Source organism: Enterobacter sp. 940_PEND, from assembly GCF_001059415.1.
GTDB lineage: Bacteria > Pseudomonadota > Gammaproteobacteria > Enterobacterales > Enterobacteriaceae > Enterobacter > Enterobacter cloacae_M.
This window is the reverse complement of sequence record NZ_JUMS01000023.1, coordinates 1-114,689: the sequence shown is the minus strand read 5'-3', so window position 1 is coordinate 114,689 and position 114,689 is coordinate 1. Positions and strand designations below refer to the sequence as shown.

The following is a 114,689-nucleotide window of genomic DNA, read 5'->3' as shown; positions in this document are numbered from 1 at the left end:
GATTCCGCCTCCTCAATGCCGAGACGTTCCGTGAAGTGATGCAGATCGTCATTCACCGACAGGGTTGCCGAGGTGAAGATCCAGCTTCCCGGTTTTTGCGCCATCACCTCTTTAAATTTATCCGCCACCGTCAGCGGCGTGAGCGCCAGCGTGAAGTGCCGCGAAGTGCACTCATACCAGTAGCTGAACCCCGGCTGGTTAATCTCTTTCAGCCGTTTGAGCCGCCCGCGATACAGCGTGGCGCGTTCGAAGGCCGCGTCCAGCAGCGCGGAACGGCCGAGGGACAGTTTTGCCACGTCGTAGCAGAGTTCGAGGGCATCATCGAGCAGCAGCAGCGCGCGCTGGATGTTTTTGTCCGCCAGAAGCTCGCGCAGGTTACCGCGATAGCCCGGCTCGCCGAGCTGCAAGCGGAAATCCTGCGCGCTTTGCGCCAGACGGTCGGCGCACTTCTGCAGCTGCTGGGTATCTTTGAGTTCGGTCCGGTAAGCGATGGTGAAATCTTTCGCCAGATCCTGCAGCTGGCGGCTGGAAAGCGACTGGCCGAAGTACTGGCTGGCGATGTCCGGAAGCTGATGGGCTTCGTCGAAGATCATCACGTCCGCCTCCGGGATCAGCTCGCCGAAACCGCTGTCCTTGACGACCATATCCGCGAGGAACAGATGGTGGTTCACCACCACCACATCCGCGTCCATCGCCGTTTTGCGCGCTTTCACCACAAAGCAGTCTTTATAAAGCGGACAGTCGCTGCCGAGGCAGTTGTCGTTGGTGCTGGTCACCAGCGGCCAGGCAGGCGAGTCTTCCGGCACGCTCGCGCAGGTGCTGATATCACCCTCTTCGGTCTGGTTCGCCCAGGCGCGAAGGATAATAACGTCGCTGAGGGTTTGCACCGGCAGGTCGCCGCCCGCCAGCGCCTGCTGCTCAAGACGTTCCAGGCAGAGATAGTTAGAGCGCCCCTTCAGCAGGGCCAGACGCCCCTTATATTTCAGCGCTTTCGCCACCGTGGGCAAATCGCGGCTGTAGAGCTGATCCTGCAGCGCCTTCGAACCGGTGGAAATAATCACCTTCTTCTTCGCGCGCAGCGCCGGAGCAAGGTAAGCATACGTTTTACCCGTGCCGGTTCCGGCTTCGACCACCAGCGGCTGAGCCTTATCGATGGCGCGTGCAACGGCGTGCGCCATCTGGCGCTGAGGCTCACGGGGCTTGAAGCCGGGAATAGCCTGCGCTAATTGACCTTCAGGGGAAAAATCGTCTGCCACGGTGCTCTCTCACTGTATTTTTGCACAGGGATTATGTCAGCCCATCCTCTCCTGTGCCACCCCAAATAGTGACGACAGGAGAACAATATGGCAGTCTTGCCGCCTGACGACGAAAAATAACGAGGAAACGTTTATGACAATTGTGCGCATTGATGCCGAAGCCCGCTGGTCTGATGTGGTGATCCATAATCAGACGCTCTACTACACCGGCGTACCGGCTAACCTGGACGCGGATGCGTTCGAGCAGACGGCTAACACCCTGGCGCAGATTGATGCGGTGCTGGAAAAACAGGGCAGCGACAAATCCCGCATTCTGGATGCAACGATTTTCCTGGCAAACAAAGAGGATTTCGCGGCGATGAACAAAGCCTGGGATGCATGGGTAGTGGCGGGTCACGCGCCTGTACGCTGTACCGTACAGGCCACGCTGATGAAGCCGGAATATAAGGTAGAGATTAAGATTATCGCGGCGGTGTAGGCCCGATTACTCTTCTGGATCTTCATCTTCATCTTCGAAACGCGCCACGATCCGCTCGCCGGAATGACTGGCGCGAATCTCCTCTGCGACAACGGTAATTGCCTGTCCGCTGCTCATCCCCTGGGACATCAGTTCCTGAATTCGCTCAACCGCTTCCTGCTGCTGTTCATGGCTCAGAGAAGGTAAACCTGCAAACATCGTCAACTCCTGCTAAATTATTCGCGCTAATTATTTCACGCTGCCCGGTAGTATGCCACACATGAACATGCGCTTCCCCACTGTTATTACCTTGCCCTGGCGTGCAGACGCCGCTGAATTCTGGTTTGCCCGCCTGAGCCATCTTCCGTTTGCGATGCTGCTGCATTCCGGCCATGCGGACCATCCCTATAGCCGCTTCGACATTCTGGTGGCCGATCCGCTAAAGACGCTGACAACCGATGACCTGTCGTTAACGGAAGATCCCCTGCTGCAGCTTCAGCAAGCCATTAACGCGCTGGGCTTATCTGCCGCGCCGAACCCGGACCTCCCTTTTCAGGGGGGCGCGCTGGGCCTGTTTGGTTACGATCTGGGTCGCCGTTTCGAAACGCTGCCGGAGCATGCGCTGGCTGATATTTCCCTGCCAGACATGGCCGTGGGACTGTATGACTGGGCGTTAATTGTCGATCACCAGAAAAAAACGGTTTCCCTGCTGAGCCATCATGACGTGCAGGCGCGTCTGGCGTGGCTTGAGGCGCAACAGCCTGCACCGGCACAGACGTTTACGTTGACCTCAGGCTGGCGCTCAAATATGAGCGCAGCGGAGTACGCCGAAAAATTCGCGCGCGTTCAGGCGTATCTGCAAAGCGGTGACTGCTATCAGGTTAACCTCGCCCAGCGCTTCCAGGCGACATACCGTGGAGATGAGTGGCAGGCGTTTACGCGTCTTAACGCCAGCAACAAGGCGCCGTTCAGCGCGTTTGTCCGTCTGGCACAGGGGGCCATCCTCAGCCTGTCACCCGAGCGCTTTATTCATCTGGCCGAGGGCACGATTCAAACCCGTCCGATTAAAGGCACTCTGCCGCGTCTTGCCGATCCCGACGCCGATCGCCAGCAGGCGGAAAAACTCGCCGCCTCTCCGAAAGACCGCGCCGAGAACCTGATGATTGTCGATCTAATGCGTAACGACATTGGCCGCGTCGCCGAACCGGGCAGCGTGCGCGTGCCGGAACTGTTTGTCGTCGAGCCTTTCCCGGCGGTGCATCATCTGGTCAGTACCATTACCGCGCGTCTACCCGCCTCTCGCACCGCCTGCGATCTGCTCCGCGCCGCGTTCCCGGGCGGCTCCATCACCGGCGCGCCAAAGGTGCGGGCGATGGAGATCATTGATGAGCTGGAGCCGCACCGCCGCAACGCCTGGTGCGGCAGCATCGGCTATATCAGCCTGTGCGGCACCATGGATACCAGCATTACCATTCGCACGCTGACGGCCTGCGACGGAAATCTTTACTGTTCGGCCGGGGGCGGCATTGTTGCCGATAGCCAGGTCGATGCGGAATATCAGGAAACCTTTGATAAAGTTAACCGTATCCTGAAACAACTGGAGTAATCACGGGTGGAAAAAGAGAACCTGACGCTGGACGATTTTTTATCTCGCTTTCAGCTATTACGACCGCAGGTCAACCGCGAAGCGCTGAACCAGCGTCAGGCGGCCGTGCTGATCCCGGTCGTGCGTCGCGCGCAGCCGGGCCTGCTGCTCACCCAGCGTTCTCCCCATTTGCGTAAGCACGCGGGTCAGGTCGCCTTTCCGGGTGGCGCAGTTGACAGCTCCGACGCCTCGCTGATTGCCGCCGCGCTGCGGGAAGCGCAGGAAGAGGTTGCCATTCCGCCGGAGGCTGTGGAGGTCATCGGCGTGCTGCCGCCCGTCGACAGCGTCACCGGTTTTCAGGTCACGCCGGTGGTGGGCATTATCCCGCCTGGCCTGCAGTATCACGCCAGCGTCGATGAAGTGTCCGCGGTGTTTGAAATGCCGCTTGAAGAGGCGCTCCGGCTAAGCCGTTATCATCCGCTGGATATCCATCGTCGCGGGCATGACCATCGGGTCTGGTTGTCCTGGTATCAGCATTATTTTGTCTGGGGCATGACGGCGGGCATCATTCGCGAACTGGCGCTGCAAATCGGCCTGAAACCTTGACTATACTTTACATTCCACCCTTTTTCGCAGGTTTGCGATCCGCGTCGCGCTATTAGCAAAACCCATCGTTAACCATTAGTTTAATTCATGTGAATAGTTAAGCCGAGGTCGGTGTTCCCTCTTACACTATGCGCAGTTATAACATCGTTACTGGAACCCCGGTAACCCTGTCAGGAGTGTGAAAGTGATTAGTATATTCGACATGTTCAAAGTGGGAATTGGCCCTTCGTCTTCCCATACTGTTGGCCCGATGAAGGCCGGTAAACAGTTCGTCGATGATCTGGTCGAAAAAGGATTACTGGAAAGCGTTACCCGTGTCGCCGTGGATGTTTACGGCTCGCTGTCATTAACGGGTAAAGGCCACCACACCGATATCGCCATTATTATGGGTCTGGCAGGCAATATGCCGGATACCGTTGATATTGATGCCATCCCGGCATTCATCCGCGACGTGGAAACACGCGGCCGCCTGCTGCTGGCAAACGGCCAGCAGGAAGTCGATTTCCCGCAGGATGACGGCATGCGTTTTCGCAGCGACAACCTGCCGCTGCACGAAAACGGCATGACCATTCACGCTTACAGCGGTGAAAAAGAGATTTACAGCAAAACGTACTACTCCATCGGCGGTGGCTTCATCGTGGATGAAGAGCATTTTGGCAAAGACAGCGTCGGCGACGTCAGCGTACCGTACCCGTTCAAATCGGCTACTGAGATGCTGGGCTACTGCAAAGAGACCGGTCTTTCACTGTCCGGCATGGTGATGCAGAACGAACTGGCCCTGCACAGCAAAAAAGAGATTGAAGACTATTTTGCGAACGTCTGGCAAACCATGCGCGCCTGTATCGACCGCGGGATGAACACCGAAGGCGTTCTGCCGGGCCCACTGCGCGTACCGCGTCGTGCCTCTGCCCTGCGCCGTATGCTGGTGACCACGGACAAGTTCTCCAATGACCCGATGAACGTGGTCGACTGGGTAAACATGTTTGCCCTGGCGGTTAACGAAGAGAACGCCGCCGGTGGCCGCGTCGTGACGGCGCCAACCAACGGTGCGTGCGGTATCGTTCCGGCAGTGCTGGCCTACTACGATCACTTTATTGAGCCCGTGACGCCGGACATCTATATCCGCTATTTCCTGGCGGCAGGTGCCATTGGTGCGCTGTACAAAATGAATGCCTCCATCTCCGGTGCGGAAGTGGGCTGTCAGGGTGAAGTGGGCGTTGCCTGCTCCATGGCGGCGGCCGGTCTGGCAGAGCTGCTGGGCGCAAGCCCTGAGCAGGTCTGCGTGGCGGCGGAAATCGGTATGGAACATAACCTCGGTCTGACCTGTGACCCGGTCGCGGGCCAGGTGCAGGTGCCGTGCATCGAGCGTAACGCGATTGCTTCGGTGAAAGCCATCAACGCCTCACGTATGGCAATGCGCCGTACCAGCGAACCTCGCGTATCGCTGGATAAGGTGATTGAAACCATGTACGAAACCGGCAAGGACATGAACGCGAAATACCGCGAGACGTCCCGCGGTGGCCTGGCCATTAAGGTGCAGTGCGACTAATACTGCCTTTCGCCCATCTGCAACGGATGGGCGAATTTCCCTCTTCTTTCTCGTCTCCTTCTGCTTTCCCCACTACACTTTTACTGTTGCGTCCGGCTTTTGTGGCTGGTGGCTTATCAGGCGACCGTTCATGCAAACTGCACAAACGATCATTAAAAACTATCGCCGAAAACGCGCTATCGTCTGTGTGACGGTTGCGCTCCTCACGCTCATCCTGACGTTAGGCATTCGCTTTATTTCACAGCGCAATGTTAACCAACAGCGGATCCTCGATTTTACAAGCCACACCGTTCGCGCCCTTGATAACGTCCTGCTTTCTTTAGAGAACCGCCGCAGCGTGCTGCAGCCCCTGGTGGGGCAGCCCTGCCCGCAGGCGCACCTGGCGCTGCGAAAGCAGGCCGCCATTTTGCAGACGGTACGCTCCATCGCCCTGATTAACGACGGAATCCTGTACTGCTCGAGTATTTTCGGGAGCCGCAATGTGCCCGTTCGCGACTTCCTGAAAGAATTACCCGCCAGCACGGCGAAGCTGATTTTATCGAGCGACCAGTGGCTGCTTAAGGGTAGCCCGATATTGATCCAGTGGTATCCCGTCTCTCAGGACGGTGAAGCTGGCGTTATCGAAATCATCAATATCGATCTGATTGCCAAAATGATCCTTGAGCCCCAGCGCCCGCTTATTAATGACGTGGCGCTAACCGTGGGCGATCGCTTTCTGCGCTATGGACAACGCGTCAGCGACAGCCTGACGTTTGATGAGGAGGGCTCTCTTTTCCGGCAATCGTCAACCCGAAACCCTTTCACCATTACGGTCAGCGGGCCAGGCCCTGGAGAATTAGCCTTAAAAAGCCTGCCAGCCCAGCTGCCGCTGGGACTCATGCTCAGCCTGCTGCTGGGCTATCTCGCCTGGCTGGCAACGGCAAACCGGATGAGCTTTACGTGGGAGATCGATATGGGCATTGCGGCGCGGGAATTTGAGCTTTTCTGCCAGCCGCTGGTGAATGCCCGTACCCAGGCGTGCACCGGCGTGGAGATCCTGCTGCGCTGGAATAACCCCCGTCAGGGTTGGATCACCCCGGAGGTGTTTATCCCCCTGGCAGAAGAACATAACCAGATTGTCCCCCTGACCCGCTACGTCATCGCCGAAACGGTGCGCCAGATAGGCTACTTCCCTTCCAGCGCCGGTTTTCACATCGCTATTAACGTCGCCGCCAGCCATTTCCGTCACGCGGTGTTGATACAGGACCTGAACCGCCTCTGGTTCAGCGCCTGTCCGCGCCAGCAGCTGGTGATTGAACTCACGGAACGGGATGCGCTGCTGGATGCGGATTATCGCATCGTGCGCGAACTGCATCGCAAAGGGGTGAAGCTGGCCATCGACGATTTTGGTACCGGGAACAGCTCCCTCTCCTGGCTTGAAAAGCTTCACCCGGACGTGCTGAAAATCGACCAGTCGTTTACCACCGCCATCGGCACCGACGCCGTGAACTCGACGGTGACGGATATGATTATTGCGCTGGGACAGCGGCTGAATATTGAACTGGTGGCTGAAGGGGTCGAGACGGAGGAGCAGGCGCGCTATTTGCGCCGCCATGGCGTGCCTGTCCTGCAGGGGTTTTTCTATGCGCGGCCCATGCCGCTACGGGATTTTCCGAAGTGGCTGGCGGGAAGTTCGTCCCCGCCAGCGCATCATAACGGGCACATCGTGCCCTTAATGCCGCTGCGCTAAGCCGGCTTACTCATCTTCGTCGTGGGCAGATTGTTCTTTAACAATGCGAACCATATCAACGCGATAGTCGTTGGCTTCAACGATCGTAATGTGCAGCGGCGCCAGCTCGATCACATCTCCGACGCGCGGGATTTGCCCGTTAACCGCGATCACCAGGCCGGCAACGGTCGCGATGTCTTCTTCATCGTTGATCACGTTTTCCAGCCCCAGCGTGTGCGAGAGCGCGTGCAGGTCGGTGGTACCTTTAACCAGCCAGCCTTCACCGTCGGCAACAATCTCTGGCGTTTCGTCGGCATCCGGGAATTCACCGGCAATCGCTTCCAGCACGTCCAGCGGCGTAACCAGCCCCTGCACCACGCCAAACTCGTTGGTGACGATAACAAAGCTACCGCGAGCGCGGCGCAGCACCCCGAGCAGGTTGATAGGATCCAGCGTTTCCGGCACGACAATCGCAGGCGACGCGGCGGCAACGGCTTCCACGTTGACGCCCTCTTCCAGGGCCACCAGCATCTCTTTTGCCCGCACCACGCCGATGATCTCATCCAGCTCTCCGCGACACACCGGGAACAGGCTGTGCGGAGAAGAGAGCAGCTGCTGGCGAATTTCATCGACGCTCAGGTTTGCATCAACCCAGCTGATTTCCCCACGCGGCGTCATGATGCCGCGCAGCGAACGGGAGGCCAGGGAGAGCACGCCGTTAATCATGTAGCGCTCTTGTTCCACAAACGCCCCTTCCGGGACCGGAACCGGGTTATGGTTTTCGGCATCAGACTGAACGTTAACCTGACGACGACCGCCCATCAGGCGCAGAATGGCATCCGCGGTACGGGCGCGCAGCGGCTGATTTGACTGCTGCTTAATAAAGTTACGGCGCGCAATCTGGTTGAACAGCTCGATCAGAATCGAGAAGCCAATCGCGGCGTACAGGTAGCCTTTCGGAATATGGAAGCCAAAACCTTCCGCCACCAGGCTCAGACCAATCATCAGCAGGAAGCTCAGACACAGCACGACCACCGTTGGATGCTGGTTAACGAAGCGCGTCAGCGGCTTCGAGGCCAGCAGCATGACCGCCATCGCAATAACGACAGCCGCCATCATTACCGGCAGATGATTCACCATGCCGACCGCCGTGATCACCGCATCCAGCGAGAAGACCGCATCAAGCACCACGATCTGCAGCACCACCACCCAGAAGCTGGCATAGCCTTTGCCGTGCCCATCATCGTGCTGACGGTTTTCCAGCCGCTCGTGTAGCTCCGTCGTCGCTTTGAAAAGCAGGAATATCCCCCCAATCAGCATGATTAAATCACGCCCGGAGAAGGTGTAATCCATGACGGAGAACAGCGGTTTGGTCAGCGTGACCATCCAGGAGATGACGGATAGCAGCCCCAGTCGCATAACCAGCGCCAGCGAGAGACCAATCAGACGCGCTTTATCACGCTGTTTTGGCGGCAGTTTGTCCGCAAGGATGGCGATAAACACCAGGTTATCAATGCCGAGAACAATCTCCAGCACCACCAGCGTGAGCAATCCCACCCAGATTGACGGGTCCATTAAGAATTCCATGACAAGCTCCTGCTAAAGGAATGACGAAACGGTGCCCCACTCAACGTGGGCAAAACTGAGGCAAACAGAGTCGATACGTGGCGAGGATCGCCGGTGAATATGGCGCGAAATGGCCTGGCAGATGACTGACGTCGGTGACGGTCCATATAGTGGGCTGTAGCCCTATACTCCTGAACGATTAAACGGAGGCTAAACATATCAGAGACAATGTGTTTTTAGCAAAGATTTACGTTCCTTTGCAAAGTTCTGTAACACAGCGGCTTTATGCTACAGATAAATCTGTCACGCGTGGCTAAATTACGGATCTTCATCACATAAATTATTTTTTCACTATCTAAAATAATTCGCGGAAGTCTTAGTTTTTTTGAACTCTAACCCTTATCTGAATCGATTCGGTTCGCCAATACGATTCTCAGTACGGCTGCCTGGCAGGCGTATTAATGATAATAAAAGGAGGTAGCAAGTGACCATTGCTATTGTCATAGGCACACATGGTTGGGCTGCTGAGCAGCTACTTAAAACGGCAGAGATGCTGTTGGGCGAGCAGGAAAACGTCGGCTGGATCGATTTCGTTCCCGGTGAAAACGCCGAGACGCTGATAGAGAAGTACAACGCTCAACTCGCGAAGCTGGATACCAGCAAAGGCGTGCTGTTTCTCGTTGATACATGGGGCGGCAGCCCGTTCAATGCCGCCAGCCGCATTGTCGTCGATAAAGAGCACTATGAAGTTGTCGCCGGGGTTAATATTCCCATGCTGGTGGAAACCTTCATGGCGCGCGACGACAATCCGGCGTTTGATGAGCTGGTGGCGCTGGCCGTTGAAACCGGTCGCGAAGGGGTAAAAGCCCTGAAGGCACAGCCGGTTGAAAAACCTGCCCCTGCGCCTGCAGCGGCACCAAAAGCGGCAGCACCGACAAAACCGATGGGCCCGAACGATTACATGGTCATCGGCCTGGCGCGTATTGATGACCGCTTAATCCACGGCCAGGTCGCGACGCGCTGGACCAAAGAGACCAACGTTCGACGCATTATCGTGGTCAGCGATGAAGTTGCCGCCGATACCGTACGTAAAACCCTTCTGACTCAGGTTGCTCCTCCTGGCGTTACCGCGCACGTCGTGGATGTCGCCAAGATGATCCGCGTTTACAACAACCCGAAATATGCGGGTGAACGCGTAATGCTCCTGTTCACTAACCCGACAGACGTTGAGCGCATTGTTGAAGGCGGCGTGAAAATCACCTCCGTGAACATCGGTGGTATGGCATTCCGTCAGGGCAAAACGCAGGTCAACAACGCCATTTCAGTCGATGCGAAAGATATCGAGGCATTCAACAAGCTGAATGCGCGCGGTATTGAACTGGAAGCCCGTAAGGTTTCTACGGATCAAAAACTGAAAATGATGGATTTGATCGGCAAAGTTGGGAAATAAGCCCGCGCCGGTTCTCATATAAAGTTTATGTAATAGGAGAAGTGCAATGGAGATTACCACTCTTCAGATTGTGCTGGTGTTCGTCGTCGCATGTATTGCGGGTATGGAATCCGTACTTGATGAATTTCAGTTCCACCGCCCTCTGGTGGCCTGTACGCTGATTGGGGCCGTTCTGGGTGACATGAAAACCGGTATCATCATCGGTGGTACCCTGGAAATGATCGCCCTGGGCTGGATGAACATCGGCGCGGCGGTTGCGCCCGATGCCGCGCTGGCCTCTATCATTTCGACCGTTCTGGTTATTGCTGGTCACCAGAGTATTGGTGCCGGTATCGCGCTGGCGATCCCGCTGGCTGCAGCTGGCCAGGTTCTGACCATCATCGTTCGTACTATCACCGTTGCCTTCCAGCACGCGGCGGATAAGGCGGCCGAAAACGGCAACCTCACGGCACTGTCGTGGATCCACGTTTCATCCCTGTTCCTGCAGGCGATGCGTATCGCGATCCCGGCGGTTATCGTGGCGATCTCTGTTGGTACCAGTGAAGTGCAGAGCATGCTGAACGCCATTCCAGAAGTGGTCACCGGCGGTCTGAACATCGCGGGCGGCATGATCGTGGTCGTCGGTTATGCGATGGTCATCAACATGATGCGCGCAGGCTATCTGATGCCGTTCTTCTACCTCGGCTTCGTGACCGCTGCCTTCACCAACTTCAACCTGGTTGCACTGGGTGTGATTGGTGCGGTAATGGCGATTCTCTACATCCAGCTCAGCCCGAAATATAACCGCGTCGCGGGTGCCCCAGCACAGGCTGCTGGTAACAACGATCTCGATAACGAACTGGACTAGCAGGTGAGCGAAATGGTTGATATGACAAAAACTACCACCGAGAAAAAACTCACTCCGGGTGATATTCGTGGCGTGTTCATCCGTTCTAACCTGTTTCAGGGTTCATGGAACTTCGAACGTATGCAGGCGCTGGGCTTCTGCTTCTCCATGGTGCCGGCGATCAAACGCCTGTACCCGGAAAACAACGAAGCGCGCCGTCAGGCGATCAAGCGTCACCTGGAATTCTTTAACACCCATCCTTACGTTGCGGCCCCCGTACTGGGCGTAACGCTGGCGATGGAAGAACAGCGTGCGAACGGCGCAGAGATTGACGACGGTGCCATCAACGGTATCAAAGTCGGCCTGATGGGCCCGCTGGCCGGTGTCGGTGACCCAATCTTCTGGGGTACCGTCCGTCCGGTCTTCGCGGCGCTGGGTGCCGGTATCGCGATGAGCGGCAGCCTGCTTGGCCCGCTGCTGTTCTTCATCCTGTTCAACGCCGTGCGCCTGCTGACCCGATACTACGGTGTGGCCTACGGTTACCGTAAAGGGGTGGACATCGTTAAGGACATGGGCGGCGGCTTCCTGCAAAAACTGACTGAGGGGGCGTCAATCCTCGGCCTGTTTGTCATGGGGGCGCTGGTTAACAAGTGGACGCACGTGAACATCCCGCTGGTGGTATCGACCATCACCGGTCAGGATGGTCAGACCCGCGTCACCACCGTGCAGACGATTCTGGACCAGCTGATGCCTGGCCTGGTACCGCTGCTGTTGACCTTTGCCTGCATGTGGCTGCTGCGTAAGAAAGTGAACCCGCTGTGGATTATCGTTGGCTTCTTCGTCATCGGTATCGCGGGCTACGCTGTCGGCCTGCTGGGTCTGTAAGTTTCAATGCTATAGGCCGGGGGCTTGCCCCCGGTTTTTTTATCTGGAGGATGAATGACTGTCGCGGACATCGTACTGGTTTTATTTATTGCTGCCCTTCTGGCTTACGCGATCTATGACGAATTCATCATGCCCCGCCGTCACGGCGAGACGCTGCTCTCCCTTCCCCTTCTGCGACGCGGGCGCGTGGATGCGTTTATCTTCGCGGGTCTCATCGTTATTCTTATTTACAATAACGTCACCAGCCATGGTGCAATATTAACCACATGGTTATTATGTGCGCTGGCATTAATGGCGGTTTATCTGTTCTGGATCCGCACGCCGAAAATCATTTTTAAATCCCGCGGATTTTTCTTCGCCAATGTGTGGATAGAATATAACCGTATAAAAGAGATGAATTTATCCGAAGACGGTGTGCTGGTGATGCAATTAGAACAACGCCGCCTGCTTATTCGGGTGAAGAATATTGACGACCTGGAAAAGATATACAATTTACTTGTTAAAACTCAATGAGTTAAATATATAGCAATGGCTATATTCTGTGTTTATCTTCCGCAAGAAATATAGCCAAAGCTATATCCCTTTCGTTAATTTGTTCTCTATTTGTTAACGATATTTTCACGCTTAAAGACAAATGAAAATCGTTATCACCAAGCATTTTAAATAATGCCTCTTCATTGTTGTTTTATATTCTCAAAATATGTTAAGGTTGCGCCCGTCGTTGGGGAGTAGCCGATTTCCTGCTCGCAGGAAATGTACGTGTCAACATACTCGTTGAAAAACGTGGCGCGTACGGATCGCTGACAGCACATCTTATGTGCGGCGCGATCAGGCGAGACCATAGATACATCAACTGCTGTTTACTGGGGGCAGTGATGTGTCATATGGATATCCCCGGTCTGGACGCTGTTATGAATATCTCCGCTACGATCCTCCTCGCTTTTGGCATGTCCATGGACGCTTTTGCGGCTTCCATCGGAAAAGGCGCCACGCTCCACAAACCTAAGTTCTCAGAAGCCCTGCGTACCGGCCTCATTTTTGGCGCTATCGAAACGCTGACGCCGCTTATCGGTTGGGGACTTGGCATGCTCGCCAGCCAGTTCGTGCTGGAGTGGAACCACTGGATTGCCTTCGTACTGCTGGTGTTTCTCGGTGGCCGAATGGTGATAGAAGGTTTTCGCGGCGGTGATGATGAAGACGAGGAGCCGCAGCACCGCCACGGGTTCTGGCTGCTGGTCGCCACGGCAATTGCCACCAGCCTTGATGCGATGGCCGTCGGCGTCGGTCTGGCATTCCTGCAGGTCAATATTATCGCCACCGCGCTGGCCATCGGCTGCGCAACGCTGATCATGTCCACGCTGGGCATGATGGTCGGACGGTTTATCGGCCCGCTGCTGGGTAAACGCGCCGAGATCCTGGGAGGAATTGTGCTGATTGGCATTGGTGCCCAGATCCTCTGGGCACACTTCGCCGGTTAATCTTCGCGCTGCCAGACGTGGATACTGAAATCCGTCTGGCAGTTAAATATTGATTGTACAGCTAACGCTTCCCACACTTCCGGTTTTGCCCGCCACGCGAACGGCGTCATCTGCAGCAGCGCGGTTGCTTCTTCCCCTTTAAGCGTCATTTCATACGCTACGGTTTGCTCCTGCTTCAGGGTAAAACCGGCCAGCTGTTCAGAATGAGGGGCATGCAGTCGCACTTCGTCGTAGATCAGCCCTTTCAGCTCCATCAGATGACGCGGGCCCGGCGTTACGGTGACTACCCATCCGCCCGGTTTCACCACGCGAGCCAGCTCTTCCGCCTTGCAGGGCGCGTAAATGCGGATAACCGCATCCATGCTGGCATCGTCAAACGGCAGCCGGTGGCTGGATGCCACGCAGAACGTCACGTCCGCGTAACGCTTTGCCGCCGCGCGAATGGCCACTTTCGACACGTCCAGACCGAATGTCAACGCGCCCTTCTCGCGTGCAATCCCGGCAAACCGTGCGGTGTAATACCCTTCCCCGCAGCCGATATCGAGCATGGCGGTGGCTGAACCCGGCAGGATGTCATTCAGCATCTGCGCGACGGTCTCCCGCAGCGGCAGATAGTGCCCGGCATCCAGAAACGCACGACGCGCCTGCATCATCTCTGCACTGTCGCCTGGATCGCGGGAGCGCTTATGCTGCACCGGCAGAAGATTCACGTAGCCTTCTTTTGCCATATCAAACTGATGCCCCTGCGGACAGGTACAGCTTTTATCTGAATGCGTCAGGGGGGCGTGGCAAAGGGGGCAGCTGAAGGACATGGTGACTCCGGAGCATAATCAAAGGGCGAAGTGTACCGCTATTCGCCCTGGTTATAAACGCCCGGTTAACGCATAACGATAAGGTGATCGGAGCCCGCCGGTAACCCGTCAGGTTTTACATTCTCCAGACGCAGCACGTTACCCATAATCTCGCTGAAGACAGGCGCGGAAACGGCACCGCCGTAGTAGGCGCCATTTTGCGGATCGTTAATGACCACCACCAGAGCAAAGCGCGGATCGCTGGCGGGCGCAACGCCGGCCGTATACGCAACGTATTTATCGACGTACTTTCCGCTGTCGTCAATTTTCTTCGCCGTGCCGGTTTTCACCGCCACCCGGTAATCGCGAATGGCGGCCTTAACGCCCCCGCCGCCGGGCAGCGCAACGCTCTCCATCATGTGTTCCACCTCGTGTGCGATCTCTTCCGGCATGACCCGGTGCCCGATAACGGGTGGATCGATACGCGTAATCGAGAGAGGTCGCTCGAGCCCGAAGCCTCCGATCGTGGCGTAGACGTGCGCCAGCTGGAGCGGCGTCACCATCAGCCCGTAGCCGAAGGCAAAGGTCGCACGATCGAGCTGGCTCCAGTATTTACGATTTGGCAACAGCCCCGCGCTCTCGCCCGTTAAGCCAAGCCCCGTATTCGTGCCAAACCCAAAGTTTCGATAGGTATCAATAAGATGCTGGACAGGCATTGCCAGAGAGAGTCGGGATACGCCGGTGTCGCTCGATTTTTGCAGGATCCCGGTCATCGTCAGTTCAGGATAATAGCCCACGTCGCGGATACGATGCCCGTCAAGGGTATACGGGTGAGTGTCAATCACGCTGTCCGGCTGGACCAGGCCCTGCTGCAGGGCCGTCATCAGCACCAGCGGCTTGACCGTCGAACCGGGTTCGAACGTATCGCTGATCGCGCGATTACGAAAATCGTTTATCGTCGCGCCTTCCCGATTATTGGGGTTGAAATCCGGATAGCTCGCCATGGCGAGTATTTCCCCGGTTGGGATATTTATTAGCACCGATGCGCCAGACTCGGCCTTGTTCCAGGCCACGGCATTATCGAGTGCATCTTCGGTGATGGTTTGCAGCCGCTCGTCGATACTTAACTGGATGTTATGCGCCGGCACGGGCGCCACTTCCGTCAGGTTTTCAACCACGCGACCGTAGCGGTCTTCCCTTACCTGCCGCACTCCGGCCTTGCCGGTCAGCTGCGCGTTAAAGCTTTTTTCCACACCTTCAATGCCCTGCCCGTCAATATTGGTGAAGCCAATCAGGTTCGCTGCCACATGGCCGGCAGGATAAAAACGGCGGGATTCATCGCGTAAATTGATACCGGGCAGATTCAGCTTATCGATCCACTTCGCCTGTGCGGGATCGACCTGACGGGCAAGATAAATAAAACGCCCCTGCGGGATGGCGTTGATTCTCGCCGAAAGTGTGCCCAGGGAGAGATGCAGCGCGTTTGCCAACGCCTGCCAGCGTTCGTCAATGCCAACGCCCCCTTTTGCCAGCACCGTTTTAGGATCGGCCCAGACGGCCCGGACGGGCACGCTCACCGCCAGGGGGCGACCTTCGCGATCCATTATCATGCCCCGCGGCGCATCAATCGCCAGCTGGCGGAGGGATCGCATATCTTCCTGCTTCACCAGATTGTCAGGCTTGATGATTTGCAGCCAGGCAACGCGGCCCAGCAAAAAAGCCAGACTACAAAAAATAGCTAAACAGAGCAGCACAAAACGCGCTGGCGTGAAATTGCCAGCGGTGGTTATCAATTTCTTCTTCACCTGAACCCCAGGACTGTTAAACAACGCCCTGATTTAACGGGAAAAGATGGGTTTAAGGTGGCAAAACAGTGCTACTAACCTCGCAGCTTTGCAACAAGTTACTAACAAGACCGCCAATGGTAATATTTTGAAAGATAAGGGACATAAAAAAGCCCCGCATTATGCGAGGCTTTATGTCTGAGATTGAAGTGCGAAGCGCTTCAGTCAGCAGCGGTTCGATCAGATAGCAGTTACGTTAACTGCAGCTGGGCCTTTCTGGCCGTCCTGAATTTCGAACTCAACGTTCTGGCCTTCAGCCAGAGTTTTGAAGCCGTTACCCTGGATTGCAGAGAAGTGTACGAACACGTCTTTGCTGCCGTCAGCAGGAGTAATGAAACCAAAACCTTTAGACTCGTTGAACCACTTAACTTGACCTTTAATCTTTGCCATTTTGCAAAATTCCTTAGAGTGTTTTCTTAGCCCGCAGGCATTAACTGAGATAAAACTGAGACATTACTGCATGAGGCACTAATATAAGGTTCGGCAGAGAAGCGGTATTCAACGACAACGTGTTTACTCAGGACTTCTTTACTGAAAATGCCACACATAAACAGAACTGTACCTCGTTTGACCCAAAACGTGTTATCACACACTATGTTTAATATGGCAAGCCATTTTTAAACATGTCTCGATCCGCCGCACAAATTCGAACAGTGCCTGTCAGGTTTTGCACAATTATGCGCATCACTTACAGACAGCTCTGCTGCGTAACAAAGACCCAGCGTTGCTTTCACAAGCGCTGTAATCTAAGACTTTTTTAACATAGCTCAATCATTACGAAGCGTCCAGCAAACGGGAAAAGAAATCTTACGTCCTGATTGAGTTAGAACAATTTGTGAAAACTTATGCTTAAATCATTGTAACGCGACCAAATTGTTTCAGAGAAAAAACACTGTTAATAACCCGCGCCGAACTGTATTAAAATGCACCAACTAATAAACAGTGTTATGCACCAAAATAATGAAATTTTTATGACTCTGCATCAAAAGAAGGCAAGCAAAACGTTTCGATAAAAATAAAACATTCCTGCACGCGTTTACATACAGAATATATGCACTACGTTATCGCTTCGCTTATAAGGATAAATACTCACCAACTTTCAGTACCCTGAAAGAATGATTAACTGGTGCTAAATTATCTAGCGCGTCAGTTAACTCCCGCACAGGTTCATCAAGGGCTTCATCTGCCAGTTCAAACACGCCCCAGTGAATGGGAAACGCCAGAGGACAACCCAGCTGCTGCCACAATGCCACCGCAGATTGCGGATCCATATGATGGACAGCCATGAACCATCGTGGGGCATAGGCACCTATTGGTAACGCGGCAGCATCGATATGGCCAAGGCGTTCAGGTATCAATAGCAGTTCAGGCGAATACCCCGTATCTCCGCTGAACCAGAAACGATGATGTCGACCTTCCATAACCCAGCCGCACCATAATGAGCGATTGCGGTTCCATGGCGTGCGCATACTCCAGTGCTGTGCCGGTACGGCGGTCAGCGTCATCCCCTGCCAGGTGAAGCTCTGCCACCAGTCGAGCTCAACCACGCGTTTTGCCCCCCGGCGGCGAAACCAGTCGGCCAGGCCCAGCGGAACAAAAAAACTGACCTCAGGGAAGCGTTTGAGAATACGGCGAATGGTCACATCATCAAGATGATCGTAATGATTATGGGAGATGACGACCGCATCAAGCTGATTGAGTTGACAGACTGACAGCACGGGAGGCGTTTTGCGCTGGGGTCCCAGGAAAGGGAGTGGAGAAGCGCGCTGTGAAAAAACCGGATCGGTAAGGATGATATTGCCGTCCAGCTGCAGCATTACGCTCGCGTGTCCCAGCCACCATACCCCATCTTCATGAGGTTGCGTAAGCTCAACCGGTTGCCACCACTGTTGGATAAAGTCTTCATAGCCCAGCGCGGGTGGCTTCGGTAAACCGGCCTCTTTACGCGCTTTGCGCCAACGGTCAAGATCGCCGGGTTGATGTCCGACAGGATCGGTATTACGAAAACCGTTCGGGGTGTGATGTTTCAGGGAGGGGTCATACCAGGGATTTTTCCAGACCACAGCCACCTCCCAGCATAAAAAGATTAACGCTCAGCCACCAGGCGGATAAAGTCGTCTTCGTCTTTGCTTTCTTCAGCGACCGCGTCTTTCGGCGCGTCTTTCTCTTCCGGTTCGTTAGCCTCACACAGACGGCGTAGCAGCGCATTCTGACGTTTTTGCTGATCGAGCAGCGCTTCCAGCAGTTCAATCTGCTCGTTAGTACGGGAGCTGGCGCGGTTCACAAAAAACCAAATGACCAGGCCCACAAGCAGAACAACCAAAGAAATCATCAGGGATGCCATATTCAGCAGCCCTGAATTCAGTAACTCACCCATTTCACCACCTCAATAAAAACGTCTATTTTACCACTGGCGCGAAGGAAGGAAATCACCTTGAGAAAAAATGCGTATTACCACGGAATAAACTTATTGATTGCGCAAACGCCGCTAAAAAACTGTACATCCTGATCGCACATCACATTGATCGTCTGCGTCCATAACACCACGCACGCTATCAGCACGATAATCAGAATTACCCAGCGTATTTTTTTCACTCCACACTCCGTCTAAAAACCTGATGTAACGAGGTTAACACGCTTATCTTAAACAAGGACTAACTGTACCGCCATCGCACTTTTTTCAGAATCCTGCACTTGTTTCATCGTGTAAACCGTTTACGCTAGCTTTATGATAACAACGACAAAAGAGGTTAATGATGCGCTTCATTATTCGAACAATTATTGCACTGGCTATCGTCTGGATTGGCCTTCTGCTCACGGGTTATGGCGTGCTTGTTGGAAGCACCGAAAACGCAGCCGGGTTAGGGATTCAATGTAAATATTTAACAGCACAGGGCGTGAGCACTGCGCAATATCTGCATACTGACAGCGGGATCGTTGGCTTGACCAACTGTCCGGTCCTGCGAAAGACATCCGTCGTGATTGATAATGGCTAATCAGCAGGTGACATGACTGATATAAAAAACGCCGCAGCAGATGCGGCGTTTTTTATGCGAGCAGAGATTAAAACGGGTAGTCGTGATAACCCATTTGTTCAGAAATCTTACGTGCGGCAGTGTGCAGAATAGCCACATACTCATGCAGGCGCTCTTCGGAGAAGCGTAAGGTTGGGAAGGAGATACTTAAGCCCGCGATTACTACGCCAAAGCGGTCAAACACCGGAACGCCGATGCAGCGCAGCCCTTCTTCCTGCTCTTCGTTATCTTCGCCATACCCCTGCTCACGTACGCGATCGAGCACCGTTAACAGCGCGTCTGTGCTGGTAATGGTTCGCGAGGTACTTTGCTTGTATTCCACGCCTTCGAGGATCTGTTTCACTTCCTCACGATCGCGCCAGGCCAGCAGAACCTTACCAATCGCGGTGCTGTAGAGCGGGTTGCGACGACCAATGCGCGAGTACATGCGCAAATTGTACATGGAGTCGATTTTATGGATGTAAACAATGCTGTCTTCATCCAGCGCACCGAGATGGATGGTCTCTTTGGTCAGGCGAGAGATTTCACGCATCTGGATATCAGCGCTGCGGATCAGGTCAACATTTTGCAGCGCACGAGCGCCCAGCTCAAACAGCTTAAGCGTCAGAGAGTATTTTTCAGATTCGCCTTCCTGGGCAACGTAGCCCAGCGACTTCATGGTTTGTAAAAAGCGATATACGGTGCTTTTAGACATCATCACGCGCTGCGACAACTCTGTAATACCTATTTCACGCTCTTCCCCCAGCGCCTGTAAGATGCCAAACACCTTCAGCACGGAAGAAACAGAATCTGGCTGTTTATCCAAATCCGCAATAGCCATTTACCACCTCATAGAGAGTGTTTTATAAAAATCAGAACCGGTTTTTATTATAAGTTCCCGTCATGTCACCTGCAATCAATCCGCGTTTACTTCGTTACAAATCTGCGACATATCGCGGCTGTAACAATGCTAAAATAGTTATCCTGAGAATAATTTCATGCTGAGCTTTTTTAATCCTAATGGAAAAGACCCTTTCCGATGGCCTGCCTTTACCCCAGCGGTATGGCGCTATAGCGACCATCATTATCGGTATCTCAATGGCCGTCCTTGACGGCGCAATCGCGAACGTTGCCCTGCCAACCATCGCCAGCGACCTGCATGCCTCTCCCGCCAGTTCGATATGGATCGTTAACGCATATCAGATTGCGATTGTGGTTTCCCTGCTCTCGTTCTCTTTCCTGGGCGATATGTTCGGTTACCGTCGGGTGTATCAGTGCGGCCTGGTGGTTTTCACCTTCACGTCCTTGCTATGCGCCCTTTCAGATTCGCTGCATACCTTGACGCTTGCCCGCATCGCGCAGGGTTTTGGCGGCGCGGCGCTCATGAGCGTAAACACGGCGTTGATCCGCTTAATTTATCCCCAGCGTCATCTGGGGCGCGGCATGGGGATAAACTCGTTTATTGTCGCTGTCTCTTCCGCCGCCGGGCCAACTATTGCGGCGGCGATCCTTTCCGTTGCGTCATGGCAATGGCTGTTTGCTATTAACGTGCCGCTGGGCATTGTCGCTATATTCTTTGCCCTTCGCTTTCTTCCCGCTAACGGCCCTAAAAGCACCATGCCGCGCTTTGATGTGGCGAGTGCGGTGATGAATGCCCTGACCTTTGGCCTGCTGATTACGGCGCTGAGCGGCTTTGCGCAGGGACAGTCTCTGATGCTTACCGGAGCGGAGCTTATCGCCCTGCTGGCGATCGGATTCTTCTTTGTTCGCCGCCAGCTCACTCTCCCCGTGCCTTTACTGCCGGTCGATCTGCTGCGTATTCCCCTTTTTTCCCTCTCCATTTGCACGTCTGTCTGCTCGTTCTGCGCCCAAATGCTGGCTCTGGTATCTTTGCCCTTCTTTCTGCAGAGCGTGGTCGGCCGTTCAGAAGTGGAGACCGGCCTGCTGTTAACCCCCTGGCCACTGGCGACCATGGTGATGGCGCCGCTGGCAGGTTACTTAATTGAACGCGTCCATGCCGGTTTACTGGGAGCATTGGGGCTTGCGGTGATGGCGACAGGCCTATTCGCGCTGGCGCTGCTACCGTCATCGCCAACCGATCTGGACATCATCTGGCGCATGATCCTGTGCGGCGCAGGATTTGGCCTGTTCCAGTCCCCTAACAATCACACCATCATCACTTCCGCGCCGCGCCATCGCAGCGGTGGTGCCAGCGGCATGCTGGGGACCGCGCGCCTTCTGGGACAAAGCAGCGGCGCAGCCCTGGTCGCCCTGATGTTTAACCTCGCCGGGCAAAACGGCAACCATGTTGCGCTTCTCACCGCGGGAGCCCTTGCCTCGCTCGCGGCGGTCATCAGCGGCCTGCGCGTGACCCAGCCCAGGGTTCAGGCATAAAAAAAGCCGGGCGGAGTGTTCTCCTGCCCGGCTTATTAGAGTTCTTAGCGTTACTTCAGATATTCCCCACTGCGCAGCGCTTCGATACGTTTATCCAGCGGCGGGTGAGACATAAACAGCTCGCTCAGCGATTTGGATTTACCGTTAATGCAGAAGGCCATCATGCTGTTCGCTTCCTGCGGCTCGTAGCTGGTTTTCAGACGCTGCAGCGCGGCAATCATCTTCTCACGACCAACCAGCTTCGCCGAGCCGGCATCCGCGTGGAATTCACGGTGGCGGGAGAACCACATGGTGATGATGCTGGCCAGAATACCGAATACCAGTTCCAGAACCATCGAAACGGCGAAGTAGATCAGCGGGTTGCCGTTGCTCTCTTCACCTTCATCACGGTCTCCGCCCATAAAGCCTGCCGCGATCTGCGCCAGAATACGGGAGATGAAGATCACGAAGGTGTTCACCACGCCCTGAATCAGGGTCATGGTCACCATGTCACCGTTGGCGATATGGCTGATTTCGTGGGCAATAACCGCTTCGGCTTCGTCACGGCTCATGTTCTGCAGCAATCCGGTGCTGACGGCAACCAGTGACGCATCGCGACGGGCGCCCGTGGCGAAAGCGTTGATGTCCGGGGCATGGTAAATCGCCACCTGCGGCATGGCGATCCCGGCCTGACGGGATTGCTGAGCCACCGTGTTCATCAGCCACTGTTCCATATCGTTACGCGGCTGTTCAATAACCTCACCACCCACCGATTTCAGTGCCATCCACTTCGACATCAGCAGGGAGATGAACGAGCCACCAAAACCAAACAGCAGCGCCATAATCAACAGACCCTGAACGCTGCTCGACTGAATTCCTGTCAGGCTTAGCACGAGCCCGAAAACCACCATGACCGCCAGGTTGGTGAGCAGGAAGAGCGCGATTCGCATCATAATTTTCTTTTTACCTCAGTTTAACAAAACGCACTATGCGATTACCCACATCGTATGGGTATTGCGGCTATTTTCAAGCATCCGGCGGGCGTAAGTCACCAGAAAGACACAACTTTACACAATTGGAAATCTGACTGACGGAAGGATGCAGAACAAAAAGAAACAGGCACAATTTCTTGTGCCTGTTGGGAGGTTATTTTGCCGGAGCGGGCTGTACGGCTTGTTTCTCTTTTTCCTGATTCGCCAGGTCGAGAGCGATATGCACCGTCTCGTCCAGATACGGATCCGGCTCCTGGTAATCTTTTGGCAGATCGTCCAGTTTCTTGAGCAGAGGCTTGCCTTCGCGCTTGAAGCGATCGTTGATACGCGCCAGGCGGGTTGCATCATCCTCGTTGTTCTCTTTCTCACGCTGTGCATAGTTCAGAGAAACGATATTCCGCTTATCTTTCAGGGCATTGAATCGTGCAATGTCCTTCATGATGTACTGGAACTCCGGATCTTTCGCGATGCGGTCGTTATGCGCTTTCAGCAGTTCTGGGCCAAATTGCGTCATATCACCCGCTTTCACGTAGGTCGCGGCATTGATGCTGTCCCACGGCAAGGCGTTATCTTCAAACTTCTCGCCGGTTTCCGTCTCTTCCGTGCCTGTCGGCATCATGATGTCCGGCGTTACGCCCTTACGCTGCGTACTGCCGCCGTTCACGCGGTAGAATTTCTGAATGGTGTACTGAACTGAGCCCAGCGCAGGCCATTCCGGACGCAGCATCTGATCGTAAATACGATTCAGAGAGCGATACTGCTGTACGGTACCTTTCCCGAAGGTTGGCTCACCGACAATCAGCGCGCGACCATAGTCCTGCATTGCAGCGGCAAAGATTTCAGACGCGGAAGCACTGAAGCGGTCAACCAGGACCACCAGCGGGCCTTTGTAGTAGACCACACCGTCGTTGTCGGCATCTTCACGCACTTTACCGTTGTTATCGCGCACCTGAACCACCGGGCCAGATGGAATGAACAGACCGGAGAGTGAAACCGCTTCTGTCAGCGCCCCGCCGCCGTTACTGCGCAGGTCGATGATAATGCTGCTGACGTTCTGCTTCTCAAGCTTCTGCAGCTGAACTTTCACATCGTCAGTCAGCCCTACGTAGAAGCCAGGAATATCCAGGACACCGACCTTCTCTTTACCCACGGTTTTCACCGACATTTTCACCGCGCGGTCTTCCAGACGGATACGCTCGCGGGTCAGGGTAACGATACGGGTTTTAGTGCCTTTACCGGCAGGCAGAATTTCCAGACGAACCTTGCTGCCTTTCGGACCTTTGATCAGCGCAACCACGTCATCGAGACGCCAGCCGATCACGTCGACCATGTTCTGGCCTGTTTGTCCTACACCCACAATGCGATCGCCTACGCTAATCGCTTTGCTTTTGGACGCCGGGCCACCCGCGACCATGGAATTGATCACCGTGTAATCATCGTCCATCTGCAGCACCGCGCCGATACCTTCCAGAGACAGGCTCATCTCGGTATTGAACTGTTCGGTGTTGCGTGGAGAGAGATAGTTGGTGTGCGGATCAATTTCGTGCGCAAAGGCGGTCATCGCGAGTGAGAAAACATCCTCACTATTGGTCTGCGCCAGACGACGAATGGCAAATTTGTAACGACGCGTCAGCGTGTCACGGATCTCTTTTTCGTCTTTGCCAGTCAGCTTAAGGCTCAGTTCGTCGTATTTAACTTTACCGTCCCACAGCGCATTCAACTCGGCTTCATCTTTCGGCCAGGGTGCTTTACTGCGATCCAGATTAAAGGTGTCAGTGCCGGTGAAGTCCATCGGACGTTCCAGCACTTTCAGCGCGTACTGATAGCGTTCAAAGCGGCGCTTTTGCGACAGGTTGTAGAGATCGTAAAACAGATCCAGCTTGCCTGAACGCAACTCATCACCCACCTCGGATTTGCGCTTAGCGAACTGCTCGACATCGCTGGCGAGCAAAACGTTATGGCTGTAATCCAGCAAGTTCAGATAGCGGTCAAAGATTTTGGCCGAAAAGGCCTGATCGAGATCGAACTGACGATAGTGCGAGCGGGTAAAACGTGAGGTCACGCGCTCGCTCACCGTCGCATGTTGCGTCTCTTCCTTGAGTACCGGAATTTGATCAACACGCGTGATATCGTCCACTGCAAAAGCGTGACCTGTTATGGCAAACAGGCCCGCCAGCGCGGTGAGCTTAAAAAAAGTGTTCATGCCAGGCTTGGCCTCCGTTTCAGAACAACAAGTGTTCTGCGCGTACAATCATTGACATACCAGAAGTCAGCTGTACACGAACGCCATCTTTGGTGATTTCCAGTACGGTGGCGTCCATAGCATTGTTACCCGCTTTTACCTTCAGTGCCTGACCTACGCTCAGGGCGTTAATGTCAGAAACCGGCGTATGGCGCGGCTCTTCACGAGGGGCACGCGGGGCTTTTGCTGCTGGTTTGTCTGCACGCGGTTTGCGATCGTTATTATCGTGACGGCGCGGCGCAGGGCGTGGTTTACGCTCACGACGAGGCGCTTCTTCCTGGCCGTTTGCCGCTGCGGTTTCGCGTTTTTTCGCCTGCTGTTCTGCACGTTGTGCCTGAACGCGTGCTTTGGCTTCTTCAAGCTGCTTGCGCGCGTGCTCAACGTGCTGCTCGTCCAGCTCACCGCAAGGGTTGCCGTCGAGGTCCACGCGGGTCGCGCCTGGTTTGATACCGTACAGGTAACGCCAGCTCGAAGTATAAAGACGTAAGGCGGAACGCAGCTGAGTTTTGCTGAGGTTCATTTCCCCTTCAACACGCGCCACCAGATCCTGAAAAATACCGACTTTCAGGGGACGAGCTTCACCTTCCGCGCTGAAGCACTGCGGGAAACGCTCGGCCAGAAATGCGATAACTTCTTTACTGCTATTCAACTTAGGTTGATTTTCCATGAAATTTCCTGATTACAACGGACGTTGCCAACAAGCGCAGGCATGAACAGGCGTCATTATAATGACGCTATCAGTAAATGCTACGTTATCCGTTGATTATCCTGCGACGCTCGCAAAGAATTTTTGATAATCGGTTGCAGCGAGTACGTTTTCCAGATTCGCCACCAGCTCGCGTAGCCCCTGTTCGTCCTCGGTTGTAAAGCGACTGAAGACCGTACTGTCGATATCCAGAACGCCAATAATCTGATTTTTTACCACCAGCGGCAGAACGATTTCAGAATTACTGGCAGCATCACAGGCAATATGCCCGTCAAACGCATGAACATCTTCCACACGCTGGACCTGATTTTCGGCCACCGCCGTGCCGCATACGCCACGCCCTACCGGAATACGCACGCAGGCCAGTTTGCCCTGGAACGGGCCGAGCACCAGCGTTTCACCTTCCAGGAGGTAAAAGCCGGCCCAGTTCACGTCAGAGAGACGTTCAAACAGCAATGCGCTAGTATTTGCCAGAGTAGCTAAGAAGCTGGTCTCACCCGCCATCAATGCCTTAAAATCGCGGTTCAGATCCGCGTAGAATTCTGTTTTGTTCATTATTCAATCACTTAGTTGTCTTACAAATTTACCGCATAGCCTATTAAAATAAGCATTAAATGCGCTCATGCTCAAGATGAATCCGTTCATGAGTTATTATAACTTTCAACAATACTTATTTGTGCGCAGCTGATGGCCTTAAAAACAACCAAAATTACGCCGACAAGAAAGATAACTGTCCATACGGTAAGCGAAGCTTTGCCACGTGCACATTATCAGCGTTGCCCCCAGTGCGATACGCTTTTTATGTTGCCGAAGATGAAATCGCACCAAAGTGCCTTTTGTCCCCGCTGCGACGCCAAAATTCGCGATGGCCGCGACTGGTCGCTCACCCGCCTCGCCGCCATGGCCGTCACCATGCTGCTGCTGATGCCCTTCGCCTGGAGCGAACCGCTGCTGAAACTCTACCTGCTTGGCGTGCGCATTGACGCCAACGTGCTGCAGGGTATCTGGCAGATGACCCGTCAGGGGGATCCCATCACCGCTGCAATGGTGCTGTTCTGTACCGTTGGCGCGCCGCTGGTGCTGGTCGCCGCCATTGCCTATCTGTGGTTTGGCAATATTCTCGGCATGAACCTTCGCCCGGTTCTGCTGATGCTGGACAAGCTCAAAGAGTGGGTGATGCTGGATATTTATCTGGTGGGCGTGGGCGTTGCGTCAATAAAGGTACAGGACTACGCCTTTTTGCAGCCCGGCATCGGACTCTTTGCTTTCATCAGCCTGGTATTGCTGAGCATACTGACGCTTATCCACCTGAACGTTGAACAGCTCTGGGAGCGATTTTACCCTCAGCGCCCCGCCACGCGTCCTGATGAAAATCTGCGCGTCTGTCTGGGATGTCACTATACCGGCTTGCCCGACGCGCGTGGTCGCTGCCCGCGGTGCCACATTCCGTTGAGGCTGCGGCGCAACAACAGCCTGCAAAAATGCTGGGCCGCGCTGATCGCTTCCCTGGTGTTTCTGATCCCAGCCAATATGTTGCCGATTTCCATCATTTACGTGAATGGCGGGCGTCAGGAGGATACTATCCTCTCCGGGATTATCTCCCTTGCGCACAGCAACGTCGGGGTGGCGGCGATCGTCTTCATTGCCAGTATCCTGGTTCCCTTTACCAAAGTGGTGGTGATGTTTACCCTGCTCATCAGCATTCACTTTAAATGTGAACAAGGCTTACGGACCCGCATTCTGCTGCTGCGGTTCGTCACCTGGATTGGCCGCTGGTCAATGTTAGATCTGTTCGTGATATCGCTGATGATGTCGCTCATCAATCGCGACCAGCTACTTGCTTTTACAATGGGACCCGCGGCTTTTTATTTCGGCTCTGCGGTGATATTGACTATTCTTGCTGTGGAATGGCTGGATAGCCGCTTACTTTGGGATGCACATGAGTCAGGAAACCCCCGCTTCGCCGACTGAAGCGAGAATTAAAACAAAACGCCGCATTTCGCCATTCTGGTTGCTGCCCGTCATCGCCCTGATGATTGCAGGCTGGCTTATCTGGACGAGCTATGAAGATCGCGGGAGTACCGTCACCATTGATTTTCAGACCGCCGACGGCATCGTCGCCGGGCGAACGCCCGTTCGCTTCCAGGGGGTTGAAGTGGGTACGGTTCAGGATATCTCCCTTGGAAAAGGGTTGAACAAGATTCAGGTGCGGGTCAGTATTAAATCTGACATGCAGGATGCCCTGCGCAGCGAAACGCAGTTCTGGCTGGTGACGCCAAAAGCCTCTCTGGCCGGCGTGTCCGGGCTGGATGCGCTCGTGGGCGGTAACTATATCGGCATGATGCCGGGTAAAGGTGAGCCGCAGGATCACTTTGTTGCCCTGGATACACAGCCCAAGTACCGCCTCAACAACGGCGATTTAATGATCCATCTGCAGGCGCCGGATCTCGGTTCTCTGAACAGCGGTTCGCTGGTCTATTTCCGCAAAATCCCGGTTGGCCGCGTGTACGATTACGCGATCAACCCGAATAAACAGGGCGTCACCATAGACGTGCTGATCGAGCGTCGCTTCACCAATCTGGTGAAAAAAGGCAGCCGCTTCTGGAACGTCTCCGGCGTGGATGCGGACGTCAGCCTGAGCGGTGCGAAAGTGAAGCTGGAAAGTCTGGCCGCGCTGGTGAATGGTGCCATTGCCTTTGACTCCCCGGAAAACTCAAGCCCCGCCACCGCGGATGACTCATTTGGATTGTACGCTGACCTGGCGCACAGCCAGCGGGGCGTGCTCGTCAAACTCGCCCTGCCCGATGCTAAGGGGCTAAAAGCGGGTGCAACGCCGCTGATGTATCAGGGGTTGCAGGTTGGTCAGCTCACCAAAATGACGCTCAACCCGGGCGGCTCGGTCACCGGCGAAATGACTGTCGATCCGAGCGTGGTCGATCTCCTGCGCGAGAAAACGCGTATCGAAATGCGCAGTCCAAAGCTCTCTCTGAACGATGCCAGCCTCAGCACGCTGTTGACCGGCAATACGTTTGAGCTCATCCCCGGCGAAGGTAAACCCAGCAATAGCTTCGTGATTGCCCCGGCGGATAAATCCCTGCTGCAAAAGCCGGGCGTAGTGACCGTCACGCTGAATGCGCCAGAAAGTTACGGAATCGAAGCCGGTCAGCCGTTAATTTTACACGGCGTGCAGGTCGGCCAGGTGCTGGAGCGTAAGCTCTCCGCGAATGGCGTGACCTTCTCGGTCGCCATCGATCCGCAGTACAGCGACCTGGTGCACGGTGACAGCAAATTCGTGGTGAACAGTCGCGTCGATGTGAAGGTGGGACTGGACGGCGTGGAGTTCCTCGGCGCCAGCGCCAGCGAATGGGTTAACGGCGGCATCCGCATTCTGCCCGGCGATAAAGGCCCCGTTCGCGACAGCTATCCGCTGTATGCCAACCTTGAGAAAGCGGTTGAAAACAGCCTGAGCGATCTCCCTACCACCACGCTGACGCTAAGCGCCGAGACGCTGCCGGACGTACAGGCGGGCTCCGTGGTGCTCTACCGCAAGTTTGAGGTCGGGGAAGTTATCACCGTTCGCCCGCGTGCGGATGCGTTTGATATCGAACTGCATATCAAGCCGGAGTACCGCAAGCTGCTGACGCCAAACAGCGTCTTCTGGGCCGAAGGCGGCGCGAAAGTTCAGCTTAACGGTAACGGGCTGACCGTGCAGGCCTCCCCGCTCTCACGCGCGCTGCGCGGAGCGATTAGCTTCGATAACCTCAGCGGCGCGGGCGCGAATCTGCGGAAAGGCGATAAGCGTATTCTCTTCCCGTCCGAAACCGCCGCACGCGCCGTGGGTGGACAGATTACCCTGCACGCGTTTGATGCCGGCAAGCTGGCGGAAGGTATGCCAATTCGCTATCTCGGCATTGATATCGGGCAGATCCAGAAGCTGACGCTGATTACCTCGCGCAACGAGGTGCAGGCCACCGCTGTGCTGTACCCGGAATATGTGCAGACCTTCGCCCGCACGGGTTCGCGCTTCTCGGTGGTGACGCCGCAGATCTCGGCCGCGGGCGTTGAGCATCTCGACACCATTTTGCAGCCGTACATCAACGTTGAGCCGGGCCAGGGCAATGCCCGTCGTGATTTCGAGCTTCAGGAAGCCACGATCACCGACTCGCGCTACCTTGGCGGCCTGAGCATCGTGGTGGAAGTGCCGGAAGCGGGCTCGCTCAGCATCGGCACCCCGGTACTGTTCCGCGGCATTGAAGTGGGTACGGTCACGGGCCTGACGCTCGGTACGCTCTCCGACCGCGTAATGGTGGCGTTACGCATCAGCGAGCGTTACCAGCACCTGGTCCGTAATAACTCGGTATTCTGGCTGGCGTCCGGCTATTCACTGGACTTTGGCCTGACGGGTGGCGTGGTGAAAACCGGCACCTTCAACCAGTTCATTCGCGGCGGTATCGCGTTTGCCACGCCGCCGGGCACGCCGCTGGCGCCAAAAGCGCAGCCGGGTAAACACTTCCTGCTGCTCGAAAGCGAACCGAAAGAGTGGCGTGAATGGGGAACCGCCCTGCCGCGTTAATCTGACAGGCTCCGGTGTCAACGCACCGGAGCCTTTATGTTACACTGCGCACCTGAACTTTTCCCTGTGGTGTGCCCGTGGCTCAAAACTCCGTATTTCTTCCTGAACAATTCCTGGCGCAGATGCGCGAGGCGCTTCCCTCTCACCTGTCGTTAGACGATTTTATCGCCGCCAGCCAGCGTCCGTTACGCCGAAGTATTCGCGTCAACACGCTGAAAATCAGCGTCGATGATTTTCTGGCGCTGGTCTCGCCGTACGGCTGGCAGCTTACGCCGGTCCCGTGGTGCGCCGAGGGTTTCTGGATCGAACGCGATGACGAAGCCTCGCTGCCGCTGGGCAGTACCGCTGAACATCTGAGCGGTCTGTTCTATATTCAGGAAGCCAGCTCGATGCTGCCGGTGGCCGCCCTGTTCGCCGATGGCAATGCGCCTGAACGCGTGATGGATGTTGCCGCGGCGCCCGGCTCAAAAACCACGCAAATTGCCGCCCGGATGGGTAACCACGGGGCGATCCTCGCCAACGAATTTTCCGCCAGCCGCGTGAAGGTGCTGCATGCCAACATCAGCCGCTGCGGTATTCATAATGTTGCCCTGACGCACTTTGACGGACGCGTGTTTGGCGCCGCCTTACCGGAAGCCTTCGATGCCATTCTGCTGGACGCCCCCTGCTCCGGCGAAGGAGTGGTGCGTAAAGATCCCGATGCGTTAAAGAACTGGTCCGTGGAGAGCAATCTTGAGATCGCCGTCACGCAGCGCGAGCTGATCGAGAGCGCATTTCACGCGTTGCGCCCCGGCGGCACGCTGGTCTATTCAACGTGCACCTTAAACCGCGATGAAAACGAAGACGTCTGCCTGTGGCTGAAAGCGAACTACCCGGATGCCGTGGAGTTTCTGCCGCTTAACGATCTGTTCGCCTCGGCACAGGAGGCGGTCACGCCGGAGGGTTTCCTCCACGTGTTCCCGCAGATTTACGACTGCGAAGGGTTCTTTGTGGCGCGTCTGCGTAAAACGCAGGCGGTTGCTCCCCTGCCCGCGCCTAAATTTAAGGTCGGCAACTTCCCGTTTGCTCCCCTTAAAGGTCGCGATGCAGCACAGCTTGAAGCCGCCGCCGAAAAGGTTGGGCTGGTCTGGGATGAGAGTCTGCACCCCTGGATGCGTGATAAAGAGATATGGCTGTTCCCGGCACAGATCGAGCCGCTCATCGGAAAGGTCCGTTTTTCGCGAATCGGGATCCGCCTGGCGGAAGTGCATAACAAAGGCTATCGCTGGCAGCATGAGGCCGTTATCGCCCTTGCCGGATGCGGGAATACCTTTGCCCTGACGCATCAGGAAGCCGAAGAGTGGTACCGTGGCCGCGATGTCTATCCGGACAGCACGCCGTCAGGCGATGAAGTGATCGTAACGTATCAGGGATATCCGCTGGGGCTGGCAAAAAAAGTCGGCTCAAGGCTGAAAAACAGCTATCCGCGCGAGCTGGTTCGGGATGGCCGTCTGTTTACCGGTAACGATCTCACAGCCTGAAAAAAAGCGCATTTTTTTACTGGCGATTTTGCTCTCCTTGTCTACGATCAAAAATGGGTGATCGCACTGGTCATACCAGATTTTGACAACCGACCCGGAGAGCACTATGACGAAAACCAGCGTGCGTATTGGCGCTTTTGAGATCGACGACGCAGAGCTGCGCGGCGAAGCACAAGGCGATCGAACGTTAAGTATTCCCTGCAAATCCGACCCGGATTTGTGCATGCAGCTCGATGCATGGGATGCAGACACCAGCGTCCCGGCAATACTTGATGGCGAACATTCTGTCCTTTACCGTGAGCATTACGATAGTAAAACCGATGCCTGGGTCATGCGTCTTGCCTGACCTAAAGAGAACCCGCCCGAAGGCGGGTTATTTATTACTGCAGCTGCGCCAGCGTGAAGTAACCGTCGAACACAGCCCCCGTATCAATGTAGTGAAGATTATTAAAATCGTATCTTCTGTCGAGGGGCGTATGCCCAAACCAGAAATGATCCGCGCCGCTGATGCCCTCTCCTTTGCCCACCATAAATCCCATCAGCCTATCGCGGTTCCATAAGACGCGCTGGGCGCTAACCGGTTTTTGCCAACAGTATTCCGCGGCCGGATAATCCGCATGGGCAATCACATTCAGACCGTTCGCACAGGTTATCTCGATGATATGCGGTAAATCGCGACAGGCGTCGAGCAACGACAGGGCAAGCTGTTGCTGGTCGCGTTCAAGATGCGAAAACCATATTCCACCATTCATCGTCCAGAGAGAAAAATCGTTATTATCCAGACTGTCAAGAGCCATTTGCTCATGGTTTCCACGCACAGCACGAAACCATTTTTCATGAATTAACTGCAGGCATTTAACGCTATCAGGGCCACGATCGATCACATCCCCGACTGAAATAAGTAAATCCTCATATGGGTTAAAATGACGGCGTTTAAGCTCATCCATAAGCCACTGGTAACAACCGTGTATATCGCTGACAACCCAGACGTGACGCCACATCCCACCTTCAATTCGCTGATACATAGGACCTCCTTTAAACAGTATAGCCGCCGCAGAAAAGGCAACAGACAGGCGCGGTCATCACGAAGTCAAACAAACGGTAAACCAAACAGAAATAAAGATCCTCGCGCTATTAATCCCTTTTTATTGGCTCTTTAGAATAAGGGTATAAAAAAAGAGGGTCTTCACGTGTCTAATACACACCTGCATAACGATGTTTTTTATCCGCATCGCACAAATATTATTTCCGAGCTGGTGAACGGCAAACGCGTGCCGGGTCCGATCTGGCGCAAACGCGAATATCGTCTGAAGTTCCTTTTACGCTCGCTTCTGTTCTGGTCCTCCACCCATCGCATGCTGGAAGCCCTTTCGGGTCGCGACGATTTCGACAGGCTGCTGGCCTCTCAAATTACGTTGCCCAGCAAGACCCACCGACAATATCTGATGCGCGGCCTGACGGCTAACGATCGCGCCGACGCTATCGTCAACCATTACTACTGGATTGATAGCCTGAAAGAGAGCGGTCTCGCTCAGGCCCTGACAAGCCAGCAGGAGCAAACCGTTGTGCAGTTCCATGCTAAAGACGGCGTAACCTATACGGTCAATGCTTCCTCTGCGGGAAAAGCCGAGCGCGAAGGAGAAAGCACGCTGTGGCTACACGACAACGAGGATACGCTGCTGGCCAGCCTGACCTTTAGCATCGCGCGCAGCAACGGTCAGCAAGTCATGGTCATTGGCGGGCTTCAGGGGCCCCGTCGCTGCGTATCGCGAGACGTCATTAAACAGGCCACCCGCGCCTGTCACGGCCTGTTCCCTAAGCGCGTGTTGATGGAAGTTCTTTTTCAGCTCGCTGCGCAGTCATCTGTCCGGGCGATTTTTGCCGTCAGCGACGAGGGGCACGTTTTCCGCGCGTTGCGATATCGCCTGAGCAAAGGCCGCCATTTCCACGCCAGCTATGATGAATTTTGGGCATCTCTGGACGGTAAAAAGCTTTCGGCCTTCTGCTGGCAGCTGCCTCTGCAAATGGAGCGTAAATCCCTTGAAGATATTGCCAGTAAAAAACGTGCCGAATATCGCCGTCGCTTTGAGCTGCTTGATGAAATAGAGGCATCCGTGAAGTCCCGCTTTTAACGATGACTCTTGCTTTATCCGACTGCACACGAAAATTTAACAAAACAGGCAAAAAGGGCTGGACTTCGGCATGCTGTGTTGTGTTATGTTTTAGCAGGACGTACAGGATGTACGCACTGTATGAAAAAGATTGCGTTGGGATTACGCGTTTACTTTCATACAGATAAAAAGAGACCGAATACGATTCCTGTATTCGGTCCAGGGAAATGGCTCTTGGGAGAGAGCCGTGCGCTAAAAGTTGGCATTAATGCAGGCTAAGTCGCCTTGCCTTTTAAGAATAGATGACGACGCCAGGTTTTCCAGTCCACCGCTAAAGCGGTCGGAAAAAAAGCGCCAGAGCATCATTAAATGTGAAAAACCGCAGTGCTTTCGCAAGCATCTGCGGTTTTTTATTGGAAACCCGAACGTTAGCAGAGCTTGTCGGCGCGCTCGATAAACGGTGCCAGACTCATTTTTTGTCCCGGATGCGACGGGTCATCGATTTGAATAATGCTAATCGGCTGGCCGCTGCTCTTGCCGCTGGCTACCTGCTGCTCTGCGGTATCATTCAGGGGGTATTGCACCAGCGTGCTCGGATTGATGACATACAGCGCATGGCCTGGACGGCAGGTCAGCATCACTTCTTCGCGATTGAACGCCCATTTGTCCTTACCCACTTCGAAACGGCTCACGGTGATGACCTGCGGTGCGGCAAACGCGCTCCCTGTACAGGCCAGCAATATGAGAGAAAGTACTGTCTTTTTCATATGATATTTAACCTTGTCAGAAGGGTTCCCAGGTGGCGAACAGACTGACCGTTGCCAGCACCAGCGCTCCCAGCACCACTTCTGCCTGTGTCATCCTGATAAAAATCTGTTGTGCTCGTCCGCTCTCCGGACGAAACCGTGGCACCAGAAAATACCGATTTGCCAGCGCAATTACCACCATCAATGCCACCAGCGCACATTTGAACAACAAAAACTGCACGTAGCCAGCCTGCCAGGGAATATCGAGGCCCAGTATCATGAGTGCATTTATTACCCCGGAGAGCAGCACGCCCGCAACGGCGTAATGCCCCACGCGCGAGAAGCGCATCATGGTAAAGATGGCGGCATTCTGCCAGCGCCCTTTCGCCAGTCGCATGCAGAACAGCAGGGGCAGTAATCCGCCAAGCCAGGTGGCGGCACAGACCAGGTGAAAAGCATAATTAAGACGCTGCAGCGCCCCCATCGGACCGTCGTTCATCGCCGCGTGACCTACCCCAGCCAGCAGGATAAGCTGGCCCATTGCGAGCAGCAGCAGACGCGAACCTCTCAGCGGCGCGAGCCATGCGGCACTGACAGTTATCGCAGCGAGGATCATTTGCCACAGCCAGACGCCGCCAAACCGGGTTCCCATCACGCTGAACCAGACCTGTGGCGCAAACACATCTCCCCAGCCGTTGCCCATCAATCCACCCTGCAGCATAAACATCAGGACCGCAGCCGCCAGGCTCACTAAGGCCGCCACTTTCTGCTGCGACTGAAAACGCCGGGACAGCAGACGGTGGAGAGAGGAAGGCGCAAACCAGACGCTATAAAGCGCATTGCCAAACACCAGCATCAGCGCCCCGAAATGGATAAAGCGTAACCCGACATAACACAGCGCCAGCATGCTATTTCACGCTAAAGTGATAGCTGCCTTTGGTTTTATGGCCGTCTACGGAGACCACGTGCCAGTCCACCTGGTAAGTTCCCGCTGCCAGCGTTTGTTCCAGCGGCACGGTAAGCTGAGCTTTGTTCTTTTCGTCGCGCGTAACGGTTCCCGTTTTGATGACCTGCTTTTGCGCATCCGTTACCACCACACCGCTAAAACCAGGTTCGATACCTTCCGAAAAATTCAGCGTAAGTGCCTGAGGTGCGGTCACCACGCTGTCTGCTGCCGGGACCTGCTGGTTAAGATGCGCATGTGCAAGCACGGAGGGCGTCATCATTGTCGAGGCCACAAAAATCAGTGCGCATACTGCGCGGGAAGCGGAGAAACCCATCCAATCATTCCTTTTTGTTATGTCTGTATGCTAAAGAATAACGCTGTATAATAAACGAGTCGAGGATCATCCTGCCTCCGCTTGTCATCATCGTGCAATCGCGGTAACGTTGCCGCCGCATAAAAAGGAGAAGGTAATGAAGATCAATCTGGCCGCCCTTCCGCAGGACGAGATGGATAAAGTGAATGTCGATCTCGCTGCCGCTGGCGTCGCGTTCAAAGAACGTTACAACATGCCCATCGTGGCTGAAGTCGTGGAACGGGAACAGCCCGCCCATCTGCGCGACTGGTTCCGCGAAAGACTCATCGCCCACCGTCTTGCCTCGGTCAATCTCTCCCGTTTACCGTACGAGCCTAAAGTTAAATAAGCTTAACGAGTCGTTACACTTCCTTACGCGGAATCTGGCAGGATAAGAAAACCCTGATAAATATGGGTCTATTCTTAAATCTCTGCGACTCAGTGTATAAGGAAGTCACGATGTCACATTGGAATATAGCGGCAGCCCAGTATGGCGGGCTGCATCAGACCGTAGATGACCATGTTACGCACCACCTGCGCTTCATCGCCGAAGCAGCGCGGCAGCGGTGCGAACTGCTGGTTTTTCCTGAACTCTCATTAACGGGCTCTGGCGCGCCGACGTTACCTCCCCCGCCCGATGACGCGCAGCTGGAGCCGCTGCTCAACGCGGCACATCTACACCAGATTACCGTTATTGCCGGGCTCCCCCTGGAACAGAATGGCCAGTGCCAGAAAGGCCTTGTGCTGTTTTCGCCCGCTCGCCATCGCATTTTGCGCTATCCGCAAGGTCGCGGAGCGAGCCTGGTGCCGGGGGATAGACACCTTAGCATCCTTGATGCACATCCCGATTCGCCCAATCTCGATCCCCGGGCAACGCTTGTTACCAGCTGCCAGTCGGTGGGGGATAATCGCTGGCGGCAGTCCATCAGTAACCTGCAGCGCTTCGCGCATAAATATGCCATTGCGGTGCTGATGGCGAACGCCTGCGGCGGCAGCGCGCTGTGGGATGAAAAAGGCCAGCTGGTCGTGCGCGCGGATAAGGGCGAGCTTCTGGTGACCGGCACGCTCGGCGGAGAGGGTTGGCAAGGCGATATCATTCCTTTAGGCTAGGCGTTTTAAGCTCAGGAGTTTTCAATGCTGCGCGTCATCGATACCGAAACTTGCGATCTTCAGGGCGGAATAGTGGAAGTGGCCTCTGTCGACGTGGTTGATGGTAAAATCGTCAACCCCATGAGCCATCTGGTGCGTCCCGATCGCCCCATCAGCCCTCAGGCGATGGCTATCCATCGCATTACCGAATCGATGGTGGCGGATAAGCCGTGGATCGAAGAGATCATCCCTCACTACTACGGTAGCCCGTGGTACGTCGCGCATAACGCCAGCTTTGACCGCCGGGTATTGCCTGAAATGCCGGGGGAATGGATTTGCACCATGAAGCTGGCGCGTCGTCTGTGGCCGGGGATTAAATACAGCAATATGGCGCTGTACAAGTCACGCAAGCTCAGCGTTCGTACCCCTGAGGGGCTTCACCATCACCGCGCCCTGTATGACTGCTATATCACCGCCGCGCTGCTGATTGATATTATGAATATTTCTGGCTGGACGCCGGATGAAATGGCGACGATCACCGGACGTCCCGCGCTGCTGACCACGTTTACCTTTGGTAAATATCGCGGGAAGCCGGTGTCCGAGGTGGCGGATAAAGACCCGGGCTATTTGCGCTGGCTGTATAACAACCTCGACAGAATGAGCCCGGAACTGCGCTTAACGCTGAAACATTATCTGGGCGAAGCTTAACGCTCCGCATGGCCTGGCAGCGTTTCCTGCGCCAGGCCTATTAAAAAGGCATATTCCAGGGCAACGCCTTCGTACGATTTAAATCGCCCCGATTTCCCTCCGTGTCCGGAATCCATGTCGGTACACAGCAGCAGCAGATTGTCATCGGTTTTCAGCTCCCGCAGCTTTGCCACCCATTTTGCCGGCTCCCAGTACTGCACCTGAGAATCATGCAAACCGGTGGTGACCAGCATATGCGGGTAGGCTTTCGCCTCAACGTTATCGTACGGGCTGTACTCTTTCATATAGCGGTAGTACATCTCATCCTGCGGATTCCCCCACTCCTCAAACTCCCCGGTGGTAAGAGGAATGGATTCATCGAGCATGGTCGTGACCACATCGACAAACGGTACCTGTGCGACAATCCCCTTAAAACGGTCGGGACGCTGGTTGATCGCCGCCCCCATTAGCATGCCGCCCGCGCTGCCCCCCATCCCAAAGCAGAGCTGCGGAGCGCCGTAGCCCTGCTCAATCAGCGCATCGCAGACGTCGAGGTAGTCATTGAAGGTGTTTTTCTTTTTCAGGAATTTCCCGTCTTCATACCAGTTCTGGCCCAGCTCACCGCCGCCGCGAATATGGGCGATGGCGAAAACAAAGCCGCGATCGAGCAGGCTTAACCGGCTGCTGCTGAAATCGGCATCCATGCTTGAGCCATACGAGCCGTAGCCGTACACCAGGATCGGGTTTTTGCCTTTCTGGAAATGGCCTTTGTGATAGACCAGCGAGACCGGCACCTCCACACCATCACGGGCGGTGACCCACAGATGCTCGCTGCGGTAGTTTTCGGACTCAAAACCTTTTACCTCGGTCTGTTTAATCACCTGGCGCTGCCCGGTATCCATATCCAGCTCAAACAGGGTGTCCGGCGTGGTCATGGAGGAGTAGCCGTAGCGCAACCGCGACGATTCGGGTTCAGGGTTGAACCCAATCCACGTCACGTAGGCCGGGTCATCAAACGCAATCCCCACCACTTCCCGGGTTTTACGGTTGATTTGCCGGATACTGGTCAGCCCGCGCTGACGCTCTTCCACCACCAGCCAGTCGGTAAACAGGGTGAACCCTTCCAGCATCACCTGATCCCGCGCGGGGATAAGCACCTCCCACTTGCGCTCATCGCGCACTTTGGTTTTATAGAGACCAAAGTTTTTGCCCTCGCGATTGGAGCGCAGATAAAAGCTGTGCTGGAAGTGATCCAGGCTGTACTCGTGATCCTTACGGCGCGGCAGGAAACAGAGCGGCTGGGCATCGGGCAGTTCGGCATCCAGCAGCAGAACTTCCGACGTCGTCGCGCTGGCAAGGAAGATAATCACATAGTGGCGTGAGGAGGTTTTATGCAGGCTGACATAGAACGTTTCGTCTTTCTCTTCATAAACCAGCTCGTCGTCAGCGGAGTCTGTTCCCACGGTATGTCGCCACACCTGGTAAGGCAGCAGCGTCGACGCGTGCTTTTTGACGTAGTAGACCGTCTCGGAATCATTCGCCCAGACAAAATCCGGGGAGACATTTTCCAGCATTTCCGGATACCAGTTGCCGGTCTCCAGATTGCGAAACCGCAGGCCGTACTGGCGGCGGGAGAGATAATCCTCCGCCAGCGCCATCACCGCGTTGTCAGGGGAAATGGACATGCCGCCCAGGGTATAAAACTCGCTGTGGGCGGCCCGCTGGTTGGCATCGAGCAGAATATCCCACTCATCCCATTCGGCGCTTAACACCGACTGACGCTGGTAGATGGGATACTCATTGCCGGGCTCGTAAATATGGCGATAGCGATAGCCGTTTTTGGTCCAGGGCGCGGAGATATCGCGCTGGGGAATACGCTGCACCATTTCATTCAGGAGCTGGTCCTGAAGCGTCTGCTGGCTGGACATGACCTTGCGGCCATAGTCGTTTTCCTCGTGCAGGTAGTCGAGTACCTCTGGCCGGGAGCGAGAATCGTCCCGCAGCCAGTAATAGTTGTCTATACGCGTATCGCCATGCGTGGTGATCGCATAAGGAGTACGTCGGGCTTTCGGTGGCATGTCATCATTCTTTTAAGTTTTACACCCTATAAGGTTGGCAAAACCCACGCATGATGCAAGCGAAACAGCGTCGCGACGGCGACGGCTATCCCTGTAACGCCTGTTTTTGCTCCCGGATATCCCGCTCAATACCCTCGCGCACGTCCTGAGGGATCTTTAACGCATCGCCCAGAGCGTTAAGGTAGCTGCGCTCCATAAAGTGATCGATATCGATGGCGGCGCAGCTGAGGAAATAAAGCTCCAGCGCCTCTTCCTCATTTTTCACACTTTGCGCAAGACGCTGCGGCTCGAGCGGCTGTTCTATCGCCTGCGCCACCAGCACTCTTCCCTTCTCTTCAACACCGGCCTCGCGCAGCTGCTGCTCGATCGCCGATCGTTCCTTATCGTCAATATGCCCGTCGCTTTTCGCGGCAAAAACCAGCGCAAGAATGAGCCGTTCGGTACGCAGATCCAGCGGCGAGGTGTGCTCGCCGTAATGCGGTTCATCGCTGTGCGCGGTCCGTACCCTGTCCTTGTATTTATTCCACAGCACGGTGCCCGCGATGGCGCCGCCGCCGGCCAGCAGCGCGCCTGTACCATACTTTGCCAGCAGCTTGCGTGAGGATTTATTCGCGACCAGCAGGCCTGCCAGCCCGCCGAGCGCCCCGGGTACCAGCAGTTTGCTGAGGTCCCGTTCGCCAGACGATGTTTTCTGCCCTAACAGGGATTGCAGTTGATTTAACCAGCCAGACATGGTTTCCCTCACTTAACGGTGAACATGTTCCACAGCGTAAGCGAGCGGGCGTCAGGAAATGTCTGGCCGGGCTAAAGAAGCGCAAATTTCTGCCCTCGCGTTTATCCCTGCGCAAGACAGACGCAAACGTTTTCGTTTATACTGCGCGCAACTTTTTCAGGGGGATTGTTATGATTCGTTTAGGAACTGCGCTGCGACCTGCGGCGACGCGAGTGATGCTGTTGGGATCGGGCGAGCTGGGAAAAGAGGTCGCCATTGAGTGCCAGCGTTTAGGTGTGGAAGTCATTGCCGTAGACCGTTACGCCGACGCACCCGCCATGCACGTCGCCCATCGTTCTTATGTGATTAACATGCTGGATGGCGATGCCCTTCGTGAGCTGATTACGCGCGAAAAACCCGATTTTGTAGTGCCGGAAATTGAGGCCATCGCCACCGATACGCTGATCGCCCTGGAGCAGGAAGGCCAGCGCGTGGTGCCCTGTGCGAAAGCCGCAAAGCTGACCATGAACCGCGAAGGCATTCGTCGCCTGGCGGCGGAAGAGCTGGGATTGCCCACCTCGAGCTACCGTTTTGCTGGCGATAAGGCCGCGTTCATGCAGGCCGTTGAGGAGATTGGCTACCCGTGCATCGTTAAGCCGGTGATGAGCTCCTCCGGAAAAGGGCAGAGCTTTATTCGCGACAGCGGCACCCTGGATAACGCGTGGGATTATGCCCAGCAGGGCGGCCGTGCCGGAGCCGGTCGCGTAATCGTCGAAGGCGTCGTGAAGTTTGATTTCGAAATCACCCTGCTGACCGTCAGCGCCGTTGACGGCGTCCATTTCTGCGACCCGATTGGCCACCGTCAGGAGGATGGCGATTACCGCGAATCCTGGCAGCCGCAGCAGATGAGCACCCTGGCGCTGGAGCGTGCTCAGGAGATCGCCCGTAAAACCGTCCTGGCGCTGGGCGGCTATGGCCTGTTCGGCGTGGAGCTGTTTGTATGCGGTGATGAGGTGATTTTCAGCGAAGTCTCCCCTCGCCCGCATGACACCGGCATGGTCACGCTGATTTCGCAGGATCTCTCCGAGTTCGCCCTGCACGTGCGCGCCTTCCTCGGCCTGCCCGTCGGCGGTGTTCGTCAGTATGGCCCGGCCGCCTCGGCGGTGATCCTGCCGCAGTTAACCAGCCAGAACGTCACGTTTGATAACGTCGACGGGGCGGTGGGTGCAGGATTGCAGGTACGTCTGTTCGGCAAGCCGGAGATCGACGGAACCCGCCGTCTTGGCGTGGCATTAGCCACCGGGGATAACGTTGACGACGCAGTGGCAAGAGCGAAAGCGGCCGCTGCGAACGTCAAGGTTGCAGGATAAAAAAACGGGCCGTAAGGCCCGTTTTTCATGCGGCGAGTGGCTTACTGCTTCGCACCTTCAACCGCTTCGCGAGCCAGTTTGGTAATGCGATCCCAGTCGCCCGCTTCCAGCGCATCCGCCGGAACCAGCCATGAACCGCCGATGCACAGTACGCTTTTCAGCGCCAGGTAGTCACGGTAGTTGGCAGGAGAGATACCGCCCGTCGGGCAGAAGCGCACCTGAGAGAATGGACCCGCAATCGCCTGCAGCGCTTTGGTGCCGCCGTTCGCTTCAGCCGGGAAGAATTTGAACTCTTTCAGACCGTAGTCCATGCCCAGCATCAGTTCAGAGACGGTGCTGATGCCAGGGATCAACGGAATGGTACCTTCGGTGGCGGCTTTCAGCAGCGGCTCGGTCAGGCCAGGGCTAATGGCGAACTGCGCGCCCGCTTCGGTCACTTCTGCCAGCTGCTGCGCGTTGAGAACGGTACCCGCACCGATGATGGCGTCCGGCACTTCTTTGGCGATAGCGCGGATAGCATCCATCGCACAGGCGGTGCGCAGGGTCACTTCCAGAACGCGAACGCCGCCCGCAACCAGCGCTTTCGCCATCGGTACAGCGTGCTCCAGCTTGTTTACCACGATAACCGGCACGACAGGGCCAGTGGTCAGGATTGCTTCTGCACTTGTTTTCCAGTTTTTCATCAGAGTTTTCTCTCGCCAGATCGTTAAAATCAAGTCGTCTTAAAACGTAATACAGGTTGCGCCCTGCTCCGCACCGGAGAGTTTCTCACGCAGCGCGCTGAACATTTCGCGTCCGGTCCCCACGCGCGATGCGCTCAGGTCATGAATATGGGGCTGACGTGCCGCCAGCTCGGCGTCATCCACCAGCAGGGTTAACTCGCCCGTCTGGCCGTTCACGCGGATCATGTCACCATCGCGTACTTTCGCCAGTAAACCGCCGTCGTAGGCTTCCGGCGTCACGTGGATGGCTGAAGGCACTTTACCGGATGCCCCGGAGAGGCGTCCATCGGTGACTAGCGCAATTTTGAAACGGCGGTCCAATAATACACCAAGTGGTGGCATAAGTTTATGTAATTCTGGCATCCCGTTAGCTTTAGGCCCCTGGTGACGCACCACCACCACGCAGTCTTTATCAAGCAGACCGGCGTCAAAGGCGGGTAATACGTCGTGCTGGCTTTCAAATACCACCGCCGGCGCTTCGATAACCTGGTTTTCTTCCGGTACGGCAGAGGTCTTCATTACCGCGCGACCGAGGTTGCCGCTCAGCACTTTGGTGCCGCCATGAGGAGAGAACGGTTTGTCGATAGTGGCAATCACCTGCGCATCAAGGGACGCGCTCGCCCCTTCACGCCAGTCCAGCTCGCCGTTGTTCAGCCACGGCTCCTGGGTGTAGCGCTGAAGGCCAAAGCCAGCCACGGTATTTACGTCTTCATGCAGCAGTCCGCCTTTCAGCAGCTCGCGCATCAGCAGCGGTACGCCGCCTGCAGCCTGGAAGTGGTTAATATCCGCCGGACCGTTCGGGTACAGGCGCGCCATCAGCGGCACTACAGAAGAGATCTCGGAGAAGTCATCCCAGTTAATCAGAATGCCCGCCGCACGCGCCATGGCCACCAGATGCATGGTGTGGTTGGTTGAGCCCCCGGTTGCCAGCAGCGCGACAATCCCGTTAACAATGACTTTTTCGTCAACCATTTTACCCATCGGCATCCATTCGTTGCCGTTGCCGGTCAGACGCGTGACCTGACGGGCCGCGGCCTCGGTCAGCGCCTTGCGCAGCGGCGCATCCGGCTGGATGAAGGACGAGCCCGGAAGCTGCATCCCCATAAACTCCACCACCATCTGGTTAGTGTTAGCCGTACCGTAGAACGTACAGGTCCCCGGCGCATGATAGGACGCAGCTTCCGCCTCCAGCAGCGCCTGACGGTCTGCTTTCCCTTCCGCGTACAGCTGGCGAATACGCACTTTTTCTTTGTTCGGCAGACCGCTTGCCATTGGGCCGGACGGGACGAAGATCGCAGGCAGATGGCCAAACGACAGCGCCGCCATGACCAGGCCTGGGACAATCTTGTCGCACACGCCGAGGTACAGCGCGCCATCAAACATATTGTGTGACAGGCCCACCGCGGCAGACATCGCAATCACTTCGCGGCTCAGCAGGGACAGCTCCATACCGTCCTGCCCCTGCGTCACGCCGTCGCACATGGCAGGTACGCCGCCCGCCACCTGGCCCACCGCATTCACGCTGTGCAGCGCGTTACGGATGATAGTGGGATAGACCTCATACGGCTGGTGGGCGGAAAGCATATCGTTATAGGAGGTAATAATGGCGATATTGTTACGCAACATGCTTTTCAGCGACGCTTTATCATCAGGCTGGCAGGCGGCGAAGCCGTGCGCCAGGTTCCCGCAGGCCAGCTGAGATCGGTGGACGGTGCTGCTCTTTGCCTGTTCAATCCGGGCGAGGTAGGCCGAACGGGTCTCTTTCGAGCGCTCGATAATGCGCTGTGTTACGCGTAACAATGTCGGATTCATAAAAGCTCCTCTAAATTATCTGTCCGGCTCGGGAGTTTACAAAGTCGCTGGCAGTTGTTAACAACGCTGAAACGCTTGCTGTCCGGAGCTCAGGGGCAAAATCACTTCCGGCAGTGTAATAAAAAAAGCTCCGCGGGTGAATCCACGCGGAGCTTAAAAGTTGAAAATTGTGCCACTAGCTGTGTTAGATCATGTTACCGGTAAAATAACACTTTCGAGCTAGAGGATTATCTTACTCAAACTCGTTCCAGGAGCGGCCATCGCGGGTGATCATCGCCACCGACGCGACAGGTCCCCATGTACCAGCCTGGTACGGTTTTGGCGCATCCTGATCGGCAGCCCAGGCTTCGGTGATGGAGTCGACCCATTTCCACGCCTCTTCCACTTCGTCGCGACGCACGAACAGCGCCTGGATACCGCGCATGGTTTCCAGCAGCAGACGCTCGTAAGCATCGGCCAGGTGCGTCTGGTTGAAGGTTTCGGAGTAGCTCAGATCCAGCTTGGTGGTCTGCAGGTTGTGTTTATGATCCAGCCCCGGCACTTTGTTCAGGATCTGGATATCCACCCCTTCGTCCGGCTGCAGACGAATGGTCAACTTGTTCTGCGGCAGTTCCTGCCAGGACTCTTTGAACAGGTTCAGTTCCGGGTTTTTGAAGTACACAACCACTTCGGAACATTTAGCCGGCAGACGTTTACCGGTGCGCAGGTAGAACGGAACGCCCGCCCAGCGCCAGTCGTCGATATCCACGCGGATCGCCACGAACGTCTCGGTGTTGCTGGACTTGTTCGCGCCCTCTTCTTCCAGGTAGCCCGGCACTTTTTTGCCTTGCGCAAACCCGGCGGTGTACTGACCGCGGACGGTCTTCTCACGCACGTTGGAGCGGTCGATGCGGCGCAGTGACTTCAGCACTTTCACTTTTGCGTCACGGATGCTGTCAGCCGTCAGGTCAGACGGTGGAGACATGGCAATCATGCACAGAATTTGCAGCAGGTGGTTCTGGATCATGTCGCGCATCTGGCCGGCCTGGTCAAAGTAACCCCAGCGGCCTTCAATCCCCACCTCTTCCGCCACGGTGATTTCCACGTGGTCGATAGTGCGGTTGTCCCAGTTATTCACAAACAGGGAGTTAGCGAAACGCAGCGCCAGCAGGTTCAGAACCGTCTCTTTACCGAGATAGTGGTCAATGCGGTAGACCTGGCACTCTTCAAAGAACTCGCCCACCTGGTCGTTGATTTCACGCGAGGTTGCCAGCGACGTACCCAGCGGCTTCTCCATCACGACGCGCGCCGGTTTGGCGTTCAGTTTGGCTTCGCCCAGACCTTTGCAGATGGCGCCGAAGGTGCTTGGCGGCATGGCGAAATAGTTAATGGTGACACGGTTTTTCTGATCCAGCATCGCGCCTAAGCGGGTAAATGCGCTGACGTCGTTGACGTCCAGGTTGCAGAAATCGAGGCGTCCACTCAGGGTATCCCACAAACTTTCATCAATTTTTTCTTTCATGAAAGTTTCGAGCGCCTCGCGGACGACTTTGGTATAAGCGTCCTTGTCCCAGTCAGCGCGCCCGACACCCAGGATACGGGTATCCGGATGAATTTGGCCCGCTTTCTCCAGTTGATACAGGGAAGGCAGCAATTTTCGGCGTGCAAGGTCGCCTTTCGCGCCGAAAATGACCAGGTCACATGCCTGGGCTGTTTGCGTTACCGCCATGTCATTCTCCTCAGTTGGATCACCTGGTACTTCTGCCAGGTATCGTTGTAATTTTATTACAATGCACTGTACTGCTTTTACGTCATTCCCGAAACCATTAGCGCTTATCGTCGCGTGCGATACCGCGATTTTTCACCATCTGGGTGATTACGACGGCGTAATGACGCAACAACCGTCGTTTCTTTGCGCAACAGGGTCACAGCAAAACCCGACACCGATCAAGTAATGAAAAAAAACAACAACATTATCTTGTCGATTGTTACCCTTAATGGAAGCCACAGGGGTAATATCGGCTAAATCGAATCACGATTTCATCAATTTATGAAATCGTTTACACCCATGAGCATCCTGTTAACATGAACATGCTGGAAAAAATCCAGTTTCAACTGGAACACCTTAGCAAATCCGAGCGAAAAGTGGCCGAGGTCATTCTCGCCTCTCCCGCTCAGGCGATTCATTCAAGCATCGCCGCTCTGGCACAGGAAGCGGGTGTTAGCGAACCCACGGTTAATCGCTTTTGCCGTAGCCTGGAAACGCGCGGCTTTCCTGATTTTAAACTGCATCTGGCACAAAGTCTGGCTAACGGCACCCCATATGTTAATCGTAATGTGGATGAAGACGACAGCGTTGATGCCTATACCGCGAAAATTTTTGAATCGGCCATGGCTTCGCTTGACCACGTGCGCCAGTCTCTGGACATGAGTTCCGTGAATCGCGCGGTGGATTTGCTCACCCAGGCCAAGCGGATTGCGTTCTTTGGTCTCGGGTCGTCGGCAGCCGTGGCGCATGACGCCATGAACAAATTTTTCCGCTTTAACGTCCCGGTTATTTATTCCGATGACATTGTGCTGCAACGCATGAGCTGTATGAATTGCAGTGAAGATGACGTCGTGGTACTGATTTCGCACACCGGCCGCACCAAGAGTCAGGTAGAGCTGGCACAGCTGGCCCGTGAAAACGATGCCATGGTGATTGCCCTCACCACGGCAGGCACGCCGCTGGCGCGTGAGGCGACGCTGGCGATCACCCTCGACGTGCCGGAAGACACCGACATTTATATGCCGATGGTTTCCCGACTGGCGCAGCTTACCGTGATTGACGTGCTGGCAACCGGTTTTACCTTACGTCGGGGCGCAAAATTCCGGGATAACTTGAAGCGGGTCAAGGAAGCGCTGAAGGAATCGCGTTTTGATAAAGAATTGCTTATAAAGAGCGATGTTCCCTGATAGTTGATAACGAAGACGTAACCAATAATTACGATGTAACGATTTACGGCATTCGGTCCACTCTCCGCTGCCTTGCAGCAGATGAAGGCCGATTCAATGTTCACGCAACACCAAAGTTGTTTCAGTCAACGGAGTATTACATGTCCAGAAGGCTTCGCAGAACCAAGATCGTAACCACCTTAGGCCCGGCCACCGATCGCGATAATAATCTTGAGAAAATTATCGCTGCCGGCGCCAACGTGGTGCGTATGAACTTCTCTCACGGTACGCCAGAAGACCATAAGTTACGTGCCGATAAAGTGCGTGAAATCGCAGCCAAACTGGGCCGCCACGTTGCTATCCTCGGCGATTTGCAGGGTCCAAAAATCCGCGTATCGACCTTTAAAGAGGGTAAAGTTTTCCTCAATATCGGCGACAAATTCCTGCTGGATGCCAACCTGGGCAAAGGCGAAGGCGATAAAGAGAAAGTCGGTATCGACTATAAAGGCCTGCCGGCTGACGTTGTGCCAGGCGATATCCTGCTGCTCGACGACGGTCGCGTACAGCTTAAGGTGCTGGAAGTTCAGGGCATGAAAGTGTTCACCGAAGTCACCGTCGGCGGCCCGCTCTCCAACAATAAAGGCATCAACAAACTGGGCGGCGGCCTCTCTGCAGAAGCGCTTACCGACAAAGACAAAGCGGACATCGTCACTGCCGCGCTGATCGGCGTTGACTACCTGGCGGTCTCCTTCCCGCGCTGCGGCGAAGATCTGAACTATGCGCGTCGCCTGGCTCGTGATGCAGGCTGCGATGCTAAAATCGTCGCGAAAGTTGAACGCGCGGAAGCCGTTTGCGATCAGGATGCCATGGACGATGTGATCCTCGCATCCGACGTGGTGATGGTTGCGCGTGGAGACCTGGGCGTGGAAATTGGCGACCCTGAGCTGGTAGGGATCCAGAAAGCGCTGATTCGTCGCGCACGTCAGCTGAACCGCGCGGTGATCACCGCCACTCAGATGATGGAATCGATGATCACCAACCCTATGCCAACCCGTGCAGAAGTTATGGACGTGGCTAACGCCGTGCTGGACGGTACCGATGCGGTGATGCTCTCTGCGGAAACCGCTGCAGGCCAGTATCCGGCAGAAACCGTGGCCGCCATGGCGCGCGTCTGCCTGGGCGCTGAAAAGATCCCAAGCATTAACGTTTCTAAACACCGTCTGGACGTGCAGTTCGACAACGTGGAAGAAGCGATAGCGATGTCTGCGATGTACGCGGCAAACCATCTGAAGGGCGTTACCGCGATCATCACCATGACCGAATCTGGCCGCACCGCGCTGATGACCTCTCGTATCAGCTCTGGTCTGCCGATCTTCGCCATGTCCCGTCACGAACGTACGCTGAACCTGACCGCGCTGTACCGCGGCGTGACGCCGGTTCACTTCGACAGCACCAACGACGGCGTAGCTGCGGCGCACGATGCCGTAAACCTGCTGCGCGACAAAGGCTATCTGGTATCCGGTGATATCGTCATTGTGACCCAGGGCGACGTGATGAGCACCATCGGCTCAACCAACACCACGCGCGTTATGACCGTCGAGTAATAACGTCTGTGTTAAAAAGCCCTCTCCAGATGGAGAGGGCTTTTTTTATTTCCTCGGATAAAGCTCTTTACGTTTATAGGGCTCTGTTTCACCCGGTTTCCGCGTTTTAAGCAGCTTCAGTATCCACGTATACTGTTCGGCATGCGGCCCCACCAGTATCTCCACCTCTTCGTTCATTCGACGCGCGATCGTGTGGTCGTCTGCGGTCAGCAAATCATCCATCGGCGGACGAACTTCAATACTCAAGCGATGCGTTTTCCCGTCATAGACCGGGAACAGCGGGATCACACGGGCACGGCAGACTTTCATCAGGCGGCCAATCGCGGGGAGCGTAGCTTTATAGGTCGCAAAGAAATCGACAAACTCGCTGTGCTCGGGGCCGTGGTCCTGATCCGGCAGATAATAGCCCCAGTAGCCCTGACGTACCGACTGAATGAAGGGCTTAATGCCATCGTTACGCGCATGCAAACGTCCGCCAAAACGACGGCGCACCGTATTCCAGACAAAATCGTAGATTTTATTTCCCTGGTTATGGAACATCGCCGCCATTTTCTGGCCCTGAGACGCCATCAGCATCGCCGGAATATCAACACCCCAGCCGTGGGGGACAAGGAAAATGACTTTCTCGTCGTTGCGGCGCATCTCCTCGATGATGTCCAGCCCTTTCCAGTCAACGCGATCGACGATTTTATCCGGCCCTTTCAGCGCCAGTTCAGCCATCATCGCCATTGCCTGCGGGGCGGTGGTATACATCTCATCAATGATTGCCTCGCGCTCGGCGTCGCTTTTCTCAGGAAAACAGTAGTAAAGGTTGATCTGCGCGCGGCGGCGGGCGCTCTTGCCTAAACGCCCGGCCAGACGGCCAATTTTACCGAGAACGGGATCGCGAACAGAGGCAGGCAGCATCGCCATCCCCGCAAAGGCGTAAACACCAAGCCAGGCGCCCCAGTTGCGCGGATGGCGGAAGGATTTTTCAAACTCAGGAATGTATTCAATATTGTTTTTTTTGGTTTCCATGCTGGATCCAGGGTCTGATGACGCAAAATTTTATTCAGATAGTGTAGCGAGGCAGTCGTCCACGCACAAAAGAAAAAGCCGGCGTCAGTGTGCGCCGGCTTTTTTAACAAAAACAGAGGGCTTAGTTTAAGCTCAGCTGCGGCATCACCTCTTTCACCTGCGCCAGATAATCAGTACGATCTTTACCGGTCAGGCCTTCGGTACGCGGCAGTTTCGCCGTCAGCGGGTTCACGGCCTGTTGGTTGATCCACACTTCATAGTGCAGGTGCGGGCCGGTAGAGCGTCCGGTATTGCCGGAGATCGCGATACGGTCACCACGCTTCACCTTCTGGCCCGGTTTGACCAGCAGCTTACGCAGGTGCATGTAGCGGGTCGTATAAGTGCGGCCATGACGTACCGCGACATAATATCCGGCGGCACCGCTACGCTTGGCCACCACCACTTCACCATCTCCAACCGCCAGTACCGGCGTGCCCTGCGGCATGGCAAAGTCAACGCCACGGTGCGGCGCGACGCGCCCGGTTACCGGGTTCAGACGACGCGGGTTAAAGTTAGAGGAGACGCGGAACTGTTTTGCCGTCGGGAAGCGCAGGAAGCCTTTTGCAAGGCCCGTACCGGTGCGGTCATAGAACTTACCGTCTTCGGCACGAATCGCGTAGTAATCTTTGCCCTCGGAGCGCAGACGTACGCCCAGCAGCTGGCTTTGCTCGCGCTTGCCGTCCAGCATTTCGCGGGACATCAGGACGGAGAACTCATCGCCCTTCTTCAGCTTGCGGAAATCCATCTGCCACTGCATGGCTTTGATCACCGAGCTGATTTCAGCGCTGGTCAGGCCTGCATCGCGCGCGCTGGAGACAAAGCTCGCGCCCACGGTGCCTTTCAGAACGCTGTTAACCCAGTCACCCTTCTGCATTTCGCTGGTCATCTTGAAACCGTTTGCAGTGCGATCGTAGGTACGGGTTTCCCGACGGGACATTTCCCAGGTCAGACGCTGGAGATCGCCATCCGCCGTTAGTGTCCAGGAGAGCTGCTGTCCGATTTTCAGGTTGCGAAGATCTTTATCCGCAGCCGCCAGCTGGCTGATATTGCCCATGTCGATGCCGTACTGGTTCAGCACGCTGCTCAGCGTATCCCCGGTAGAGACAACATATTCGTGGATACCCGCCTCGTTCTCGGTTTTATCGTCCAGCTCATCCTGCGGGATAGCTTCATCTTCCTGAGCCGCCTGGTCGATAGGCTCACTGGCTTCAGGCAGCAAAGAACGGATTTCGCTCTTTTCAAGCTCAATGGTTTTAATGATAGGGGCAGAACTCGGGTGGTAAACATAGGGCCGCCAGACGGCGACCGCTAAGGTGAGAACTGTAAGCGACCCCAGCATAACGCGGTGGGGTCGTGGCAGATTGTTAAATGCCAGGGCGACAGAGCGGGCTATCTGTTGCACGTATTCACTTCCTCGTTAATCTCCTTTCAGGCAGCTCGCATACTGGTTCGCCAGTTGGCTGAGGAACTGCGAATAGCTCGCTTTGCTCAACTGGATATTCGTACCTAGCGGGTCAAGGGTTCCCATGCGCACGGATGTTCCCCTGGCCACGGCTTCTACGACCGCTGGCCTGAACTGTGGCTCAGCAAAAACGCATGTCGCTTTTTGCTCAACCAACTGTGTTCTGATTTCATGTAAACGCTGCGCACCAGGCTGAATTTCAGGGTTGACGGTGAAGTGGCCCAGTGGGGTCAAACCGTAGTGTTTTTCGTAATAGCCGTAGGCGTCATGAAAAACGAAATACCCTTTACCTTTCAACGGTGCGAGCTCATTACCAACCTGCTTATCGGTTGCGGCTAATTGTGCCTCAAAATCCTTCAGGTTGGCGTCTAGTTTGGCTCGACTTTGCGGCATAAGTTCCACTAATTTGTCATGGATTGCAACCGCTGAAAGCCGCGCTATCTCTGGGGATAACCAAAGATGCATGTTGTACTCGCCGTGATGGTGATCTCCATCACCTTTTTCGCCGTCTGCGTCATGATGGTCATGTTCGTCGCCGTCGTCATCCGCCCCTTTCATGAGCAACGGTTTCACGCCGGAGAGTTCGGCAATCGCGACCTGTTTTTCGCCAGCAACCTGTTTTGCTGACTTTTGCATAAACGCTTCCATTTCAGGACCAATCCAGACGACTAAGTCCGCGTTTTGTAAGCGTTTTACATCCGACGGGCGCAGGGAATAGTCATGCTCGGATGCACCATCAGGGAGCAGAACCTGGGTTTCCGTTACCCCGTCTGCAATGGCGGATGCGATGAAACCGAGTGGTTTAAGCGAAGCGACAACCGCAGCGTTAACATCTTGTGCGGTTGTACCCCAAAGGGCAGCGGATAATGCTGCGAAAAGAAGCGTATTTTTATGTAACATAATGCGACTAATCATCGTAGTGAATGCGTGGAATGTGATATTATAACATTCGTTGACTTCTTCAAGCTTAAAATGACATGACGACATTGGTTTCTCTTGAAAATATCTCGGTCTCATTCGGCCAGCGCCGCGTCCTCTCTGACGTGTCGCTCGATCTGAAGCCCGGCAAAATTCTGACGCTGCTCGGTCCCAATGGCGCAGGCAAATCCACCCTGGTGCGCGTGGTGCTGGGTCTGGTCGCACCCGATGAAGGCGTGATTAAGCGCGAGGAAAAATTGCGTATTGGCTATGTGCCGCAAAAACTTCACCTCGACGCCACGCTGCCGCTGACGGTCAGCCGTTTCCTGCGTCTGCGCCCCGGCACCCGTAAAGCCGATATTCTCCCGGCGCTGAAACGCGTGCAGGCGGGCCATCTTGTCGATGCGCCGCTGCAAAAACTGTCCGGCGGTGAAACTCAGCGTGTTTTACTTGCCCGCGCGCTGCTGAGCAGCCCGCAGCTGCTGGTGCTGGATGAGCCAACTCAGGGTGTAGATGTGAATGGGCAGGTTGCGCTTTATGATTTGATCGACCAGCTCCGTCGGGAGCTTGATTGCGCCGTGCTGATGGTGTCTCACGATCTCCATCTCGTGATGGCAAAAACCGACGAAGTGCTGTGCCTCAACCACCATATCTGCTGCTCCGGTACGCCTGAAGTGGTGTCAATGCACCCGGAGTTTATCTCCATGTTCGGCCCACGCGGCGCTGAACAGCTGGGTATTTACCGTCATCATCATAATCATCGCCATGATTTACAGGGACGAATCGTACTGCGTCGGGGAAATGGACACTCATGATTGAACTGTTACTGCCCGGCTGGCTGGCCGGGATTATGCTTGCCTGCGCCGCGGGTCCACTCGGCTCGTTTGTTGTCTGGCGCAGAATGTCCTATTTTGGCGATACCCTGGCGCACGCGTCTCTGCTGGGCGTTGCCTTTGGTCTGCTGCTGGATGTAAACCCCTTCTACGCGGTGATTGTGGTCACACTGCTGCTGGCGGCCGGTCTGGTCTGGCTGGAAAAGCGCCCTCACCTCGCCATTGATACGCTGCTTGGCATTATGGCGCACAGTGCCCTGTCTCTGGGCCTTGTGGTGGTCAGCCTGATGTCGAACATCCGCGTGGATCTGATGGCCTACCTCTTCGGCGACCTGCTGGCCGTGACGCCGGAAGATCTCATCGCTATCGCCACTGGCGTCGTGGTAGTGCTCGCGATTCTGCTCTGGCAGTGGCGGAATTTACTGGCCATGACCGTCAGTCCTGATCTGGCATTTGTCGACGGCGTGAAGCTGCAGCGCGTAAAACTGCTGCTGATGCTGGTGACGGCGTTAACGATTGGTGTCGCAATGAAGTTTGTCGGCGCGCTGATTATTACGTCGCTGCTGATCATCCCTGCCGCCACGGCGCGTCGCTTTGCCCGTACGCCGGAGCAGATGGCCGGCGTAGCCGTGATTATCGGAATGATTGCGGTAACGGGTGGGTTAACCTTCTCGGCGTTCTATGACACGCCTGCGGGGCCGTCAGTGGTGCTGAGTGCGGCGGTGCTGTTTATCTTCAGTATGATGAAAAAGACCGCGAATTAACATGGAGGGCGCAGAAGCCCTCACCGGCCCTCTCCCTCGGGGAGAGGGAACACAACATTACGGCATTGCCGGTGGCGTAATGCCGAAATGATTCCACGCCCGCACCGTTGCCATACGTCCACGCGGGGTGCGTTGCAGAAAGCCCTGCTGAATCAGATACGGCTCCAGCACATCTTCAATCGTCTCACGCTCTTCCCCAATAGCCGCAGCCAGGTTATCCAGCCCGACCGGGCCGCCAAAGAACTTATCCAGCACCGCCAGCAGCAGTTTACGGTCCATATAGTCAAAGCCTTCGGCATCAACGTTCAGCATATCCAGCGCCTGAGCGGCGATCTCAGCGGAAATCGAGCCATCGTGCTTCACCTCGGCAAAGTCACGCACGCGGCGCAGCAGACGGTTGGCGATACGCGGCGTACCGCGGGAACGCTTCGCCACTTCAAACGCGCCCTCTTCGCTCATTTCGAGCCCCATATAGCGGGCGCTACGGCCAACGATGTGCTGGAGATCCGCCACCTGGTAAAACTCAAGACGCTGCACGATGCCGAAACGGTCGCGCAGCGGAGAGGTCAACGACCCGGCGCGGGTGGTGGCGCCAATCAGGGTAAACGGCGGCAGATCGATTTTGATGGAGCGCGCGGCCGGGCCTTCACCGATCATGATATCCAGTTGGTAATCTTCCATCGCCGGATAGAGCACTTCCTCCACCACCGGCGACAGGCGGTGGATCTCATCGATAAACAGCACGTCATGCGGTTCGAGGTTGGTCAGCATCGCCGCGAGATCGCCAGCCTTTTCTAGCACGGGGCCAGAGGTGGTGCGCAGGTTGACGCCCATCTCATTGGCGACGATATTCGCCAGCGTGGTTTTGCCTAAACCGGGAGGGCCAAAAATCAGCAGGTGATCGAGCGCATCGCCGCGCAGCTTTGCCGCCTGGATGAAAATCTCCATCTGGGAACGAACCTGCGGCTGGCCGATATACTCATCAAGCAGTTTTGGGCGGATCGCGCGGTCCACCACGTCATCTGCCTGAATTGTGCCTGCCGACACCAGGCGGTCTGCTTCAATCATCCTTTACCTCACAATGCAGCGCGCAGCGCTTCACGAATCAGGGTTTCACTGCTGGCGTCCGGTTTGGCAATTTTGCTCACCATACGGCTGGCCTCCTGAGGTTTATAGCCCAGCGCCACCAGCGCGGCAACCGCTTCCTGCTCGGCGTCATCATCCGTCGCAGGGCCGCCAGGAGAGGTCAGTACCAAATCGGCAGCCGGAGTGAATAGATCGCCATGCAGACCTTTAAAGCGGTCTTTCATTTCGACAATCAGGCGCTCGGCGGTTTTCTTACCAATGCCCGGGAGCTTAATCAGCGCCGCAGGATCTTCGCGCTCAACGGCATTCACAAACTGTGGTGCCGACATGCCGGACAAAATCGCCAGCGCCAGCTTCGGCCCAACGCCGTTGGTTTTAATCAGCTCGCGGAACAGGGTGCGTTCCTGCTTGTTATTGAAGCCGTACAGCAGCTGGGCATCTTCACGCACCACAAACTGGGTAAAGACAATCGCCTCTTTGCCCGCGTCCGGCAGCTCGTAGAAGCAGGTCATCGGCATATGGACTTCATAGCCCACGCCACCCACTTCCAGCAGCACTAACGGGGGTTGTTTTTCAATGATGATGCCTCTGAGTCTGCCTATCACGTGACGCTCCTGCGTTCTGGGAGAAATTAACTGCCGACATAATAAAAAAAGGCTGGATGTTTATCCAGCCTGATTTCTGATTATCGTAATCTGCCTCGCGCCAGATTGAGCCGCGACTCGCTCATTTGCATCGCATTCTGGCTGACGTGACAGTGGGTAATCGCAATCGCCAGCGCATCGGCGGCGTCGGCCTGCGGGTTCGCGGGAAGCTTCAGCAGGGTTCGCACCATATGCTGCACCTGGCTTTTTTCCGCGCTCCCAATGCCCACCACCGTCTGCTTAACCTGACGTGCCGCGTATTCGAATACCGGCAAATCCTGGTTCACGGCAGCGACGATGGCGACCCCGCGCGCCTGACCGAGCTTTAGCGCCGAATCGGCGTTTTTCGCCATAAAGACCTGCTCGATGGCGAAATAGTCCGGCTGAAACTGGGTGATGATCTCCGACACGCCCGCATAAATGAGCTTCAGGCGCGAAGGAAGATCGTCCACTTTGGTGCGAATACAGCCGCTGCCCAGGTAGGTTAACTGGCGTCCCACCTGACGGATAACGCCATAACCGGTGACGCGTGAGCCTGGGTCAATCCCGAGAATAATCGACATCACGCGTCTCCCGTAAACGGTTTACAGGCTCTCATCAGAGAGTCGCTGCAACCTCATCAGAGATTTCACCGTTGTGGTACACTTCCTGAACGTCGTCGCAGTCTTCGAGCATGTCGATCAGACGCAGCAGTTTTGGTGCCGTTTCCGCATCCATGTCCGCTTTGGTGGACGGGATCATGGACACTTCAGCGTTGTCCGCTTTCAGGCCAGCCGCTTCCAGCGCGTCGCGCACGGCACCCATCTCTTCCCACGCGGTATAAACGTCGATAGCACCGTCATCGAAGGTCACTACGTCTTCCGCACCGGCTTCCAGCGCCGCTTCCATGATCGCATCTTCGTCGCCTTTCTCGAAGGAGATGACGCCTTTTTTGCTGAACAGGTAAGCCACGGAACCGTCGGTGCCCAGGTTGCCACCGGTTTTGGTGAACGCGTGGCGCACTTCCGCAACGGTACGGTTACGGTTGTCGGACAGACACTCGACCATCACCGCAGTACCGCCAGGGCCGTAACCTTCATAAATGATGGTTTCCATGTTCGCGTCTTCATCACCGCCCACGCCACGTGCGATAGCACGGTTCAGGGTGTCACGCGTCATGTTGTTAGACAGCGCTTTATCTACCGCCGCGCGCAGACGCGGGTTAGAAGCCGGGTCGCCGCCGCCCAGACGCGCTGCTGTCACCAGCTCGCGAATGATTTTGGTAAAGATCTTACCGCGCTTGGCATCCTGTGCCGCTTTGCGGTGTTTGGTGTTGGCCCACTTACTATGACCTGCCATAAAAAGTTCTCCAAAAATCGCGCCTTCTCAGGCTGCGTTAATTACAAATTCTTCAATCGCCTGCCGGTTGCTCCACGACTTGGTGAGTGCGGCGGCATCCGCCGCACTCACCCAGCGGTAGGTCAGGTGTTCGGTAAACACGATCTCCCGTTCATGGGGGAGCGCGAGACAGAACCACGACTCCGTATTGCGCTCGGTACCCGGCGCGTAGCGATGACGTAAATGGCTAAAAATTTCAAACTCCACCGTGCGCTGGCAGTCCTTCAGGGTCAGTTGCTCGCGGGCAACGTCAATGGTGACCTCTTCCTTTACTTCGCGCGCGGCGGCCTGCAACGCGGTTTCCCCCTCTTCCAGACTGCCGGTTACCGACTGCCAGAAATCAGGGTCATCGCGCCGCTGCAACATCAGCACCCGCTTCGTGTCTTCTGCATAAATGACCACCAGGACCGAAACGGGAAGCTTATATGCCATATCAGTTTTTCTCTTCCTTCTTCACCACTTCAATGCCCAGCTCGGCCAGAGAGGCCGGGTTGGCAAAGCTTGGCGCTTCGGTCATCAGACACGCTGCGGCAGTGGTTTTCGGGAAGGCAATAACATCACGAATGTTATCGGTGCCGGTCAGCAGCATGGTCAGTCGGTCAAGACCGAAGGCCAGACCCGCGTGCGGCGGCGTACCGTATTTCAGGGCGTCCAGCAGGAAGCCAAACTTCTCGCGCTGCTCCTGCTCGTTGATGCCGAGAATGCCGAACACGGTCTGCTGCATTTCGCCGCTGTGAATACGTACGGAACCACCGCCCACTTCGTAGCCGTTGATAACCATGTCATAAGCGTTCGCGACCGCATCTTCCGGTGCCGCTTTCAGCTCTGCTGCCGTCATGTCTTTTGGCGAGGTGAACGGGTGGTGCATTGCGGTCAGGCCGCCTTCACCGTCGTCTTCAAACATTGGGAAGTCGATAACCCACAGCGGCGCCCATTTGTTTTCATCGGTCAGGCTCAGGTCTTTGCCGAGCTTCAGACGCAGCGCGCCCATCGCATCCGCCACGACTTTCTTGTTGTCTGCGCCGAAGAAGATCATGTCGCCGTCCTGCGCGCCGGTGCGCTCAAGGATCGCTTCCACGATGTCCGCGTTCAGGAATTTCGCTACCGGGCTGGTGATGCCTTCCAGACCTTTCGCACGCTCGGTAACTTTAATATAGGCCAGACCTTTCGCGCCGTAGATCTTGATGAAGTTGCCGTAGTCGTCGATCTGCTTGCGGCTCAGGGCAGCACCACCCGGTACACGCAGCGCTGCTACGCGGCCTTTAGGATCGTTAGCCGGGCCAGCGAATACGGCAAACTCAACGCCTTTCACCAGGTCTGCTACGTCCACCAGCTCCATCGGGTTACGCAGGTCTGGTTTGTCAGAGCCGTAACGACGCTCGGCTTCAGCGAAGGTCATGATAGGGAAATCGCCCAGCTCAACGCCTTTCACGTCGTTCCACAGGCTACGCACCAGAGCTTCCATCACTTCACGCACCTGCTCGGCGGTCATGAAGGAGGTTTCCACATCGATCTGGGTAAATTCTGGCTGGCGGTCAGCGCGCAGGTCTTCGTCGCGGAAGCATTTAACAATCTGATAGTAGCGATCGAAGCCGGACATCATCAGCAGCTGTTTGAACAGCTGTGGAGACTGCGGCAGCGCGTAGAATTTGCCTTTATGAACGCGGGATGGAACCAGGTAATCGCGTGCGCCTTCCGGCGTGGCTTTGGTCAGCATCGGGGTTTCGATGTCGAGGAAACCGTGGTCATCCATAAAGCGGCGCACCAGGCTGGTGATTTTCGCACGGGTTTTCAGGCGCTGAGCCATTTCCGGACGACGCAGGTCCAGGTAGCGGTATTTCAGACGCGCTTCTTCAGTGTTGACGTGGTTGGAGTCCAGCGGCAGCGCTTCTGCACGGTTGATGATCACCAGATCGGACGCCAGCACTTCGATGGCACCCGTCGCCATGTCGGCGTTGACGTTTTTCTCGTCACGCGCGCGCACTGTGCCGGTAACCTGAATGCAGAACTCATTACGCAGCTCAGAGGCCAGCTTCAACGCATCTGCGCGATCCGGATCGAAGAACACCTGAACGATACCTTCGCGGTCGCGCATATCGATGAAGATAAGGCTACCAAGATCACGACGACGATTGACCCAACCACACAGGGTTACCTGCTGTCCAACGTGGGACTGACGCAGCTGCCCGCAATATTCTGTACGCATGAGATATCCCTTAATTAGCCGCAGGCTAAATGTCGCCTGGTATGCAGGCTACTATGTCGCAGCTTTCTGTATGTCACTACTGGATGAAAAAAGGCGGCTATTATACTGGAAATTCCGCCGGACGATAAGAGCGAACCACGGCCAGGCGGTCGTTTGCTGCACTCTTATTGCGCATTCTCACAAAAATTAACAAAATTATCCGACCAGGAACAGGCCATGACGTCGTATGGTGTCTGGAAGTGATTCATTTAACGGGAGTAACGATGTTAACACTTGATGCCAGTAAAACCGCACTTGTTGTGATTGATTTACAGGAAGGCATTCTGCCCTTCGCCGGTGGCCCGCATACCGCGGATGACGTGGTCAACCGCGCTGCTCGCCTGGCGGAAACATGTCGTGCCAGCGGTGCGCCTGTTGTCATGGTGCGCGTCGGCTGGTCCGCTGATTACGCTGAAGCGTTAAAACAGCCCGTTGATGCCCAGGCTCCTGCACGCGCCCTGCCTGAAAACTGGTGGACGTACCCGGCCGCACTCGGCAAACGCGACAGCGACATCGAAGTGACCAAACGCCAGTGGGGCGCATTTTACGGTACCGATCTCGAACTGCAACTCCGCCGTCGCGGCATCGACACCATCATCCTGTGCGGCATTTCCACCAACATCGGCGTGGAGTCTACCGCCCGCAACGCTTGGGAGCTGGGCTTTAATCTGCTGATCGCCGAAGATGCCTGCAGCGCAGCCTCCGCGGAACAGCACCAGGGCAGCATGACCCATATCTTCCCGCGCATCGGCCGCGTGCGCAGCACGGATGAGATTGTCAGCGCGCTATGATGTTCGTGGGCCTGCCCCAGTGGTCGCACCCGAAATGGGTGCGCCTTGGCATCACCAGCCTTGAGGAGTATGCCCGGCACTTCAACTGTGTCGAGGGTAACACCACCCTGTATGCGCTCCCCAAAGCCGAGATTGTTACGCGCTGGCGGGAACAAACGACCGACGACTTCCGCTTCTGCTTTAAGTTTCCGGCCACCATTTCCCACCAGGCCGCGCTGCGCAACTGCGGTGATTTGACCGAAGAGTTTTTTACGCGCATGTCGCCGCTGGCGAACCGCATCGGTCAGTACTGGATCCAGCTACCCGCCACGTTTGGCCCGCGCGATTTGCCTGCGCTCTGGCAGTTCCTGGATGCCCTGCCCTGCGAATTCACCTACGGCGTCGAAGTCAGGCATCCTGAATTTTTTGCGAAGGGCGAAGCAGAAAAAGCGCTCAATCGCGGCCTGCTTGAGCGTTCCGTTAACCGGGTGATCCTCGATAGCCGACCGGTGCACAGCGCTGTCCCCCATAGCGAAGCCATCGTTGAAGCTCAGCGTAAAAAACCGAAAGTGCCGGTCCACGCCATCGTGACCGCACATAACCCAATGGTCAGGTTTATCGGCAGCGATAACATGCAGCAAAATCAGGTGATGTTCGCCGTCTGGCTGCAAACGTTAGCGAAATGGGAACACACCACCACGCCGTATCTCTTTTTGCACACGCCAGATATTGCCCAGGCCCCCGAACTGGTCGATGCTCTTTGGCAGACCTTGCAGGCTGCGGTGCCGTCCGTGGGCAGCGCCCCTTCCATCCCACAACAATCTTCTCTTTTCTGATATCACCCCCTATCATAGTGAAGTGCCATCTGCCAAAAACAGGGAGTTTGTATGGTCAGCGCGCTGTATGCGGTGTTAGGTGCATTACTGCTGATTAAGTTTTCATTTGATGTTGTGCGCCTCAGAACGCTGTACCGCGTCTCTTACGGTGACGGCGGATTTTCCGAGCTACAAAGCGCTATCCGCATTCATGGCAACGCGGTCGAATACATCCCCGCAGCCTTAATCCTGCTGCTGTTTATGGAGATGAATGGCGCAGAAACCTGGATGGTGCACATCTGTGGCCTGCTTCTTATTGCTGGCCGCCTGATGCACTATTACGGTTTTCACCACCGCTTAATCCGCTGGCGTCGTTCCGGCATGAGTGCGACCTGGTGTTCGCTTTTGCTGATGGTGCTGGCTAACCTGTGGTATATGCCGTGGGAGTTGGTTTTCTCCCTCCATTAGCGCACAATACGCCACTTTATTTTTCCCGGATTTTTACGTTATGTCAGATCGCGACACGCTTTTTTCCGCGCCTATCGCCAGCCTGGGCGACTGGACCTTCGATGAACGGGTAGCCGAAGTCTTCCCGGATATGATCCAGCGCTCTGTTCCCGGTTATTCCAATATTATCTCTATGATCGGCATGCTGGCTGAGCGCTTCGTTCAACCCGGCACGCAGGTCTATGACCTGGGCTGCTCGCTCGGCGCGGCAACGCTGTCGGTCCGTCGTAACGTTCACCACGAAGGCTGCCGAATCATTGCCGTCGATAACTCCCCGGCGATGGTTGAGCGCTGCCGTCGCCACATTGACGCGTATAAAGCCCCTGTTCCGGTAGACGTGGTGGAAGGCGATATCCGCGATATTGAGATCAATAACGCCTCGATGGTGGTGCTGAATTTCACCCTGCAGTTCCTGGTGCCTGAAGACCGTCAGCTGCTGCTGGACAAAATTTATCAGGGGCTGAATCCCGGCGGCGCGCTGGTGCTCTCGGAGAAATTCAGCTTCGAAGATGCCGAGGTTGGCGAACTGCTGTTCAATATGCACCACGATTTCAAACGGGCGAACGGCTACAGCGAGCTGGAGATCAGCCAGAAGCGCAGCATGCTCGAAAACGTGATGCTGACGGATTCCGTAGAAACCCACAAAGCGCGCCTGCGCAAAGCCGGATTTGAGCACAGCGAACTGTGGTTCCAGTGCTTTAACTTCGGCTCTCTGGTGGCGTTGAAAGCGGGAGAATCCGCATGATCGAATTCAGTAACTTCTATCAGCTGATTGCCAAAAACCAGCTCTCCCACTGGCTGGAAACCTTGCCCGCGCAGATTGCCGCCTGGCAGCGCGATCAGCAGCACGGCCTGTTAAAGCAGTGGTCAAATGCGGTGGAGTTTCTGCCCGAACTGACCCCGCATCGTCTGGATCTTCTGCACAGCGTAACCGCCGAGAGCGAAGAGCCGCTTCCGGCCGGACAGATCAACCGCATCGAAACGCTGATGCGTAACCTGATGCCGTGGCGCAAAGGGCCGTTTTCACTTTACGGCGTGAACATCAATACCGAATGGCGCTCGGACTGGAAATGGGATCGCGTTCTGCCTCACCTTTCCGACCTGACCGGACGTACCATACTGGACGTGGGCTGCGGCAGCGGTTACCACATGTGGCGCATGATTGGCGCGGGCGCGCATCTGGCGGTCGGTATTGACCCGATGCAGCTGTTCCTGTGCCAGTTTGAAGCGGTGCGCAAGCTGCTGGGTAACGACCAGCGCGCGCACCTGCTGCCGCTGGGCATTGAACAACTCCCTGCCCTGAAATCCTTTGATACCGTCTTCTCCATGGGCGTGCTGTACCACCGTCGTTCCCCGCTTGAACACCTGTGGCAATTGAAGGATCAGCTGGTCAGCGGCGGCGAGCTGGTGCTGGAAACGCTGGTAATTGAAGGCGATGAACATGCCGTTCTTGTGCCGGGCGATCGCTACGCGCAGATGCGCAACGTTTACTTCATCCCTTCCGCGCTGGCGCTGAAGAACTGGCTGGAGAAGTGCGGGTTTGTGGATGTGCGGATTGCCGACGTCAGCGTGACTTCGCTCGAGGAACAGCGCCGCACCGACTGGATGATCACCGAATCGCTGGAGCAGTTCCTCGACCCGGCCGACCACAGCAAAACCATCGAAGGCTATCCGGCTCCGATGCGTGCGGTGTTGATTGCGACCAAGCCGTAGCCTTTTAGCCGGGTGGCGGCTACGCCTTACCCGGCCTACTCGTAGCACGTTTTCTCCGAAATAGTTCAGGTTGCAGCAAGGCGGCTACGCAGCGAATCCCCGGGAGCTTACATCAGTAAGTGACCGGGGTGAGCGAGGCGGCCAACGCAGCTGCGGCTTGAAGCATGAAAGACAAAAAAAGGCCCCTGTTGAAATTGCAGGGGCCTGGTACAAGCAAGCATCATATTGGGCGACATGATGCGCGGTAAAAATCGGTACGTTGCTACACGTGATGGCGCTCAATCAGCGACTTCATTTCCGCAACCGACTCTCCCTCTACGCCATAGCGTGAATACTCATCCGCTTCAGCATCCGTCGACATTGACAATCCTGTATTGCGATAACGCATGGGCGAAGGTATCCATTTACCCGCGGAGCTGTGCAGCTCTTCTACCCCTGCGTTTAAAAACCGTTCCAGATTGCTGGCGCGGACTCCCGCACCCGCCATTATTATTGGAACACCAGAATGTGCTTTTAGTTCCGTAATTAATTGCAGTCCTTTTTCAGCTGACGCCTGCTGACCCGATGTCAGGATGCGCGCCACGCCAAGTTCTCCAAGCGTTTCAAAGGCCTGAAGCGGATCATTACACATATCAAATGCGCGATGAAAAGTGACGGCCAGCCCCTGCGCGGCGCTCATAATCTGACGCATGCGCGGTATATCGATATTGCCGTCTTCATCCAGCAGGCCGGTCACCAGCCCTGGAAACCCGAGGTCCCGAACGAGCGCGATATCATCAAGCATGGCACTGAACTCGCCCGCCGTGTAACAAAAATCACCGCCGCGCGGACGAATAATCGGGTGAACGGGAATGGTGACGGCCTGACGAGCAGACTTCAACACGCCGTAAGACGGCGTCAGCCCGCCCTCTTTGGGTGCCGCGCACAGTTCAATGCGGTCAGCCCCGTGCTTTTGCGCGGTCACGGCACACTCCACGCTGTAACAACAAATCTCCAGCAGCGCCATTTAATCCTCCTGAAATTCCACTAAACGAAATATCATGACACGCCGTCCGTTTTCAGTCCCGGCGTGAACTCACATCTCTTACGCTTCGCTGGCAACAATCTGCTCAATGGTCCACGGATGAAACTTCACCGTGACCTGTCCGTCAGTGACGGCCAGCGTCGGGTTAGGTAACCGCTCGCGCTCGCCTTTGGGTGAACTCGTCTTCACAAAAATTCCCGGCTTGCTTAAGCCTTCGTCGGAAAGGAGGGCCAGCGCGCGCGCGTTCAACGTTTCCGGCTCACCCGGCAGGACAATTTCGATATGCTCCCAGCCTTCCTGCGGATAGCGTTTCTCGCCCGGCCACGGCAGTTCAACCACGGTGAATTGCCAGTGCGCCACGTTCACCGGTTCATGCAGTTTGAACAGGCAAATGGGGCGACCATTGATGATGTTCTCGGAGAGCAACTCGCCGCACCGTTCGAACCCGCGACGCCAGCGCTCGGCCGTGGCATTCTGATGACAGCGCAAAGAGATGTGATCGGCCTCAAGCGGCGCGATATCCAGACCAAGACGGGTGGCAAGATCTGTGAACGCCTGGGTGAAGCGCGGTAAATCTGCGGAAATATCATGCAGTTCGTCAATGGATTGCCAGTTCGCCATAAGTCACTCTCTTTTCATGTCGCAAAGCCGCTAATTTACTCTGTTGCCCTGTTTTGACCAACCGCAGAATCCAGCTTTTTATGACTGCATGATTATGCACACCTTCACCGCCTGGATTCTGAGCAATCTTCAGTCCCCGCAATGCTGACGCCAGAGGGCATTTGCAGTATACTCCCGCCCTAAATTCTTTAACTGGCGCGGGCGGTTGTAAGCCCGCATCAAAAACGTAAGGTATCCAGGTGAATATTCAGGCTCTTCTCTCCGAAAAAGTCAGTCAGGCACTGATTGCCGCAGGCGCGCCTGCGGATTGCGAACCGCAGGTTCGTCAGTCAGCAAAAGTACAGTTTGGCGACTATCAGGCTAATGGCGTGATGGCAGTGGCTAAAAAACTGGGCATGCCGCCGCGACAGCTCGCTGAGCAGGTACTGACGCATCTGGATCTTTCCGGCATTGCCAGCAAAACCGAAATCGCCGGTCCGGGCTTTATCAACATCTTCCTTGAGCCTGCATTCCTGGCAACCCACGTTGATGCGGCGCTGAAATCTGACCGTCTGGGCGTTTCCCAGCCGGAGGCGCAGACCGTCGTGATCGACTACTCTGCCCCGAACGTGGCGAAAGAGATGCACGTTGGCCACCTGCGCTCCACCATCATCGGTGATGCCGCGGTGCGCACGCTAGAATTCCTCGGTCACAAGGTGATCCGCGCGAACCACGTGGGCGACTGGGGTACCCAGTTCGGCATGCTGATTGCTTACCTGGAAAAACAGCAGCAGGAAAACGCAGGTGAAATGGCGCTGGCGGATCTGGAAGGGTTCTACCGCGAAGCCAAAAAGCACTACGACGAAGATGAAGCCTTTGCCGAGCGCGCGCGCAGCTATGTGGTAAAACTGCAGGGCGGCGACCAATACTTCCTCGAGATGTGGCGCAAGCTGGTTGATATCACCATGTCTCAGAACCAGCTGACCTATAACCGTCTGAACGTTACCCTGACCCGTGACGACGTGATGGGTGAAAGCCTCTATAACCCAATGCTGCCCGGCATTGTGGCTGACCTGAAAGCGAAAAACCTGGCGGTAGAGAGCGAAGGCGCAACGGTGGTGTTCCTTGATGAGTACAAAAACAAGGAAGGCGAACCGATGGGCGTGATCATCCAGAAAAAGGATGGCGGCTACCTCTACACCACGACAGACATCGCCTGCGCGAAATACCGTTACGAAACGCTGCATGCCGATCGCGTGCTGTACTACATCGACTCCCGTCAGCACCAGCACCTGATGCAGGCGTGGACCATCGTGCGTAAAGCCGGTTACGTGCCGGATTGCGTGCCGCTTGAACACCACATGTTCGGCATGATGCTGGGTAAAGACGGCAAGCCGTTCAAAACCCGTGCGGGCGGAACCGTGAAGCTGTCCGACCTGCTGGACGAAGCGCTGGAACGCGCCCGCCGTCTGGTGGCCGAGAAGAACCCGGACATGCCTGCCGACGAGCTGGAAAAACTGGCCAACGCCGTGGGTATCGGTGCGGTGAAATACGCGGATCTCTCCAAGAACCGTACCACCGACTATATTTTCGACTGGGATAACATGCTGGCGTTTGAAGGCAACACGGCGCCTTACATGCAGTACGCCTACACCCGCGTGCTCTCGGTGTTCCGTAAGGCGAACATTGATGAAAGCGTACTGGCGAATGCGGCAGTGACCATCACGGAAGATCGTGAAGCACAGCTGGCGGCGCGCCTGCTGCAGTTTGAAGAGACGCTGACGGTTGTCGCGCGTGACGGTACGCCGCACGTGATGTGTGCTTACCTGTACGATCTGGCGGGTCTGTTCTCCGGCTTCTACGAACACTGCCCTATTCTGTCTGCGGAAAACGAATCGGTCCGCAACAGCCGCCTGAAGCTGGCGCAGCTCACGGCGAAGACCCTGAAGCTGGGTCTGGATACCCTGGGTATCGAAACCGTAGAACGCATGTAAGACAAAAAACCCGGCAAGCGCCGGGTTTTTTCTTATCAGAAATACTTCCGTAAATATTCCGTCAAACAGAGAATCGCCATCGCCTGTCCGTACGGCATCGACGTCAGCGGGATCTGGCGATAAAACTCAAGATCGCTGCCCATGCCCGTGCCGAACGACGTTTGCAACAGCTCGCCTTCCGGCGAAATATGTTTGACGATACCGCGAATCGCTTTTTCTGCCACTTCGGCATACTCCGCGCCAACGTAGCGCTTGCGCACGGCTTTCAGAATGCCGTAGGCAAACCCTGCCGTGGCGGACGCCTCAAGATAAGAATGTGGATCGTCGAGCAGCGTATGCCATAGCCCGCTGTCGTCCTGATATTTCGCCAGCGCGGCAATCTGCGCATTCAATACCTGCGCCAGGTAGCGGCGCACCGCGTTGCTTTCCGGCAGATCCACCAGCTCAAGGAAGTCCGGGATGACGATGGTGAGCCAGCTGTTGCCGCGCGCCCAGCGGGCACGGGCAAAGTTATGATTACCGTCATAGCTCCAGCCGTGGAACCACAGCCCGGTCTCCCGGTCCATCAGGTTCTGCACGTGCAGCAGGAACTGATAGACCGCCTCTTCAACGTACTCCGGCTTATTGAGCAGCTTGCCGATTTTCGCCAGCGGCAGCACCGTCATCATCAGCGTGTCATCCCACATCTGTTGATGGTTTTCTTCCGCCAGGGTGATGTGCTGCATCCCGCCGTGTTCCGTGCGCGGCATCTCTGCCATCGCCCATTCCGCCCAGCTTTCCAGCCACGGCCGCCAGGCCTGATTTTGGGTCTCTTCGTAGCGATAAGCCAGCGTCAGAAACGGCGACATGGTATTCACGTTTTTGGTGGTCGCGCCTTCCGCAAAGCGGTCGGCAAACCAGCTGTCGATAATGTCTCGCATACCTTCATCGCCGGTCTGGCAGTAATACTGCCAGATACCGTACAGGCCAACGCCGTGCGTCCACTCCCATCCGGCCCAGCCTTTGGTGTCGATCACGCGCCCGTCGTCCAGCCGCAGCAAAAATTTACCCGTTTTGTCGTGGATATTGACCAGGCTATGCGTCACCTTTTGAATCAGCGATTTCAGCTCGTCCCGGGCGATAAAGCGCTCTGGCTGACGCAGTAACGGGCTATGTTTGACAGGCCAAACTTTCATCATCTTAACCTCTGTTGTATGTCGAATTCAGTACCGCGCGCTCTTTCAGAGAGGGTGCCGCTGGCTTGTTGCGATTCAGATAACCGATGTTGTTATTGCCCCACAGTGACTCATAAGGCATACCGGCCAGCATCTCGACGGTGGCGCGGGCGTGTGGCGTCGCTGACTCAGGCATCGCATGACCACACTCGCGCATTTTCGCGGTCTCCTCGCGCAGCGTGCTGTGGGTCTGCAAATTGAGCCTGAAGCGCAGGGAAACGAGGAAGCCGCAGAACAGCACCAGGATGGTGCCCACGCTCAGGATCGTCAAAATGGTGTGGCTCACTTCCGCAGGCTGTACTTTCTGACCGCTGACAAAGCCGGACATCTGCATCACAATGCCCACCAGCATCACCGCACCGGCCTGTGATGCCTTACGGGTCAGGGTCATGATGCCCGCGAAGATCCCTTCGCGGCGCTGGCCGGTGATCGCTTCATCCACGTCAGCAATGTAGGTGTAGGTATTCCATGGCACATAGTTGATACCGCCGCGACCGAGGCCCGCCACCGCAGAGATCAGCAACAGCAGAGCGTAAACGTCGCTCAGGCCCGCGTAATAGAGCACGGCGTAGGAAATTGACGCCAGGCCAAACAGCACCACCACCATGCGGTAGGACGGCGCAGGCCCGAAGCGGATACACAGCGGGATCATGGCGATAACCGCAAGGAACTGGAAGATGGCCATTGTGCCCAGCAGACTGGACGCCATTGACGCTTCCTGCATCAGCACGAACACCACGTAGTAGGTGAATACCGCATTAAACACGTCCTGCGCGATATAGCCGCCGAGGTACATCCCCAGATGCTGACGGAAAATCTTGATGCGCAGCGTGGAGCTGAGCTCAACGATCAGGCGGTTGAGGCTTTGCCCTATCGTCAGCTTCTTCTTCTCTTCTTCAGCACGCAGCGCCGCTTCAGACCACTCTTCGCGCGGGCGTTCCCAGGTGAAGAACCAGACGAAGGTCAGCATCAGCGCGCAGAGCACGGAGAAGACCAGGCTTGCGTAGAAGAAGGAAACCGCGTTGTCTTTCCCGAACCAGGTCAACAGGATCCCCGGCAGGAAGGAAGCCAGAATGGCGGACATCTGGGCCATAGCGATACGCGCCCCGGAGAACTTGGTTTTCTGTTTAAAGTCATCGGTCATTTCCGGCACCAGCGTTTCGTACGGCACCAGAATCATGGTGTAAACAATATCAAACAGCAGATAGGTCAGCAGGTAGTACCCGAAGCTCATATCCCCAACCCACATCAGCGAGTAGCTGAACACGCACGGGATCCCCAGCAGAATAAAGAACTTACGGCGGCCAAAGCGCTTGCCGAGCCAGGTCGTACCAAAGTTATCGGTTAAAAAGCCCATCAACGGGCTAACGACGGCATCCAGCACCCTTGCCGCGGCAAAGATGAACGTTGCTTCGATCGGTGAAAGCCCGCAGAAGGTGGTATAAAAATATAAAAGCCAGGCCGCCGTCAGGGCGGTGGTACCCGCCCCGAGAAAATCACCTGACCCGTAAGCAAGATAATTCGCGAGTCCAATTTTACGTGTTTTCATTGCCGTCAACCCTAATCAGTTTCAGGAGACTCCCTGCAAGCACGCTTCGTCCGGGAGCTTTTATACGGCTACAGTAAATGCATCGACCTGTTGATACCTTTCTGTTTCTGCCACTCCTGAGAGGGTGCATGGCAAAAATACAAAGAGTAGGGTCACGCGCGTCACTGATTTATAAAACAGCGTTTCTATTTGATCAAAAGGAGAGGTCAGTTTTGAGAGCCAGCCATCAGAATGGCCTGATGGCTGGTGAAAAGGCAGGGTATTAGCGATAGTTCACGATGACGGAATTACTCTGGACTTTCAGCGCCGGGATTAAACGTCCCCCGCCCGGCACTTCCCAGATGAAACGCAAAGGTTCAATAGCCGGTACGCCGTTGAATGCCTGCGTCGTGCCATTTTCGCCGTCGATTTCCGTGCAGCGAGTCTGAGAACAAAGGCGCACCCGCAGCCCTGCGGGCGTTGGGCCAATCAGCCGGTAATTCCAGACCACAAGACCCATCAGACCGGAAACCTCTTCAGCAGGCGCCAGCGGGTTAGATGACATGGCAACACCCCGGTTGCTGAGGGTCACCCCCATGCTGCTTGCCTGCCAGGTGCCCTCCCCGGCAGCGTACGCCGCCAGCGGGAAGAGCAAAATCCAGAGCCATTTACGCATTATTTTCCTCCAATCGTCGCGGTCATGCGGATATGACGGTTATCCGACAGCTCCATATTCGACAGCACGACCAGCTGATTCAGGCTACGACGCAGGAAACGCGACAGCAGCGGACGCAGCGCATGATTAACCAGCAGCACCGGCGGTGCGCCCAGCATCTCCTGGCGCGCCAGCGCCTCCTGCGTTTGCGCCAGTAGACGGTCCGCCAGCCCCGGCTCCAGGCCGCCCCCGCCCTGCAGGGCCTGCAGCAGCAGACGTTCAAGCGGCGTATCGAGGCCAATAACCTGCACTTCTCCGGTTCCCGGGAACCACTGCTGGGTGATCGCACGACCCAGCGCCACGCGTACCACCGCCGTCAGCTCGTGCGGATCGTTTTGTATCGGCGCATGCTCGGCAAGGGTTTCCAGAATAGTGCGCATATCGCGGATCGGCACTTTCTCTTCAAGCAGGTTTTGCAGCACCTTGTGCAGCGTGGTTAAGGTCACCACGCCCGGGACCAGATCTTCCGTCAGCTTCGGCATCTCCTGCGTGACGCGGTCCAGCAGCTGCTGCGCCTCCTGACGGCCAAACAGCTCTGCCGAGAATTGCCCAATCAGGTGATTAAGATGGGTCGCCACCACGGTACTGGCTTCAACAACCGTATACCCCTGGATTTGCGCCTGCTCTTTCAGGGCACTTTCAATCCAGATAGCGGCCAGGCCAAAGGCCGGGTCGATAGTTTGCTCGCCCGGAAGCGTGCCCGCGGCGGTGCCCGGGTTAATCGCCAGCCAGCGGCCCGGATAGGCATCACCGCTGCCAATTTCGACACCTTTCATCAGAATGCGATAGCGCGCGGGCGGCAGGTCCATATTGTCGCGGATGTGAACAACCGGCGGCAGGAAGCCCATATCCTGCGCGAATTTTTTACGGATACTGCGGATACGGCCAAGCAGCTCGCCATCCTGCTGGAAATCGACCATCGGAATCAGGCGATAGCCCACTTCCATTCCCAGGGAATCTTCCAGCTGAACGTCGTTCCAGGTCGCTTCGACGGCCTGGGTATTCTCCGGCATTTTTACCTGAACAGGCTCCGCTGCCGGTTTGGTTTCACGACCGCGCATCCACCAGGCAAGCCCCAGCAGACCTGCCGTAAACAGCAGGAAGACGAGGTTTGGCATCCCCGGCACCAGACCGAGCAAACCCAGAACGGCAGCGGCCAGCAGCATCACGCGCGGGTTGCTGAACAGCTGGCCCACCATCTGCTCGCCAACGTCCTGATCGGTACTCACGCGGGTCACAATCACACCCGCCGCAGTAGAGATAACCAGCGCCGGGATCTGCGCAACCAGACCGTCACCAATGGTCAGCAGCGTATAGCTTTCCGCCGCGTGGCCCATGTCCATCCCGTGCTGCAATACCCCCACCAGCAGGCCGCCGACCACGTTAATCACCATGATTAGAATGCCCGCGATGGCGTCACCGCGCACAAACTTGCTCGCACCGTCCATGGAGCCGTAGAAGTCCGCTTCCTGCGTCACTTCCGAACGGCGTTTTTTTGCTTCATCTTCGGCGATAAGACCGGCGTTCAGGTCGGCATCGATCGCCATCTGTTTGCCCGGCATCCCGTCCAGCACAAAACGCGCGCCCACTTCCGCAATACGCCCTGCACCTTTGGTGATAACCATAAAGTTGATAATAACGAGGATAACGAACACCACGATACCGATAGCGAAATTGCCGCCCACCAGGAAGTGGCCGAACGCTTCAACCACTTTACCTGCCGCTGCCGCACCAGTGTGACCTTCCATCAGGATGATACGCGTGGACGCGACGTTCAGCGCCAGTCGGAGCAAGGTGGTAAACAGCAGAATGGTCGGGAACGCGGCAAACTCCAGGGTACGCTGGGTGAACATCGCCACCAGCAGCACCATAATGGACAGCGCAATATTGAAAGTGAAAAGCAGATCGAGGATGAACGCCGGGAGCGGCAGTACCATCATCGACAGAATTAGCAGGATCAGAATCGGCCCGGCAAGGATTTGCCATTGGGTCGATTTCAGGTTGCCGGGCAGGCGCAACATTGCCACCAGATTAGCCATCAGAGTCCTTCTCGTTCATAAAATCCAGCGCGGCAGGCACCGGAAGGTTTTCAGGTTTTACAGGCCGCTGACCGCCAGCCAGACGCCAGCGCTTCAACTGCCACACCCAGGCCAGCACTTCCGCCACGGCGGCGTAGAGTTGTCCCGGGATCTGTTGTCCGATATCCGCATGGCGGTAAAGGGCACGCGCCAGCGGAGGGGCTTCCAGGATCGGCACGCGGTGTTCTGTGCCAATTTCCCTGATACGGAGTGCGATCAGCCCCGCCCCTTTCGCAACGACTTTCGGCGCACTCATTTTGTTTTCGTCATAGCGCAGCGCAACGGAATAGTGCGTTGGGTTGGTAACAATGACGTCGGCCTTCGGCACATCTTCCATCATGCGGCGACGGGCGGCGGCACGCTGCATCTGGCGGATACGCCCTTTTACGTGCGGGTCACCTTCCATCTGCTTATATTCGTCACGGATATCCTGACGCGACATGCGCAGCTTTTTGAAGTGGGTATAAAGCTGGAAGATCACGTCAAAACCCACCATCGGGATAATGCTGAGCACCACAAGCAGCGCGCAGAGCCCGACCAGATTCAGCGCGTTGCTCATCGCGGTGAGAGGCGATTCGCTGATAAGACGCATCATTTCTGGCCAGTGGTACCAGAGGTAAAAGCCTGCGGAACTGCCCATCAGCACCGATTTGAGGACGGCTTTGAGCAGCTCAGCCCCGGTCTGCGCAGAGAACATTTTCGCAATACCCGGCAGCGGGTTCAGTTTGGAAAATTTCGGTTGCAGCGATTTGGCACTGAAAACCAGACCGCCGAGCATCACCGGAGAGACCAGCGCGACCAGCACGACCCCGGTAATCAGGGGCAACAGCGCGACCATGGCCCCCTTAATAAGCTGAATAATCTGGCTGAGGATCAGATTCGGATCGTTGACCATGCTGTGGTCAAAACGTAAGCCGGTGGACAACATTCCCGCCAGCTTTCGGGCGAGCGACTCCCCGCCCCACCAGATAATGCACACCCCTACGATAAGGATCAGCAGGGAGGTTAATTCTCGGGATCGGGGGATCTGCCCTTCCTCACGCGCTTTTTCTAGCCGGTGGGGTGTGGGGGCTTCCGTTTTGTCGTCGTTCTCTTCTGCCACAGTGCATGCTCAGCCCATTACGTCACGGGTATCATGCCAGCGCAGCGGAAATCCAATGGCGGGAAAAGCCCGATTATTCGGGCTCTTTTCGGTGATTTTGTCGTAACCTGCCTCAGGGGAGCGTCCCCCTGAGGCGGAATGAACAATCAGAAGCCGAGGCTGTCCAGCAGATCGTCGACCTGATCCTGGCTTGCCACAACGCCCGCCTTGCTGGCGTCGAGCTGTGGACCATTGAGCAGGCTTTCGTTCTCGCGTTTTGGACGGGCTGCCGGTTCCGGAATGTTCTCCAGCAGAACCATCAGCAGCTGACGCTCAATCTCCTGGATAACATCCATCATGCGCTTGATCACCTGACCGGTGAGGTCCTGGAAATCCTGCGCCATCATGATGTCCAGCAGCTGGGCGTTGGTGAAGCTGGTGTGGCCCGGCACATCACCCAGGTACTGACGGGTATCCGTCACCAGCTCGCGGGCATCCGCCAGCTCGATAGGATTTTCAAACCACTCGTCCCAGCGTTTGCTCAGCGCTTTCGCCCCCTTTTCCATCGCATCCTGGTGCGGCTGTGACGCTTCAACGCTGTTCAGCGCACGTTCCGCGGCCTGAGCGGTCATCTGCACAACATAGTCCAGACGATCGCGGGCATCAGGAATGGCTTCCGCCGCTTCGGCAATCGCCTGATCCAGACCCAGCTCGCGCAGGCTGTCACGCAGCATGCGCGTCAGGCTGCCGATGCGGACGATAATATCGCTCGGCGAGTGTTCTTCAACGGGTTTCATAGCAGGTTGCAACATTTCCATCACCTCACATGCCGAGTTTCTCGAAGATCTTACCGAGCTTCTCTTCCAGGGTTGCCGCGGTGAATGGCTTCACCACATAGCCGCTTGCGCCCGCCTGTGCAGCGGCAATGATGTTCTCTTTTTTCGCTTCTGCAGTAACCATCAGAACCGGCATAGACGCCATTCCCGCATCGGCACGAATGGTTTTCAGCAGTTCCAGACCGTCCATGTTAGGCATGTTCCAGTCGGAGATAACAAAACCAAACCCGCCAGCCTGCAGTTTGTTCAGCGCATCAACGCCGTCTTCTGCTTCTTCAACGTTGTTGAAACCCAGCTCTTTCAGCAGGTTGCGCACGATGCGACGCATGGTGGAAAAGTCATCCACAACCAAAAACTTAAGCTCTTTATCCGCCATAAAATAATACTCCTGAGTCAAATACGTATTGCCTGTCCGGCACTGATTTTCGCCAGCATCTGCTGGCTTACCTGGCTAAGATCGACCACTTCGCTCACGCCACCCATATTGATGGCCTCGCGCGGCATGCCGAACACCACACAACTTGCTTCATTCTGCGCAATCGTCCAGGCGCCAGCCTGGTGCATTGCAAGCATTCCGGCGGCACCATCGTTGCCCATCCCCGTCAGGATCACCCCAACGGCGTTGCGCCCCGCATGTTTCGCCACCGAATGAAACAGCACATCCACCGACGGACGGTGCCGGTTGACCGGCGGTCCGTCATGAATTTTGATTTGATAGTTAGCGCCGCTGCGCGCCAGCTCCATATGCTTGTCGCCCGGGGCGATATAGGCATGTCCCGGGAGCACTCGCTCGCCGTCTTCCGCCTCCTTCACGCTGATCTGGCACAGCTTGTTCAGGCGTTCGGCGAACGAACGGGTAAAGCCTGGCGGCATATGCTGAGTGATCAGAATACCCGGACTTGAAAGCGGCAATGGCTGGAGTACATGACGAATTGCCTCTGTTCCTCCGGTTGACGCCCCAATAACGAGCAATTTTTCCGAGCTGAGTAAGGGACCGGCCTTTAGGGTCGCAGGCGCGGCCAATGGCGTATGGGCAGCAAGCTTCGCACGCGACGCGGTGCGGATCTTCTCCGCGATCATTTCGCTGTAGGCCAGCATCCCTTCGCGTATGCCGAGCTGCGGTTTGGTGACAAAATCCACCGCCCCCAGCTCCAGCGCGCGCAGGGTGATTTCCGATCCTTTTCCTGTCAGGGAGGAGACCATCACCACCGGCATGGGCCGAAGCCGCATTAATTTTTCGAGGAAATCTATGCCATCCATGCGCGGCATCTCGACATCCAGCGTTAGCACGTCGGGGTTATATTTTTTAATTAAATCCCGCGCTACCAGAGGATCGGGCGCAGTGGCCACCATCTCCATGTCGCTGTGGCTATTGATAATTTCAGTCATGATCTGACGCATCAGCGCTGAATCATCGACAGACAACACCCTGATTTTACTCATGCTTTTTCCTTACTCAGCGCATATACCGTTTGCCCACGCAGGCTAAACTCACGCGCGAGGTTGCTGAAGTTTTCCGAGTGCCCGGCAAACAGTAAACCGTCAGGCTTGAGCAACGGAACAAACCGACGCAGAATGTCCTGTTGCGTCGTTTTATCAAAATAGATCATAACGTTACGGCAAAAAATGGCGTCGAACGGCCCCGGCACGTTGTACTGCTTATCCAGCAGGTTAACGGGCGCGAATTCGACGCAGTTCGCCAGCTCCTGGCGTACGCGCACCAGGCCTTCATGCGGGCCCGTGCCGCGCATGAAATAACGCTGCAGCTGCTGCGGCGACAGCGTTTTCAGTTCATCCTGGCGATACACGCCGTTACGCGCCTTCTCCAGCACCTCGGTATCGATATCGCTGGCGTAGACTTTCCAGCGTCCGGGCGTCATGCCCAGGGTGTCGGCAAGGGTGATCGCCAGGGAGTACGGCTCTTCACCCGTCGAGGCGGCCGCACTCCATACGCGATATTCCCCGGTGCGACGGCGGGCGTGCTCGGCCAGAACCGGGAAGTGGTGAGCTTCACGGAAAAACGCCGTCAGGTTGGTGGTTAACGAGTTAATAAAAGCCTGCCACTCTGCGCTGTTCTGGTTCGCCTCGAGCATGCTCAGATAGCGGCCAAAATCATCCAGCCCCAGCGTACGCAAGCGCCGCACCAGACGGTTGTAGACCATGTCCCGCTTATGATCCGCAAGCACGATCCCCGCACGCTGGTAGATTAACTGACATATCCGACGAAAATGCGCGTCGGACAGCGCGAGGCGCTGTGTCATCTGCAACAATAATGACGTTTGCCCAGGGGGCATTGGTGATGTCATAGCGCCTTCTTAATTACATTCAGGATACAACTGGCACGGCCTGCGACCGCCCGACTTCAGTTACTGCTTCAACGTGCTCTTTGACATTAAATACCGCGACCAGTCCGGTCAGACGATCCGCCTGGCTTGCCAGTTGGTCGGTTGCCGCTGCCGCTTCCTCAACTAACGAGGCGTTCTGTTGCGTCACCTGATCCATCTGGCTGACGGCCTGGGCTACCTGCTCAATGCCGCGACGCTGTTCGTCCGACGCCGAGGCAATTTCGCCCATAATGTCGTTAACCCGCGTCACGGAGGTGACGATCTCGTGCATGGTTTTCGCCGCCGTATCCACCAGCGTTGAGCCCTGCTGAACGCGCGAGACCGACTCTTCGATCAGCACCTTAATTTCTTTCGCCGCGTTGGCGCTGCGGCTCGCCAGGTTACGCACTTCCCCCGCCACCACCGCAAATCCACGCCCTTGCTCACCGGCGCGCGCCGCTTCCACGGCGGCATTCAGGGCCAGAATGTTGGTCTGGAACGCGATACCGTCAATCACGCTGATGATGTCGCCAATTTTCTGCGAGCTGGTGGCAATCTCCTGCATGGTGCTGGCGACATGGGACGCCTGGTCACCGCCTTTCTTCGCCGTCATCGCCGCCTGTTTTGACAGATCTGAAGCCTGACGCGCGTTATCGGCGTTCTGGCCTACCGTCGCGGTCAACTGCTCCATGCTGGCCGCCGTCTGCGCCAGCGAGGCCGCCTGCTGCTCGGTGCGGGACGAGAGATCGTTGTTCCCCGCCGCAATCTCAGAGATCCCGGTGTGCATGGCATAGCTGCCCTGCCGCACGTCGCTCACCGTTTCCCGCAGCGATCCCTGCATCGCCTTCAGGCTGGCAAAGATCGCCGAAATTTCATTCTTGCCGAACACCGCCACCGGACGCGCCAGGTCCCCTTTCGCAATACTGTCGAAGTGGCTGCTGATAATCGCCAGCGGCTGCACGATCATTCTGCGCGACCAGAGCAGCGCCCCGCCGGTCAGCAGCCCTGCCAGAATCACCACCACCGCAAAGATGACGCCCGACATGTGATAGCTTTGACGGCTCTGGTCACCGGCACGCTGAACAGACTGGTTAATATCCTGCTGCCACGCGTTAAAGCTGCCGTCAAACGCCGCCTGAGACGCCTGAACCGGTGCGGTCATAAAGTCCGAAAGCTGGTTGTTCTCAAGCCACGTCGCCTGGTGGTCCAGATCGCTATACCACTGTTCAAAGTTCGTCTTCATGGCGGCCTTCAGCGCTTTCTCTTTCTCGCTGTCGGCGGCCTGCGCCGTAAAGGCTTTAAACTGTGCGTCAGCCTGCTTCAGGCTGTCGCGCGCGGTCGCCATCAGCGCTTTAATGTCATCCGGCGGATAACTCAGCGCGGTTAAGGTTCCCGCCTTGTTCAGCGCAGTGCTTGCCTGCAACAGCACAGCACGCGTTTGTGCCAGTGCGGAGCGCTGCTGATTACTCGCCTCAACTTCCTGCAAATTCTGATAGCCATCGCGAAACGCCCAAAAAGACAACCCGTTACTGCCAACCTGCAACACACCGCAAAGGATCAGAATCAAAAACAGTGTGGTCGAGATACGAATACGATTTAACATCCACGCTCCCATCAAGCGGCAAGCAGCCGCGGTTTAATTGTCAGTCAAAATGTTTCCCAGTTTTCATCTTGTCCGGTCGTCGCGGTGCGCGTACGGTTTGCAGCCGATTCAGCGGCTGGCGCGCGATACGTCGCCTGCGGGGTGACCGAGTTTCCAGCGAGTGAAGCGAGACGAAACGCCGAGACGGCCATCTTCAGACGGCTCGCCTGGTCTTCCAGAGCAGCGGCCGCCGCAGCGGACTCCTGCACCAGCGCGGCGTTTTGCTGTGTCACGCGATCCATTTCCGATACCGCCAGGGCAACCTGGTCGATACCACGACTCTGCTCATCGGACGCAGAGGCGATTTCACCCATGATGTCCGTCACGCGGGTAACGGCATTCACGATGTCATTCATGGTCTCCCCGGCGCTTTCCACTAGCACGGAGCCGGTATCCACGCGGGAGACGGAATCTTCAATCAGGGACTTGATCTCTTTTGCTGCGTTGGCGCTGCGGCTGGCCAGGTTGCGTACTTCCCCGGCCACCACGGCAAACCCGCGCCCCTGTTCGCCCGCGCGCGCCGCTTCCACGGCGGCGTTCAGCGCCAGAATGTTGGTCTGGAAGGCAATGCCGTCGATGACGCTGATGATGTCGGCGATTTTCTTCGAACTGTCTGCGATTTCGTGCATGGTTTTCACCACACCATCCACCACGCGTCCGCCGCGCTGCGCCGTCTCGGAGGCGCTTTCTGCCAGCTGAGACGCCTGGCGGGCGTTATCGGCGTTCTGCTTCACGGTCGCGGTGAGCTGCTCCATGCTGGCGGCCGTCTCTTCCAGGGCGGAAGCCTGCTGCTCGGTTCGGGATGAGAGATCGTTATTCCCCATCGCAATTTCGCTGGTGCCGGTATAGATAGCCTCTGACCCGTTGCGCACGTTGGCGACGGTTTCGATTAACGAACGCTGCATATGGTCAACGCTGTTGGCCAGCTCGGTGATCTCATTGCGCCCGGAGACGGTCAGCGTTTTGGTCAGGTCACCGCCGGCAATTTCGCGAATATGGGCAATGACGCGCCCGAGAGGGTTCAGCAGGATATGGCGAATGCCGTACCAGACCGCAACCAGCACAATAACCAGCGCCAGCGCCATCACCGCCATCTGCCATTTCGCAAAGCGGTAGTCATTCTGGCTTTCCGTAAAGGCCGAGTGATAGAGATCGCCGCTGGCCTTCGCGTATTCCCCCAGCGCCGCGCCAAGTGCGTTTTGCATCCCCTGCGTCGGCTGCGCGAAATAGGCGTCCATATTGCCGCTCTCCAGGAACTGAATCAGCTCTGCCAGACCGGCATGATAGGCGTTGTATTTTTCGTCAATGTTCTGGCTCACCTGCTCCATTGCAGGCTGTGGGGTAATCTTTTTAAAGGCGTCGTAATGTTTAGCGGCATCAGCGAGGGTGGCACGGGCATTTTTCAGCAGATCGGTTTTCGCGCTGCTCTGCTGATTGTTCGGGTCCATCATCATGCGCGCGGACGAGCGGCTCAGGTTGATGCGCGTTTGCAGCATCAAATCCCACGTCGACGTGAGCTCACTCTGCTGCAGGCGGAGATCGTTCGAGGCCGCGAAGCTGTCCTGGTTCTGTTTTAATGACGAGAAAAAAAGCCCGCCGGAGATGAGCTGAAGAAGTGCGAAAATGACCAGCACCATCATGAGCATTGTGACAACGCGGATACGGTTCAACATACAACACCTTCTCATAGATTTATTAACGGTGTTATCGGCACAGCCCACAGGAACTTTACATTTGCGAAAGGGAAAAGCGCGGGGTTAAAACGCCACATCGACAATCAGCGTGTCGGTGTAGGTTCCGGCGGGCGGCGTGGCCTGATTGGTCAGGACCTTAGCGGTGTAGTTGAAGGTGCGCAGTAAACCGTCGCTACTGACCTGGGACGATACCGCGCTGGACCAGCGCTCGCTGCCGCTGCTGCCCCAGCGGTTACCGGTGGCTTCCTTATAGATGTCGTAGCTCATGGCGTTGCTGCCGCTCACCATACGCCGCACGTTGTTCAGCGCGTTGGCGCCGTTATTAATGCCGATGGTATACGAACTTCCTTTGGTACAGGTGACGGCAATGGCCTGTGAGACGGTGGGAAAACTTTGCACCAGCGGCGCGCTGTTGAAGTTCACATCTGGCGTTGTCATGGCGCTGCAGTCGTTGGTGACGGTCATATCGAGCAGGATGGTGGTTGTCGCGGTTCCCGTCTGATTGATTGTGCAAACGCCGAGCGCGCCCACGGAGCACACGCTGTAGTTAATACTGAAGGTTAACTGCACCTGATATGGCCCGGCAGTGACGTTTTGCCCGGCGACGGTGCGGAAATAGAGCGGAATGTTGTACTGCTTTGACCCCAGCAACCCCAGCAGGGTATTCCCGCTCCAGGTATACGATTTACTAATCTGTACCTCGCTGCTGCTCGCGCATCCTGATAACCCGCACAGCCGGGTGGGGATGACGTCGGTGATGGCCGCATTATCCGTGCGTTTCATCGTTGCCCGACTGCTGCCCGAAACCGATGCCGCGGTGTAGGTCAGCGTTACCGAGTCGCTGGTCAGCAGATTCAGCACGGCATCGCAGGCCACCACCAGCGTACCGGAGGTTTGAACTTCCCCGGTTCCGCTGAGCGCGAACGAGGTGACGCTGCCAAACGACGCATTAACCGTGCTGACAGTACACGCCACCCAGCCGCCGCCGGAAAACAGCAGCAGGATCAACAGCAGCAGGCGCGTCATGGCGCCTCCCGGCAAATCAGCGGCCCGTAGGTTTTCAGCTTATGCTCCGGATTAGCCCCCACGGTCAGAGTAGTCTTGCAGCGCCTCCCGTCAGGTGCGATCACCTCCAGCGGGTTCACATCGCTGAGATTTTCCAGCCAGGCGATGCCGTCATACCCCACCACCGCATTGCTGCGCGAGGCGCGTCGAACCTGGCTTCCCACCGGCAACGCCTTCCCGCGCGCGTCATGCAGAATAACGCTTGCCACCCGCTCCTGCTCCATCGGGAAATCGACCAGATAGCCGCTGTGACGCCGAATCGCGATCCGACGTTCAGTCTCTTTCAGACGGGTATCCGCCGGCAGATTCAGAGTATCAATCCGGTAGCTTGCCGGGTAATACGCCGACACCCCGCTCACCAGCAGGTAGCCGTTGTTATTGGTTTTACCGACGGGCTGGTTCTCATAGCTGACGGGCACGTCAGGGTGGCCGTCGGTACTGATGACCACAAACGCATCGTTGATCTTATTCGCCGCGAACAGCTCGCCGTCCATAAGCACAATGGCGCCCATCGCCTCGCCCCACCAGGTCATGGTATTCCTTTCGCCATAGCCGCCGCCCTGCAGCTCGATATTGTTATTGCGCCAGCCCAGCGTACCCTGTTGATAATCACTGGATCTCGACTGGTTGGCCCAGGCCATGTTCCAGCTGAACCCACCGTCAGAAAGCATGGAGTGGTTGTAGTTAATGCGCTGGGTACTGCCTGCATCCGGAGTGTTTTCGACGGTGACGGCAGCGCTGTCGCGTGCCCCCAGCGGCACCTGCAGCGACAGCGCGACCGTCCAGTCTCCCCGCTGCCGATCCCGGCTGCCGGCCAGATAAATGCTGCTCGCCCCCCACAGGTTGCGGCTCCAGGAGAGATTAAGCAGCTCGGTTTTTTGGCTGTCAAAACTCTCCACGCCGATCCAGGCTGCACCGATGTTGCCGTACCGTCCCAGATTGAAGGTCAGCGAATACTGGTCCGTATTACGGCTAAAGCTGGCGATGGGCTTATCGTTTTCGTCATACACCGTCGGCTGGTCGTAAAGGGCGAGATTGCCAAAGCCGCGGTCGCGACGCGTGTGCTGGGTGGCGACGCTAAACTCGCTGGTACTGTACTGGTAACCCCAGTTGATTTGCCCGCCCGCATCACCGCGCATGCGGCTTTGCGAGTAAGAGGTATTCACCACGCCAAACTGGCCGAGTTTTATCACCGTCCCCGCGCCGCCCAGCGCCAGCTCCTGCGCCCCTTCCGCGTGGCCCTCGAGGGTTAGCCAGTCCGTCATTCCGTAGCGATACGAGCCGCTGCCGGCTGCCGGACCGTAGTCAAAATTCTTGATACCGTAATTACGCCGCAGGCTGCCGAGCGTCACGGCGCCGTCGCTCAGCCCTTGCTTAAGCAGGTCGCTGGTGACGTAAAACGGTAGCGTGGTGCTTACCTGGCGCCCCAGCGCATCCGTCGTGACCAGCACCGCATCCCCGGCCCCGTTGATATAGGGCAGATTGGTCAGGGTGAAAGGCCCCGGCTGAAGCTGGGTTGAACCGGAGCGATAGCCGTTGATAAAGAGATCGACCGAAGTGGGTACCGCGGCTTCCCCCGCGAACTCGGGCAGCGGCCATGTCACCAGGTCAGGACGCAGGGAGAAATCCCGCCCGACGCTTATCCCCCCCATTCGCACGCTGGAGCTCCAGCTCAGGGCATCGCTGATCACGTCCCCGGCGCTCCAGCTCATCGCGTCATCTTCGTTAGTGAACAGCAGGGTCGTGTCATAGCGGACATACCCTTCCTGCTGGCCGTGGTTACCGGTGAAATTTTCCCGCGCGTAACCGGTCGAGGAAAACGAGCCGTTCTCGTTGAAGTAGCGGAACTCATGCCAGATCGACGCCTGGCCGCCGATATGTTCCGTGTGGTTGGTGTAGAGATCGTAATTCAGCAGCGCCCCGCGCCCATAGTGAGGTTTGGCCTGCGCCGCTTGCGCGCTGAAAGGCGTCACGCGGGCCGTCACCCAGTCGCGGGGAACGGTCAGCAGCAGGCGCTGCGCGGCGCTGTCGTACTCCACCCGAACCTGAGCAAGCGAGGAGAGATTTACCTCGCCGGTGGGAACGTGCGCCGGGGGCAGCCCCGCGCGCAGCAAATCGGCGCTGGAGATAAAGAAAGCGCCTTTACGCTGCGTCACGGGCACGACCAGGCCGGTGTCGTAGTGATTGACCACGATGGCCAGCTGGAAAACCGCTTCATCATTTATCGCCTGTGCCTGGGGAGGCGGCGGTAAACTGTCGTCGCCGGGCCCGGCCAGTGTCGCGGAACTGACGCATAGCAGTATCATCATCGCCGGCTTCAGTTGACGGGCGTCGACTGCCATTGTTCGTCCCTGGCATTAATCTGCGCGCTCATCCGCTCTGGCTGACGAACGCCAGCGGGTATAGGCCAGCTGCGGGTGCTGCCCGGCAGGACGTAACCCAGCAATCCCTCCGCCACCGTGCGTTTCTGACCTCCCTGCTCCAGCGCCACCTGGCTCAGCCTGACGTGGACATTACCCCGATTTTTGACCTCCAGCGCAGGCTTACCCTCCGCCTGCGTCACCCGCCAGCTCAGGTTTTGGGTCTCCGCCAGCGCGTGATGCGCGCCCTCTTTGATGGTCGGGATCCCCTGTCCATATACGAACAGAGGGATGGAGTAACGCATCTGCAATTTCAGGCCGATGGCGGGTTCAGCTTTGGCATCTGGCTGGGGGATTTCATCGACGATAATGCGATAGGCCTGTTCGACCCCTGCAGGAACCGTAGCCTGTTTGATAAGGCGAATGAGCTGCTTGCTGCCCGTGCCAATCGTGACGATGGGCGGGCTGGCGACCACGTCCTGCTGCGCGGTATAGCGCTCGTGTCCGTCCTCCTGCTTCCAGCGCACGATGCGGACCTGCATCGTCGTGGCGCTGTTTCCCTGGTTCTGGATCCACAGTTCCGTGGCGTTGGCGTCCGCCGCAAGCCAGGGATCGATGGGCCAGAGCAGGATGGTGGCAGCCGCCTGCGCCTGGCCAGCAACCGCCATACCCAACGCGCCCGCCAGACAAACCGGTCTGAAAAATGGCTTCATCAACACTCTCCCTTTATTACCATGACAAGGTCACGGTGAGCTGATCGGAATAGGTTCCCGCCGGGCTAAACCCGGTCAGTAGCGCCACGCCAAAAAGCGGCAGCGCGATGTTATTGCTGTTGGTATAGGTCACCGCTATCGCCTGGTTGACGCCAATTTCGCTGTTCGCGGCCAGCGAGCTGCTGCTGTAGAGCCGGTATGGCACCATATCGACGCCGTTCGCGCGCTTCATGCGACGAACGGATGAATAATTTTGACCGCCATTAATGCTCATGCTCAGCGCCACGCCTGGCGTACAGGCAATAGACAACGCCCCGTTTGGCACAAAGCTGGTGCTGACCGGCGCGCTCTCGACGCCGTTATGGCTGCCAAAATCCAGCGTACCGAGAAGCCCTCCGCTACCGGTGGCCACCGCGCATCCCGGGACAATCGTCGCGCTGACCTTAAAGGACTGGGATGTCACCGCATCCGCCGTGGGCATCATGAGCAATCCGACGATCATCGCGAAAAAAGGCTGCACGCGTCCCTCTGCGCGTTTGCGCAGACCTGTGAGAGATGCCTTCATGGCGGTTCGGGACTAGTAGGTGACGCTGACGTTAATCGTGTCGGTGTAGGTCCCCGGGACGACCGTCACGCTGTTACCGCCGCCGGTAATCCGTCCGTACAGGGTGTAACTGTCCACCCCGCCTGCCGTGGACGCGATCGGCAGCGCGGCGTTATTGGCAATCACGGTATTAAACCCGCTGTCGCTGTACAGGCTGTAGGCCACGCCCTGTGCCGCGTTGGCCGTATTCACCAGATAGCGTTCAGGCGTACCCGGCGAACCGACAACCGAGCCGGGCGCGGTGGAGTGGGTATTACCGGTGATCGCGACCGTATAGCTGGCGGTCGTACATTGAATGGTGAAGGTGTTTCCGCCGCTGGCGCCGCTTAGCTGCGTCGTAAGCGTGGAAAAGGTTGCCGGATGGGTACCGAAATCGAGCGTACCGAAGTTAATGCCACTTTGTGCGGGCGAGCCGTTTATCAGACACCCGTTTGTCAGCGTCAGCGTTGCACCGATGGTGCCGCTGCTGGTGACGGCCAGCGCCTGATGAGCCGTTGTCGCAGCCAGTAAGGTGCCTGCGCAGATCAAAAGAAGTTTTCTTTTCATTTACCCCCCTCCAGAAGACGTCTCCGTTCCCTTGCCACATTTTATTTTTGTCGTTCAAGATGTTAGCCCCGCTTAACGTTCCTCTGAGGGGGTTATTGAGAATTTAGTTTACGGATATCGCTTCGACCACCTGACCCTTAAAGCATAAGGCATATGTCTTATTGACTCATTTTTCTTATAAATAACAGAAAGTTAAATTAATTCAGGCAGCAATTTTATTCTATCCGGGCAGAATATATCCATTAAACTGTGACAGTGATCACAATATATCGTCGACACATTAACAACAAAATTAATAAAACTTAAAAAGGAGTTGTATCCCCCTACACTTTGCGTCAATTTATGTGCCGAATAATTTCCCGCATCGTAATAAAAAATTTATATGTATCGATGCGGGCTACATCTGAAGCGCATAGAGGGTCTTTTTTCGTGGCAAGTGCAAACAAACTCACACTCTTCATCGTGATATTCATGCTGGCGGGTATTCTTTCAGGGGCAGCAATTCATGAGTATGCATCTGCGGATGCCATCACAGCCTGGTCGGATAATATTACCCTTCTGACCGATATTTTCCTCCGTCTAATCAAAATGGTCATTGCACCGTTGGTCTTCAGCACGCTCACCGTCGGCATTATGAAGCTGGGCGAAACCTCCACCATTGGCCGCGTTGGCGGCAAAGCGATGGTGTGGTTTATCAGCTCATCCGTGCTCTCAATTCTGGTTGGCCTGTTCATCGTCACGCTGGAGCATCCGGGAAGCGGTCTGAACCTGACGGTTCCGACAGAAGCGGTAGATACCGGCCTGGCCGTTGGCGGCATGACGCTGAAAGCGTTCCTGTCGCACACCATTCCGACCAGTATCGCGGGGGCGATGTCGAACAATGAGATCCTGCAGATTGTGGTGTTCTCGATGTTCTTCGGCATCGGCGGCGCGTCGCTGGGGCAAAAATTCAACGCGCCGCTGGTGGCCGCGCTGGATGTGGTTTCCCATATCATGCTGAAGGTAACGGGTTACGTAATGTACGTTGCTCCGCTGGCCATTTTCGCGGCGATTTCATCCGTCATTGCCACGCAGGGTCTGGGCATTCTGCTGAACTACGCCTCCTTTATTGGCGGCTACTATGTTGCCATTCTTCTCACCTGCATGGTGCTGCTGGCCGTGGGCTACATGGTGCTGAAAAAAGAGGTGTTTCGCCTGGTCAGCATGCTGAAAGACCCGGTCCTGGTGGCGTTTACCACCAGCAGCTCTGAAGCCGCCTACCCGAAAACGCTGGAGCAGCTGGAGCGCTTTGGCTGCTCGCGCAACATCGCCTCTTTCGTTCTGCCGATTGGCTACTCCTTCAACCTGGTGGGTTCGATGGTGTACTGCTCTTTCGCCTCGATGTTTATCGCTCAGGCGTACAACATTCACCTGAGCTTCTCTGAAGTGACGGTGCTGATGCTGACTCTGATGCTGGCGTCGAAAGGGATTGCGGGCGTGCCTCGTTCATCCCTGGTAGTGCTGGCAGCAACCATTCCAAGCTTTAACATTCCGGTGGCGGGTATTCTGCTGCTGATGGGGATCGACCACTTCCTGGATATGGGCCGTTCCGCAATTAACGTGCTGGGGAATGGGATCGCGACCGCGATGCTGTCGCAGAATGAAGGCGCGCGGGAAGCTGAAGCTGAACTGGTAAAGCAGGAAGCGTAAGGTGAAAAAAAGGGTGAGGCCTGATGCCCTCACCCCAGCCCTCTCCCACAGGGAGAGGGTGCAAACACAAAAACGGCAACCTGGGTTGCCGTTTTGCATTTACCTACGCTACGTGACTCGCGGCGATATCCAGCAGCGCCATCTCATCGCTGTTCAGCAACTTCTCAATGTTCACCAGGATCAGCATACGCTCGCCGAGCGCGCCCAGGCCGGTCAGGTATTCGGTCGACAGCGTGACCGCAAACTCCGGCGCAGGACGAATTTGGTCAGAGGTCAGGGAAAGCACATCAGATACGCCGTCCACCACGATACCTACCACGCGCTGCCCCAGATTCAGAACGATCACCACGGTGTTGTCGTCGTAGTCAACGTCGCCCTGGCTGAACTTCACGCGCAGGTCCACGATTGGCACAATGACGCCACGCAGGTTGGTGACACCTTTAATAAAAGCAGGCGTGTTAGCGATGCGGGTAACCTGGTCGTAACCACGGATTTCCTGCACTTTCAGGATATCGATGCCGTACTCCTCATCGCCTAAAGTGAATACCAGGAATTCCTGCCCTGATGGCTCGCCCGCCAGTTTCGTTACATTACTCATACCGGTCATGTTATTACCTTCTACTTAATCAGGCGGCTGTGTACGCCACACGTTGTTCACGATTTAAACCCTGAAGCGCCGACACATCGACGATCAGCGCCACGCTACCATCACCCAGAATGGTGGCGGCAGAAATACCCGGCACTTTGCGGTAGTTGCTTTCGAGGTTCTTCACTACCACCTGGTGCTGACCAATCAGTTGATCGACCAGCAGCGCGTAGCGACGGCCCGCGCTTTGCAGGATCACAACGATGCCCTGCGTGGCCTCTGTCTTCGCCCCGTCCACTTCGAACACTTTCCACAGTTCCACCAGCGGCAGGTATTCACCGCGCACTTCGAGGACGCGCTCGCCGCCCGCCAGCGGATGCAGATCTTCTTCACGCGGCTGCAGGGATTCCATCACGGCGTTCAGCGGCAGGATAAAGACTTCGTCCGCCACTTTGACAGACATGCCGTCGAGGATCGCCAGCGTCAGCGGCAGCAGAATGCGAATGGTGGTGCCGGAACCCTGTTTAGACTGGATCTCAACGTGGCCGCCCATCTCCTGGATGTTACGTTTCACCACGTCCATGCCTACGCCGCGCCCGGAGACGTCGGTCACCTGCTCTGCGGTAGAGAAGCCCGGCGCGAAGATGAGCATGCCCACTTCTTCGTCGGTCATGTTTTCATTGACCGCCATTCCCTGCGAAATCGCTTTTGCCAGGATGCGCTCGCGGTTAAGACCCGCGCCGTCGTCGGTCACTTCGATGCAGATGTTTCCGCCCTGGTGTTCCGCGGAGAGGATCAGGTTGCCGACCGGGGATTTACCGGCGGCAATGCGGTTTTCCGGCAGTTCGATACCGTGGTCGAGACTGTTACGCACCAGGTGCGTTAACGGGTCGATAATGCGCTCGATCAGGCTCTTATCCAGTTCGGTTGAGCTGCCCATCAGGGTCAGTTCAATCTGTTTATTCAGCTTGCTGGCAAGGTCGCGGACCAGACGCGGGAAGCGGCTGAAGACATATTCCATCGGCATCATACGGATGGACATGACCGATTCCTGCAGGTCGCGGGCGTTACGCTGCAGCTGGCCCATGCTGGTGATCAGATCGCCGTGCGTGACCGGGTCCAGTTCGTTAGAACGCTGGGCCAGCATCGACTGGGTAATCACCAGTTCACCCACCAGGTTAATCAGCTGGTCGACCTTCTCAACGGCAACGCGGATACTGGTTGACTCGCTGGAGCGCGCGGCAGGCTTTTCACCACGGCCAGGTGCCGCGGCCTCTTTTGGCACGGCCTTCAGCGCCGGAGCCGCAGGAGCCACAGCCGGTGCGGCGGCCTGAGCGACAGAGGCCACCTCTTCCGCAGCGGCAGGGACGTCAACCGCAGCCGTTTCGGTTTCGAAGGCGATCTGGTCAGCTTCGATAACAAAGCACAGTACCGCCACGATATCGTCCTGGCCAATACCGTCATCAAGCGTCGCGGCAAGGCTGTCTTTGCCTTTTACCACGTTGCTTAATTTCGCCAGGTTACCCAGCTCTTCTTCCAGCAGGTTAACTTCATTCTCTTTGAGACGTGACAGCACAACGCGCAGTTTGCCCGCTTGTGCAGCGGCTGGCGCGGCCTCGTCGGCAGCAACCGCATCGACAACGCTCAGTTTCGCCGCAGGGACAACGGCTGCTGCGACCTCACCTTTTGCTTCCAGGGCGAGCTGGCGCAGCGCGTTACAGATGTATTCAAAGCTGGCGGCATCAGGCTCTGCCGAACTTTTATAGGCGTCGAGCTGTTCCTGCATAATATCTTTGGTTTCCAAAAACAGGTTGATAATGTCGGTATTGAGCTGCATCTCACCGCGTCGTGCTTCATCAAGCAGGTTTTCCATTAAATGGGTCGTTTCCTGCAGGATGGTAAATCCAAAGGTTCCGGCTCCGCCTTTAATAGAGTGCGCCGCACGGAAGATGGCATTGAGCTGCTCGGAGTCCGGTGCTTCGGGCACCAAATCGAGCAAGTGTTGCTCCATATCGGCCAACAATTCGTCGGCTTCATCAAAGAATGTCTGGTAAAAATCGCTAATATCCATGCTCACGCTATCACCTCGGATTGGCTGGTGGCGATGTTGGAACGGCAGCCGAAGGAACGGCCCCAGGCTGTTTTAAATCGTCCAGTGACTCATTCTGACTTTCGGCGTTTTCATGCAGGATGGCCTGCTCCGCCTGCTGGTTCAGCACTAAAAGACTGATACGACGGTTGATGGCATCATCCGGCCCGCGGTCGGAAACGCGCATGGTTGCGGCCATGCCGACTACGCGCAGTACCTTGCCATCATCAAGCCCACCTGCCACCAGCTCGCGACGCGAGGCGTTGGCACGATCGGCAGAAAGCTCCCAGTTGCTGTATCCCTTCTCCCCACTGGCGTACGGGAAATCATCCGTGTGTCCTGACAGGCTGATTCGGTTAGGAATGCCGTTCAGCACCGGTGCAATGGCACGCAGAATGTCGCGCATGTACGGTTCGACTTCCGCACTCCCGGTTTTAAACATTGGGCGGTTCTGGCTGTCGATAATCTGAATACGCAGCCCTTCCTGCACCAGGTCAATCTTCAGATGCGGGCGCAGCGCGCGCAGCTTCGGATCCGCCTCAATCAGCTGATCGAGATCGCCACGCAGTTTCTTCAGACGCGCCTGCTCCATCTTTCTTTTCAGCTCGTCGATGTTCGGCTCTTTTTTCACCTCACCCTTCTGCTGGGTGTAATCATCGCCGCCGCCCGGGATCGGGCTTTCGCTGTTAGAGATACGCGGCCCACCGGCCACCGCCGTTGCCAGCGGCGTACGGAAATATTCGGCAATCTGGATCAGTTCTTTTGGGCTGGAGATGGAGATCAGCCACATCACCAGAAAGAACGCCATCATTGCGGTCATAAAGTCGGCGTACGCAATTTTCCACGAGCCGTGCGCGCCATGCCCGCCGCCCTTGTGCTTGCGTTTTTTTACGATGACGATTGGATGGGACTGGTTTTTCATGCGTCCTCAGTTGTCGTCTGTTGGTTTGGGTTTTTCACCGCACGCACGTGTTCTTCAAGCTCGATAAACGACGGACGCTCGCTGGAGTAAAGCGTTTTACGGCCAAACTCAACCGCGATCGGTGGCGCGTAACCGTTGAGGTTAGAGAGCAGCGTGATCTTCACGCACTGCATCATTTTGGTGGTTTCCGCGCTCTTCTGGCGCAGAACGCTCGCCAGCGGAGAGATGAAGCCGTACGCCAGCAAAATACCGAGGAAAGTCCCCACCATCGCGTGGGCAATCAGCGCGCCCAGCTCGGCTGCCGGACGGTCCGCCGAGGCCAGGGCGTGAACCACGCCCATTACCGCGGCAACGATACCGAATGCCGGAAGCGAGTCGCCGACCAGCGCCAGGCTGTTGGCCGGCACTTCAGATTCGCTTTCGTGGGTTTCAATCTCTTCGTCCATCAGCGCTTCGATTTCGAAGGTATTCATGTTGCCGCTGATGATGAGTCGCAGATAGTCGACGATGAAATCCAGCATCATGGCGTCAGCAAGAATTCGCGGATAGCTGGCAAAAATTTCGCTTTCTTTCGGGTTTTCAATATCCCGTTCAAGCGAGAACATGCCCTGCTGACGCGACTTCGCCATCAGGCGATAGAGCAGTGCCAGCAGATCCATATACATACTTTTGGTGTATTTCGAGCGACGGAACAGCAACGGAATCGCTTTCAGCGTGCCCTTGATCGATTTACCGTTGTTACCAACGATAAAAGCCCCTACCCCTGCGCCGCCGATGATAATAAGTTCAGCCGGTTGATAGAGTGCTCCAAGGTGCCCGCCGGTCATCATGTAACCGCCGAAAACTGTACCGAGAACTACCAGGTAACCTAATAAGATAAGCACGACATCATCCTTCCGCTAGTGACTATGGCAAGGACGTCCAGCTCGCAGCGTTTACCGTTTACGGGGTAAAAAAAAGCAGCGGTAATTGCTTACCGCTGCTGGAATCTTTCCCACACGTTCGGGTTAAACAGCTTGTTCGATCTGTTCATCCAGCAGTTGTGGAATAATATCGGCAGCATCCCGGGAAAGTTTACGTCTTTTTACTGCGCGGGATGGAGGCTGACATAAACTACAGGCGAAGCTGCCTGCAGGCTGATGAGCATGGGTAATAAAATTGCCGTCGCAGCAGTTGCAGCGCGACAGTTCAAGCATTCCGCTCTCAACAAAACGCACCAGCGTCCATGCGCGGGTCAGCGCCAGCAGAGGGCCTTCTTCCTGCTGTGGGCATTGTTCAAGGTAAAGTTTGTACGCTTTGATCACGGCGTCAACGCCGCTACACAAACCGGTTTTGAGAAGATACTGCCAGGCATTACAGAACATGGAAGCATGAATATTCTGCTCCCACGTCATAAACCAGTCGGTAGAAAACGGCAGCATGCCTTTCGGCGGGGGACTACCACGTAACTCTTTGTACAGCTTGATGAGACGACCACGGCTCAGCTGAGTCTCGCTTTCCAGCATTTGTAAACGAGCACCCAGCGTAATCAGCTCCATGGCCAACTGTATGTCACGCGCTTCCTGAACAATGCTTTTCTCGCTCATTGCTAGGCCCTTTTCTTACGGGCTGCGTCATCAGGCTGGCTGATTTCGTTAAGCAAGCGAGTGGAAAGAAGAATACCGGTATGGATCTGTTGGAGATCGTCCACACGGGATTCCTGCGTCAGACGCGTTATTGTCTGCGAATCATCGAAACGGAACTGGCAAACCAGTTGATTCGTTTCAGCCAGTTTAACCATCTGCGGGAGGGTTAAGCCGCCCAGCATGGTTGCCATTTCTTCGTTAATACCCAGACGAAACATCGCGGACGCCTTGTCCTGACTAATCAAACGCTGCGCGAGCAGTAAATACGACAAATTGATGTCATAGATATGTTTTAGCAACTCGGATGTATGCATTGTTCCCATCCCGAATAACCAACTATTATTTTTATGCGGAAAGACCGCACCCCGTGATGTCGCCGGGAAATCACCCGGTATAAAAAAGAAAAGGCTAAATGCATAGTTGAATTTAGGTTTGTATTCACTGAAACCGTAAGAGAGAAACCGCGAATGCGTCTCTTACATGATTTATCATTTCTTACAAATAACTAAGATTTTTCCTAATTCGACGCAAACTCTACTCGTCAGTTTTGACACATACAATCCAGCCACCCTCAAATTTAAAAAAAATGTGATCCACGTCACACAATTTAAGTGAATATGACCCATAAATCCATCAGTATGACTTGTAATTTGTTCAATATTTAGACAATCAGTACTGTTTTGTATTCTTAATTGACGAATACTCATGCAGAAGGGTGATCCGAACTGGCATGCAACGTGCTTTTCCTGCCGTAAGCGCCGCGCGGAAACATTTACATCAGGCCCCTCTCCTGGAAACATTTTTCTTACCGTGAAAAAACATATAGTTATGCAGCTAGTACAAAAAAGTTGTTTCAGGGAGTGATCATTCGAAATGAGTTTGTAACGCATCAAAACGATTTAACAGTCAAAGCGTGGATTTGTGTGATTTACGTTAAGTTGTTAATTTTTTTCATTTAGGCGCATTTTTCAGTTATTCTTCTTATAAGAATAATTAATGAATAATTATGATAAGCTTCACACTAATGTCGTAATCTGCTCTTGCAGAACCGGAGATTTCGCGGTAAAGGTGGTTAAACGCTGTCTTTCAGACATCCAAGGAGTGCGCCATGAGTTACTCCCATCTTCTTGTTTCCGTTGCAGTTTCCCCCGAAAGCCATCAGCTCGTCGCCCGGGCAGTTTCCATTGCCAGACCCCACAATGCCCGCATCAGCCTCATCACGCTCGCTGCCGAGCCGGAGATGTATAATCAGCTGGCCGCCCCCATGCTGGAGGATATTCGCGAGGTTCTGCAGGAAGAAACGCAGCAATTTCTGCGCGAATTAGTGGAAAAGGCACAATATCCTGTTTATGAGACCGTTATTGCGACCGGGGAACTTAACGCCCATATTCTCGATATGTGTCGTAAACAAAATATTGATTTAGTGATTTGCGGGAACCATAACCACAGCTTTTTATCGCGGGCAGCCTGCGCGGCGAAATCTATTGTCGCGTCGAGCCAGGTCGATGTGCTATTAGTGCCGCTTGGGGGGCATTAACCCCCCAGCAGTAAATCAGGCGAGTTTAGGGAAGGTCGCGATCTTTTTTTGCAGATCGCCTTCATGACTCTGCGGAGCGATATCCCGGAGATCCTGAATAAAACGCGCCTGCCAGTGGTTAATATCGTTCTTCCGGATTGTTTCTATCATGTCAGCATGGCGGGAAATACGTTCCGTGAGCGGCATTGTCAGGGCGCGATTCAGCGCGTTAGCCACGTCATCCCTGTCGTAAGGGTTAACGATGAGCGCCGACGTGAGCTCATTTGCGGCCCCGGCAAACTGGGAAAGCACCAGAACACCCGGGTCGGCAGGGTCCTGGGCAGCCACATACTCTTTCGCCACCAGGTTCATCCCGTCGCGCAGCGGCGTGACTAGCCCAACGTCCGCATAGCGGAAGACCTTCATCAGGATCTTACGGTCAAAGTGTTGATTCAGGTAAAACAGCGGCGTCCAGCCCAGCTGGCCGTAGCGGCCATTAATGCGCCCTGCTTCTGTCTCCAGCTGATGGCGAATATCCTGATAGGCCTGAACCTCACCGCGCGACGTCGGCGCGATCTGGGTATAGCGGATTTTCCCGTGATGCTGCGGGTATTTATCCAGCAGCGTTTCATACGCCAGGAAGCGTTCCGGTAGCCCTTTGGAATAATCAAGACGCTCAACCGAGAAGATATTTTTCACGTGCTTGAGTTCATTCTTAAGCTGCGCCAGCTTCGGCGGCAGCGGGCCGGAAGCCTGCTCCGCGATTTCGTCAGGTTCAATCCCTATTGGATAGACCTCGGTGTGGAAAGTTTTCCCCCACGCCGTATGAGTTTTCCCGCCTTTGGTCACCAGACGCGCTTTGCCTGACACGGAGTCAAGGAACGCGAGGCGGTCATTTTCGGTCTGGAAGCCCAGCAAATCGAAATCACACAGCGCCTCCAGCAGCTCTTCATGCGGCGGCAGCGCGGTAAAAATCTCCGGCGTCGGGAACGGGATGTGCAGGAAGAAGCCAATGCGGTTATTTACCCCCCTCTTTCGCAGCTCGCGCGCGAAGGGCAACAGGTGATAATCGTGGATCCATAAAATATCGTCTTCTTCGATTAATGGCAGCAGTTTATCCGCCAGCAGCGCATTCACGCGCGAGTAGCCTTCGAAGGATTCACGCTGGAATTTGACCAAGTCAAGACGATAGTGAAACGCAGGCCACAGGACGGCATTTGAGAACTGCGAGTAATACTCGTCATAGTCTTTCTCTTTCAATGCAAACGACGCCCACGTAATGTTTCCACGCGTCACCTTTTTGAGCGGTTTCTCTTCTTCACTGATTTCTCCACTCCAGCCAAACCACAGCCCGCCAGCGGCTTTTAAGGCACCTAACACCCCTACCGCCAGGCCACCTGCACTGGCTTTTTTATCGTCAGGCGGTGCGATTCGGTTAGAGACGACGACTAAGCGACCCATAATGGTTTCCCCCTTTGCTTTGCGCTATTTGTTGTTGTTGCTGGTTAGCGATGTCAGATATCCACTGCCAGACGCTGGCGACATCCGCCAGTCGCCATTCGGCAACGGTGTCACCAGGCCCCACCTTGACGGCGATCCCTTCGGCCTGATTCACCACGCGAAACCCGGCCTCGTCGGTCAGGTCATCGCCAATAAATACCGGTGTACGTCCCTTAAATGGCGGTTCCGCCATAAACGCCGCAATAGCAGCACCTTTATTAATCCCCTCAGGTTTTATCTCAACGACGCACTTCCCCGGCTGCAGCGCGAGCTGCGGGTGTGCATCGGCCACGCTGCGAGCAATCGCAAAGACCGCCGCCTCGTGATGCGGTGCCTGCCGATAGTGCAAAGCGAAAGCCATGCCCTTCTCTTCCAGTTCAGTGCCCGGAAGCGACTCAAGCGCCGAGGAGAGTTGAGTGTGTAACGCCTTAATTAAGGTCTCAGGAAGTGATACAACGTGCAGTTGATCATGGATATCGCGGCGCTCCGCTCCGTGTACACCGGCTAGCGGAAAGTGGTAAGGACTGGCGAGCACGTCCAGCTCGGCCATTGAGCGCCCTGAAATCAATGCCAATGCGCCCTCGTTCAGTCTTGAGAGCTGCTGCAAATTCTCTAGCACCGTATCCGGGACGACCACGTCGTCAGGATGCGGCTGGATCCCGGCGAGCGTCCCGTCGAGGTCAAAAAAGAAAGCATATTTTCCGGGCAGTACAGGCGGTGCGGTTAACAAGTCAGCCACCCTTTTCCTCCTTACGGTTTACGAGAGGTAAACGCCTTTACCTCTTTCATAGCCATGTAAGTATAGACAGTGTGACGTGGCTCGCCATTTGACAACCGCCCCGCCAGTATTACTGGCGAGGCGGTTAAGGGGTCAACTATGGTTATAAGTTGAGCAATAAAAGGTGGGAAAAAGGACTAAACGGTACGCTTCGCTTTTTGCTTGTAACGGTCGAAAATCACCGCTGCCAGCAGGATCAGGCCACGCACCACGTACTGCGAGAATGGCGAAATATTCAGCAGGTTCATGGCGTTCTCTACCGTGCCTAAAATCAGGATACCGGCCACCACATATGAGATTTTTCCGATGCCGCCCTTGAGGGAAACTCCCCCTAAAACGCAGGCCGAAATGACGATCAGCTCGTAACCAATAGAGGTCATCGGCTGGCCGCTGGTCATGCGCGACGCAAGAATAATTCCCGCAGCGGCAGAAACCAGCCCTGAGAGCACAAAGATAATAATCTTGGTTCGCACTACCGGCACCCCGGCCAGACGAGCGGCCTCTTCGTTACCGCCAATCGCCAGCGTATTGCGGCCAAAGGTGGTCCGGTTGAGCAGGAAGCCGAACAGGATCAGGCAGGCCACGGTCAGCCAGATTGGCGCAGGCAGACCCAGCCAGTTGGCGTAACCCAGGGTAAAGAAGCGCTCGTCTTCAATCCCCACAGCTTTACCGTCGGAGATGATATAGGCCAGCCCGCGGACAATTTGCATTGTCGCAAGCGTGGTGATCAGGGCGTTAATCTTCAGGCGTGCGATAACAAACCCGTTCACCAGACCGCTGATGACGCCGAGTAGCAGACCGGCCAGAACGCCAATCCACAGGCTCTCCGTCATGTTGATCACCACTGCCGTCGTGACGCCCGCACAGGCAATCACCGACGCTACCGACAGGTCAAAATCGCCGGAGGCCAGACAGAACAGCATCCCGCAGGCCACCATCCCGGACATGGAAATGGCCAGCCCCAGCCCCTTCATATTAATGAAGGTGGCAAAGTTAGGAACAAAGATCGCGCAGGCGAGAAACAGCGCGGCAAAGACCACCAGCATGCCGTACTGATCCCAGATACGTCCAAAACTCAGCGCCGACTTCGACTTCGGCGCTCCGGATGTAGTAACAGAGGACATCATTAACTCCTTACTCAGGCGACAGCCTGGCTGACTTTAGGCATGGCGAGGTTCAACGCCTGTTGTTCATTCGCCTGTTCATGAAGTAATTCACCGGCAATTTCGCCTTCACGCATCACCACAATGCGGTCGGCCACGCCAAGCACCTCCGGCAGATCGCTGGAGGCGAAGAGCACCGCCACGCCGCGTTTTGCCAGCTCATAAATCACGTTATAAATCTCGTGTTTTGCCCCCACATCGATACCGCGCGTCGGCTCGTCGAGCAAAATGACCTTCATATCTTCGGACAGCCAGCGGCCTAAAATCGCCTTCTGCTGGTTTCCGCCTGACAGATTCATGATCAGCTGTTCCGGACCCGGCGTTTTAATATTCAGAGAGCGAATATGGTGGTCGGCATTGCTCGACTCCCAGCCATCGTTTATCAGGCAGCCTGCGCGAATAAACTTGCGGCGGGCGGAAATATTGATGTTGTCGCGTACCGAATGCACCGGAATAATCCCCTCGGCTTTACGGTCTTCCGGGCAGAGCATCATGCCCGCCCCGATCGCGTGGGCCGGTTTCTGGATATCGACCCGTTCACCATCAATAGAAACTTGCCCATCGGTAATGCGGGTACCACCGAACAGGCCTTTCATTAATTCACTGCGCCCCGCCCCCACCAGACCAAACAGGCCGACAATTTCGCCGCTGCGAACGGATAACGAAATCGGCGTGCGCACGCCCGGCGCTTTGACGCTGTCCAGGCGCAGGCGTTCAGGGCCATACTGACGCGGCTGCCAGTGATAAATATCACCCAGCTCGCGTCCGACCATCGCCTGAACAAGCTGGTCATGGTTAACCTGCTGCATGTCGGTAAAGGTGCGCACATAGCGCCCATCTTTAAAGACGGTGATGGCGTCGCTCAGGGCAAATATCTCTTCCATGCGGTGCGAGACATACAAAATCGTACGGCCTTCCTGACGCAATTCGCGGATCACGCGGAACAGATTTTCTATTTCACGCGCAGAGAGCGAACTGGTGGGCTCATCGAAGGCGATAATTCTGGCGTTACGCGCCAGCGCCTTGGCAATTTCAACCATCTGCCACTGGCCGATGGAGAGATATTTCAGCGGCGTCTGGGGATCGACGTCCAGACCAAGATGTTTAAGCTGCAGCCCCGCTTCATAATTAAGTAGCGAACGATTTACCACGCCGCCTTTGTGCGGGAGCTGTCCTAAATAGATGTTTTCCGCCACGGTCATCTCAGGAATGAGGTGCAGCTCCTGATAGATGATCGCAACCCCGGCATTGAGCGCCGCCGTGGTATCGGCAAACGCCACCTCTTCGCCGCGAATGGCCAGCGTGCCGGTCGTAGGCGCATAGTTGCCGCTGAGGATCTTCAACAGCGTGGATTTCCCCGCGCCGTTTTCCCCCATCAGGGCGTGAACCTGGCCGGCATAGCAGTCGAAGCTGATATCGGTCAGCGCGTTAACACCGGGGAAAGTTTTCCCGATGCCGCGAAAAGAGAGATACGGATCAGACTGTCGCATAACGTCTCCGTGATTCCTGTAGTGTGTACGTCTGGCCCCTCACGAAGCGTGAGGGGCACAATCACCGCGTATTACTTACCGCCCAGCCCTTTTTTCGCCAGCTCCTCTTTGAAGTTGTCGCGGGTAATCAGCACCACGTCGGTCACTTCGGTAAATTTCGGCGGTTCGGCCCCTTTGGTTACCCAGTTGTAGAGCATCTCACTGGATTTGTAGCCGTGAACGTCCGGGCTCGGCAGCAGAGAACCGTAGAAGCCAGTAGCCTGCGCTTTGGACAGCTCGCTGACGGCGTCAACGCCGTTGATGCCAATCCCGATCACGTCAGGCGCCTTGAAGCCCTGGCCTTCCGTCGCGCGTACCCCGCCCAGCACGGTGTTGTCGTTCATGCCGACCACCAGCCAGTGTTTGACCTCCGGATGCTGGACCAGCATAGAGTTCGCGGCGTCGAAAGCGCCCGGGATATCGTTGGATTTGGTTGGGACTTTATAGATCTGTTTTTCCGGGAAGCCGGCCGCTTTCAGCGCATCCATTGAACCGGTAGTACGACGACGGGCGGTGTCCAGCTCGTCAGCCGTGATAGCCATTACCGCGGTCTCTTTGACATCCCAGCCGCGCTTTTGCATCTCTTTATAGAGTTCCTGGCCCTGGCGCTCGCCGATTTTGGTCGCCGCCATCATGACCAGCGGGACGGTGTCCATCGGCTTGCCTTTGGCGTTAACGAACTGATCGTCAACCGCGATGACCTTCATATCGTAACCGCGCGCTTTCGCCGCGATTGCCGACCCCAGCTTTGGATCCGGGGTACAGATAACGAAACCTTTTGCACCGCTGGCCGCCAGGCTGTCGATGGCGTTCAGGGTTTTTTCGCCGTCAGGCACGGCGATTTTAATGACTTCAAAACCTAAATCTTTCCCGGCTTTATCTGCGAATTTCCACTCAGTCTGGAACCAGGGCTCTTCGGGCTGTTTTACCAAAAAACCGAGTTTTAAATTCTCAGCGATAGCGGATTGTGACATAACGGCAGCCAGACCGATGGCCGCCAGCGCTTTAGTAAATTTGTGCATGGTAAACTCCAGCTTTAGCATTCTTTTCTGTAGGGAATAAGTGCGTGCTTCTTATTTAATCGGACTTAAAACAAGGCATTAGCGCTTACCTCGTCATAAGCGTTATTGCTGGTGATAGTTTTAGCGGGAAATTAATCATCCATAAGAGAGCCCCATCACACCGCAGAATTACAGTAATTGCGTACATAAATTCAGCGAAAAATGACATAAAAAAGGCGGGATTTGTCAGACAAATAGAAAGGGGTTAAGCAGAATTATCCATAAGATTAGCCAAGATATCCCTGATGCCCCTCAGCGGGCAAAACGCAACTGGCGTTAAAGGGGTTCAACATGTTTTTCATCAAGGATGTACAACGCACCTGTAAAAACGTTATTTCGCAGAAATTGATTTAGCGCAATTTTATTGGCACATCATATATTCGAAACGATTAAACCGTATTTCTCTTTTTCTCGGAGTAATATTCCAACTTAATATTTCAGAAAGAGTAACAGTGTGCCTTAACGGTAAAAACCCTTAATTATTAGCTTATTAAGTCACATTCAATTCATGGCGAGCTAATTGTATTTATGTACTATATTAAACTTTGTAATGTATGGTAAATACAGCCTGATTAAGAGTTTTCTTAGACTCAAGACAAGGGTATGCTTATTTATATCGAACACAGGAAGTGAATTTCGGTCGACTTCGGTCACGGCAGAATGTCTATTTCTGCTCTTTTCTTCGTATTTGCCTGGCGCTCAGGTTAAGCAACGGACATCACGTCCCACAGTCAATAAGGATATGAGTATGGCTACCCAAACGATGATGCAAAAACTTAACGCGCAGATGAACCTTGAGTTCTACGCCTCGAACCTGCACCTTCACTTAAGTGCGTGGTGTGCCGAGAATAGTCTTACGGGGTCTGCTACATTCTTTCGCTCGCAGGCGCAAAGTAACGTCACCCATATGATGCGTGTCTTCAATTTTCTGAAAGCCGCAGGGGCAAATCCTGTCGTTAAAGCCCTTGATGGGATCAACGAAAACTACTCCTGCCTGGAAGAACTGTTTCAGAAAACGCTTGAAGAGTACGAGCAACGTTGCAGTACGCTCAGCAAACTGGCCGATGAAGCCAAAGCGCAGCAGGACATTACGACGCTCAAATTCTTACGTGATATGGACAAAGAGCAGCAGCAGGATGGCATGCTGCTGAAGACGCTGGCGGATGAGATCCATAATGCGCAGCAGGCGGGTTTATGTCCTGAGCAAACCGACCGTCATCTGCTCGACATTGTGGCGGTGCAGCACCACTGAGGTTTGGCCTGCTTCCGTCCCGGGGAGCAGGCCCCCATCCCATCTCCAACCTTCTGCTTTTCCTGAAATTTAACAAATCAGATCTGGCTCCCAATGATTAACCACACAACGTGTGATGATTTATTTAGTTACATAATCATTGACGAGGGAGCATCATGATCACCATTGAGTTTGTTGTCATTCTCCTCTGCCTGCTGACGGGTACGCGTTTCGGCGGTATGGGGCTTGGGTTAATCAGCGGCATTGGTCTTTTTATTTTATGTTTTGTCTTTGGTCTGCAACCGGGTAAACCGCCGGTTGACGTTATGCTGACCATCCTTGCGGTGATAGGCTGTGCGGCTACGCTGCAGACTGCGGGCGGCCTCAACGTCATGATGCAGTTTGCTGAACGCCTGCTGCGCAAACACCCGCAGCACATCACCCTGCTCGCCCCTTTCACCACCTGGATGCTGACCTTTCTGTGCGGCACCGGGCATGTGGTCTACACCATGTTCCCCATCATTGCGGATATCGCCCTGAAAAAAGGGATCCGCCCGGAGCGCCCCATGGCCGTGGCATCGGTGGCATCACAGATGGCGATTACGGCATCCCCCGTTTCCGTTGCCGTTGTGTCGCTGGTGTCCATCCTGGCGGCCCAGCATGGGATCGGCCACGCGTGGGGGATCCTGGAAATTCTCGCCGTGTCGGTTCCCGCTTCGCTTTTCGGCGTAGCCATTGCGGCCCTGTGGAGCTTACGCCGTGGGAAAGATCTGGCTGACGACATAGAGTTTCAGGAAAAGCTGAAAGATCCTAAGCAGCGCGAGTTTATCTACGGCGGTACGGAGACGTTAATGAATCAGCGTTTCCCTAAACAGGCCTACTGGTCCACGTGGATTTTCTTTGCCGGTATTGCCGTGGTCGTTTTGCTGGGGGCATTCCCGGAACTGCGCCCCGCCTTTGAAGTGAAAGGCAAAATGACGGCGCTGTCGATGAACCTTGTCATTCAGATGATGATGCTAATTGCGGGCGCCGTGATGCTGATGGCCTGTAAGGTTAATGCGTCGGCGATTTCCAACGGCGCGGTGTTCAAGGCCGGTATGGTCGCGATCTTCTCGGTGTTCGGCGTGGCGTGGATGAGCGATACCTTTTTCCAGGCGCATCTCGACGAGTTAAAGCTGGCGCTGGAAGGCGTGGTGAAGAGCCACCCGTGGACGTATGCCATTGTGCTGTTTCTGGTGTCAAAACTGGTGAACAGCCAGGCGGCTGCGCTGACGGCCGTTGCGCCAATGGGCCTCATGCTGGGCATCGACCCGAAAATGCTGATCGCCTTTTTCCCGGCGTCCTACGGCTATTTTGTCCTGCCGACCTATCCCAGTGATTTGGCCTGCATCGGCTTTGACCGTTCAGGCACCACCCGCATCGGCAAATTTATCATCAACCACAGCTTTATTCTGCCTGGGCTGATTGGAGTAAGCTGCGCGTGCGCGGCGAGCTACCTGCTGGTCCAGACGTTCTTTTAACAGCATCAAAGGGCGACACGTGCCGTCGCCCCTTTCCCTGCTTTAGTGGGACTCACCCTGCGGCGTGAATCGCAGCTCAATCAGCGCGATGGCTTTCTGGATCGCACGAAGCGTAACCGGGTCAGCGGCAGCAGGATGGCTGGCGAAATCGATATTTTTCAGCTGCGTAGACATCTTCTCGCGCACTTCAACCGGCGCAATCACGTCCAGAACATCAAGGATTTGTTTGATAACCAGCTGACAGGCGACAACGTCAGAGACCAGTTCCTGATCGGCGCTCAGGTTTTGTGACATGGGTTTTCTCCTTATTTAAAGGCCGCCATAGTAGCAAAACACGCCCCCTGACATCTTCCCTTCATCGCCTGCAGGTACAAAAAAACCCGCCGAAGCAGGTTTTTTTATCAGAACATGGCGCCTGGCGGCACGTCTTTGAACGTGCGGCAGTAATTGGCCCACATGCTTTTCAGGATTTTGCGCAGTTTCACGATGATGCTCCATTAACTTGTTATACAACTTTATTGTCAACGTGCTTATAATATGACCACCATCACAAAAATCAATCTTTTTGTGATACTCATCACATTTTTATCAGGATTTGGCCTGATAGCGCTCCCCTCTCACCCGTTGCGAAGAGTGAGGGCAGATTGTCCGGCTATTCCAGGCATTGCAGCGGGCATCTGCGGGTACGATAAGGTATTTCCATCCACTCAGAGCGAACCATGAAAAGAGTCATTGTAGCCGGCACAATCCTGCTGCTCGCGGGGTGTAGTATCAACCGCCAGGCTGAAGTCAGCAGCCGCGACGCGCCGAACGGCATCGTCCGCCTCGACTACGGCCAGGCAGCGCTGCAAAATGCGTATTCCGATGAGTATGTTAATAACGGCACTGCGGCAAAAGCGTGTCAGAGCATGGGGTATGCCACTGCCTCAGCCTATGGTCAGCCCATTAAAACCTGCACCCTGACGAGCGGCTCTTTGTGCCTGAACGAGAGCGTGACTATCCAGTATAAATGTATGGGTTACGCCGTTAACCCTAAGACAAATAATCCCTGGTATTAATCAACGCTGCCAGCGTTTGCTGGCAGTTTATTTCATTACGAACAAAAACAATTCTCATTAATAAATTATAAAAATCGCCAATGCGTTTTATTCCCATTCGTATTTTAAATAAATAAAATAAAAAATTTACGTTTTGCAAATAATTAAATAACAAATTATAGTGTCGCTCATTGTGAACCAGAAATAATAATCCGGAGCGTCACCATGCTGAAAACTGAAATGATCGACAAGCTCAACGCACAAATGAACCTTGAGCTTTTTTCATCCCTGCTCTACCAGCAGATGAGCGCCTGGTGCAACTATCACAGCTTCGAAGGTGCGGCCGCGTTTTTGCGTCGTCACGCTCAGGAAGAGATGACCCACATGCAGCGTCTGTTTGATTATCTTACGGATACGGGCAGCCTGCCGCGCATTGAAACCGTGGCTTCACCTTTTGCTGAGTATAATTCTCTTGATGAACTGTTCCGCGCCACCTACGAGCACGAGCAGCTGATCACGCAGAAAATTAACGAACTGGTTCATGCCGCGATGACCAGCCAGGATTATCCAACCTTTAATTTCCTGCAGTGGTACGTCGCTGAGCAACACGAAGAAGAGAAGCTGTTTAAATCCGTGCTGGATAAATTATCTCTGGTGGGGAAATCCGGCGAAGGTCTTTACTTTATCGATAAAGAACTCTCCACTCTTGATACGCAGAATTAATTTCAGCGCGGTGCCGGTTTCCGGCACCGCGTTAATTTACATACACCCCGCACAGCTGGTGCAACGCCAGTCATGGGGATTCACGGCCTGGTAAAAATAGCGGTAGCTGGACGTCTCCAGCGGAATACCCGCCTCGAAGAACATATCCGTTAACCAGTCGACATTCTCAACGATCCACTCATCTTCCTGTAAGCCTTGTGCAAAGGTTTCATCTTCAGGATCGATAACCGAATAGATTGCCCAGGTGCCCATATCCTTTTCGCGACGGGACTCGGGAAGGTTCAGGGGCTGATTCTGCCAGCTGATTATCCAGTGACCATGGCACAACAGGTTACCTCCCCGGCTCCATGCCGCGGTAAAGGGATTCTCCCCTGCCATAAGACCCTCACTTAATTTGATAATTTGTATTTATTGTTTACGTTACGCCGGAATGTCGCGTAGCAGTATTGCCCTTATGAGGTAGGCACAGGCCTGGGTCATTAATACGTAAATAATTTTTTACACCACTTGTAACGGTGATTTGACGAGTAACGGCTTTTCCCTTACTCTGCGCCGCAGATTTTGTCGCGGTTAAGAAGCGTTGTAGAGGAAAGCGTGAAAAACAGAACTCTGGGAAGTATTTTTATCGTCGCCGGAACGACAATTGGCGCAGGAATGCTGGCAATGCCTCTGGCAGCCGCGGGCGTGGGATTTGGCATGACCCTGCTGCTGCTGGGAACGCTCTGGGCGCTGATGTGTTACACCGCCCTGTTGCTGCTTGAGGTTTACCAGCACGTATCCGCCGACACCGGTCTGGGTTCGCTTGCGGCGCGCTATCTCGGACGCTACGGCCAGTGGATAACCGGCTTTAGCATGATGTTCCTGATGTACGCCCTGACCGCCGCCTATATCAGCGGCGCCGGGGAGCTCATCGCCTCCAGCGTCAACGACTGGTTTGGCTCTGACATTACCCCGGCGACGGGGGCTATCTTATTTGCGCTCATCGGCGGCGGCGTGGTCTGCGTGGGGACATCGCTGGTCGATCTGTTTAACCGCTTTCTGTTCAGCGCCAAAATTCTCTTCCTGATTATCATGCTGGTGCTGCTGGCCCCGCACGTGCACAAGATCAACCTACTGACGCTGCCGCTGGAAAAAGGGCTGGCGCTTTCCGCGATCCCGGTCATTTTCACCTCGTTTGGCTTCCACGGCAGCGTGCCGAGCATCGTCAGCTATATGAACGGCGATATCCGCAAGCTGCGCCGCGTCTTTGTTATCGGCAGCGCGATCCCGCTGATCGCCTATATTTTCTGGCAGTTGGTGACGCTGGGCAGCATTGACTCTTCGACCTTTATTGGGCTGATGGCGCAACACGCTGGCCTGAACGGTTTTCTGCTGGCACTGCGCGAGGTTGTTACCTCCCCGCATGTGGAGCTGGCGGTACACCTGTTTGCCGACCTGGCGCTGGCAACCTCGTTCCTGGGCGTGGCGCTCGGCCTGTTTGATTACCTCGCCGACCTGTTCCAGCGTCGCAATACCGTAGCCGGACGGTTACAGACGGGGGCGATCACCTTCCTGCCGCCGCTGGGTTTTGCGCTGTTTTACCCGCGCGGGTTTGTGATGGCGCTGGGGTATGCGGGGGTGGCGCTCTCTATCCTGGCCCTGTTGCTCCCTTCCCTGCTGGCATGGAAGAGCCGCCAGCAGCATCCGCAGCAGGGTTACCGCGTGGCGGGGGGAAAACCGCTGCTGTGCGTTGTGTTTGGCTGTGGGGTGGTGATTATTCTGGTGCAGGTGTTGATTGCAGCCGGGATGCTGCCGGAAGTGGGTTAAATAAAAAAGGGGCTATCATCAGCCCCTTTTTTTATCAGTGCAAACAGCAGCTCTTAAACTTCTTCCCGCTGCCGCAAGGACACGGATCGTTACGTCCGACCTTCGTGCCGTTCACCGTCGGCTTCTTCACTTCCGGCTGCTGCGGATTGTTTACCCAGTATTGATATAAACGCAGTGCCGCAGGCTGGATACGTTCGATGCTGGCGATATATTCCTCTTCGGACAGTTCATCCAGCTTTTCGCTGTTCTCTTCCGTCCCGTGCAGCGCAATCACGTCAAGATCGGCCTTCAGGGCTTCCGGCAAGGCTGACCAGTCCGTCAGCGCCACGCCGCGCATGTAGCCATAACACCACTCTTCCACCACGGTATAGCTCTCACCGTCCACGTCGTTATAGCCGAACATAGGTTCAAACTGATCCGGGTACTCGCTCAGGCGCTCGGCAATATCGTTCATGTGCTTAAAGCAGAGATCGATAAAACGGTTCATTTCCCGATCGTTTTTCCAGCGCGGGATATATTTCTCGCCGCCCCACACCGCCACCAGCCAGGCATCTGGCTCAACGACAACAGGACCGGAAAGCACCGCGGTTAGCATGCCGTCCAGTTCGGACACGTCAATCACGGACGCATCATCATGACCGTAAGACATTAACGTCTCTTCAAGCCACGCCATTTCGCTTTCATTCAATGGGCCTTCAGTCATCGCTGACACTCCTGCAAAAGGAAACGATCCTAACACATAACTCACGCCTCTCCGGGCTGAAGTTTAGGTCTTTATTGCTGCAAAAACGTGCAAATCGTGACCTTTGCACAACTTATGGGCTTTATTGTTAACGATATGTGATCTCCGCTGTAATTTCTTCTCCTCCCGCAAGGCGGCATAACGCGGCGCTCTATACTCAGACATGTCACAAGCCCGTCAAAGGGTTAACCATTCTGGCAACGTTTTTGCTTAATGTTCTTCGCGCGACGCTGCGCAGGGATACCTCGCCGTACATGCAGGATGCCGTCTGTATCTTGTTCGTTTAGTGCATTTTGTTCTTGCTCGTGTTTCGGATTGGCTGCGCCGTCGGGCGTTCGGGTTTACGCCGTGGTGCAAAAACCTCTTTGCTAAGGAACATAATAATGTCGCTGAAATTTATCAGAACTCCTCTTTCTCTTGTGTTGGCCGGTTGCCTGGTGACGGCGTTTTCCGCCCGGGCAGATATTGTGATTGGCGTGGCCGGGCCGTTCACGGGTCCCAATGCCACCTATGGCGATCAATACTGGCACGGCGCAACGCAGGCCGCTGAAGACATTAATGCCGCAGGCGGTATTAACGGCGAGAAGATCAAACTGGTTCAGGGGGATGATGCCTGCGAGCCCAAGCAAGCCGTGGCCGTGGCCAACCGTTTAGTTGACCAGGATAAGGTCAACGCCGTGGTCGGCCATTTCTGCTCCTCTTCCACAATGCCCGCCTCCGAGGTGTATAGCGACGCGGGCATTATTGCGATTACCCCCGGCTCAACTAACCCGCTGATCACCGAACGCGGCATGAGCGATATGTTCCGCATGTGCGGCCGCGACGATCAGCAGGGTCAGGTTGCCAGCGACTTCATCATCGACAAGCTGAAAGCCAAGCGCGTGGTGATTATTCACGATAAAGACACCTATGGTCAGGGTCTGGCTGACGCCACCAAAGCGGCGCTGGCGAAACGCGGCGTTCAGGATGTGATGTATGAGGGGTTATCCCGCGGTGAAAAAGACTTTAACGCGCTGGTGACCAAGATCGGCGCGCAAAAACCGGACGTCGTATTCTTCGGTGGCTGTCACCCGGAAGCCGGTCCGCTGGTTCGCCAGATGCGCGAACAGGGCGTGCAGGCGAAATTCTTCTCCGGCGACTGTATTGTCAACGAAGAGATGGTGACCGCCGCGGGTGGCCCGCAATATACCAACGGCATTTACATGACCTTCGGTAAAGACCCGCGCCTCATCCCGGACGGTAAAGCGGTTATCGAGAAATTCCGCGCAGGTAAATTCGAGCCGGAAGGTTACACCCTTTACTCCTATGCCTCCGTCCAGGCCATTGCCGCGGCCTTCAAGGCCACCGGCGGCAAGGACTCCGCCAAAGCCAGCGAGTGGCTGAAAGCCAATTCCGTCGACACGGTGATGGGCAAAAAAGCCTGGGACAGCAAAGGCGATCTGAAAGTGTCTGACTACGTGGTTTATCAGTGGGACGACAAAGGAAAATATAAGGAAGTGCAGTAACGGGACGGAGTCACGCTCAACGTCGGCGGGCCTGCCCGTCGGCGCGTAATAAACATCCGGCTGCGCGCATCGCGCAGCCTATAAAACGAGCGCGCTAAGATGAGTACATTCTTCCTGCAACAATTAATCAATGGCTTAACGCTGGGCTCCGTCTACGGTTTAATCGCCATCGGCTACACCATGGTGTACGGCATTATCGGGATGATCAATTTCGCCCACGGCGAAGTGTATATGATTTCCGCGTATCTCTGCGCCATTGGCCTGGCGCTGCTCTCGTTCTTCGGTCTGCAGTCGTTCCCACTGCTGATCCTCGGGACGCTGGTGTTCACCATTGTAGTAACCGGGGTGTACGGCTGGACCATCGAGCGTATCGCCTACAAGCCGCTGCGCAACTCCACGCGCCTGGCGCCGCTGATCTCCGCCATTGGGATGTCTCTTATTCTGCAAAACTACGCGCAGCTGAGCCAGGGTCCGCGTCAGCAAGGAGTGCCGACCATGCTGGACGGCGTGATTCGCCTGCATCTGGGCGACGGGTTCGTGCAGATAACCTACACCAAAGTGTTTATTCTGGTTGCCTCGTTTGCCGGCATGCTGGTGCTCACCTGGATTATCAACCATACCCGGCTGGGCCGGATGTGCCGCGCGGTACAGCAGGATCGTAAGATGGCCTCCATTCTGGGCATTAACACCGACCGGATTATTTCGCTGGTCTTTGTGATCGGCGCGGCGATGGCCGGTCTGGCGGGGGTGTTGATCACCATGAATTACGGCACCTTTGATTTCTACGTCGGGTTCGTGATCGGCATTAAAGCCTTTACTGCAGCGGTACTCGGCGGCATCGGCTCCCTCCCCGGCGCCATGCTCGGCGGCCTTATCCTGGGCGTGGCGGAAGCCCAGTTCTCGGGCATGGTGAACTCGGACTATAAAGATGTCTTTTCGTTCGGCCTGCTGGTCATGATCCTTATTTTCCGTCCTCAGGGCCTGCTTGGACGCCCGATTGTGGCCAAAGTATGAGGGAGAGAATGATGACATCACACGTTTTTTCACTTAAACGCTGCATGCTGGACGCGATTTTTTCCGGACTGATTGCGCTGATTATTTTCGGCCCCATTGCGGGCGTGGTGCTGGACGGGTACAGCTTTAACTTCGCCGGGCAACGGCTGGCCTGGATGGTTGGCATCGTCATGTTCGGGCGTTTTCTGTTGAGCGTCTTTTTAGGTACCGCCGCGGGCGCCCGTTTCCAGGCGCGCTTCGAAGCCGATAGCGCGGGCGTATATGTCCGGCCACCGGAATATAAAAGCCGCATGCGCTGGATTATTCCTTTGGTAATTGCCCTTGCGATTTGCTTTCCGTTTGTCGCCACTAAATATGTGCTGACCGTCGCCATTCTCGGGCTGATCTACGTGCTTCTCGGTCTGGGGCTGAATATCGTCGTGGGTCTGGCCGGCCTGCTGGATTTGGGATATGTCGCGTTCTACGCAATTGGGGCGTACGGTCTGGCGCTGGGATACCAGTATCTCGGCTTAGGCTTCTGGAGCATGCTGCCGCTGGCGGCAATCATGGCCGCCGCCGCAGGCGCCCTGCTCGGTTTCCCGGTACTGCGCATGCACGGTGACTACCTTGCCATCGTCACCCTCGGGTTCGGGGAGATCATTCGCCTGATACTGAACAACTGGCTGACCTTCACCGGCGGCCCAAACGGCGTCTCGGCCCCTCCCCCCACCTTTTTCGGCCTGGAATTTGGACGACGCGCGAAAGAAGGCGGCGTGCCCTTCCACGAATTTTTCCACCTGACCTACAACCCGAACATGAAGTTTATTTTTATCTACGCGGTGCTGTTCCTGGTGGTGATGCTGGTGCTCTATATCAAGCACCGCCTGACGCGGATGCCGATTGGTCGGGCGTGGGAAGCCCTGCGTGAAGACGAAATTGCCTGCCGCTCGATGGGGCTGAATCATGTTCTGGTTAAGCTCTCCGCCTTTACGCTGGGCGCGTCGACCGCGGGCATTGCCGGGGTGTTCTTCGCCACCTATCAGGGGTTCGTGAATCCCACCTCCTTTACCTTCTTTGAATCGGCGCTGATCCTCGCCATTGTGGTGCTGGGCGGGATGGGCTCGACGCTTGGCGTGGTGCTGGCCGCCTTTGTGCTCACGGTAACGCCGGAACTGCTGCGCAGTTTTGCAGAGTACCGCGTCCTGCTGTTTGGCATGCTCATGGTGGTGATGATGATCTGGCGTCCGCGCGGTTTGATCCGCATTAACCGCAGCGGGTTTGCCGTGCGTAAGGGCGTCGCGCCATGAACGGAACGATATTGCGCGTTGAACATCTGATGATGCACTTCGGCGGGATTAAGGCGTTAAACGACGTCAACCTGGACGTGCTGCGTGGCTCAATTACCGCCCTGATTGGGCCAAACGGGGCGGGAAAAACTACCGTGTTTAACTGCCTGACGGGCTTCTACAGGGCCTCCGGCGGCAACATTTTATTTAATACCCGCCATAAAACGACCAACGTTATTCAGGTGCTCGGACAAAAATTCCAGCCGGGAGACTGGATTAACCCCGCGCAGTTCGGGCAGCGTCTTTTCTACAAAATGTTCGGCGGAACGCATCTGGTCAACCGCGCAGGGCTGGCGCGCACGTTTCAAAATATCCGTCTTTTTCGCGAGATGTCTGTCGTAGAAAACCTGCTGGTTGCGCAGCATATGCGCGTTAACCGCAATCTGCTTGCCGGGATCTTAAATACGCCGGCATACCGGCGGGCGGAAAGCGACGCCCTGGACAGGGCCTTCTACTGGCTGGAAGTGGTGGATCTGGTGGAGTGCGCCAATCGCCTGGCGGGAGAGATGTCGTACGGCCAGCAGCGGCGTCTGGAAATTGCGCGAGCAATGTGCACCGGGCCGGAAATGATCTGTCTGGATGAACCCGCCGCCGGGCTTAACCCGGTTGAAACGCATAAGCTCAGCAGCATTATTCGCTTTCTGCGGGATCATCATGACATCACGGTACTACTGATTGAGCATGATATGGGGATGGTGATGGAGATTTCGGACGACATTATCGTGCTCGACCACGGGGATGTTATTGCCAGGGGAAAACCCGAGCAGATCCAGCATGATGAAAAGGTTATTGCCGCCTACCTGGGTACGGATGAAAGCGAGGTCACCCTATGAGCGAACCGCTGCTTGCATTTCGCGAGGTGGATGTGTTTTACGGCGTCATTCAGGCGCTTAAACAGGTTTCCCTCGAGGTCAATAAGGGTGAAACCGTGGCGCTGATTGGCGCAAACGGCGCGGGTAAATCGACATTGCTGATGTCCATCTTTGGCCAGCCCCGTATTCGCAGCGGACAGATCCTTTTCAGCGGCGAAGATATCAGCCATAAATCCACCCACTACGTCGCGTCCGGCGGCATTGCGCAGGCGCCGGAAGGCAGACGAATCTTCCCGGATATGACCGTTGAAGAGAATCTGCTGATGGGGACCATCCCCCTCGGCAGCCAGTTTGCCGCTGAGGATATGCAAACCATGTTCGACCTCTTCCCGCGCCTCAAGGAGCGACGCAAGCAGCGCGCGATGACCATGTCCGGCGGGGAACAGCAGATGCTGGCGATCGCCCGGGCGCTGATGAGCCGTCCGAAGCTGCTGCTGCTGGATGAGCCCAGCCTGGGCTTAGCCCCGATTGTGGTGAAACAGATCTTCCAGACGCTGCGCGAGCTGGCCCGCAACGGCATGACCATTTTTCTGGTGGAGCAGAATGCGCACCATGCGTTGAAGCTGTCTGACCGGGGGTATGTGATGGTGAACGGACAGATCCGGCTGAGCGGCAGCGGTGAAGAGCTGCTGGGGAATCAGGAGGTGAGGAAGGCGTATTTAGGTGGGGTGTGATTTGATATCTGCCAAATGGGCTGATTCCGTGATGGATCATTTCGGCACATATGGGATAGAAGAACTGGAGTATACGTTAGTCGATATCGCCTCTTTGTTTGGATTGCTTCCGGCAATTCTTACAGGTTTGTTAGTAAGAAACGTAGTAAAAAGAATGTGATTTATGAGCCTTCAGGCTTAGCCGCGAAGGCTTTTTTGACCCGGAAACGCAAAACCCCGAAAGTTGGATACCTAACTTTCGGGGTTCACTTCATTTCGGTGGTTACACGATAACGTCGTTAAATAAAACTATCGTCGTCATTGCTGTAGTCGTCATCTACATCGTCATTCTGCCAGACGTCGTTATTACTGCCGAACGGATCGTTCTGGTTGAGGAAACGGGTGTCAGAGATGTTATTAACGTCGCCGTATTGATTACCGACAAACGGTTCGCCACCGACGGGCATTGTCGGTTCTTCGATGATGTTCACGATCTCTTCCGGCCGCGACTGATGGAACATGCTGGTAAGCATCTCGGCAAGCGCTATGCCACCGGCCACGCCAGCGGCTGTCTGGAGCGCGCCAGCCATAAAACCGCCGCCGCGAGTAGCTGGCGCCCGAGAATAATCCTGCGCCGGTGGCTGTTGCGGCTGGGCATTCCAGCTGTTGTCAGGCTGCGGGTTACTTTTCCCGCCACCAAACAGGCCGCCGAGGAAACTGCCGCCCGTCGAGGGTTTGCTTTTTTGCGCGGCTAATTCGCTTTCAAGCTCCTGAACCCGGGCCTGTAGGCGTTTCAGCGCCGCTTCCTGAATCAAAATCGACTGCGCCATATAGTAGGGGGCCGCAGGCTGCTGTCTGACAAATTCAGCGATCTGACGCTCTGCATCTGCATCCCGTTGGCTGTTTTGTTGTCCGGTCTGTTTTAGACGCTCGAAAAGGCCGTTGATAAGCTGCTGTTCTTCATATTGCATGACAATAACCTTCCGCTCTCCAGGGTGGATACCAACCAGTTTATCAGCGGCGGCAACCTGTGTCTGGCGAGTGAAATGTTTGTTTAAGATTGGTTGCAGGTTAGCTGAAAATCGCCCTGCTTTCTGGGCTTGTTATTAGAGAGTCAGGCTTAACCTTCTGGTATAACAGCAAATTCTCGGGCGCAGCAGGATCGGGACGATGATGAGATACGATCACTTCGCCGTTAGCCAAAGGCACAAAAAAACCACCTTTCGGTGGTTTCACGACACTGCTTATTGCTTTGATTATTCTTTGTTTCCCATGGTACCCGGAGTGGGACCTGAACCCACACAGCGCGAACGCCGAGGGATTTTAAAAACTATAAGAGAGCCTAACGGCAGGTAATCACTGGTGATGGTTGCACTTCTGCTGCCACTATTTTCGGAGAGCTAAATCCAGTTTTTCTCACAATCCAGCGGAAGATCAAGCGTTTGAATGGCTGCTTCAAAATCAGCGTCTACATGGCGTCGACGCTTCGACAAAAGTGTAACTCTACAATTCACCATCAACTCGGTGGGGCTTTTGCATTTTCTTTTTCGTAGTATCCTCATTATCATTCTGTCTGTTTCACAAGCAAAACCATAAGGAAGGTTTGAATTGGACAGCGCGAAATCTCTGGCAAAAAGGATGCTGAAAAGTCTGGATGTTGGCGATTCCGGTTTCCTGGCTTCTGTAGCCCAAGGAATGCTCTCTTTCCCGGTCAGTATGTATTACCTCGGATATGACTTCATGGACACGACTCATCGTCATTCTAATTTTGATGATCGAGTGAGGATGGCTAACATGCTCAAACGAGGGATATCGGTTCATCAGGAAGCTCAAAAAATAGTTAATGCCGTAATCAGAGAGTTCATGTCAAAAGTTAACATGGACAGTATTCAGGGTATTGCACAAAATTTTACAGGCGTAATGGCTGGTAAATTCATATTCGCTGAGCTAACCGGAGTAAAGCTAGGTGCTGCCGTATCGACACGTATTATGACCTCGTTCGCCGCTGGCGTAGTCATCGGAAGTGCTCTGACGATTGGCGCAGAAACATCGAGAGCTATCTATACGGCCAGAAAGCTTGAAAACCAAAACCCTGCACTCTACTACCGACTTAAGAGTATGGGTGATTTGGATCTTCTGTATTTTCTTGTTGAAGATAAATTGAAACCTTTTCTTGACGCATGCAGCGTAGCAGATGTAAACAAGCATGAATTTAACGAAGTATGTAAATACTTTTTTGGTGGATTATGAACACTCAGGACATTATCAAACTAATAGCATCCAGAATTCTGCGCGGGTTGGGGATGGGAATTGCTTCTGCGGGCCTATTGTCCTGTATTTATTTCTTTTCATTTTCAAAAGACGAATCCCGTTTTATCTGGGGCGCAGCGTCTGGTGCTCTCATTGTACTTGGTTACTTTATATACCGAATTGCGATACTCAAGGTTTTTGACGAACGTTGAAGACCTCAATTGCTCTTACTCCAGCAAAAAGCCCACCGATTGGTGGGCCTGGCGTAAGAGGGTCAGGCTTGACTGCTTCCTGCCATAATTAGATCCTGGAAAAGCATCGGATGGGATGAAATCAGCTGGTAACCTATAGCGTGGTACGCGTTTGGTTGGTGTTCGAGGGGCAGTAATACCCTCTTTCTCTGGCGAAGCCGAATGACGAAACAATGGCAATGGCGAAAAACAGATAATAAAAAACCACCTTTCGGTGGTTTATACGACACTGCTTATCATTGATTTTATTCTAGTTTTCCCATGGTACCCGGAGTGGGACTTGAACCCACACAGCGCGAACGCCGAGGGATTTTAAATCCCTTGTGTCTACCGATTCCACCATCCGGGCTCGGGAAGAAAGTGGAGGCGCGTTCCGGAGTCGAACCGGACTAGACGGATTTGCAATCCGCTACATAACCGCTTTGCTAACGCGCCGTAAAACTTTTCAAACGGACATCCGCTACTGCGCATGTCTTTAATCTGGAGCGGGAAACGAGACTCGAACTCGCGACCCCGACCTTGGCAAGGTCG

Annotated in this window: 112 protein-coding genes, 2 tRNA genes and 1 pseudogene (1 of these 115 running past the window's edge); 45 read left to right on the top strand and 70 right to left on the bottom strand. The window is 55.5% G+C overall.

Features of this window, described 5'->3' with window-relative positions:
* Positions 1-1,256, bottom strand: the 5' portion of a protein-coding gene (locus tag ADJ24_RS04815) for an ATP-dependent DNA helicase (RefSeq protein ID WP_023312192.1). Its footprint begins 655 nt before the window's first position; only the first 1,256 of its 1,911 coding nucleotides appear in the window; it begins with the start codon at positions 1,254-1,256; its stop codon lies beyond the left edge, outside the window.
* A 133-nt stretch (positions 1,257-1,389) separates the two neighbouring features.
* On the opposite strand from ADJ24_RS04815, the gene ADJ24_RS04810 reads away from it, so the two are divergent.
* Complete coding sequence (locus ADJ24_RS04810) at positions 1,390-1,734, top strand: RidA family protein (protein WP_023312193.1); 345 nt, start codon at positions 1,390-1,392, stop codon at positions 1,732-1,734.
* Positions 1,735-1,740: 6 nt separating this feature from the next.
* Here ADJ24_RS04810 and ADJ24_RS04805 read toward each other — a convergent pair whose 3' ends face one another.
* Positions 1,741-1,932, bottom strand: a complete 192-nt coding sequence (locus ADJ24_RS04805) for a YoaH family protein (RefSeq protein ID WP_023312194.1) — start codon at positions 1,930-1,932, stop codon at positions 1,741-1,743.
* A 61-nt stretch (positions 1,933-1,993) separates the two neighbouring features.
* Between ADJ24_RS04805 and pabB the strand changes: the two genes are divergently transcribed.
* From pabB to ADJ24_RS04785, 4 genes are all read left to right on the top strand, one after another.
* Positions 1,994-3,319 (top strand): aminodeoxychorismate synthase component 1, encoded by a 1,326-nt coding sequence (gene pabB / locus ADJ24_RS04800; protein WP_032668475.1) that lies wholly within the window; start codon positions 1,994-1,996, stop codon positions 3,317-3,319.
* Positions 3,320-3,325: 6 nt separating this feature from the next.
* Positions 3,326-3,904: a CoA pyrophosphatase gene (locus ADJ24_RS04795; RefSeq protein WP_023312196.1), complete on the top strand. Its 579-nt coding sequence runs from the start codon at positions 3,326-3,328 to the stop codon at positions 3,902-3,904.
* Positions 3,905-4,088: 184 nt separating this feature from the next.
* Complete coding sequence (gene sdaA, locus ADJ24_RS04790; protein WP_023312197.1) at positions 4,089-5,453, top strand: L-serine ammonia-lyase; 1,365 nt, start codon at positions 4,089-4,091, stop codon at positions 5,451-5,453.
* A 130-nt stretch (positions 5,454-5,583) separates the two neighbouring features.
* Positions 5,584-7,182, top strand: coding sequence for an EAL domain-containing protein (locus ADJ24_RS04785; protein WP_023312198.1), 1,599 nt, complete (start codon positions 5,584-5,586; stop codon positions 7,180-7,182).
* Between the two features lie 6 nt (positions 7,183-7,188).
* On the opposite strand, the gene yoaE is transcribed toward ADJ24_RS04785, so the two are convergent.
* Together yoaE and ADJ24_RS25785 are read right to left on the bottom strand one after the other, a co-directional pair.
* Positions 7,189-8,748 (bottom strand): CNNM family cation transport protein YoaE, encoded by a 1,560-nt coding sequence (gene yoaE, locus ADJ24_RS04780; protein WP_023312199.1) that lies wholly within the window; start codon positions 8,746-8,748, stop codon positions 7,189-7,191.
* Positions 8,736-8,894, bottom strand: coding sequence for a protein YoaL (locus ADJ24_RS25785; RefSeq protein ID WP_371287257.1), 159 nt, complete (start codon positions 8,892-8,894; stop codon positions 8,736-8,738). The genes yoaE and ADJ24_RS25785 overlap by 13 nt, the downstream gene beginning before the upstream one ends.
* Before the next feature lie 317 nt (positions 8,895-9,211).
* On the opposite strand from ADJ24_RS25785, the gene manX reads away from it, so the two are divergent.
* From manX to mntP, 5 genes are all read left to right on the top strand, one after another.
* Positions 9,212-10,177 (top strand): PTS mannose transporter subunit IIAB, encoded by a 966-nt coding sequence (gene manX / locus ADJ24_RS04775; protein ID WP_023312200.1) that lies wholly within the window; start codon positions 9,212-9,214, stop codon positions 10,175-10,177.
* A gap of 46 nt (positions 10,178-10,223) precedes the next feature.
* Entirely contained in the window at positions 10,224-11,024 is an 801-nt protein-coding gene (gene manY, locus ADJ24_RS04770) for a PTS mannose transporter subunit IIC (RefSeq protein WP_008500490.1), read from the top strand.
* Positions 11,025-11,036: 12 nt separating this feature from the next.
* Entirely contained in the window at positions 11,037-11,888 is an 852-nt protein-coding gene (locus tag ADJ24_RS04765) for a PTS mannose transporter subunit IID (protein ID WP_006810994.1), read from the top strand.
* Positions 11,889-11,942: 54 nt separating this feature from the next.
* A complete protein-coding gene (locus tag ADJ24_RS04760; protein WP_023312201.1) occupies positions 11,943-12,401 on the top strand; it encodes a DUF986 family protein in 459 nt (152 codons plus the stop codon).
* 398 nt (positions 12,402-12,799) lie between these two features.
* Positions 12,800-13,366, top strand: coding sequence for a manganese efflux pump MntP (gene mntP / locus ADJ24_RS04755; protein ID WP_032668504.1), 567 nt, complete (start codon positions 12,800-12,802; stop codon positions 13,364-13,366).
* Here the strand turns inward: mntP and rlmA are convergent.
* From rlmA to mgrB, 7 genes and pseudogenes are all read right to left on the bottom strand, one after another.
* The gene (gene rlmA / locus ADJ24_RS04750; RefSeq protein WP_023312203.1) at positions 13,363-14,178 is read right to left on the bottom strand and encodes a 23S rRNA (guanine(745)-N(1))-methyltransferase; all 816 of its coding nucleotides are present in this window, start codon (positions 14,176-14,178) and stop codon (positions 13,363-13,365) included. The two genes, mntP and rlmA, sit on opposite strands and share 4 nt — an antisense overlap.
* Before the next feature lie 65 nt (positions 14,179-14,243).
* On the bottom strand, positions 14,244-15,962 hold the full coding sequence (ftsI, locus tag ADJ24_RS04745; protein ID WP_032668478.1) for a peptidoglycan glycosyltransferase FtsI: 1,719 nt from the start codon (positions 15,960-15,962) through the stop codon (positions 14,244-14,246).
* Positions 15,963-16,181: 219 nt separating this feature from the next.
* Positions 16,182-16,391 carry a transcription antiterminator/RNA stability regulator CspE gene (cspE, locus tag ADJ24_RS04740; protein ID WP_001062678.1) on the bottom strand — a complete coding sequence of 70 codons (210 nt, stop codon included), beginning with the start codon at positions 16,389-16,391 and terminating at the stop codon, positions 16,182-16,184.
* Positions 16,392-16,404: 13 nt separating this feature from the next.
* Positions 16,405-16,549: pseudogene (locus ADJ24_RS23400) on the bottom strand (DUF2627 domain-containing protein).
* Between the two features lie 525 nt (positions 16,550-17,074).
* Positions 17,075-18,064, bottom strand: a complete 990-nt coding sequence (locus ADJ24_RS04735) for an MBL fold metallo-hydrolase (RefSeq protein WP_023312205.1) — start codon at positions 18,062-18,064, stop codon at positions 17,075-17,077.
* Positions 18,065-18,087: 23 nt separating this feature from the next.
* Positions 18,088-18,378: a YebO family protein gene (locus ADJ24_RS04730; protein ID WP_023312206.1), complete on the bottom strand. Its 291-nt coding sequence runs from the start codon at positions 18,376-18,378 to the stop codon at positions 18,088-18,090.
* A gap of 74 nt (positions 18,379-18,452) precedes the next feature.
* Positions 18,453-18,596: a PhoP/PhoQ regulator MgrB gene (gene mgrB, locus ADJ24_RS04725; RefSeq protein ID WP_006175995.1), complete on the bottom strand. Its 144-nt coding sequence runs from the start codon at positions 18,594-18,596 to the stop codon at positions 18,453-18,455.
* 161 nt (positions 18,597-18,757) lie between these two features.
* Between mgrB and ADJ24_RS04720 the strand changes: the two genes are divergently transcribed.
* The gene (locus ADJ24_RS04720; RefSeq protein WP_023312207.1) at positions 18,758-18,997 is read left to right on the top strand and encodes a YobH family protein; all 240 of its coding nucleotides are present in this window, start codon (positions 18,758-18,760) and stop codon (positions 18,995-18,997) included.
* 67 nt (positions 18,998-19,064) lie between these two features.
* On the opposite strand, the gene kdgR is transcribed toward ADJ24_RS04720, so the two are convergent.
* Entirely contained in the window at positions 19,065-19,856 is a 792-nt protein-coding gene (gene kdgR / locus ADJ24_RS04715; protein WP_023312208.1) for a DNA-binding transcriptional regulator KdgR, read from the bottom strand.
* Between the two features lie 179 nt (positions 19,857-20,035).
* Here kdgR and ADJ24_RS04710 point away from each other — a divergent pair, with 179 nt between their 5' ends.
* Positions 20,036-21,409 carry an MFS transporter gene (locus ADJ24_RS04710; RefSeq protein ID WP_023312209.1) on the top strand — a complete coding sequence of 458 codons (1,374 nt, stop codon included), beginning with the start codon at positions 20,036-20,038 and terminating at the stop codon, positions 21,407-21,409.
* Between the two features lie 50 nt (positions 21,410-21,459).
* On the opposite strand, the gene htpX is transcribed toward ADJ24_RS04710, so the two are convergent.
* The 4 genes from htpX to ADJ24_RS04690 all read right to left on the bottom strand — a co-directional run bounded on the left by htpX (position 21,460) and on the right by ADJ24_RS04690 (position 25,883).
* Positions 21,460-22,341, bottom strand: coding sequence for a protease HtpX (gene htpX, locus ADJ24_RS04705; RefSeq protein ID WP_023312210.1), 882 nt, complete (start codon positions 22,339-22,341; stop codon positions 21,460-21,462).
* Between the two features lie 193 nt (positions 22,342-22,534).
* A complete protein-coding gene (gene prc, locus ADJ24_RS04700) occupies positions 22,535-24,583 on the bottom strand; it encodes a carboxy terminal-processing peptidase (RefSeq protein WP_023312211.1) in 2,049 nt (682 codons plus the stop codon).
* Between the two features lie 19 nt (positions 24,584-24,602).
* A complete protein-coding gene (gene proQ, locus ADJ24_RS04695) occupies positions 24,603-25,289 on the bottom strand; it encodes an RNA chaperone ProQ (RefSeq protein WP_023312212.1) in 687 nt (228 codons plus the stop codon).
* Between the two features lie 96 nt (positions 25,290-25,385).
* The gene (locus ADJ24_RS04690) at positions 25,386-25,883 is read right to left on the bottom strand and encodes a GAF domain-containing protein (RefSeq protein ID WP_008500476.1); all 498 of its coding nucleotides are present in this window, start codon (positions 25,881-25,883) and stop codon (positions 25,386-25,388) included.
* Between the two features lie 132 nt (positions 25,884-26,015).
* Here ADJ24_RS04690 and yebS point away from each other — a divergent pair, with 132 nt between their 5' ends.
* The 4 genes from yebS (at position 26,016) to ADJ24_RS04670 (ending at position 31,767) form a co-directional block, all read left to right on the top strand.
* Positions 26,016-27,299, top strand: a complete 1,284-nt coding sequence (yebS, locus tag ADJ24_RS04685) for a membrane integrity lipid transport subunit YebS (RefSeq protein ID WP_023312213.1) — start codon at positions 26,016-26,018, stop codon at positions 27,297-27,299.
* Positions 27,268-29,901, top strand: a complete 2,634-nt coding sequence (locus ADJ24_RS04680) for a PqiB family protein (protein ID WP_023312214.1) — start codon at positions 27,268-27,270, stop codon at positions 29,899-29,901. Before yebS ends, ADJ24_RS04680 begins: the two co-directional genes overlap by 32 nt.
* A gap of 77 nt (positions 29,902-29,978) precedes the next feature.
* Positions 29,979-31,421 carry a 16S rRNA (cytosine(1407)-C(5))-methyltransferase RsmF gene (rsmF, locus tag ADJ24_RS04675; protein WP_032668479.1) on the top strand — a complete coding sequence of 481 codons (1,443 nt, stop codon included), beginning with the start codon at positions 29,979-29,981 and terminating at the stop codon, positions 31,419-31,421.
* A 106-nt stretch (positions 31,422-31,527) separates the two neighbouring features.
* On the top strand, positions 31,528-31,767 hold the full coding sequence (locus tag ADJ24_RS04670) for a YebV family protein (RefSeq protein ID WP_008500472.1): 240 nt from the start codon (positions 31,528-31,530) through the stop codon (positions 31,765-31,767).
* A 34-nt stretch (positions 31,768-31,801) separates the two neighbouring features.
* On the opposite strand, the gene pphA is transcribed toward ADJ24_RS04670, so the two are convergent.
* Entirely contained in the window at positions 31,802-32,446 is a 645-nt protein-coding gene (gene pphA, locus ADJ24_RS04665) for a protein-serine/threonine phosphatase (protein WP_047173214.1), read from the bottom strand.
* 165 nt (positions 32,447-32,611) lie between these two features.
* On the opposite strand from pphA, the gene ADJ24_RS04660 reads away from it, so the two are divergent.
* Both ADJ24_RS04660 and ADJ24_RS25335 read left to right on the top strand, forming a co-directional pair.
* Positions 32,612-33,553: a VirK/YbjX family protein gene (locus ADJ24_RS04660; RefSeq protein ID WP_023312218.1), complete on the top strand. Its 942-nt coding sequence runs from the start codon at positions 32,612-32,614 to the stop codon at positions 33,551-33,553.
* Between the two features lie 120 nt (positions 33,554-33,673).
* Complete coding sequence (locus ADJ24_RS25335) at positions 33,674-33,811, top strand: hypothetical protein (RefSeq protein ID WP_164090392.1); 138 nt, start codon at positions 33,674-33,676, stop codon at positions 33,809-33,811.
* A 149-nt stretch (positions 33,812-33,960) separates the two neighbouring features.
* On the opposite strand, the gene ADJ24_RS04655 is transcribed toward ADJ24_RS25335, so the two are convergent.
* The 3 genes from ADJ24_RS04655 to yobA are packed head-to-tail and all read right to left on the bottom strand — an operon-like array spanning position 33,961 to position 35,558.
* The gene (locus ADJ24_RS04655) at positions 33,961-34,299 is read right to left on the bottom strand and encodes a YebY family protein (RefSeq protein WP_023312219.1); all 339 of its coding nucleotides are present in this window, start codon (positions 34,297-34,299) and stop codon (positions 33,961-33,963) included.
* Positions 34,300-34,315: 16 nt separating this feature from the next.
* Positions 34,316-35,185: a copper homeostasis membrane protein CopD gene (copD, locus tag ADJ24_RS04650; protein ID WP_023312220.1), complete on the bottom strand. Its 870-nt coding sequence runs from the start codon at positions 35,183-35,185 to the stop codon at positions 34,316-34,318.
* A 1-nt stretch (position 35,186) separates the two neighbouring features.
* A complete protein-coding gene (yobA, locus tag ADJ24_RS04645; RefSeq protein ID WP_023312221.1) occupies positions 35,187-35,558 on the bottom strand; it encodes a CopC domain-containing protein YobA in 372 nt (123 codons plus the stop codon).
* Between the two features lie 136 nt (positions 35,559-35,694).
* Between yobA and ADJ24_RS04640 the strand changes: the two genes are divergently transcribed.
* The 3 genes from ADJ24_RS04640 to exoX all read left to right on the top strand — a co-directional run bounded on the left by ADJ24_RS04640 (position 35,695) and on the right by exoX (position 37,373).
* A complete protein-coding gene (locus ADJ24_RS04640) occupies positions 35,695-35,925 on the top strand; it encodes a DNA polymerase III subunit theta (protein WP_013096102.1) in 231 nt (76 codons plus the stop codon).
* A 110-nt stretch (positions 35,926-36,035) separates the two neighbouring features.
* The gene (locus ADJ24_RS04635; protein WP_023312222.1) at positions 36,036-36,686 is read left to right on the top strand and encodes a carbon-nitrogen hydrolase family protein; all 651 of its coding nucleotides are present in this window, start codon (positions 36,036-36,038) and stop codon (positions 36,684-36,686) included.
* Positions 36,687-36,710: 24 nt separating this feature from the next.
* The gene (exoX, locus tag ADJ24_RS04630; protein WP_023312223.1) at positions 36,711-37,373 is read left to right on the top strand and encodes an exodeoxyribonuclease X; all 663 of its coding nucleotides are present in this window, start codon (positions 36,711-36,713) and stop codon (positions 37,371-37,373) included.
* Here exoX and ptrB read toward each other — a convergent pair.
* The gene (gene ptrB, locus ADJ24_RS04625) at positions 37,370-39,430 is read right to left on the bottom strand and encodes an oligopeptidase B (RefSeq protein WP_048702266.1); all 2,061 of its coding nucleotides are present in this window, start codon (positions 39,428-39,430) and stop codon (positions 37,370-37,372) included. The two genes, exoX and ptrB, sit on opposite strands and share 4 nt — an antisense overlap.
* Before the next feature lie 85 nt (positions 39,431-39,515).
* A complete protein-coding gene (locus ADJ24_RS04620) occupies positions 39,516-40,163 on the bottom strand; it encodes a tellurite resistance TerB family protein (RefSeq protein WP_023312225.1) in 648 nt (215 codons plus the stop codon).
* Positions 40,164-40,333: 170 nt separating this feature from the next.
* Here ADJ24_RS04620 and purT point away from each other — a divergent pair, with 170 nt between their 5' ends.
* Complete coding sequence (gene purT / locus ADJ24_RS04615) at positions 40,334-41,512, top strand: formate-dependent phosphoribosylglycinamide formyltransferase (RefSeq protein WP_023312226.1); 1,179 nt, start codon at positions 40,334-40,336, stop codon at positions 41,510-41,512.
* Positions 41,513-41,553: 41 nt separating this feature from the next.
* On the opposite strand, the gene kdgA is transcribed toward purT, so the two are convergent.
* The 3 genes from kdgA to zwf all read right to left on the bottom strand — a co-directional run bounded on the left by kdgA (position 41,554) and on the right by zwf (position 45,754).
* Positions 41,554-42,195 (bottom strand): bifunctional 4-hydroxy-2-oxoglutarate aldolase/2-dehydro-3-deoxy-phosphogluconate aldolase, encoded by a 642-nt coding sequence (gene kdgA / locus ADJ24_RS04610; RefSeq protein ID WP_014884307.1) that lies wholly within the window; start codon positions 42,193-42,195, stop codon positions 41,554-41,556.
* A gap of 39 nt (positions 42,196-42,234) precedes the next feature.
* Positions 42,235-44,046 (bottom strand): phosphogluconate dehydratase, encoded by a 1,812-nt coding sequence (gene edd, locus ADJ24_RS04605; RefSeq protein ID WP_023312227.1) that lies wholly within the window; start codon positions 44,044-44,046, stop codon positions 42,235-42,237.
* Between the two features lie 232 nt (positions 44,047-44,278).
* On the bottom strand, positions 44,279-45,754 hold the full coding sequence (gene zwf / locus ADJ24_RS04600; RefSeq protein ID WP_023312228.1) for a glucose-6-phosphate dehydrogenase: 1,476 nt from the start codon (positions 45,752-45,754) through the stop codon (positions 44,279-44,281).
* A 356-nt stretch (positions 45,755-46,110) separates the two neighbouring features.
* Between zwf and ADJ24_RS04595 the strand changes: the two genes are divergently transcribed.
* Positions 46,111-46,980 (top strand): MurR/RpiR family transcriptional regulator, encoded by an 870-nt coding sequence (locus tag ADJ24_RS04595; RefSeq protein ID WP_023312229.1) that lies wholly within the window; start codon positions 46,111-46,113, stop codon positions 46,978-46,980.
* 140 nt (positions 46,981-47,120) lie between these two features.
* Entirely contained in the window at positions 47,121-48,563 is a 1,443-nt protein-coding gene (pyk, locus tag ADJ24_RS04590; RefSeq protein ID WP_008500455.1) for a pyruvate kinase, read from the top strand.
* A 45-nt stretch (positions 48,564-48,608) separates the two neighbouring features.
* On the opposite strand, the gene lpxM is transcribed toward pyk, so the two are convergent.
* The 3 genes from lpxM to znuA form a co-directional block, all read right to left on the bottom strand.
* A complete protein-coding gene (gene lpxM / locus ADJ24_RS04585; protein WP_023312230.1) occupies positions 48,609-49,580 on the bottom strand; it encodes a lauroyl-Kdo(2)-lipid IV(A) myristoyltransferase in 972 nt (323 codons plus the stop codon).
* A gap of 121 nt (positions 49,581-49,701) precedes the next feature.
* Complete coding sequence (mepM, locus tag ADJ24_RS04580; protein ID WP_023312231.1) at positions 49,702-51,021, bottom strand: murein DD-endopeptidase MepM; 1,320 nt, start codon at positions 51,019-51,021, stop codon at positions 49,702-49,704.
* Positions 51,022-51,036: 15 nt separating this feature from the next.
* Positions 51,037-51,981 carry a zinc ABC transporter substrate-binding protein ZnuA gene (gene znuA, locus ADJ24_RS04575; protein ID WP_032668506.1) on the bottom strand — a complete coding sequence of 315 codons (945 nt, stop codon included), beginning with the start codon at positions 51,979-51,981 and terminating at the stop codon, positions 51,037-51,039.
* A gap of 77 nt (positions 51,982-52,058) precedes the next feature.
* On the opposite strand from znuA, the gene znuC reads away from it, so the two are divergent.
* Complete coding sequence (gene znuC / locus ADJ24_RS04570) at positions 52,059-52,814, top strand: zinc ABC transporter ATP-binding protein ZnuC (protein ID WP_023312233.1); 756 nt, start codon at positions 52,059-52,061, stop codon at positions 52,812-52,814.
* On the top strand, positions 52,811-53,596 hold the full coding sequence (gene znuB / locus ADJ24_RS04565; protein WP_023312234.1) for a zinc ABC transporter permease subunit ZnuB: 786 nt from the start codon (positions 52,811-52,813) through the stop codon (positions 53,594-53,596). The genes znuC and znuB overlap by 4 nt, the downstream gene beginning before the upstream one ends.
* A 57-nt stretch (positions 53,597-53,653) precedes the next feature.
* On the opposite strand, the gene ruvB is transcribed toward znuB, so the two are convergent.
* The 6 genes from ruvB to aspS form a co-directional block, all read right to left on the bottom strand.
* Positions 53,654-54,664, bottom strand: coding sequence for a Holliday junction branch migration DNA helicase RuvB (ruvB, locus tag ADJ24_RS04560; RefSeq protein ID WP_023312235.1), 1,011 nt, complete (start codon positions 54,662-54,664; stop codon positions 53,654-53,656).
* A gap of 8 nt (positions 54,665-54,672) precedes the next feature.
* The gene (gene ruvA / locus ADJ24_RS04555; RefSeq protein ID WP_023312236.1) at positions 54,673-55,287 is read right to left on the bottom strand and encodes a Holliday junction branch migration protein RuvA; all 615 of its coding nucleotides are present in this window, start codon (positions 55,285-55,287) and stop codon (positions 54,673-54,675) included.
* Positions 55,288-55,367: 80 nt separating this feature from the next.
* The gene (ruvC, locus tag ADJ24_RS04550) at positions 55,368-55,889 is read right to left on the bottom strand and encodes a crossover junction endodeoxyribonuclease RuvC (protein ID WP_003859749.1); all 522 of its coding nucleotides are present in this window, start codon (positions 55,887-55,889) and stop codon (positions 55,368-55,370) included.
* A 34-nt stretch (positions 55,890-55,923) separates the two neighbouring features.
* Entirely contained in the window at positions 55,924-56,664 is a 741-nt protein-coding gene (locus ADJ24_RS04545) for a YebC/PmpR family DNA-binding transcriptional regulator (protein ID WP_008500447.1), read from the bottom strand.
* 27 nt (positions 56,665-56,691) lie between these two features.
* Positions 56,692-57,135, bottom strand: a complete 444-nt coding sequence (nudB, locus tag ADJ24_RS04540; RefSeq protein ID WP_023312237.1) for a dihydroneopterin triphosphate diphosphatase — start codon at positions 57,133-57,135, stop codon at positions 56,692-56,694.
* Between the two features lies 1 nt (position 57,136).
* A complete protein-coding gene (aspS, locus tag ADJ24_RS04535) occupies positions 57,137-58,909 on the bottom strand; it encodes an aspartate--tRNA ligase (protein ID WP_023312238.1) in 1,773 nt (590 codons plus the stop codon).
* 263 nt (positions 58,910-59,172) lie between these two features.
* Between aspS and ADJ24_RS04530 the strand changes: the two genes are divergently transcribed.
* Genes ADJ24_RS04530 through cmoB form a run of 5 tightly spaced genes read left to right on the top strand, consistent with a single transcriptional unit; the run spans position 59,173 to position 62,753 of the window.
* Entirely contained in the window at positions 59,173-59,739 is a 567-nt protein-coding gene (locus tag ADJ24_RS04530) for a hydrolase (RefSeq protein WP_023312239.1), read from the top strand.
* On the top strand, positions 59,736-60,554 hold the full coding sequence (locus ADJ24_RS04525; protein WP_023312240.1) for a DUF72 domain-containing protein: 819 nt from the start codon (positions 59,736-59,738) through the stop codon (positions 60,552-60,554). Before ADJ24_RS04530 ends, ADJ24_RS04525 begins: the two co-directional genes overlap by 4 nt.
* 51 nt (positions 60,555-60,605) lie before the next feature.
* A complete protein-coding gene (locus ADJ24_RS04520) occupies positions 60,606-61,001 on the top strand; it encodes an MAPEG family protein (RefSeq protein ID WP_021240443.1) in 396 nt (131 codons plus the stop codon).
* 40 nt (positions 61,002-61,041) lie between these two features.
* Complete coding sequence (cmoA, locus tag ADJ24_RS04515) at positions 61,042-61,785, top strand: carboxy-S-adenosyl-L-methionine synthase CmoA (RefSeq protein WP_023312241.1); 744 nt, start codon at positions 61,042-61,044, stop codon at positions 61,783-61,785.
* A complete protein-coding gene (gene cmoB / locus ADJ24_RS04510; RefSeq protein WP_023312242.1) occupies positions 61,782-62,753 on the top strand; it encodes a tRNA 5-methoxyuridine(34)/uridine 5-oxyacetic acid(34) synthase CmoB in 972 nt (323 codons plus the stop codon). The genes cmoA and cmoB overlap by 4 nt, the downstream gene beginning before the upstream one ends.
* A 262-nt stretch (positions 62,754-63,015) precedes the next feature.
* Here the strand turns inward: cmoB and cutC are convergent, their stop codons facing one another.
* Both cutC and ADJ24_RS04500 read right to left on the bottom strand, forming a co-directional pair.
* Positions 63,016-63,759: a copper homeostasis protein CutC gene (gene cutC / locus ADJ24_RS04505; protein WP_023312243.1), complete on the bottom strand. Its 744-nt coding sequence runs from the start codon at positions 63,757-63,759 to the stop codon at positions 63,016-63,018.
* Between the two features lie 78 nt (positions 63,760-63,837).
* On the bottom strand, positions 63,838-64,398 hold the full coding sequence (locus ADJ24_RS04500; protein ID WP_023312244.1) for a VOC family protein: 561 nt from the start codon (positions 64,396-64,398) through the stop codon (positions 63,838-63,840).
* A gap of 239 nt (positions 64,399-64,637) precedes the next feature.
* Between ADJ24_RS04500 and argS the strand changes: the two genes are divergently transcribed.
* Positions 64,638-66,371, top strand: a complete 1,734-nt coding sequence (argS, locus tag ADJ24_RS04495) for an arginine--tRNA ligase (protein WP_023312245.1) — start codon at positions 64,638-64,640, stop codon at positions 66,369-66,371.
* A gap of 35 nt (positions 66,372-66,406) precedes the next feature.
* Here the strand turns inward: argS and ADJ24_RS04490 are convergent, their stop codons facing one another.
* From ADJ24_RS04490 to ADJ24_RS04415, 16 genes are all read right to left on the bottom strand, one after another.
* Positions 66,407-67,546: a glycoside hydrolase family 88/105 protein gene (locus tag ADJ24_RS04490; protein ID WP_032668507.1), complete on the bottom strand. Its 1,140-nt coding sequence runs from the start codon at positions 67,544-67,546 to the stop codon at positions 66,407-66,409.
* Positions 67,547-67,550: 4 nt separating this feature from the next.
* Entirely contained in the window at positions 67,551-69,134 is a 1,584-nt protein-coding gene (locus ADJ24_RS04485; protein ID WP_023312247.1) for an MFS transporter, read from the bottom strand.
* Positions 69,135-69,396: 262 nt separating this feature from the next.
* A complete protein-coding gene (gene flhE / locus ADJ24_RS04480) occupies positions 69,397-69,789 on the bottom strand; it encodes a flagellar protein FlhE (protein WP_023312248.1) in 393 nt (130 codons plus the stop codon).
* Entirely contained in the window at positions 69,789-71,867 is a 2,079-nt protein-coding gene (flhA, locus tag ADJ24_RS04475; RefSeq protein ID WP_023312249.1) for a flagellar biosynthesis protein FlhA, read from the bottom strand. The genes flhE and flhA overlap by 1 nt, the downstream gene beginning before the upstream one ends.
* Complete coding sequence (gene flhB / locus ADJ24_RS04470; RefSeq protein WP_023312250.1) at positions 71,860-73,008, bottom strand: flagellar biosynthesis protein FlhB; 1,149 nt, start codon at positions 73,006-73,008, stop codon at positions 71,860-71,862. Before flhB ends, flhA begins: the two co-directional genes overlap by 8 nt.
* A gap of 146 nt (positions 73,009-73,154) precedes the next feature.
* Positions 73,155-73,799 carry a protein phosphatase CheZ gene (gene cheZ, locus ADJ24_RS04465; protein ID WP_023312251.1) on the bottom strand — a complete coding sequence of 215 codons (645 nt, stop codon included), beginning with the start codon at positions 73,797-73,799 and terminating at the stop codon, positions 73,155-73,157.
* 10 nt (positions 73,800-73,809) lie between these two features.
* Positions 73,810-74,199, bottom strand: coding sequence for a chemotaxis response regulator CheY (cheY, locus tag ADJ24_RS04460; RefSeq protein ID WP_008500431.1), 390 nt, complete (start codon positions 74,197-74,199; stop codon positions 73,810-73,812).
* Positions 74,200-74,216: 17 nt separating this feature from the next.
* Positions 74,217-75,266: a protein-glutamate methylesterase/protein-glutamine glutaminase gene (locus tag ADJ24_RS04455; protein WP_023312252.1), complete on the bottom strand. Its 1,050-nt coding sequence runs from the start codon at positions 75,264-75,266 to the stop codon at positions 74,217-74,219.
* Entirely contained in the window at positions 75,263-76,129 is an 867-nt protein-coding gene (cheR, locus tag ADJ24_RS04450; RefSeq protein ID WP_023312253.1) for a protein-glutamate O-methyltransferase CheR, read from the bottom strand. Before cheR ends, ADJ24_RS04455 begins: the two co-directional genes overlap by 4 nt.
* Before the next feature lie 19 nt (positions 76,130-76,148).
* Positions 76,149-77,750: a methyl-accepting chemotaxis protein IV gene (gene tap, locus ADJ24_RS04445; RefSeq protein WP_023312254.1), complete on the bottom strand. Its 1,602-nt coding sequence runs from the start codon at positions 77,748-77,750 to the stop codon at positions 76,149-76,151.
* A gap of 44 nt (positions 77,751-77,794) precedes the next feature.
* On the bottom strand, positions 77,795-79,462 hold the full coding sequence (gene tar / locus ADJ24_RS04440) for a methyl-accepting chemotaxis protein II (RefSeq protein WP_023312255.1): 1,668 nt from the start codon (positions 79,460-79,462) through the stop codon (positions 77,795-77,797).
* An 84-nt stretch (positions 79,463-79,546) separates the two neighbouring features.
* Positions 79,547-80,509 (bottom strand): Csu type fimbrial protein, encoded by a 963-nt coding sequence (locus ADJ24_RS04435; protein WP_048702261.1) that lies wholly within the window; start codon positions 80,507-80,509, stop codon positions 79,547-79,549.
* Entirely contained in the window at positions 80,506-82,890 is a 2,385-nt protein-coding gene (locus tag ADJ24_RS04430) for a fimbria/pilus outer membrane usher protein (RefSeq protein ID WP_023312257.1), read from the bottom strand. The genes ADJ24_RS04435 and ADJ24_RS04430 overlap by 4 nt, the downstream gene beginning before the upstream one ends.
* The gene (locus tag ADJ24_RS04425) at positions 82,866-83,621 is read right to left on the bottom strand and encodes a fimbrial biogenesis chaperone (RefSeq protein ID WP_023312258.1); all 756 of its coding nucleotides are present in this window, start codon (positions 83,619-83,621) and stop codon (positions 82,866-82,868) included. The genes ADJ24_RS04430 and ADJ24_RS04425 overlap by 25 nt, the downstream gene beginning before the upstream one ends.
* Positions 83,622-83,637: 16 nt before the next feature.
* Entirely contained in the window at positions 83,638-84,186 is a 549-nt protein-coding gene (locus tag ADJ24_RS04420) for a Csu type fimbrial protein (RefSeq protein WP_032668483.1), read from the bottom strand.
* Between the two features lie 12 nt (positions 84,187-84,198).
* The gene (locus ADJ24_RS04415) at positions 84,199-84,771 is read right to left on the bottom strand and encodes a Csu type fimbrial protein (protein WP_023312260.1); all 573 of its coding nucleotides are present in this window, start codon (positions 84,769-84,771) and stop codon (positions 84,199-84,201) included.
* Between the two features lie 429 nt (positions 84,772-85,200).
* Between ADJ24_RS04415 and ADJ24_RS04410 the strand changes: the two genes are divergently transcribed.
* On the top strand, positions 85,201-86,460 hold the full coding sequence (locus ADJ24_RS04410) for a dicarboxylate/amino acid:cation symporter (protein ID WP_023312261.1): 1,260 nt from the start codon (positions 85,201-85,203) through the stop codon (positions 86,458-86,460).
* A gap of 103 nt (positions 86,461-86,563) precedes the next feature.
* Here ADJ24_RS04410 and cheW read toward each other — a convergent pair whose 3' ends face one another.
* The 6 genes from cheW to flhD form a co-directional block, all read right to left on the bottom strand.
* A complete protein-coding gene (cheW, locus tag ADJ24_RS04405) occupies positions 86,564-87,067 on the bottom strand; it encodes a chemotaxis protein CheW (RefSeq protein ID WP_023312262.1) in 504 nt (167 codons plus the stop codon).
* Between the two features lie 19 nt (positions 87,068-87,086).
* The gene (cheA, locus tag ADJ24_RS04400) at positions 87,087-89,123 is read right to left on the bottom strand and encodes a chemotaxis protein CheA (protein ID WP_023312263.1); all 2,037 of its coding nucleotides are present in this window, start codon (positions 89,121-89,123) and stop codon (positions 87,087-87,089) included.
* 4 nt (positions 89,124-89,127) lie between these two features.
* Positions 89,128-90,057, bottom strand: a complete 930-nt coding sequence (gene motB, locus ADJ24_RS04395; protein WP_008500418.1) for a flagellar motor protein MotB — start codon at positions 90,055-90,057, stop codon at positions 89,128-89,130.
* On the bottom strand, positions 90,054-90,941 hold the full coding sequence (motA, locus tag ADJ24_RS04390; protein WP_008500417.1) for a flagellar motor stator protein MotA: 888 nt from the start codon (positions 90,939-90,941) through the stop codon (positions 90,054-90,056). Before motA ends, motB begins: the two co-directional genes overlap by 4 nt.
* 123 nt (positions 90,942-91,064) lie before the next feature.
* On the bottom strand, positions 91,065-91,643 hold the full coding sequence (gene flhC / locus ADJ24_RS04385) for a flagellar transcriptional regulator FlhC (protein WP_013096051.1): 579 nt from the start codon (positions 91,641-91,643) through the stop codon (positions 91,065-91,067).
* A gap of 2 nt (positions 91,644-91,645) precedes the next feature.
* On the bottom strand, positions 91,646-91,996 hold the full coding sequence (gene flhD / locus ADJ24_RS04380) for a flagellar transcriptional regulator FlhD (RefSeq protein ID WP_023312264.1): 351 nt from the start codon (positions 91,994-91,996) through the stop codon (positions 91,646-91,648).
* 794 nt (positions 91,997-92,790) lie between these two features.
* Here flhD and uspC point away from each other — a divergent pair.
* Positions 92,791-93,219 carry a universal stress protein UspC gene (gene uspC, locus ADJ24_RS04375; protein ID WP_023312265.1) on the top strand — a complete coding sequence of 143 codons (429 nt, stop codon included), beginning with the start codon at positions 92,791-92,793 and terminating at the stop codon, positions 93,217-93,219.
* 15 nt (positions 93,220-93,234) lie between these two features.
* Here the strand turns inward: uspC and otsA are convergent, their stop codons facing one another.
* The 5 genes from otsA to araF all read right to left on the bottom strand — a co-directional run bounded on the left by otsA (position 93,235) and on the right by araF (position 99,190).
* Positions 93,235-94,659 (bottom strand): alpha,alpha-trehalose-phosphate synthase, encoded by a 1,425-nt coding sequence (otsA, locus tag ADJ24_RS04370; RefSeq protein ID WP_023312266.1) that lies wholly within the window; start codon positions 94,657-94,659, stop codon positions 93,235-93,237.
* Positions 94,634-95,437 carry a trehalose-phosphatase gene (gene otsB / locus ADJ24_RS04365; protein WP_023312267.1) on the bottom strand — a complete coding sequence of 268 codons (804 nt, stop codon included), beginning with the start codon at positions 95,435-95,437 and terminating at the stop codon, positions 94,634-94,636. The genes otsA and otsB overlap by 26 nt, the downstream gene beginning before the upstream one ends.
* Positions 95,438-95,613: 176 nt before the next feature.
* Positions 95,614-96,600 (bottom strand): L-arabinose ABC transporter permease AraH, encoded by a 987-nt coding sequence (gene araH, locus ADJ24_RS04360; RefSeq protein WP_023312268.1) that lies wholly within the window; start codon positions 96,598-96,600, stop codon positions 95,614-95,616.
* A 14-nt stretch (positions 96,601-96,614) separates the two neighbouring features.
* Positions 96,615-98,129 carry an L-arabinose ABC transporter ATP-binding protein AraG gene (gene araG, locus ADJ24_RS04355; RefSeq protein WP_023312269.1) on the bottom strand — a complete coding sequence of 505 codons (1,515 nt, stop codon included), beginning with the start codon at positions 98,127-98,129 and terminating at the stop codon, positions 96,615-96,617.
* Positions 98,130-98,200: 71 nt separating this feature from the next.
* The gene (gene araF / locus ADJ24_RS04350) at positions 98,201-99,190 is read right to left on the bottom strand and encodes an arabinose ABC transporter substrate-binding protein AraF (protein WP_003859687.1); all 990 of its coding nucleotides are present in this window, start codon (positions 99,188-99,190) and stop codon (positions 98,201-98,203) included.
* Positions 99,191-99,977: 787 nt separating this feature from the next.
* Between araF and ADJ24_RS04345 the strand changes: the two genes are divergently transcribed.
* Both ADJ24_RS04345 and ADJ24_RS04340 read left to right on the top strand, forming a co-directional pair.
* Positions 99,978-100,481 carry a non-heme ferritin-like protein gene (locus tag ADJ24_RS04345; protein WP_023312270.1) on the top strand — a complete coding sequence of 168 codons (504 nt, stop codon included), beginning with the start codon at positions 99,978-99,980 and terminating at the stop codon, positions 100,479-100,481.
* 155 nt (positions 100,482-100,636) lie between these two features.
* Complete coding sequence (locus ADJ24_RS04340) at positions 100,637-101,980, top strand: anaerobic C4-dicarboxylate transporter (protein ID WP_023312271.1); 1,344 nt, start codon at positions 100,637-100,639, stop codon at positions 101,978-101,980.
* 42 nt (positions 101,981-102,022) lie between these two features.
* Here ADJ24_RS04340 and ADJ24_RS04335 read toward each other — a convergent pair whose 3' ends face one another.
* Positions 102,023-102,274: a DUF2766 family protein gene (locus ADJ24_RS04335; RefSeq protein ID WP_008500405.1), complete on the bottom strand. Its 252-nt coding sequence runs from the start codon at positions 102,272-102,274 to the stop codon at positions 102,023-102,025.
* A 107-nt stretch (positions 102,275-102,381) separates the two neighbouring features.
* On the bottom strand, positions 102,382-102,465 hold the full coding sequence (gene azuC, locus ADJ24_RS24925) for a stress response protein AzuC (RefSeq protein ID WP_014884364.1): 84 nt from the start codon (positions 102,463-102,465) through the stop codon (positions 102,382-102,384).
* Between the two features lie 234 nt (positions 102,466-102,699).
* Here azuC and yecR point away from each other — a divergent pair, with 234 nt between their 5' ends.
* Positions 102,700-103,038, top strand: coding sequence for a YecR family lipoprotein (gene yecR / locus ADJ24_RS04330; protein ID WP_023312272.1), 339 nt, complete (start codon positions 102,700-102,702; stop codon positions 103,036-103,038).
* 204 nt (positions 103,039-103,242) lie between these two features.
* On the top strand, positions 103,243-103,740 hold the full coding sequence (gene ftnA, locus ADJ24_RS04325; RefSeq protein ID WP_023312273.1) for a non-heme ferritin: 498 nt from the start codon (positions 103,243-103,245) through the stop codon (positions 103,738-103,740).
* Positions 103,741-103,776: 36 nt separating this feature from the next.
* Here the strand turns inward: ftnA and ADJ24_RS04320 are convergent, their stop codons facing one another.
* Positions 103,777-104,118: a hypothetical protein gene (locus ADJ24_RS04320; protein ID WP_023312274.1), complete on the bottom strand. Its 342-nt coding sequence runs from the start codon at positions 104,116-104,118 to the stop codon at positions 103,777-103,779.
* 216 nt (positions 104,119-104,334) lie between these two features.
* Here ADJ24_RS04320 and tyrP point away from each other — a divergent pair, with 216 nt between their 5' ends.
* Positions 104,335-105,546, top strand: a complete 1,212-nt coding sequence (gene tyrP, locus ADJ24_RS04315) for a tyrosine transporter TyrP (RefSeq protein WP_032668485.1) — start codon at positions 104,335-104,337, stop codon at positions 105,544-105,546.
* Positions 105,547-105,580: 34 nt separating this feature from the next.
* On the opposite strand, the gene ADJ24_RS04310 is transcribed toward tyrP, so the two are convergent.
* Positions 105,581-106,249, bottom strand: a complete 669-nt coding sequence (locus ADJ24_RS04310; RefSeq protein WP_023312276.1) for a YecA family protein — start codon at positions 106,247-106,249, stop codon at positions 105,581-105,583.
* Positions 106,250-106,671: 422 nt separating this feature from the next.
* Here ADJ24_RS04310 and ADJ24_RS04305 point away from each other — a divergent pair, with 422 nt between their 5' ends.
* From ADJ24_RS04305 to ADJ24_RS04285, 5 genes are all read left to right on the top strand, one after another.
* Positions 106,672-107,793, top strand: a complete 1,122-nt coding sequence (locus ADJ24_RS04305; protein ID WP_023312277.1) for a branched-chain amino acid ABC transporter substrate-binding protein — start codon at positions 106,672-106,674, stop codon at positions 107,791-107,793.
* 99 nt (positions 107,794-107,892) lie between these two features.
* Positions 107,893-108,807 (top strand): ABC transporter permease subunit, encoded by a 915-nt coding sequence (locus ADJ24_RS04300; protein ID WP_023312278.1) that lies wholly within the window; start codon positions 107,893-107,895, stop codon positions 108,805-108,807.
* A gap of 11 nt (positions 108,808-108,818) precedes the next feature.
* Complete coding sequence (gene livM / locus ADJ24_RS04295) at positions 108,819-110,093, top strand: high-affinity branched-chain amino acid ABC transporter permease LivM (protein ID WP_032668486.1); 1,275 nt, start codon at positions 108,819-108,821, stop codon at positions 110,091-110,093.
* The gene (locus ADJ24_RS04290; RefSeq protein ID WP_023312280.1) at positions 110,090-110,965 is read left to right on the top strand and encodes an ATP-binding cassette domain-containing protein; all 876 of its coding nucleotides are present in this window, start codon (positions 110,090-110,092) and stop codon (positions 110,963-110,965) included. Before livM ends, ADJ24_RS04290 begins: the two co-directional genes overlap by 4 nt.
* Positions 110,962-111,678 carry an ABC transporter ATP-binding protein gene (locus tag ADJ24_RS04285; RefSeq protein WP_023312281.1) on the top strand — a complete coding sequence of 239 codons (717 nt, stop codon included), beginning with the start codon at positions 110,962-110,964 and terminating at the stop codon, positions 111,676-111,678. Before ADJ24_RS04290 ends, ADJ24_RS04285 begins: the two co-directional genes overlap by 4 nt.
* Before the next feature lie 278 nt (positions 111,679-111,956).
* On the opposite strand, the gene ADJ24_RS04280 is transcribed toward ADJ24_RS04285, so the two are convergent.
* Complete coding sequence (locus ADJ24_RS04280; RefSeq protein WP_023312282.1) at positions 111,957-112,628, bottom strand: DUF2076 domain-containing protein; 672 nt, start codon at positions 112,626-112,628, stop codon at positions 111,957-111,959.
* Between the two features lie 637 nt (positions 112,629-113,265).
* Here ADJ24_RS04280 and ADJ24_RS04275 point away from each other — a divergent pair.
* Positions 113,266-113,907: a hypothetical protein gene (locus ADJ24_RS04275; RefSeq protein WP_023312283.1), complete on the top strand. Its 642-nt coding sequence runs from the start codon at positions 113,266-113,268 to the stop codon at positions 113,905-113,907.
* Between the two features lie 513 nt (positions 113,908-114,420).
* Here the strand turns inward: ADJ24_RS04275 and ADJ24_RS04265 are convergent.
* A tRNA-Leu gene (locus tag ADJ24_RS04265) sits at positions 114,421-114,507 on the bottom strand.
* A gap of 12 nt (positions 114,508-114,519) precedes the next feature.
* Positions 114,520-114,593, bottom strand: a tRNA-Cys gene (locus tag ADJ24_RS04260).
* Positions 114,594-114,689 lie beyond the last annotated feature (96 nt).

Bases quoted from the DNA above. Each gene is read 5' to 3' on its own strand.
- ADJ24_RS04810 (WP_023312193.1), top strand. From the start codon at position 1,390: ATGACAATTGTGCGCATTGATGCCGAAGCCCGCTGGTCTGATGTGGTG.
- ADJ24_RS04805 (WP_023312194.1), bottom strand. From the start codon at position 1,932: ATGTTTGCAGGTTTACCTTCTCTGAGCCATGAACAGCAGCAGGAAGCG.
- pabB (WP_032668475.1), top strand. From the start codon at position 1,994: ATGAACATGCGCTTCCCCACTGTTATTACCTTGCCCTGGCGTGCAGAC.
- ADJ24_RS04785 (WP_023312198.1), top strand. From the start codon at position 5,584: ATGCAAACTGCACAAACGATCATTAAAAACTATCGCCGAAAACGCGCT.
- yoaE (WP_023312199.1), bottom strand. From the start codon at position 8,748: ATGGAATTCTTAATGGACCCGTCAATCTGGGTGGGATTGCTCACGCTG.
- ADJ24_RS25785 (WP_371287257.1), bottom strand. From the start codon at position 8,894: ATGGACCGTCACCGACGTCAGTCATCTGCCAGGCCATTTCGCGCCATA.
- manY (WP_008500490.1), top strand. From the start codon at position 10,224: ATGGAGATTACCACTCTTCAGATTGTGCTGGTGTTCGTCGTCGCATGT.
- ADJ24_RS04765 (WP_006810994.1), top strand. From the start codon at position 11,037: ATGGTTGATATGACAAAAACTACCACCGAGAAAAAACTCACTCCGGGT.
- ADJ24_RS04760 (WP_023312201.1), top strand. From the start codon at position 11,943: ATGACTGTCGCGGACATCGTACTGGTTTTATTTATTGCTGCCCTTCTG.
- mntP (WP_032668504.1), top strand. From the start codon at position 12,800: ATGAATATCTCCGCTACGATCCTCCTCGCTTTTGGCATGTCCATGGAC.
- rlmA (WP_023312203.1), bottom strand. From the start codon at position 14,178: ATGTCCTTCAGCTGCCCCCTTTGCCACGCCCCCCTGACGCATTCAGAT.
- cspE (WP_001062678.1), bottom strand. From the start codon at position 16,391: ATGGCAAAGATTAAAGGTCAAGTTAAGTGGTTCAACGAGTCTAAAGGT.
- ADJ24_RS04730 (WP_023312206.1), bottom strand. From the start codon at position 18,378: ATGGGTGAGTTACTGAATTCAGGGCTGCTGAATATGGCATCCCTGATG.
- ADJ24_RS04720 (WP_023312207.1), top strand. From the start codon at position 18,758: ATGCGCTTCATTATTCGAACAATTATTGCACTGGCTATCGTCTGGATT.
- kdgR (WP_023312208.1), bottom strand. From the start codon at position 19,856: ATGGCTATTGCGGATTTGGATAAACAGCCAGATTCTGTTTCTTCCGTG.
- ADJ24_RS04710 (WP_023312209.1), top strand. From the start codon at position 20,036: ATGGAAAAGACCCTTTCCGATGGCCTGCCTTTACCCCAGCGGTATGGC.
- htpX (WP_023312210.1), bottom strand. From the start codon at position 22,341: ATGATGCGAATCGCGCTCTTCCTGCTCACCAACCTGGCGGTCATGGTG.
- prc (WP_023312211.1), bottom strand. From the start codon at position 24,583: ATGAACACTTTTTTTAAGCTCACCGCGCTGGCGGGCCTGTTTGCCATA.
- proQ (WP_023312212.1), bottom strand. From the start codon at position 25,289: ATGGAAAATCAACCTAAGTTGAATAGCAGTAAAGAAGTTATCGCATTT.
- ADJ24_RS04690 (WP_008500476.1), bottom strand. From the start codon at position 25,883: ATGAACAAAACAGAATTCTACGCGGATCTGAACCGCGATTTTAAGGCA.
- yebS (WP_023312213.1), top strand. From the start codon at position 26,016: ATGGCCTTAAAAACAACCAAAATTACGCCGACAAGAAAGATAACTGTC.
- ADJ24_RS04680 (WP_023312214.1), top strand. From the start codon at position 27,268: ATGAGTCAGGAAACCCCCGCTTCGCCGACTGAAGCGAGAATTAAAACA.
- ADJ24_RS04670 (WP_008500472.1), top strand. From the start codon at position 31,528: ATGACGAAAACCAGCGTGCGTATTGGCGCTTTTGAGATCGACGACGCA.
- pphA (WP_047173214.1), bottom strand. From the start codon at position 32,446: ATGTATCAGCGAATTGAAGGTGGGATGTGGCGTCACGTCTGGGTTGTC.
- ADJ24_RS25335 (WP_164090392.1), top strand. From the start codon at position 33,674: ATGAAAAAGATTGCGTTGGGATTACGCGTTTACTTTCATACAGATAAA.
- ADJ24_RS04655 (WP_023312219.1), bottom strand. From the start codon at position 34,299: ATGAAAAAGACAGTACTTTCTCTCATATTGCTGGCCTGTACAGGGAGC.
- copD (WP_023312220.1), bottom strand. From the start codon at position 35,185: ATGCTGGCGCTGTGTTATGTCGGGTTACGCTTTATCCATTTCGGGGCG.
- yobA (WP_023312221.1), bottom strand. From the start codon at position 35,558: ATGGGTTTCTCCGCTTCCCGCGCAGTATGCGCACTGATTTTTGTGGCC.
- ADJ24_RS04640 (WP_013096102.1), top strand. From the start codon at position 35,695: ATGAAGATCAATCTGGCCGCCCTTCCGCAGGACGAGATGGATAAAGTG.
- ADJ24_RS04635 (WP_023312222.1), top strand. From the start codon at position 36,036: ATGTCACATTGGAATATAGCGGCAGCCCAGTATGGCGGGCTGCATCAG.
- exoX (WP_023312223.1), top strand. From the start codon at position 36,711: ATGCTGCGCGTCATCGATACCGAAACTTGCGATCTTCAGGGCGGAATA.
- ptrB (WP_048702266.1), bottom strand. From the start codon at position 39,430: ATGCCACCGAAAGCCCGACGTACTCCTTATGCGATCACCACGCATGGC.
- ADJ24_RS04620 (WP_023312225.1), bottom strand. From the start codon at position 40,163: ATGTCTGGCTGGTTAAATCAACTGCAATCCCTGTTAGGGCAGAAAACA.
- purT (WP_023312226.1), top strand. From the start codon at position 40,334: ATGATTCGTTTAGGAACTGCGCTGCGACCTGCGGCGACGCGAGTGATG.
- kdgA (WP_014884307.1), bottom strand. From the start codon at position 42,195: ATGAAAAACTGGAAAACAAGTGCAGAAGCAATCCTGACCACTGGCCCT.
- edd (WP_023312227.1), bottom strand. From the start codon at position 44,046: ATGAATCCGACATTGTTACGCGTAACACAGCGCATTATCGAGCGCTCG.
- zwf (WP_023312228.1), bottom strand. From the start codon at position 45,754: ATGGCGGTAACGCAAACAGCCCAGGCATGTGACCTGGTCATTTTCGGC.
- ADJ24_RS04595 (WP_023312229.1), top strand. From the start codon at position 46,111: ATGAACATGCTGGAAAAAATCCAGTTTCAACTGGAACACCTTAGCAAA.
- pyk (WP_008500455.1), top strand. From the start codon at position 47,121: ATGTCCAGAAGGCTTCGCAGAACCAAGATCGTAACCACCTTAGGCCCG.
- lpxM (WP_023312230.1), bottom strand. From the start codon at position 49,580: ATGGAAACCAAAAAAAACAATATTGAATACATTCCTGAGTTTGAAAAA.
- znuA (WP_032668506.1), bottom strand. From the start codon at position 51,981: ATGTTACATAAAAATACGCTTCTTTTCGCAGCATTATCCGCTGCCCTT.
- znuC (WP_023312233.1), top strand. From the start codon at position 52,059: ATGACGACATTGGTTTCTCTTGAAAATATCTCGGTCTCATTCGGCCAG.
- znuB (WP_023312234.1), top strand. From the start codon at position 52,811: ATGATTGAACTGTTACTGCCCGGCTGGCTGGCCGGGATTATGCTTGCC.
- ruvB (WP_023312235.1), bottom strand. From the start codon at position 54,664: ATGATTGAAGCAGACCGCCTGGTGTCGGCAGGCACAATTCAGGCAGAT.
- ruvC (WP_003859749.1), bottom strand. From the start codon at position 55,889: ATGTCGATTATTCTCGGGATTGACCCAGGCTCACGCGTCACCGGTTAT.
- ADJ24_RS04545 (WP_008500447.1), bottom strand. From the start codon at position 56,664: ATGGCAGGTCATAGTAAGTGGGCCAACACCAAACACCGCAAAGCGGCA.
- nudB (WP_023312237.1), bottom strand. From the start codon at position 57,135: ATGGCATATAAGCTTCCCGTTTCGGTCCTGGTGGTCATTTATGCAGAA.
- aspS (WP_023312238.1), bottom strand. From the start codon at position 58,909: ATGCGTACAGAATATTGCGGGCAGCTGCGTCAGTCCCACGTTGGACAG.
- ADJ24_RS04530 (WP_023312239.1), top strand. From the start codon at position 59,173: ATGTTAACACTTGATGCCAGTAAAACCGCACTTGTTGTGATTGATTTA.
- ADJ24_RS04525 (WP_023312240.1), top strand. From the start codon at position 59,736: ATGATGTTCGTGGGCCTGCCCCAGTGGTCGCACCCGAAATGGGTGCGC.
- ADJ24_RS04520 (WP_021240443.1), top strand. From the start codon at position 60,606: ATGGTCAGCGCGCTGTATGCGGTGTTAGGTGCATTACTGCTGATTAAG.
- cmoA (WP_023312241.1), top strand. From the start codon at position 61,042: ATGTCAGATCGCGACACGCTTTTTTCCGCGCCTATCGCCAGCCTGGGC.
- cmoB (WP_023312242.1), top strand. From the start codon at position 61,782: ATGATCGAATTCAGTAACTTCTATCAGCTGATTGCCAAAAACCAGCTC.
- cutC (WP_023312243.1), bottom strand. From the start codon at position 63,759: ATGGCGCTGCTGGAGATTTGTTGTTACAGCGTGGAGTGTGCCGTGACC.
- ADJ24_RS04500 (WP_023312244.1), bottom strand. From the start codon at position 64,398: ATGGCGAACTGGCAATCCATTGACGAACTGCATGATATTTCCGCAGAT.
- ADJ24_RS04490 (WP_032668507.1), bottom strand. From the start codon at position 67,546: ATGAAAGTTTGGCCTGTCAAACATAGCCCGTTACTGCGTCAGCCAGAG.
- ADJ24_RS04485 (WP_023312247.1), bottom strand. From the start codon at position 69,134: ATGAAAACACGTAAAATTGGACTCGCGAATTATCTTGCTTACGGGTCA.
- flhE (WP_023312248.1), bottom strand. From the start codon at position 69,789: ATGCGTAAATGGCTCTGGATTTTGCTCTTCCCGCTGGCGGCGTACGCT.
- flhA (WP_023312249.1), bottom strand. From the start codon at position 71,867: ATGGCTAATCTGGTGGCAATGTTGCGCCTGCCCGGCAACCTGAAATCG.
- cheZ (WP_023312251.1), bottom strand. From the start codon at position 73,799: ATGTTGCAACCTGCTATGAAACCCGTTGAAGAACACTCGCCGAGCGAT.
- cheY (WP_008500431.1), bottom strand. From the start codon at position 74,199: ATGGCGGATAAAGAGCTTAAGTTTTTGGTTGTGGATGACTTTTCCACC.
- ADJ24_RS04455 (WP_023312252.1), bottom strand. From the start codon at position 75,266: ATGAGTAAAATCAGGGTGTTGTCTGTCGATGATTCAGCGCTGATGCGT.
- cheR (WP_023312253.1), bottom strand. From the start codon at position 76,129: ATGACATCACCAATGCCCCCTGGGCAAACGTCATTATTGTTGCAGATG.
- tap (WP_023312254.1), bottom strand. From the start codon at position 77,750: ATGTTAAATCGTATTCGTATCTCGACCACACTGTTTTTGATTCTGATC.
- tar (WP_023312255.1), bottom strand. From the start codon at position 79,462: ATGTTGAACCGTATCCGCGTTGTCACAATGCTCATGATGGTGCTGGTC.
- ADJ24_RS04435 (WP_048702261.1), bottom strand. From the start codon at position 80,509: ATGACGCGCCTGCTGCTGTTGATCCTGCTGCTGTTTTCCGGCGGCGGC.
- ADJ24_RS04430 (WP_023312257.1), bottom strand. From the start codon at position 82,890: ATGGCAGTCGACGCCCGTCAACTGAAGCCGGCGATGATGATACTGCTA.
- ADJ24_RS04425 (WP_023312258.1), bottom strand. From the start codon at position 83,621: ATGAAGCCATTTTTCAGACCGGTTTGTCTGGCGGGCGCGTTGGGTATG.
- ADJ24_RS04420 (WP_032668483.1), bottom strand. From the start codon at position 84,186: ATGAAGGCATCTCTCACAGGTCTGCGCAAACGCGCAGAGGGACGCGTG.
- ADJ24_RS04415 (WP_023312260.1), bottom strand. From the start codon at position 84,771: ATGAAAAGAAAACTTCTTTTGATCTGCGCAGGCACCTTACTGGCTGCG.
- cheW (WP_023312262.1), bottom strand. From the start codon at position 87,067: ATGACCGGTATGAGTAATGTAACGAAACTGGCGGGCGAGCCATCAGGG.
- motB (WP_008500418.1), bottom strand. From the start codon at position 90,057: ATGAAAAACCAGTCCCATCCAATCGTCATCGTAAAAAAACGCAAGCAC.
- flhC (WP_013096051.1), bottom strand. From the start codon at position 91,643: ATGAGCGAGAAAAGCATTGTTCAGGAAGCGCGTGACATACAGTTGGCC.
- flhD (WP_023312264.1), bottom strand. From the start codon at position 91,996: ATGCATACATCCGAGTTGCTAAAACATATCTATGACATCAATTTGTCG.
- uspC (WP_023312265.1), top strand. From the start codon at position 92,791: ATGAGTTACTCCCATCTTCTTGTTTCCGTTGCAGTTTCCCCCGAAAGC.
- otsA (WP_023312266.1), bottom strand. From the start codon at position 94,659: ATGGGTCGCTTAGTCGTCGTCTCTAACCGAATCGCACCGCCTGACGAT.
- araH (WP_023312268.1), bottom strand. From the start codon at position 96,600: ATGTCCTCTGTTACTACATCCGGAGCGCCGAAGTCGAAGTCGGCGCTG.
- araG (WP_023312269.1), bottom strand. From the start codon at position 98,129: ATGCGACAGTCTGATCCGTATCTCTCTTTTCGCGGCATCGGGAAAACT.
- araF (WP_003859687.1), bottom strand. From the start codon at position 99,190: ATGCACAAATTTACTAAAGCGCTGGCGGCCATCGGTCTGGCTGCCGTT.
- ADJ24_RS04345 (WP_023312270.1), top strand. From the start codon at position 99,978: ATGGCTACCCAAACGATGATGCAAAAACTTAACGCGCAGATGAACCTT.
- ADJ24_RS04340 (WP_023312271.1), top strand. From the start codon at position 100,637: ATGATCACCATTGAGTTTGTTGTCATTCTCCTCTGCCTGCTGACGGGT.
- ADJ24_RS04335 (WP_008500405.1), bottom strand. From the start codon at position 102,274: ATGTCACAAAACCTGAGCGCCGATCAGGAACTGGTCTCTGACGTTGTC.
- yecR (WP_023312272.1), top strand. From the start codon at position 102,700: ATGAAAAGAGTCATTGTAGCCGGCACAATCCTGCTGCTCGCGGGGTGT.
- ftnA (WP_023312273.1), top strand. From the start codon at position 103,243: ATGCTGAAAACTGAAATGATCGACAAGCTCAACGCACAAATGAACCTT.
- ADJ24_RS04320 (WP_023312274.1), bottom strand. From the start codon at position 104,118: ATGGCAGGGGAGAATCCCTTTACCGCGGCATGGAGCCGGGGAGGTAAC.
- ADJ24_RS04310 (WP_023312276.1), bottom strand. From the start codon at position 106,249: ATGACTGAAGGCCCATTGAATGAAAGCGAAATGGCGTGGCTTGAAGAG.
- ADJ24_RS04305 (WP_023312277.1), top strand. From the start codon at position 106,672: ATGTCGCTGAAATTTATCAGAACTCCTCTTTCTCTTGTGTTGGCCGGT.
- ADJ24_RS04300 (WP_023312278.1), top strand. From the start codon at position 107,893: ATGAGTACATTCTTCCTGCAACAATTAATCAATGGCTTAACGCTGGGC.
- livM (WP_032668486.1), top strand. From the start codon at position 108,819: ATGACATCACACGTTTTTTCACTTAAACGCTGCATGCTGGACGCGATT.
- ADJ24_RS04290 (WP_023312280.1), top strand. From the start codon at position 110,090: ATGAACGGAACGATATTGCGCGTTGAACATCTGATGATGCACTTCGGC.
- ADJ24_RS04285 (WP_023312281.1), top strand. From the start codon at position 110,962: ATGAGCGAACCGCTGCTTGCATTTCGCGAGGTGGATGTGTTTTACGGC.
- ADJ24_RS04280 (WP_023312282.1), bottom strand. From the start codon at position 112,628: ATGCAATATGAAGAACAGCAGCTTATCAACGGCCTTTTCGAGCGTCTA.